The organism is Bradyrhizobium sp. 23AC (assembly GCF_054863025.1).
Map to the genome: position 1 here is coordinate 55,152 of NZ_JAVAYN010000019.1, position 112,223 is coordinate 167,374.

108 protein-coding genes and 2 tRNA genes (2 of these 110 cut by a window edge) are annotated in these 112,223 nt (G+C 65.0%); 74 read left to right on the forward strand and 36 right to left on the reverse strand.

Translation table 11 applies throughout. The features are described from left to right. Positions 1-665, reverse strand: partial view of a DNA-processing protein DprA gene (gene dprA, locus RAD10_RS32380; RefSeq protein WP_461620593.1) — the 5' portion only. 454 nt of this gene lie to the left of the window's left edge; the window shows 665 of its 1,119 coding nt (coding positions 1-665); it begins with the start codon at positions 663-665; its stop codon lies beyond the left edge, outside the window. Positions 666-781: 116 nt separating this feature from the next. On the opposite strand from dprA, the gene RAD10_RS32385 reads away from it, so the two are divergent. The 3 genes from RAD10_RS32385 (at position 782) to RAD10_RS32395 (ending at position 3,597) form a co-directional block, all read left to right on the forward strand. Continuing rightward, positions 782-2,023, forward strand: coding sequence for an amidase (locus tag RAD10_RS32385; protein WP_461620594.1), 1,242 nt, complete (start codon positions 782-784; stop codon positions 2,021-2,023). A gap of 70 nt (positions 2,024-2,093) precedes the next feature. Then, complete coding sequence (locus RAD10_RS32390) at positions 2,094-2,951, forward strand: helix-turn-helix domain-containing protein (protein ID WP_461620595.1); 858 nt, start codon at positions 2,094-2,096, stop codon at positions 2,949-2,951. 43 nt (positions 2,952-2,994) lie between these two features. Then, positions 2,995-3,597, forward strand: a complete 603-nt coding sequence (locus RAD10_RS32395; protein ID WP_461620596.1) for a cupin domain-containing protein — start codon at positions 2,995-2,997, stop codon at positions 3,595-3,597. A gap of 8 nt (positions 3,598-3,605) precedes the next feature. Here the strand turns inward: RAD10_RS32395 and RAD10_RS32400 are convergent, their stop codons facing one another. From RAD10_RS32400 to RAD10_RS32415, 4 genes are all read right to left on the reverse strand, one after another. Next, positions 3,606-4,802, reverse strand: coding sequence for a patatin-like phospholipase family protein (locus tag RAD10_RS32400; protein WP_461620597.1), 1,197 nt, complete (start codon positions 4,800-4,802; stop codon positions 3,606-3,608). Between the two features lie 195 nt (positions 4,803-4,997). After that, on the reverse strand, positions 4,998-5,594 hold the full coding sequence (gene plsY, locus RAD10_RS32405) for a glycerol-3-phosphate 1-O-acyltransferase PlsY (protein ID WP_461620598.1): 597 nt from the start codon (positions 5,592-5,594) through the stop codon (positions 4,998-5,000). Between the two features lie 47 nt (positions 5,595-5,641). Beyond that, a complete protein-coding gene (locus RAD10_RS32410) occupies positions 5,642-6,943 on the reverse strand; it encodes a dihydroorotase (protein ID WP_461620676.1) in 1,302 nt (433 codons plus the stop codon). A gap of 5 nt (positions 6,944-6,948) precedes the next feature. Then, a complete protein-coding gene (locus RAD10_RS32415; protein ID WP_018321103.1) occupies positions 6,949-7,896 on the reverse strand; it encodes an aspartate carbamoyltransferase catalytic subunit in 948 nt (315 codons plus the stop codon). Positions 7,897-8,094: 198 nt separating this feature from the next. On the opposite strand from RAD10_RS32415, the gene RAD10_RS32420 reads away from it, so the two are divergent. The 3 genes from RAD10_RS32420 to RAD10_RS32430 are packed head-to-tail and all read left to right on the forward strand — an operon-like array spanning position 8,095 to position 11,311. Further along, entirely contained in the window at positions 8,095-8,859 is a 765-nt protein-coding gene (locus tag RAD10_RS32420) for a M15 family metallopeptidase (protein ID WP_461620677.1), read from the forward strand. 20 nt (positions 8,860-8,879) lie between these two features. Continuing rightward, the gene (locus RAD10_RS32425) at positions 8,880-10,523 is read left to right on the forward strand and encodes an isovaleryl-CoA dehydrogenase (RefSeq protein ID WP_461620599.1); all 1,644 of its coding nucleotides are present in this window, start codon (positions 8,880-8,882) and stop codon (positions 10,521-10,523) included. A gap of 23 nt (positions 10,524-10,546) precedes the next feature. After that, positions 10,547-11,311, forward strand: coding sequence for a lysostaphin resistance A-like protein (locus RAD10_RS32430; protein WP_461620600.1), 765 nt, complete (start codon positions 10,547-10,549; stop codon positions 11,309-11,311). Here the strand turns inward: RAD10_RS32430 and RAD10_RS32435 are convergent. Together RAD10_RS32435 and ruvX are read right to left on the reverse strand one after the other, a co-directional pair. Continuing rightward, positions 11,308-12,231, reverse strand: a complete 924-nt coding sequence (locus tag RAD10_RS32435) for an AEC family transporter (protein WP_461620601.1) — start codon at positions 12,229-12,231, stop codon at positions 11,308-11,310. The genes RAD10_RS32430 and RAD10_RS32435 overlap by 4 nt on opposite strands. Positions 12,232-12,234: 3 nt before the next feature. Then, entirely contained in the window at positions 12,235-12,720 is a 486-nt protein-coding gene (ruvX, locus tag RAD10_RS32440; protein WP_461620602.1) for a Holliday junction resolvase RuvX, read from the reverse strand. A 46-nt stretch (positions 12,721-12,766) separates the two neighbouring features. Here ruvX and RAD10_RS32445 point away from each other — a divergent pair, with 46 nt between their 5' ends. Both RAD10_RS32445 and RAD10_RS32450 read left to right on the forward strand, forming a co-directional pair. Then, a complete protein-coding gene (locus RAD10_RS32445; protein ID WP_028143926.1) occupies positions 12,767-12,979 on the forward strand; it encodes a hypothetical protein in 213 nt (70 codons plus the stop codon). 301 nt (positions 12,980-13,280) lie between these two features. Then, positions 13,281-15,503: a DNA/RNA non-specific endonuclease gene (locus RAD10_RS32450; RefSeq protein WP_461620603.1), complete on the forward strand. Its 2,223-nt coding sequence runs from the start codon at positions 13,281-13,283 to the stop codon at positions 15,501-15,503. A gap of 29 nt (positions 15,504-15,532) precedes the next feature. On the opposite strand, the gene RAD10_RS32455 is transcribed toward RAD10_RS32450, so the two are convergent. Continuing rightward, positions 15,533-16,423 carry a LysR substrate-binding domain-containing protein gene (locus RAD10_RS32455; protein ID WP_461620604.1) on the reverse strand — a complete coding sequence of 297 codons (891 nt, stop codon included), beginning with the start codon at positions 16,421-16,423 and terminating at the stop codon, positions 15,533-15,535. Positions 16,424-16,520: 97 nt separating this feature from the next. On the opposite strand from RAD10_RS32455, the gene RAD10_RS32460 reads away from it, so the two are divergent. The 9 genes from RAD10_RS32460 to RAD10_RS32500 all read left to right on the forward strand — a co-directional run bounded on the left by RAD10_RS32460 (position 16,521) and on the right by RAD10_RS32500 (position 24,600). Beyond that, a complete protein-coding gene (locus RAD10_RS32460; RefSeq protein ID WP_461620605.1) occupies positions 16,521-17,495 on the forward strand; it encodes an NAD(P)H-dependent flavin oxidoreductase in 975 nt (324 codons plus the stop codon). Positions 17,496-17,550: 55 nt separating this feature from the next. Further along, entirely contained in the window at positions 17,551-18,627 is a 1,077-nt protein-coding gene (locus RAD10_RS32465) for an NAD(P)H-dependent flavin oxidoreductase (protein WP_461620606.1), read from the forward strand. A 77-nt stretch (positions 18,628-18,704) separates the two neighbouring features. Beyond that, positions 18,705-18,992: an Asp-tRNA(Asn)/Glu-tRNA(Gln) amidotransferase subunit GatC gene (gene gatC, locus RAD10_RS32470; RefSeq protein WP_028143922.1), complete on the forward strand. Its 288-nt coding sequence runs from the start codon at positions 18,705-18,707 to the stop codon at positions 18,990-18,992. A gap of 14 nt (positions 18,993-19,006) precedes the next feature. Beyond that, positions 19,007-19,219: a hypothetical protein gene (locus tag RAD10_RS32475; RefSeq protein WP_018321091.1), complete on the forward strand. Its 213-nt coding sequence runs from the start codon at positions 19,007-19,009 to the stop codon at positions 19,217-19,219. Continuing rightward, on the forward strand, positions 19,216-20,691 hold the full coding sequence (gene gatA / locus RAD10_RS32480; protein ID WP_461620607.1) for an Asp-tRNA(Asn)/Glu-tRNA(Gln) amidotransferase subunit GatA: 1,476 nt from the start codon (positions 19,216-19,218) through the stop codon (positions 20,689-20,691). The genes RAD10_RS32475 and gatA overlap by 4 nt, the downstream gene beginning before the upstream one ends. Beyond that, a complete protein-coding gene (locus RAD10_RS32485) occupies positions 20,682-20,984 on the forward strand; it encodes a hypothetical protein (protein WP_461620608.1) in 303 nt (100 codons plus the stop codon). The genes gatA and RAD10_RS32485 overlap by 10 nt, the downstream gene beginning before the upstream one ends. Then, complete coding sequence (gene gatB / locus RAD10_RS32490; protein ID WP_461620609.1) at positions 20,981-22,459, forward strand: Asp-tRNA(Asn)/Glu-tRNA(Gln) amidotransferase subunit GatB; 1,479 nt, start codon at positions 20,981-20,983, stop codon at positions 22,457-22,459. Before RAD10_RS32485 ends, gatB begins: the two co-directional genes overlap by 4 nt. Positions 22,460-24,028: 1,569 nt before the next feature. Beyond that, entirely contained in the window at positions 24,029-24,295 is a 267-nt protein-coding gene (locus tag RAD10_RS32495; RefSeq protein ID WP_461620610.1) for a hypothetical protein, read from the forward strand. 95 nt (positions 24,296-24,390) lie between these two features. Then, entirely contained in the window at positions 24,391-24,600 is a 210-nt protein-coding gene (locus RAD10_RS32500; RefSeq protein WP_461620611.1) for a hypothetical protein, read from the forward strand. Between the two features lie 149 nt (positions 24,601-24,749). On the opposite strand, the gene RAD10_RS32505 is transcribed toward RAD10_RS32500, so the two are convergent. Further along, positions 24,750-24,842, reverse strand: a tRNA-Ser gene (locus RAD10_RS32505). Between the two features lie 758 nt (positions 24,843-25,600). Between RAD10_RS32505 and RAD10_RS32510 the strand changes: the two genes are divergently transcribed. After that, on the forward strand, positions 25,601-27,172 hold the full coding sequence (locus RAD10_RS32510; protein ID WP_461620612.1) for a porin: 1,572 nt from the start codon (positions 25,601-25,603) through the stop codon (positions 27,170-27,172). A 600-nt stretch (positions 27,173-27,772) separates the two neighbouring features. Here RAD10_RS32510 and RAD10_RS32515 read toward each other — a convergent pair. Further along, a complete protein-coding gene (locus RAD10_RS32515) occupies positions 27,773-30,235 on the reverse strand; it encodes a lytic transglycosylase domain-containing protein (protein ID WP_461620613.1) in 2,463 nt (820 codons plus the stop codon). A 225-nt stretch (positions 30,236-30,460) separates the two neighbouring features. On the opposite strand from RAD10_RS32515, the gene dapA reads away from it, so the two are divergent. The 4 genes from dapA to RAD10_RS32535 are packed head-to-tail and all read left to right on the forward strand — an operon-like array spanning position 30,461 to position 32,938. Further along, positions 30,461-31,351 carry a 4-hydroxy-tetrahydrodipicolinate synthase gene (gene dapA, locus RAD10_RS32520; protein ID WP_461620614.1) on the forward strand — a complete coding sequence of 297 codons (891 nt, stop codon included), beginning with the start codon at positions 30,461-30,463 and terminating at the stop codon, positions 31,349-31,351. Positions 31,352-31,405: 54 nt separating this feature from the next. Next, complete coding sequence (gene mscL, locus RAD10_RS32525) at positions 31,406-31,819, forward strand: large conductance mechanosensitive channel protein MscL (RefSeq protein ID WP_461620678.1); 414 nt, start codon at positions 31,406-31,408, stop codon at positions 31,817-31,819. Positions 31,820-31,878: 59 nt separating this feature from the next. After that, positions 31,879-32,352: an SsrA-binding protein SmpB gene (gene smpB / locus RAD10_RS32530; RefSeq protein ID WP_018320004.1), complete on the forward strand. Its 474-nt coding sequence runs from the start codon at positions 31,879-31,881 to the stop codon at positions 32,350-32,352. A 4-nt stretch (positions 32,353-32,356) separates the two neighbouring features. Then, on the forward strand, positions 32,357-32,938 hold the full coding sequence (locus RAD10_RS32535) for a peroxiredoxin (RefSeq protein ID WP_461620615.1): 582 nt from the start codon (positions 32,357-32,359) through the stop codon (positions 32,936-32,938). Between the two features lie 9 nt (positions 32,939-32,947). Here the strand turns inward: RAD10_RS32535 and RAD10_RS32540 are convergent, their stop codons facing one another. Together RAD10_RS32540 and RAD10_RS32545 are read right to left on the reverse strand one after the other, a co-directional pair. Next, positions 32,948-33,622, reverse strand: coding sequence for a uracil-DNA glycosylase (locus RAD10_RS32540; protein ID WP_461620616.1), 675 nt, complete (start codon positions 33,620-33,622; stop codon positions 32,948-32,950). Then, positions 33,603-34,247 carry a LabA-like NYN domain-containing protein gene (locus tag RAD10_RS32545; protein WP_461620617.1) on the reverse strand — a complete coding sequence of 215 codons (645 nt, stop codon included), beginning with the start codon at positions 34,245-34,247 and terminating at the stop codon, positions 33,603-33,605. The genes RAD10_RS32540 and RAD10_RS32545 overlap by 20 nt, the downstream gene beginning before the upstream one ends. 329 nt (positions 34,248-34,576) lie before the next feature. On the opposite strand from RAD10_RS32545, the gene rpoZ reads away from it, so the two are divergent. From rpoZ to RAD10_RS32610, 13 genes are all read left to right on the forward strand, one after another. Further along, complete coding sequence (rpoZ, locus tag RAD10_RS32550; protein WP_008133017.1) at positions 34,577-34,969, forward strand: DNA-directed RNA polymerase subunit omega; 393 nt, start codon at positions 34,577-34,579, stop codon at positions 34,967-34,969. 204 nt (positions 34,970-35,173) lie between these two features. After that, positions 35,174-37,459 (forward strand): RelA/SpoT family protein, encoded by a 2,286-nt coding sequence (locus RAD10_RS32555; RefSeq protein WP_461620618.1) that lies wholly within the window; start codon positions 35,174-35,176, stop codon positions 37,457-37,459. Between the two features lie 110 nt (positions 37,460-37,569). After that, positions 37,570-38,322, forward strand: a complete 753-nt coding sequence (locus RAD10_RS32560; protein ID WP_461620619.1) for a pyridoxine 5'-phosphate synthase — start codon at positions 37,570-37,572, stop codon at positions 38,320-38,322. Next, positions 38,319-38,738: a holo-ACP synthase gene (gene acpS / locus RAD10_RS32565; RefSeq protein WP_461620620.1), complete on the forward strand. Its 420-nt coding sequence runs from the start codon at positions 38,319-38,321 to the stop codon at positions 38,736-38,738. Before RAD10_RS32560 ends, acpS begins: the two co-directional genes overlap by 4 nt. A gap of 249 nt (positions 38,739-38,987) precedes the next feature. Further along, the gene (gene lepB / locus RAD10_RS32570) at positions 38,988-39,752 is read left to right on the forward strand and encodes a signal peptidase I (RefSeq protein ID WP_018320011.1); all 765 of its coding nucleotides are present in this window, start codon (positions 38,988-38,990) and stop codon (positions 39,750-39,752) included. After that, a complete protein-coding gene (gene rnc, locus RAD10_RS32575; protein ID WP_461620621.1) occupies positions 39,749-40,570 on the forward strand; it encodes a ribonuclease III in 822 nt (273 codons plus the stop codon). Before lepB ends, rnc begins: the two co-directional genes overlap by 4 nt. Beyond that, positions 40,560-41,486 carry a GTPase Era gene (gene era, locus RAD10_RS32580; RefSeq protein WP_092257556.1) on the forward strand — a complete coding sequence of 309 codons (927 nt, stop codon included), beginning with the start codon at positions 40,560-40,562 and terminating at the stop codon, positions 41,484-41,486. The genes rnc and era overlap by 11 nt, the downstream gene beginning before the upstream one ends. A gap of 21 nt (positions 41,487-41,507) precedes the next feature. After that, positions 41,508-41,888: a hypothetical protein gene (locus RAD10_RS32585; protein WP_028144377.1), complete on the forward strand. Its 381-nt coding sequence runs from the start codon at positions 41,508-41,510 to the stop codon at positions 41,886-41,888. Positions 41,889-42,024: 136 nt separating this feature from the next. Next, positions 42,025-42,777, forward strand: a complete 753-nt coding sequence (gene recO / locus RAD10_RS32590; protein ID WP_461620622.1) for a DNA repair protein RecO — start codon at positions 42,025-42,027, stop codon at positions 42,775-42,777. Between the two features lie 97 nt (positions 42,778-42,874). After that, on the forward strand, positions 42,875-43,162 hold the full coding sequence (locus tag RAD10_RS32595; RefSeq protein WP_018320016.1) for a hypothetical protein: 288 nt from the start codon (positions 42,875-42,877) through the stop codon (positions 43,160-43,162). A 60-nt stretch (positions 43,163-43,222) separates the two neighbouring features. Continuing rightward, a complete protein-coding gene (parC, locus tag RAD10_RS32600; protein WP_461620623.1) occupies positions 43,223-45,481 on the forward strand; it encodes a DNA topoisomerase IV subunit A in 2,259 nt (752 codons plus the stop codon). A 255-nt stretch (positions 45,482-45,736) separates the two neighbouring features. Next, positions 45,737-47,281, forward strand: a complete 1,545-nt coding sequence (locus RAD10_RS32605; protein WP_461620624.1) for a GMC family oxidoreductase — start codon at positions 45,737-45,739, stop codon at positions 47,279-47,281. Positions 47,282-48,537: 1,256 nt separating this feature from the next. Continuing rightward, complete coding sequence (locus tag RAD10_RS32610; protein WP_461620625.1) at positions 48,538-49,143, forward strand: hypothetical protein; 606 nt, start codon at positions 48,538-48,540, stop codon at positions 49,141-49,143. A gap of 234 nt (positions 49,144-49,377) precedes the next feature. Here the strand turns inward: RAD10_RS32610 and RAD10_RS32615 are convergent, their stop codons facing one another. The 3 genes from RAD10_RS32615 to RAD10_RS32625 form a co-directional block, all read right to left on the reverse strand. Next, the gene (locus tag RAD10_RS32615; RefSeq protein WP_212244940.1) at positions 49,378-49,596 is read right to left on the reverse strand and encodes a hypothetical protein; all 219 of its coding nucleotides are present in this window, start codon (positions 49,594-49,596) and stop codon (positions 49,378-49,380) included. Between the two features lie 209 nt (positions 49,597-49,805). After that, complete coding sequence (locus RAD10_RS32620; RefSeq protein WP_461620626.1) at positions 49,806-50,117, reverse strand: hypothetical protein; 312 nt, start codon at positions 50,115-50,117, stop codon at positions 49,806-49,808. Between the two features lie 171 nt (positions 50,118-50,288). Further along, positions 50,289-50,669, reverse strand: a complete 381-nt coding sequence (locus RAD10_RS32625) for a dodecin family protein (protein WP_461620627.1) — start codon at positions 50,667-50,669, stop codon at positions 50,289-50,291. A gap of 188 nt (positions 50,670-50,857) precedes the next feature. Here RAD10_RS32625 and RAD10_RS32630 point away from each other — a divergent pair, with 188 nt between their 5' ends. Together RAD10_RS32630 and RAD10_RS32635 are read left to right on the forward strand one after the other, a co-directional pair. After that, a complete protein-coding gene (locus RAD10_RS32630) occupies positions 50,858-51,052 on the forward strand; it encodes a hypothetical protein (RefSeq protein WP_461620628.1) in 195 nt (64 codons plus the stop codon). Between the two features lie 177 nt (positions 51,053-51,229). Beyond that, the gene (locus tag RAD10_RS32635) at positions 51,230-51,457 is read left to right on the forward strand and encodes a hypothetical protein (RefSeq protein WP_026202141.1); all 228 of its coding nucleotides are present in this window, start codon (positions 51,230-51,232) and stop codon (positions 51,455-51,457) included. A 155-nt stretch (positions 51,458-51,612) separates the two neighbouring features. Here RAD10_RS32635 and chrA read toward each other — a convergent pair whose 3' ends face one another. Together chrA and RAD10_RS32645 are read right to left on the reverse strand one after the other, a co-directional pair. Further along, positions 51,613-52,998 carry a chromate efflux transporter gene (gene chrA / locus RAD10_RS32640; protein ID WP_461620629.1) on the reverse strand — a complete coding sequence of 462 codons (1,386 nt, stop codon included), beginning with the start codon at positions 52,996-52,998 and terminating at the stop codon, positions 51,613-51,615. Next, a complete protein-coding gene (locus RAD10_RS32645) occupies positions 52,998-53,816 on the reverse strand; it encodes a chromate resistance protein ChrB domain-containing protein (protein WP_461620630.1) in 819 nt (272 codons plus the stop codon). The genes chrA and RAD10_RS32645 overlap by 1 nt, the downstream gene beginning before the upstream one ends. 191 nt (positions 53,817-54,007) lie before the next feature. Between RAD10_RS32645 and dmeF the strand changes: the two genes are divergently transcribed. Together dmeF and RAD10_RS32655 are read left to right on the forward strand one after the other, a co-directional pair. Then, on the forward strand, positions 54,008-54,979 hold the full coding sequence (gene dmeF, locus RAD10_RS32650) for a CDF family Co(II)/Ni(II) efflux transporter DmeF (RefSeq protein WP_461620631.1): 972 nt from the start codon (positions 54,008-54,010) through the stop codon (positions 54,977-54,979). 81 nt (positions 54,980-55,060) lie between these two features. Beyond that, positions 55,061-55,891, forward strand: coding sequence for an N-acyl homoserine lactonase family protein (locus RAD10_RS32655; protein ID WP_461620632.1), 831 nt, complete (start codon positions 55,061-55,063; stop codon positions 55,889-55,891). Between the two features lie 5 nt (positions 55,892-55,896). Here RAD10_RS32655 and RAD10_RS32660 read toward each other — a convergent pair whose 3' ends face one another. Both RAD10_RS32660 and RAD10_RS32665 read right to left on the reverse strand, forming a co-directional pair. After that, entirely contained in the window at positions 55,897-56,088 is a 192-nt protein-coding gene (locus RAD10_RS32660; RefSeq protein WP_461620633.1) for a hypothetical protein, read from the reverse strand. A 31-nt stretch (positions 56,089-56,119) separates the two neighbouring features. Then, the gene (locus RAD10_RS32665; RefSeq protein ID WP_461620679.1) at positions 56,120-57,277 is read right to left on the reverse strand and encodes an MFS transporter; all 1,158 of its coding nucleotides are present in this window, start codon (positions 57,275-57,277) and stop codon (positions 56,120-56,122) included. A gap of 165 nt (positions 57,278-57,442) precedes the next feature. Between RAD10_RS32665 and RAD10_RS32670 the strand changes: the two genes are divergently transcribed. Next, a complete protein-coding gene (locus tag RAD10_RS32670) occupies positions 57,443-58,702 on the forward strand; it encodes an adenylate/guanylate cyclase domain-containing protein (RefSeq protein ID WP_461620634.1) in 1,260 nt (419 codons plus the stop codon). Here RAD10_RS32670 and RAD10_RS32675 read toward each other — a convergent pair. Further along, positions 58,699-59,943 carry an MFS transporter gene (locus RAD10_RS32675; protein WP_461620635.1) on the reverse strand — a complete coding sequence of 415 codons (1,245 nt, stop codon included), beginning with the start codon at positions 59,941-59,943 and terminating at the stop codon, positions 58,699-58,701. The genes RAD10_RS32670 and RAD10_RS32675 overlap by 4 nt on opposite strands. 167 nt (positions 59,944-60,110) lie before the next feature. On the opposite strand from RAD10_RS32675, the gene RAD10_RS32680 reads away from it, so the two are divergent. The 5 genes from RAD10_RS32680 to RAD10_RS32700 all read left to right on the forward strand — a co-directional run bounded on the left by RAD10_RS32680 (position 60,111) and on the right by RAD10_RS32700 (position 69,739). Then, positions 60,111-61,463, forward strand: a complete 1,353-nt coding sequence (locus RAD10_RS32680; RefSeq protein ID WP_461620636.1) for an Nramp family divalent metal transporter — start codon at positions 60,111-60,113, stop codon at positions 61,461-61,463. A 495-nt stretch (positions 61,464-61,958) separates the two neighbouring features. Continuing rightward, complete coding sequence (locus RAD10_RS32685; protein WP_461620637.1) at positions 61,959-65,153, forward strand: adenylate/guanylate cyclase domain-containing protein; 3,195 nt, start codon at positions 61,959-61,961, stop codon at positions 65,151-65,153. 149 nt (positions 65,154-65,302) lie between these two features. Next, positions 65,303-66,433 (forward strand): cytochrome P450 family protein, encoded by a 1,131-nt coding sequence (locus RAD10_RS32690; protein WP_461620638.1) that lies wholly within the window; start codon positions 65,303-65,305, stop codon positions 66,431-66,433. Positions 66,434-66,452: 19 nt separating this feature from the next. Continuing rightward, complete coding sequence (locus RAD10_RS32695; protein WP_461620639.1) at positions 66,453-68,261, forward strand: hypothetical protein; 1,809 nt, start codon at positions 66,453-66,455, stop codon at positions 68,259-68,261. Continuing rightward, positions 68,258-69,739: a Dyp-type peroxidase gene (locus RAD10_RS32700; RefSeq protein ID WP_461620640.1), complete on the forward strand. Its 1,482-nt coding sequence runs from the start codon at positions 68,258-68,260 to the stop codon at positions 69,737-69,739. Before RAD10_RS32695 ends, RAD10_RS32700 begins: the two co-directional genes overlap by 4 nt. 36 nt (positions 69,740-69,775) lie before the next feature. Here the strand turns inward: RAD10_RS32700 and RAD10_RS32705 are convergent, their stop codons facing one another. The 3 genes from RAD10_RS32705 to hemB form a co-directional block, all read right to left on the reverse strand. Then, the gene (locus RAD10_RS32705) at positions 69,776-70,552 is read right to left on the reverse strand and encodes an arginyltransferase (protein ID WP_018320036.1); all 777 of its coding nucleotides are present in this window, start codon (positions 70,550-70,552) and stop codon (positions 69,776-69,778) included. Between the two features lie 119 nt (positions 70,553-70,671). Next, a complete protein-coding gene (locus RAD10_RS32710) occupies positions 70,672-71,214 on the reverse strand; it encodes an RDD family protein (protein WP_461620641.1) in 543 nt (180 codons plus the stop codon). 258 nt (positions 71,215-71,472) lie between these two features. Next, positions 71,473-72,534: a porphobilinogen synthase gene (gene hemB / locus RAD10_RS32715; RefSeq protein ID WP_461620642.1), complete on the reverse strand. Its 1,062-nt coding sequence runs from the start codon at positions 72,532-72,534 to the stop codon at positions 71,473-71,475. Between the two features lie 150 nt (positions 72,535-72,684). Here hemB and RAD10_RS32720 point away from each other — a divergent pair, with 150 nt between their 5' ends. The 12 genes from RAD10_RS32720 (at position 72,685) to RAD10_RS32775 (ending at position 83,402) form a co-directional block, all read left to right on the forward strand. Next, positions 72,685-73,185: a DUF6163 family protein gene (locus RAD10_RS32720; protein WP_018320039.1), complete on the forward strand. Its 501-nt coding sequence runs from the start codon at positions 72,685-72,687 to the stop codon at positions 73,183-73,185. Between the two features lie 481 nt (positions 73,186-73,666). Beyond that, positions 73,667-74,185 (forward strand): transcriptional regulator LdtR, encoded by a 519-nt coding sequence (ldtR, locus tag RAD10_RS32725; protein ID WP_018320040.1) that lies wholly within the window; start codon positions 73,667-73,669, stop codon positions 74,183-74,185. 199 nt (positions 74,186-74,384) lie between these two features. Continuing rightward, positions 74,385-74,621 (forward strand): hypothetical protein, encoded by a 237-nt coding sequence (locus RAD10_RS32730; protein ID WP_018320041.1) that lies wholly within the window; start codon positions 74,385-74,387, stop codon positions 74,619-74,621. Between the two features lie 55 nt (positions 74,622-74,676). Continuing rightward, on the forward strand, positions 74,677-74,898 hold the full coding sequence (locus RAD10_RS32735; RefSeq protein WP_018320042.1) for a hypothetical protein: 222 nt from the start codon (positions 74,677-74,679) through the stop codon (positions 74,896-74,898). A 261-nt stretch (positions 74,899-75,159) separates the two neighbouring features. Then, the gene (gene glyA, locus RAD10_RS32740; protein ID WP_461620643.1) at positions 75,160-76,458 is read left to right on the forward strand and encodes a serine hydroxymethyltransferase; all 1,299 of its coding nucleotides are present in this window, start codon (positions 75,160-75,162) and stop codon (positions 76,456-76,458) included. A 15-nt stretch (positions 76,459-76,473) separates the two neighbouring features. Further along, positions 76,474-76,956 (forward strand): transcriptional regulator NrdR, encoded by a 483-nt coding sequence (gene nrdR / locus RAD10_RS32745; protein ID WP_011087793.1) that lies wholly within the window; start codon positions 76,474-76,476, stop codon positions 76,954-76,956. Next, positions 76,953-78,101, forward strand: a complete 1,149-nt coding sequence (gene ribD, locus RAD10_RS32750) for a bifunctional diaminohydroxyphosphoribosylaminopyrimidine deaminase/5-amino-6-(5-phosphoribosylamino)uracil reductase RibD (protein ID WP_461620644.1) — start codon at positions 76,953-76,955, stop codon at positions 78,099-78,101. The genes nrdR and ribD overlap by 4 nt, the downstream gene beginning before the upstream one ends. Then, a complete protein-coding gene (locus tag RAD10_RS32755; RefSeq protein ID WP_461620645.1) occupies positions 78,101-78,724 on the forward strand; it encodes a riboflavin synthase in 624 nt (207 codons plus the stop codon). The genes ribD and RAD10_RS32755 overlap by 1 nt, the downstream gene beginning before the upstream one ends. 155 nt (positions 78,725-78,879) lie before the next feature. Further along, entirely contained in the window at positions 78,880-79,371 is a 492-nt protein-coding gene (gene ribH / locus RAD10_RS32760; RefSeq protein ID WP_461620646.1) for a 6,7-dimethyl-8-ribityllumazine synthase, read from the forward strand. Positions 79,372-79,375: 4 nt separating this feature from the next. Continuing rightward, on the forward strand, positions 79,376-79,873 hold the full coding sequence (gene nusB, locus RAD10_RS32765) for a transcription antitermination factor NusB (protein WP_461620647.1): 498 nt from the start codon (positions 79,376-79,378) through the stop codon (positions 79,871-79,873). Positions 79,874-80,048: 175 nt separating this feature from the next. Then, on the forward strand, positions 80,049-81,047 hold the full coding sequence (gene thiL, locus RAD10_RS32770) for a thiamine-phosphate kinase (RefSeq protein WP_461620648.1): 999 nt from the start codon (positions 80,049-80,051) through the stop codon (positions 81,045-81,047). Positions 81,048-81,281: 234 nt separating this feature from the next. After that, on the forward strand, positions 81,282-83,402 hold the full coding sequence (locus RAD10_RS32775; protein WP_461620649.1) for a sodium-translocating pyrophosphatase: 2,121 nt from the start codon (positions 81,282-81,284) through the stop codon (positions 83,400-83,402). A gap of 188 nt (positions 83,403-83,590) precedes the next feature. Here RAD10_RS32775 and RAD10_RS32780 read toward each other — a convergent pair whose 3' ends face one another. Both RAD10_RS32780 and RAD10_RS32785 read right to left on the reverse strand, forming a co-directional pair. Beyond that, entirely contained in the window at positions 83,591-84,589 is a 999-nt protein-coding gene (locus tag RAD10_RS32780) for a Bug family tripartite tricarboxylate transporter substrate binding protein (RefSeq protein WP_461620650.1), read from the reverse strand. 219 nt (positions 84,590-84,808) lie between these two features. Next, complete coding sequence (locus RAD10_RS32785; protein WP_461620651.1) at positions 84,809-85,294, reverse strand: outer membrane protein assembly factor BamE; 486 nt, start codon at positions 85,292-85,294, stop codon at positions 84,809-84,811. 98 nt (positions 85,295-85,392) lie between these two features. Here RAD10_RS32785 and RAD10_RS32790 point away from each other — a divergent pair, with 98 nt between their 5' ends. The 8 genes from RAD10_RS32790 to RAD10_RS32825 all read left to right on the forward strand — a co-directional run bounded on the left by RAD10_RS32790 (position 85,393) and on the right by RAD10_RS32825 (position 90,745). Continuing rightward, positions 85,393-85,956, forward strand: coding sequence for a ubiquinol-cytochrome C chaperone family protein (locus tag RAD10_RS32790; protein ID WP_461620652.1), 564 nt, complete (start codon positions 85,393-85,395; stop codon positions 85,954-85,956). Further along, positions 85,953-86,522: a YceD family protein gene (locus RAD10_RS32795; RefSeq protein ID WP_461620653.1), complete on the forward strand. Its 570-nt coding sequence runs from the start codon at positions 85,953-85,955 to the stop codon at positions 86,520-86,522. Before RAD10_RS32790 ends, RAD10_RS32795 begins: the two co-directional genes overlap by 4 nt. 298 nt (positions 86,523-86,820) lie before the next feature. After that, the gene (plsX, locus tag RAD10_RS32800) at positions 86,821-87,882 is read left to right on the forward strand and encodes a phosphate acyltransferase PlsX (RefSeq protein WP_461620654.1); all 1,062 of its coding nucleotides are present in this window, start codon (positions 86,821-86,823) and stop codon (positions 87,880-87,882) included. Further along, positions 87,879-88,859: a beta-ketoacyl-ACP synthase III gene (locus RAD10_RS32805; RefSeq protein ID WP_018320056.1), complete on the forward strand. Its 981-nt coding sequence runs from the start codon at positions 87,879-87,881 to the stop codon at positions 88,857-88,859. The genes plsX and RAD10_RS32805 overlap by 4 nt, the downstream gene beginning before the upstream one ends. A 133-nt stretch (positions 88,860-88,992) precedes the next feature. Then, positions 88,993-89,334, forward strand: a complete 342-nt coding sequence (locus tag RAD10_RS32810; protein ID WP_026202294.1) for an integration host factor subunit alpha — start codon at positions 88,993-88,995, stop codon at positions 89,332-89,334. A gap of 24 nt (positions 89,335-89,358) precedes the next feature. Continuing rightward, on the forward strand, positions 89,359-89,940 hold the full coding sequence (locus RAD10_RS32815; protein ID WP_091965202.1) for a MerR family transcriptional regulator: 582 nt from the start codon (positions 89,359-89,361) through the stop codon (positions 89,938-89,940). A 127-nt stretch (positions 89,941-90,067) separates the two neighbouring features. Next, positions 90,068-90,145 (forward strand) — tRNA-Pro (locus RAD10_RS32820). A 231-nt stretch (positions 90,146-90,376) separates the two neighbouring features. Continuing rightward, on the forward strand, positions 90,377-90,745 hold the full coding sequence (locus RAD10_RS32825) for a hypothetical protein (RefSeq protein ID WP_461620655.1): 369 nt from the start codon (positions 90,377-90,379) through the stop codon (positions 90,743-90,745). 29 nt (positions 90,746-90,774) lie between these two features. On the opposite strand, the gene RAD10_RS32830 is transcribed toward RAD10_RS32825, so the two are convergent. After that, entirely contained in the window at positions 90,775-91,359 is a 585-nt protein-coding gene (locus RAD10_RS32830; RefSeq protein ID WP_461620656.1) for a TetR/AcrR family transcriptional regulator, read from the reverse strand. A gap of 163 nt (positions 91,360-91,522) precedes the next feature. Between RAD10_RS32830 and RAD10_RS32835 the strand changes: the two genes are divergently transcribed. Then, positions 91,523-92,488 (forward strand): alpha/beta hydrolase fold domain-containing protein, encoded by a 966-nt coding sequence (locus RAD10_RS32835; RefSeq protein WP_461620657.1) that lies wholly within the window; start codon positions 91,523-91,525, stop codon positions 92,486-92,488. Between the two features lie 139 nt (positions 92,489-92,627). Here RAD10_RS32835 and RAD10_RS32840 read toward each other — a convergent pair whose 3' ends face one another. Beyond that, positions 92,628-92,867, reverse strand: a complete 240-nt coding sequence (locus tag RAD10_RS32840; protein ID WP_461620658.1) for a hypothetical protein — start codon at positions 92,865-92,867, stop codon at positions 92,628-92,630. 689 nt (positions 92,868-93,556) lie between these two features. On the opposite strand from RAD10_RS32840, the gene RAD10_RS32845 reads away from it, so the two are divergent. Continuing rightward, the gene (locus RAD10_RS32845) at positions 93,557-94,528 is read left to right on the forward strand and encodes an SDR family NAD(P)-dependent oxidoreductase (RefSeq protein WP_461620680.1); all 972 of its coding nucleotides are present in this window, start codon (positions 93,557-93,559) and stop codon (positions 94,526-94,528) included. Positions 94,529-94,779: 251 nt separating this feature from the next. Continuing rightward, the gene (locus RAD10_RS32850; RefSeq protein WP_461620659.1) at positions 94,780-95,895 is read left to right on the forward strand and encodes an alpha/beta hydrolase family protein; all 1,116 of its coding nucleotides are present in this window, start codon (positions 94,780-94,782) and stop codon (positions 95,893-95,895) included. Between the two features lie 16 nt (positions 95,896-95,911). Here RAD10_RS32850 and RAD10_RS32855 read toward each other — a convergent pair whose 3' ends face one another. Continuing rightward, entirely contained in the window at positions 95,912-96,418 is a 507-nt protein-coding gene (locus RAD10_RS32855) for a MarR family winged helix-turn-helix transcriptional regulator (RefSeq protein WP_026202299.1), read from the reverse strand. A 399-nt stretch (positions 96,419-96,817) separates the two neighbouring features. Here RAD10_RS32855 and RAD10_RS32860 point away from each other — a divergent pair, with 399 nt between their 5' ends. Then, on the forward strand, positions 96,818-98,374 hold the full coding sequence (locus tag RAD10_RS32860; RefSeq protein ID WP_028141399.1) for a porin: 1,557 nt from the start codon (positions 96,818-96,820) through the stop codon (positions 98,372-98,374). A 319-nt stretch (positions 98,375-98,693) separates the two neighbouring features. Here the strand turns inward: RAD10_RS32860 and RAD10_RS32865 are convergent, their stop codons facing one another. The 3 genes from RAD10_RS32865 to RAD10_RS32875 all read right to left on the reverse strand — a co-directional run bounded on the left by RAD10_RS32865 (position 98,694) and on the right by RAD10_RS32875 (position 100,649). Then, the gene (locus tag RAD10_RS32865) at positions 98,694-99,236 is read right to left on the reverse strand and encodes a GcrA family cell cycle regulator (RefSeq protein WP_165637703.1); all 543 of its coding nucleotides are present in this window, start codon (positions 99,234-99,236) and stop codon (positions 98,694-98,696) included. Between the two features lie 72 nt (positions 99,237-99,308). Further along, on the reverse strand, positions 99,309-99,506 hold the full coding sequence (locus tag RAD10_RS32870) for a hypothetical protein (protein WP_007603456.1): 198 nt from the start codon (positions 99,504-99,506) through the stop codon (positions 99,309-99,311). Positions 99,507-99,707: 201 nt separating this feature from the next. Next, positions 99,708-100,649, reverse strand: a complete 942-nt coding sequence (locus RAD10_RS32875) for an acetamidase/formamidase family protein (protein ID WP_091965216.1) — start codon at positions 100,647-100,649, stop codon at positions 99,708-99,710. Positions 100,650-100,834: 185 nt separating this feature from the next. On the opposite strand from RAD10_RS32875, the gene RAD10_RS32880 reads away from it, so the two are divergent. Genes RAD10_RS32880 through RAD10_RS32890 form a run of 3 tightly spaced genes read left to right on the forward strand, consistent with a single transcriptional unit; the run spans position 100,835 to position 103,615 of the window. Next, a complete protein-coding gene (locus RAD10_RS32880; protein ID WP_461620660.1) occupies positions 100,835-101,584 on the forward strand; it encodes a YdcF family protein in 750 nt (249 codons plus the stop codon). 60 nt (positions 101,585-101,644) lie between these two features. Then, positions 101,645-102,427 carry a DUF169 domain-containing protein gene (locus RAD10_RS32885; protein ID WP_461620661.1) on the forward strand — a complete coding sequence of 261 codons (783 nt, stop codon included), beginning with the start codon at positions 101,645-101,647 and terminating at the stop codon, positions 102,425-102,427. A gap of 9 nt (positions 102,428-102,436) precedes the next feature. Next, positions 102,437-103,615, forward strand: coding sequence for a saccharopine dehydrogenase family protein (locus RAD10_RS32890; protein ID WP_461620662.1), 1,179 nt, complete (start codon positions 102,437-102,439; stop codon positions 103,613-103,615). A 115-nt stretch (positions 103,616-103,730) separates the two neighbouring features. On the opposite strand, the gene RAD10_RS32895 is transcribed toward RAD10_RS32890, so the two are convergent. Continuing rightward, positions 103,731-104,927: an FAD-dependent monooxygenase gene (locus tag RAD10_RS32895; RefSeq protein WP_461620663.1), complete on the reverse strand. Its 1,197-nt coding sequence runs from the start codon at positions 104,925-104,927 to the stop codon at positions 103,731-103,733. 147 nt (positions 104,928-105,074) lie between these two features. Here RAD10_RS32895 and RAD10_RS32900 point away from each other — a divergent pair, with 147 nt between their 5' ends. Continuing rightward, positions 105,075-105,545, forward strand: coding sequence for a MarR family transcriptional regulator (locus RAD10_RS32900; protein WP_049814971.1), 471 nt, complete (start codon positions 105,075-105,077; stop codon positions 105,543-105,545). Here the strand turns inward: RAD10_RS32900 and RAD10_RS32905 are convergent. The 4 genes from RAD10_RS32905 to RAD10_RS32920 all read right to left on the reverse strand — a co-directional run bounded on the left by RAD10_RS32905 (position 105,520) and on the right by RAD10_RS32920 (position 109,727). Further along, the gene (locus RAD10_RS32905) at positions 105,520-106,770 is read right to left on the reverse strand and encodes an O-antigen ligase family protein (RefSeq protein WP_461620664.1); all 1,251 of its coding nucleotides are present in this window, start codon (positions 106,768-106,770) and stop codon (positions 105,520-105,522) included. The two genes, RAD10_RS32900 and RAD10_RS32905, sit on opposite strands and share 26 nt — an antisense overlap. Then, positions 106,770-106,916, reverse strand: coding sequence for a hypothetical protein (locus RAD10_RS32910; protein ID WP_179738869.1), 147 nt, complete (start codon positions 106,914-106,916; stop codon positions 106,770-106,772). The genes RAD10_RS32905 and RAD10_RS32910 overlap by 1 nt, the downstream gene beginning before the upstream one ends. Positions 106,917-106,925: 9 nt before the next feature. After that, complete coding sequence (locus RAD10_RS32915; protein ID WP_461620665.1) at positions 106,926-108,473, reverse strand: undecaprenyl-phosphate glucose phosphotransferase; 1,548 nt, start codon at positions 108,471-108,473, stop codon at positions 106,926-106,928. A 120-nt stretch (positions 108,474-108,593) separates the two neighbouring features. Beyond that, positions 108,594-109,727: a glycosyltransferase family 4 protein gene (locus tag RAD10_RS32920; RefSeq protein WP_461620666.1), complete on the reverse strand. Its 1,134-nt coding sequence runs from the start codon at positions 109,725-109,727 to the stop codon at positions 108,594-108,596. A 205-nt stretch (positions 109,728-109,932) separates the two neighbouring features. Between RAD10_RS32920 and RAD10_RS32925 the strand changes: the two genes are divergently transcribed. Next, positions 109,933-112,223 carry the 5' portion of a GumC family protein gene (locus RAD10_RS32925; RefSeq protein WP_461620667.1) on the forward strand. It continues 10 nt past the right edge of the window, so the window shows 2,291 of its 2,301 coding nt (coding positions 1-2,291); the start codon lies at positions 109,933-109,935; its stop codon lies off the right edge, out of view.

Genomic DNA, 112,223 nt, shown 5'->3' on the forward strand with positions numbered 1-112,223 from the left:
AGCCGGTTGCGGCGAGGGAAGTCGCGAGCGCGCGGCTCGTGGCCGAGCGGCATCTCGGAGATCGCGGCCCCCGCGTGGTCGAGGATCGCCGCGAGCAGGTCGCCATGCTCGGGCGGATAGATGCAATCATGTCCGCCGGCCAGCACGGCGACGGTGCCGCTCGCGACACTCGCGCGATGCGCGGCCTGATCGACGCCGCGCGCGAGCCCGGAGATGACGATAAAGCCGGCTTCGCCAAGCTCGCGCGCCAGCGCACCTGCGAATTTCAACCCGGCGCCGGAGGCGTTGCGCGAGCCGACGATGGCGATCATCGGCCGCATCAGGGTTTTGGTATCGCCGCGCACTGCGAGCAGCGGCGGCGCATCGTCGATCATCGCCAGCCGGGTCGGATAGCCGTCCTCGCCAGGCGCCAGCCAGGCAACGCCGAATTTGCGGCTCGCGGCGAGCTCGGCCTTGGCCTCATCCGCGCTGCAGATACGCCCGGATCGCTGCGCGCCACCGCGGCCCGCCAGATCAGGCAGCCGCTCCAGTGCGGCGCGCGGGCTGCCGAAATGATCGACCAGCGAACGGAAGGTGCGCGGTCCGACATTGTCGGAGCGGATCAGCCGCATGCGGTCGATCCGCTCAGCCTCGGTCAGCTCTACGCTTGGATTGATGGCGTCCACGGCGTCTCCCTTGTGGGGGCAGCATGGAACAACCTGAGGGCGTTGCGCAACAGCGGCGTGCGCTTGCGCGACCTCGCCCCGATGCTAAAAGCGATGCCAATAAGAAGGATTTTGCCATGATCTCACTTGCCGACCTCCAGCGCCGCATCGAAGCCGGCGAGTTGTCGCCCGATGCCGCCGTCGCCCAGTCGCATGCGGCGATCGAGGCCAAAGAGAAGGACGTCCACGCCTTCGTCCGCCACGACAAATCCGCGAAGGCGCAAGCCTCCGGTCCGCTGCGCGGCATCGCGGTCGGCATCAAGGACATCATCGACACCGCCAATATGCCGACCGAGATGGGCTCGGAGATCTATCGCGGCTGGCAGCCGCGCGCCGATGCGCCAGTCGTGATGATGCTGAAGCGGGCGGGCGCCACCATCATCGGCAAGACCACGACGACGGCGTTTGCCTCGCGCGATCCGACGCCGACGCTCAATCCGCATAATCTCGGCCATTCGCCGGGCGGCTCGTCCTCGGGCTCGGCGGCAGCCGTCGGTGCCGGCATGATCCCGCTGGCGCTGGGTACCCAGACCGGCGGCTCGGTGATCCGGCCCGCCGCCTATTGCGGGACTGCCGCGATCAAGCCGTCGTTCCGGATGCTGCCGACGGTCGGCGTGAAGTGCTATTCATGGGCGCTCGACACGGTCGGCCTGTTCGGATCGCGCGCCGAAGATCTCGCGCGCGGACTATTGGCGATGACGGGCCGTACCGAGTTTTCCGGCATCGTTCCGGCGACATCGCCGCGCATCGGTGTGGTCAGGCAGGAGTTTGCCGGCGCCGTGGAGCCGGCGGCCGAAGAGGGCTTGCAGGCCGCGATCAAGGCGGCGGAACGTGCTGGTGCCAGCGTGCAGGCCATTGATCTGCCCGAGGCGGTGCAGGAGGCCTGGCGCATCCATCCCATCGTCCAGGATTTCGAGGCGCATCGCGCGCTGGCCTGGGAGTTTTCGGATCGTCACGATGAGATCGCTCCGATGCTGCGGGCAAGCCTCGATGCCACCGCCAATCTGACGCCGAAGGACTATGACGAGGCGCGCCGGATCAGCCGTCGTGGCCGCCGCGAGCTCGGCGAATTGTTCGAGGGCTTCGACGTGCTCCTGACCTATTCGGCCCCCGGCACGGCACCGGCCAAGGAGCTCGCGACGACAGGCGATCCCCGCTACAATCGGCTCTGGACACTGATGGGCAATCCTTGCGTCAACGTGCCGGTGCTGAAGGCGAGTGGCCTGCCAATCGGCGTGCAGGTGATCGCGCGCTTCGGGAACGATCCGGTCGCACTCGCGGCGGCGTGGTTCCTGGAGAACGCCCTGGCGCGGGCTTGAGCGTGCGCCTCAACTTTATGTGAACGCGGCGGAGGCAACTGTGCCGCCGCTCGGCCGACCAACTGAACTCATGACTCTCCCGCACCGACAGGGTCCGCGTGGCCCACAATTCTTCGCCGCGAGCGAAAGTCTCGGCGAGATCGTCGAGGCGTTTTGTGATGTCGATCTCGCGGATGCCGCGACCGCCTGCGCGCGAACGATCAAGGTGCTGCCGACGACGTCGCCGGTCCTGATCGTGCATTATCGATCGCCGATGGCCTCGCAACGCGGAGTTTACAAGCGCACCGTCAACGGCATGCACACCCGCGCGGCGGCGCTGACGCCGAGTGGTCCGGTCGGTGTCGTGCTGGCGAGGTTGAAGCCTGAGGCAGCCGATCGCGTGCTCGGGGTCAGGCCTGCCGACCTGCTCGATGCCAGCGTCGAATTCTCCGATATCTTCGGCGACGACGTTGCCGCACGGCTTGAAGAACGGCTCGCCGGGGCTGGCAGCGCGGCTGCGCGCGTCGCTTGCATGCAGGGCTTTCTCGAGCAGAGGCGGAGGCCGACACGACTCGATCCGCTGGTTGCACAGGCGATGCGGGAGATCAGGCGGAATCCGGCGATCTCGATGCGCGGGCTCGCCAATTGCCTCGACATCGGCGAACGCAGCCTTCAGCGCCGCTTCAAGACCGAGACCGGTGCGAGCGCGAAGCAGTTCGCACGGATCGAGCGGATGCTGCAGGCGATCGCGGCGCGCCGGTCCGGCGCCGATTGGGCCGATGTTGCGCATGCGTGCGGATTCACCGACCAGGCGCATTTGATCCGCGACTTTCGCACTTTCACGGGAAGCTCGCCGGAGGTGTTCTGCCGGCGTGTCGCGACCGACAGGGTGCAGGGGTGGAATGACGAACTCGCCTCGTCGGATTTTTACAATACGTTCGTCAGCTAGGCCGCTACCAGCGCGTCTCCAGACTTCGCAAGGAGACGCAAACATGTCGACAGAGTTCGCCCGCGGCACTCGGCTGCGCAATGCATTCAACAAGGAGACGTTTGTCTTCTCCGGATTGCTCGACAATTGTGACGTCGCACGCTTCGGCGTGATCCTCGAAAAGGACGGCTCGGGCGGCGGCAACGCGCTCGTGCACGTGCATCCCGGCGCGGACGAGCACTTTGCGGTGAAGAGTGGATGCATCAAGTTTGTCGTCGACGGGCGCGAGCAGTTGGTGGACGCCGGCGGCAGCGTGACCGTGCCACGCGGCAGACCGCATTATTTCGCCAATGCCGGCGACGGTAACGCCGAGCTCGAGGTCTCCTTCACGCCGGCGCAGCAGCATCTGCGCTTCTTCGCCAATTTCGTCACGCTCACGATGAAGCAGCCCAAATGGTTCTCCACCGCTGGCGATCCGAACTTCCTGCTGATCGCGCTGGTGCTGCACACCTATCGCGATCACATGTATCTTGCTGGCGTACCGATCTGGCTGCAAAAACTGCTGTTTGCCGTGCTTGCGCCGATTGCGCGCTTTGCCGGCTACCGGTTGGCAATCGAGCCGTTGCGCGAGGCGGCTGCGCCCGCAAGGTCAGGCTTTGCCGGGTAGGCGAGGGATCAGATCAGTGCCGGCTCGGCTCGCGCGGGCGCGGCATTCTGTGTCGCGCCCGCGCCTTGTCCGAGCCAGCGCTCGGCGGCTGCGCGGCCGCTTCGGTGCAGCAGGCGAATGAAGCCGCGGCCGAGATCGGTGGACGAACGTTGCGCCAGGCCGTCAACGGAATCTTCCGCCGCGATCCTGGTGAGGCGCAGCGACGGCGCGGCATGCGTCTGCGCCCAGGCGATCGCGGCGATCTCGGCATTGAGGGTGGCGTTGGCCGCGATCTGGTCGAGCCGGCGATCGATCGCGGCGAGCGTGATCGGCACGTAGCTGTCGCGCGCCGGCGTGACCTGGACGAGCAGGACGTCGGACGTCGACGTCTCCTGCGCCAGCCGCAGCAAGGGTGGATTGCCGCCAAAGCCGCCGTCCCAATAGGCTTCGCCCTCGATCTCGACGGCGCAGTGCACCAAGGGCGGGCAGGTCGAGGCCAGCGCGACGTCGGCGGTGATGGCGTCGTTGCGGAAGATCTGCTGCTGCCCGTCGCGGATCCGTGTCGCCGCGATCAGGAGTTTCGGGCAGTCCGGATTGAGCAGGGCGGCGAAATCGATGTCGCGCGACAGCGCCTGCCGCAGCGGATCGAGATCGAACGGATCGAACTGGCCGGAGCGCAGCGTCGGACCGAACGCGACCGAGCTTCCCGCCGGCGAAAATCCGCCGACCAGCATCAGCGAGCGGAATGAGGCCTCGTGCATCAGGCGGAGCCAGAACCGGCTCAGCCGGCTACGTGCAGCTTCGCGGCCGCCCTCGGCAAGGCCGGAGGCGAGCAGGAGCGCATTGATGGCGCCGGCACTGGCGCCGCTGATGGTGTCGATCTCGATGGGCTCTTCCAGCAGCCGCTCCAGCACACCCCAGGTGAAGGCGGCAAAGGTGCCGCCGCCCTGCAGCGCCAGCGAGAGCTTTCGCGGCGGCCATTGGCCGGCGTGAAGCTGCGCGGGCGCAACGGGCGCGGTCGTCGTCACCAGCTCGACCGTCACAGGCGCTTGCGCGATCGGATCAGGCTGCGACGCCGGCGGCAAAACGGGAGGAGGTTCTGGCGCGGGAGGCGGCGAGGGCGCATCGGACCAGATGTCGGTGCTCGACAGCAACCGGCTTGCCGCGGTGCGTACCGCACCTTGCGAACCAACCCCGTCATGCGCGCCGACAATCTTCTCGCTCATTCTGAGCAACCGCGTAACCCATTTCCGCTGTCAGGATGACAGGCCGGAACCCGCTCGCCAATACAACCGTGATTCGGCCGTCATTTGCGAACAGGAACTGACATATAATGCAGAAGAGGTGCCTAGGTATCCGTAGATGCCCGGCTGTGGACACTCGTTTGACGCGAACCGGAATCCGCTTCGCTCGAAAACGCTCTACGCCTTCTCGCCGATCCGGCTCTCCTTGCCGGTCTGCAAGCGCTTGATGTTCTCGCGGTGCGCGTAGAACAGCAGCAGCGTCAGCAGCGCCGTCAGCGCCGACAAGGCAAGATGCCCGAACCACCACAGGAACATCGGCGTGACGAACGCCGCCACCAGCGCGGAGAGCGAGGAGTAGCGGGTGGTAAAGGCGGTCGCCAGCCAGATCAGGCAGAACACGACGGCGCCAGGCCAGAACAGGCCGAGCAGGATGCCGATATAGACGGCCACGCCCTTGCCGCCGCGGAACTTGAGCCAGACCGGGAAGAGATGGCCGAGGAACGCGCCGAGCCCCGCGACCATGGCGGCATTGGGTCCTGCGATGTAGCCGGCGATCACCACGGCCACGGTGCCCTTGAGCGCGTCGAACAGCAGGGTGCCCGCGGCAAGGCTCTTGCGCCCGGTGCGCAGCACATTGGTGGCGCCGATGCTGCCGGAGCCGATCGAGCGGATATCCTGGGTGCCGGCGAGCTTGGTCAGGACCAGCCCGAACGGGATGGAGCCGAGGAGGTAGCCGATGACGAAGGCCACCGGCAGAAATGCTTCAAGCCCCATGGCGGCAGCTCCAAAGGCCCGACTTCCGAGCCGAACGATTGCGCACATCAGACATGTTCGTAGACCGTGCGTCCGCCGACAATGGTGCGCACCACGCGGCCTGTAAAGCGGGCCTCGTCGAACGGGGTGTTCTTGCAGGGCGATTTGAGGTCGGCGGGATCGACCACCCAGGGCACATCGGGGTCGATCACGATGACGTCGGCCGGGCTGCCTGCACGCAGGGTTCCGCCAGGCAAGCCGAGCAACTCGGCCGGGCGGGTCGACATCGCGCGGATCAGCGTCTTCAGGTCTAGCTCGCCATTGTGCACGAGGCGGAGGCCGGCGGGCAGCATGGTTTCGAGACCAACGGCGCCGGGAGCGGCTTCCGCGAAGGGCAGGCGCTTGACCTCGACGTCCTGCGGATTGTGGTCGGACATGATGACGTCGAGGAGGCCGGAGGCGATTGCGGCCACCAGCGCGCGGCGGTCGTCCTCGGTCCGCAGCGGCGGTGACAGTTTCAGGAAGGACCGGTAGGGGCCGATGTCGTTCTCGTTCAGCGCAAGATGGTTGATCGAGACCGAGGCACTGACGGCGAGCCCGGCGTCGCGGGCGCGCTGGAGGATCTCGAGGGAATCGATGCAGGTCAGCGAGGCTGCGTGATAGCGGCCGCCGGTCAATGCCACGAGGCGCATGTCGCGTTCGAGGATCACGGCCTCGGCAGCATTCGGGATGCCCATCAGGCCGAGCCGCGATGCGAACTCGCCCTCGTTCATCACGCCTTCGCCGACGAGATCGGGGTCCTCGGTGTAGTGCACGATCAGCGCGTCGAAATCGCGCGCGTAGGTCAGCGCGCGGCGCATCACCTGCGCATTGGTCACGCTTCTGACGCCGTCGCTGAAGGCGACGGCGCCCGCGGCCTTGAGCAGACCGAATTCGGTCATCTCATCGCCGTGCATGCCCTTGGTGAGCGCTGCCATCGGCTGGATGTTGACGATCGCGGTGTCGCGGGCGCGGCGCATCACGAAGTCGACGGTCGCCGAATTATCGATCACCGGAGAGGTGTCGGGCTGGCAGATGATGGTGGTGATGCCGCCGGTCGCGGCCGCCTGGCTCGCGGTGGCGAAGGTCTCGCGATGGCTGAAGCCCGGCTCTCCGACGAAGGCGCGCATGTCGATCAGGCCGGGCGCGACGATCTTGCCGGAGCAGTTGACGATGTCGGTGCCTTCGGGGACGCCGGCAGCGCCGATGCCGCGACGTGTCTCGCGGATGGCGCCGTCGGCGATGAGGACGTCGCCGACACCGTCGAAATCCCGGGAGGGATCGACGACGCGGGCGTTGGCGAGCAGGATGGGGCGGCGATCGGTCAACATCGGCATCACGCGTTCGGCAGGTTACGGGCGAGCGCTTCCAGCACCGCCATGCGCACGGCCACCCCCATCTCCACCTGTTCGCGGATCAGGGACTGCGCGCCGTCGGCCACGATGGAGTCGATCTCGACGCCGCGGTTCATGGGGCCCGGATGCATCACCAGTGCGTCCGGCTTGGCGTAGGCGAGCTTCTTCTGGTCGAGCCCGAAATAGTTGAAGTACTCGCTGGATGACGGCACGAAGGAGCCGTTCATGCGCTCGCGCTGGAGCCGCAGCATCATGACGATGTCGGCGCCGTTCAGCCCCTCGCGCATGTCGCGCGCGACCTCGACGCCCATCCGCTCGATGCCCGGCGGCAGCAGCGTGGTGGGGCCGACCACGCGGACGCGGGCGCCCATCGTGTTGAGCAGGATGATGTTGGAGCGGGCGACACGCGAATGCAGCACGTCGCCGCAGATCGCGACCACGAGCCCCTCGATCCGGCCCTTGTTGCGGCGGATGGTGAGCGCGTCGAGCAGGGCCTGGGTCGGATGCTCATGGGCGCCGTCGCCGGCATTGATCACGGAACCGTCAACCTTGCGGGCCAGCAGTTCTACCGCGCCGGAGGCGTGATGGCGCATCACCAGGATGTCCGGGTGCATCGCGTTCAGCGTCATCGCGGTGTCGATCAGCGTCTCGCCCTTCTTCATGGACGAGGAGGAGACCGACATGTTCATGACGTCCGCACCGAGCCGCTTGCCCGCGAGCTCGAACGAGGATTGGGTCCGGGTGGAGGCCTCGAAGAAGAGGTTCACCTGCGTCCGTCCCCGCAGGACGGTGCGCTTCTTGTCAACCTGGCGGTTGAGCTCGACATATTCTTCGGACAGGTCGAGGAGGCCGGTGATGTCGGCCGCGGAAAGGCCCTCGATGCCCAGCAAATGCCGGTGGCCGAGGACGAAGGTCGATTTCGATGTCATTAAAACGAGAGCTATAGGCGCGGATGGATGAGGGGGCAAGGGCCAAAGCCGGGGCGGTGAGTTATCCCCTGATCTGTCGGTCCCGACGCTGCGGCGTGGCCTCTCCGTCATGCCCGGGCTTGTCCCGGGCATCCACGTTCTTCTATCGCATTTGACGCAAAAAGAACGTGGATGGCCGGGATAAACCCGGCCATGACGATGTGGGGGCATTTCGTGAAAACAATCCTGACTGTGCTCTTGGCTGCAGCAACAATCAGCGCGGCCCACGCCCAATCGCTCCCCGGCGGCTTTGTTTATCTGCGCGAGATCGATCCCGGCATCATCCAGGACATCCGCTACGCCACGTCGAACAATTTCGTCGGCCGGCCGCTCGCCGGCTACAATGCCGGTGAATGCGTGGTGAAGCGCGAAGTCGGGCTGCGGCTGAAGGCGGTTCAAGAGGCGCTGGCGACGCAAAATCTCTCGCTCAAGATGTTCGACTGCTACCGGCCGGCGCGGGCCTCGCTCGACATGGTCAAGTGGTCGCAGAACGGTCATGAGAGCGCCGCCGAGCGGCGCTACAATCCCAAAATTCCCAAGACCGAGCTGTTCCGCCTCGGCTACATCGCGAGCCGGTCGCAGCATTCCACGGGCGCCGCGCTCGATCTCACTTTGGTCGATCTCAAAGCCGACAGCGCCGCCAAATACGATCCGGCAAAGACCTATGCCGATTGCACCGCGCCGGTCGAAGCGCGCGCGCCGGAAGGCAGCGTCGACATGGGCACCGGCTACGACTGTACCGATGCCAAGGGCCATACCGCGGCACCGGCGATCACCTCCGAGCAGCGCGCCTGGCGCAAGCGCCTGGTGGCTGCGATGGCCAGGCAAGGCTTTGTGAACTATTCGAAGGAGTGGTGGCATTTTTCCCTGCCGGGGGCAGGCGGGGCAGCCTATGATTTCCCGATCCAGCCGCGCCGGAACTGATTCCGCGCCGAGGAAGCACCATGACCCAGCCGAGCTTCGCGACCCACGAGGTCTTCAACCAGTCGCCGCCGTTCGAGGATATCGACCTGTTCGCCGCGGATCGGCCGCTGGTCGATGCGGTGAAGGCCAACGGCGGTGCGGCGGCGGAACGCGAGTTGTCCGAGTTTGGCAAGCAATGGGGCTCGGCCGCGATGGCCGATCGCGGGCGCGTCGCGAACGAGAGCACGCCGAAGCTGCGCACCTTCGACGCAAAAGGCAATCGCCGCGACCAGGTCGAGTTTCACCCGGCCTATCACGAATTGATGGCGCACAGCGCCCATGCCGGCGTGCACAATTCGACGTGGGCCGCGGAGGGCAAACCTGCGGGCGATGCCGCCGAAGTCATTCGTGCGGCAAAATTCTACATGGCCGCGCAAGTCGAGACCGGCCACCTCTGTCCGATCACGATGACGCGCGCCTCCGTCGGTGCGCTGGCGATGCAGCCGGATCTGCTCGGCAAGGTGATGCCGGTGCTGTCGACCAGGAGCTACGACCCGAGCTTTGCGCCGTGGTGGCAGAAGCGCGGCATGACGCTCGGCATGGGCATGACCGAGAAGCAGGGCGGCACCGACGTGCGCGCCAACATGACGCGCGCGGCGCGCGAGGGCGAGGTCTATCGCATCACCGGCCACAAATGGTTCATGTCGGCGCCGATGTGCGATGCCTTCCTGGTGCTGGCGCAGGCAGACAGCGGGCTGACCTGTTTCTTCATGCCGCGCTTCGCGCCGGATGGTTCCGTGAACGCGATCCAGTTCCAGCGCTTGAAGGACAAGCTCGGCAATCGCTCCAATGCCTCGTCCGAGGTCGAGTTCGTCGGTGCCTACGCCGAACGGGTCGGCGAGGAGGGCAAGGGCATTCGCACTATCATCCAGATGGTCCAGCTGACGCGGCAGGATTGCGCGATCGCCTCCGTCGGCCTGATGCGTTCGGGGCTCGCGCATGCGCTGCATCACGCCCGTCACCGCAGCGTGTTCCAGAAGCATCTGGCCGACCAGCCCCTGATGCAGGCCGTTCTCTCGGACATGGCGCTGCATGTCGAGGCGAGCACGGCGCTGGTCATGCGGCTCTGCCGCGCCTTCGACCGCACGCCGCACGATGCGGCGGAGGCCGCCTATATGCGGCTGCTGACGCCCGCGATCAAATATTGGACCTGCAAGAGTGCGCCGCCGTTCCTCTATGAGGCCATGGAATGCCTCGGCGGCAACGGCTATGTCGAGGACGGCATTCTGGCGCGGCACTACCGGGAATCGCCGGTCAACGCGATCTGGGAGGGCTCCGGCAACGTGATGTGCCTCGACGTGCTCCGGGCGCTCTCGCGCGAGCCGGAGGCGGCGACGGCCGTGCTGCAATCGCTTGCGGCCGAGACGAAGGGCTTGCCCGGCGCAGGCGAGACGGCCACCTTCATCGGCAAGACTTTCCGCCGCGCCGATGGCGAGCGCGTCGCGCGTCTCGCCGTCGAGAAGCTGGCGCTGCTGGCTGCGGCTGCGGCTCTCAACGGTGTTTCCCCGCGCAATGCCGAACTGTTCGCGAGCACGCGCCTTGCGGCCAATCACGCCAGCATGTACGGCGCCGTCGAGCTCGACAGCGGCGAGACCCGCGCGCTGCTGCAGCGGGCGCTGCCGTGAGTCCTCCTAACGAAAGCCTCCTGATGGATTCCCTCAATCCCGACCATCCGCCGTTGACCGCGACGCCTGCGCCGCCGCGCGTCTGGATGTTCTGGGGCACGGCGCTGTGGGGCCTCTTCGTCTTCGTGGCGATGTTCGTCGGGCAGATCGGCGCCGTTGTCCTGCTGGTGGTGCAGCGCGGTCTTCCCATGGACTTCGCCTCGCTCCAGGCGGTCGGCCACGATCCGCAGGCGCTCGCGCTGTCGGTCATCATGGGCCTGCCGGCGACGCTCTTGGCGGTGTGGCTCGCCATTGCCATCAAGAAGGCCTCCTTCGTCGACTATCTCGCGCTGCATTGGCCGTCCTGGAAGCAGTTGCTGTTCGGTGCGGTCGGCCTCATCCTGCTGGTGCTGGTCTGGGAGACGATGTCGCGCGCGCTCGGCCGCGAGGCGACGCCGGGCTTCATGACCGATCTGTTGAAATCGGGACGCGACAAGGGCGCGGCGCTGCTGCTGCTGTTCGCCTTCAGCGTCGCCGCTCCGATGTCGGAGGAGATCCTGGCGCGCGGCTTCCTCTATCGCGGCTGGTCGGCGAGCTTCTTGCGCGTGCCGGGCGCGATCCTGCTGTCGTCGCTGGTCTGGACCGTCGTGCACCTGCAATACGACATGTACTTCCTCGCCGAAGTCTTCACCATCGGCCTGTGGTTCGGCTACATGCGCTATCGCGCGAATTCGCTCTGGCTCACCATCGTGCTGCACGCGCTGAACAATCTCACCGCGGTGGTGCTGACGATGTGGCTGGGGAACTAGGCCGCCAGTGCGATCGCGATCGGCATCGTGATCGCCGCCAAGATCGTCTGCAGCGTGATGATCTGCGCCAGCAGCGGCGCGTCGCCGCCCATCTGGCGCGCCATCACATAGGCGCTGGACGAGGTCGGCACCGCCGCGCAGATCGCCACGATGGCGCGGCTGTCGCCCGACAGTCCGAACCAGACGGCCAGCACCAGTGCCAGCGCAGGCATCAGCGCGAGCTTGAAGACGACGCCGATGGCCGCGGCCAGGCTTGGACGCAAGAGGCCTTCGAGATGCAGACCGGCGCCGGTGACGAGCAGGCCGATCGCGAGCGAGGAGCGGCTGAGCGCGTCCGCCACCTCGTGCCAGAGTTTTGGCAACGGCAGGTGGGTGACATTGACGAAGAGCCCGATCGCGCAGGCCCAGATCAGTGGATTGCGGATCACCGTCATGATGATCGCGCCTGCGGACTGCTTCTTGGGCGCGGCGTAATGGGCGAGCACCACGACGCTCAAGACGTTGACCAGGGGAATGATCGCGACCATCGCGACGGAGGCGAGCGCCAGCCCGACATCGCCGAACATGTTGGCGGCCACCGACAGCCCGACGAAGGTCTGCCAGCGCGTCGCGCCCTGGAAGATCGAGGTGAAGGCGGGGCCGTCGATATCGAGCCGGGCCAGGGCAGGGCGCAGCGCGAGGCAGAGCAGCGACATCGCCAGCGCCGACAGCAGCAGCGCGCCGCCAACGCCGGCGACCGGCACCTTGGAGAGGTCGGCCTTCACCAGCGTCTGGATCAGCAGCATCGGAAACAGCACGAAATAGGTCAGCCGCTCCAGCCCGTGCCACTGCGTGTCCAGCCGCATCAGGCTGCGCTTCAAGACGATTCCGAGCACGATGAGGATGAAGACCGGCAGCAGCGCCGCAATCACGACGGCCATCGGTCAGGCGGTCCCTGGACGGAGATTGGCGAGGCGGTCGAGCGCGCCCTGCAGGATGAAGATCGCGGCGTGCTCGTCGATCACCTCGGCGCGCTTGGCGCGGCTGACGTCCATGCCGATCAGCTCGCGCTCGACCGCCGCGGTCGAGAGGCGCTCGTCCCACAGGCCGATGGGGAGGGCGGTCAGGCCGGCGAGATTGCGGGCAAAGGCGCGGGTGGATTGCGCGCGCGGACCCTCGCTGCCGTCCATGTTGATGGGCAGTCCGAGCACGAAGCCGACCACCCTGCGCTCGCCCGCGATCGCGAGCAGCCGGGCCGCGTCCTGCTTGAACTGCTTGCGCTGGATCGTCTCGACGCCGGTCGCAAGCCGCCGGTCCGGGTCGGACACTGCAACGCCGATGGTTTTGGTGCCAAGGTCGAGCCCGACCAGCGCGCCGCGGGCGGGCCAGTGGGTTGCAGCATCGACGAGAGGCAGGATAAGAGCCGGCATGGTGTAGCGCATATCACGCGTCGCGCCGCGGAGTGAACCCGGAACAATGGATGCGCTGACATTATTCGGCCTGTTCGCCGTCACGGCGATGCTGGTCAGTTACGCCCTGGAGGATCGCAGCCATTGGTTCGTGCTGCTGTTCGCCGCATCCTGCGCGCTCGGCTCGGCCTACGGCTTTCTCCAGGGCGCCTGGCCGTTCGGTCTTGTCGAAGCGATCTGGGCCGTCGTGGCGCTACGGCGGTGGCAGCTGAAGCCGTAGATCGTCCGGCGATAGCAACGAGCGCGCGAAATCGTGATGCACAAAGTGCGTCGATCATTTGTGGCAAATCTCACACGGGTGACGTCGCGGCCCATGGCATGATGTCGCGTCTCCGGCTGCGCGCATCGATTGACGCTCTGGTTGCGAAGATATATAAATGTAGGTCTAAAGTAGTGTTGGGCGTGTGCCCCGATTTCCAGAACGAGCGGCAGCAACCGGCAGTCCAGCCCGTGCTGCAACCTTGGCGCAAATTTTTCAGGCGCCGATCACGTCCGATATTCGCCCAGTCATTTGAGAGGTCATGATGCTCATCAAGCCAAGCCTGATCGCGGGCTCAGAAAGGCGATTCAAGCAAGCCGAGTTCTCACCCGAAGCCTTGAACCGGAAATTGGGCGACGGTCCGATCGAGATGACGGTCGAGAAGATGCGCGTGCGTCAGCGCCAGCTTCTGGCCGAGACGCAGGACGTGGAGAAGGCCGAGATCGGCCTGGAGCGGATCATCCAGGGCAATGATCTCGACAGCATCAACTATCTCGCCAAGGGGACCGCGGCCTCGCGCTCGGTCTGCCGCATTCAGCTCAGAGATCTCAAGTCGAACCTGCTGGGCTATGGCTCGGGCTTTCTGATCGGGCCGGGCCTGCTGATGACGAACCATCATGTCTTCGGCAAGCCGGCCGACGCCGCCAATTCGATCGCCGATTTCAACTACGAGCTCGACGTCTCCGGACAAGAGCGTGTGCCGGTGAGGTTCGGCTTCGAGCCGGGCAAGTTCTTCTACACCAATGACAGGCTGGATTTCTCGGTCGTCGCGGTGGCGCCGACCTCGCTGTCGGGCCACGAGGAGCTTGAGGATTGGGGATGGTTGCCGCTCAGCGGTGCGCCCGGCAAGGCAGACCCCGGCGAGTACCTCACCATCGTCCAGCACCCCAGCGGGCAGATGAAGCAGGTCTGCGTCCGCGAGAACAAGCTGCTCAAATATGTCGGCGACTTCCTCTGGTACAACACCGATACGACGGCGGGATCGTCGGGCTCGCCGGCGTTCAACCGCTTCTGGCAGGTGGTCGGGCTGCATCACAGCGGCGTTCCCCGGAAGGATTCCCAAGGCCGCACCCTGGCCAAGGATGGCAAGGTCTGGAAGCCGTCGATGGATGAATCCCTGATCGATTGGATCGCCAATGAAGGCATCCGGATCAGCGCGATCGTCGCCGATCTCAAGGTCGCCGTCGGCTCCCATCCCCTGATCAGGCCGGTGCTGGACGAGGAAGAGCCGCCGATCCGGCTCGAGGTCGAGAAGGTCAGCGCGCCGGTCGCCGCGCCTGCTTTCGGCGCCAATGTCTGGGTCGAGCAGTCGCTCGACGGGACCTCGCTGGTGGTCCCGATCCGCGTGCCGTTGCCGATGTTCAGGAAGGACATTCCGTTCGCTCCGCTGGCACCCGTGCCGGGCCCGGCTGGGGGCAACGGAGGGGCGCAGAACGGCGGTATGCCGAACGGCGGCAAGCCGTTGATCGCTCCGCCGGCCGGCCTCCTGCCTCGCATCAGTGCGAACGGCCTGCCCATGGAGGCCGTGCATATCGATCAGAGCACGCTGAAATCGCGTCCCGGATACAAGGCGAATTTTCTCGGCACCGGTAAATTCTCGGTGGCCCTGCCGAAGATTCCGGCCGCTCTCAAGTCCCGGATCGCGACGCTGAAGGGAAGCTCCAGACAGTCCGAGCTGAAATATTTCAACTACAGCGTCGTCATGAACAAGGAGCGCCGGCTCGCCTTCTTCAGCTGTGTCAATATCGACGGCGGGCAGCAACAGGACGTCGGCAAGCGCGAAGGGGATTCCTGGCTACGCGATCCGCGCATCGACGACGATGCCCAGATCGGCGACGAGTTCTACCGCAAGCAGGCCACCTTCGAGGCGGACCGCAGCAAGAATCCGTTCGATCGCGGTCATCTCGTGCGCCGCCTCGATGCGACCTGGGGCGACACCGTCGCCGCGGCCAAGCAGCATGGCGACGATTCCTTCCACTTCACCAATTGCTCGCCGCAGTTCTTCTCGTTCAACCAGGGCAAGCAGCTCTGGGCGGGCCTCGAGGACTACACACGCGATGTCCTGCTCGAAGGCGAGGAGAAGGGCATCGTCATGAACGGTCCGGTGTTCGACGGGCCGGATGCCGATGGATCCGATCTGCCCAATCCGGCCGGGCGGCCGCACAAGGACCCGAGCTTCGGTGGCGTTCAGATCCCGAAATATTTCTGGAAGATTCTGATCCGACGGAACGAGGATGACGACGCTCTCAAGGCGGCGGCATTCCTGATGAGCCAGCGAAAGCTGGTCATGGAGATCGATCGCATCCAGGAGGCGGATCTGCGCGAAAAGATGTCGGAGGAGGACGTCAGCGTCTTCCAGGTCTCGATCGCGGACCTCGCGAAATTGACCAAGCTCGATTTCGGCAATCTCACTGATGCGGATTCGCACGAGGCGACCTCGGTCGGACCGCGGCGGATCGAGTCCTATGAGGACATTCGACTCTGACGAGCGCGGCCTGACGCGGCGTCACCGCGTCAGGCCGCGATGACGTCCTGGTCGGTCTTCAGACAAGCGGCAAAACCGCTCAGCGCGCTGTATTGATGTCCGGCGCGGCGCTGGATGAAGAGTGTCTCGACGCGCGCATGCGAGGTGCTCAGCGTGTGGATCGAGACGCTGCCGTTCATTGAGCTGCGCTCGACGACGGCACGCGGCAGCAACGTCACGCCCATGTCGGCGGCAACGCAGCCGATCATGCCGTCGAGCGTGCCGAGTTCGAAGCGCGCGGCTGAAGGCCAGCCGAACTCGACGAAGATCTGCTCGAGCCGTTGGCGGTAGGTGCAGCCGGTGCGGAACACCAGCGCCGTCGGGCCGGATTCCGGCGTGCCGGCGCGCAGCTCGGCGAGCGAGGTCCAGCGCCGCGCGCTGACCAGCACCAGCTCTTCGCGGAACGCGCTCATTGCGGTGAGGTCGGCATGCGTGATGGGGCCTGCGACGAAGGCGGCGTCCAGCGTGCCGTCGAGCACGCAGGCGACGAGGTCGGCGGTCGGCGCGGTACGCAAGGACAGGCGCACCGCGGGAAAGCGGCGATGGAAGTCGGCGAGCAGCGGCGGCAGCCGCACCGCCGCCGTGGTCTCCATCGAACCGATCGCGAGCGGTCCCTTGGGCTCGCCATCGTCGCGCGCGGCAAGCACGGCCTCGCGCGACAGCGCGGCCATCCGTTGCGCGTAGGGCAGGAGGCGCTTGCCGGCGCCGGTCAGCGTCATGCCGCGGCTATGGCGTTCGAACAGCGGCGTGCCGATCTCCGCCTCCAGCGCTTTCACGCGCTGGGTGACGTTGGATTGCACCGTGTTGAGCTCTTCGGCGGCGCGCGTGATGCCGCCGCTGCGGGCGACGGCGTCAAAGGTCTGGAGATCGCTGAGTTCCATCGTACCGTTTCGCGTTTGAGATGGTAGCGTTCTGTATAATTCAATTTTGGAGAATGCTATTCGCCCCTAGTCTTCCTGTCCAGACTGGAGGGACGCCATGCCGATCGCGACGCCGCTGACCCAGCTCCTGGGGATCAGGCATCCGATCCTGCTCGCGCCGATGGACACGATTGCGGGCAGCCGGTTGACGCGCGCCGTCAGCGAAGCTGGCGGTTTCGGAATACTTGGCGGCGGCTACGGGGACAGGGCGCGGTTCGAAGCAGAGACAAGGCAGCTGAGCGGCTTTGGACCATTTGGCATCGGCTTCATCACGTGGAGCCTGGCGAAACAGCCCGAACTGCTCGACATCGCGCTCGGTGCTTGCCCGCAGGCCATCATGCTGTCATTCGGCGATCCCGCGCCGTTTGCGCCGCGCATCAAGGATCGCGGCTTGCGTCTGATCTGCCAGGTGCAGAGCGAGGATATGGCCAAACAGGCGCTCGATGCCGGCGCGGATATCCTGATCGCGCAAGGAACCGAAGCCGGCGGTCACGGCGCATCGCGCACCACTGTCGATATCGTGCCGGCGATCGTCGATCTCGCGGCCGGACGCGTGCCGGTCGTCGCGGCCGGCGGGATCGCCGATGGCCGGGGGCTCGCCGCAATGATGATGCTGGGTGCCTCCGGCGTGCTGATCGGCACGCGCTTCTATGCGAGCGTGGAGGCCGACGGCGCCGAGGAGGCCAAGCAACGCATTCGCGCGGCAAATCCCAACGATACGGTGCGCGGCGTCATCGTCGACTGGTCGCGCAGCCTGTTCTGGCCGGCCCCGTTCACCGCTCGAACGCTGGTCAATGATCACATCAGGCGCTGGACCGGCCGCGAGATCGAGCTGATGCAGCGCGCGAGTGAGATTGCGGGAGAATATGCTGCCGCCAAAGCGGCCCGCAATTTCGAGATTGCAGCCGTCTTTGCCGGCGAGGCGGTCGGCCTGATCCATGATATTCCTGCGGCAGCCGAGATCGTCGAGCGGATCGCGATTGAGGCCGAACAGCTTCTTGCCGGACGGCGGAACTCGGTAGTGGCGGAGTAGGATTCTTCACCCTCCCCTGGAGGGGGAGGGCAAGGAAAAACGAGAGAGAATAACGATGTGGCCTGACCGTCGACTGATCGACCTCTTCAAGACCGAATTTCCGATCGTGCTGGCGCCGATGGCGGGTGTGATGGATGCGGAGCTGGTGATCGCCGTGGCAGAGGGCGGTGGGCTCGGCTCGTTGCCGAGCGCGATGCTGTCGCCGGAGAAGGCGCGCGAGCAGGTCAACATCATCCGCCAGCGCGTGAAGGCGCCGGTGAACATGAACTTCTTCTGCCACACGCCGGTTGACCTTTCGACCGAGGCCGAAGCGCGCTGGAAGCAGCGGCTCGCGGGCTATTACACCGAGCATGGTCTCGATCCCGCAGCGCCGATCAATGCGGCGAACCGCTCGCCGTTCGATGCCGCCTTCTGCGAGGTCGTCGAAGAGCTGAAGCCCGAGATCGTCAGCTTCCATTTCGGTCTGCCGGAGCAGGTGCTGCTCAAGCGCGTCAAGGCCGCCGGCTGCCTCGTCATCTCGTCGGCGACGACGGTGAAGGAGGCGGTCTGGCTCGAACAGCGCGGCGTCGATGCCGTCATTGCGCAAGGCGCCGAGGCCGGCGGCCATCGCGGCATGTTCCTGACCGACAAGATCTCCGAGCAGCCCGGCACGTTTGCGCTGGTGCCGCAGGTCGCCGATGCCGTGAAGGTGCCGGTCATCGCGGCCGGCGGCATCGCCGACGGGCGCGGCATCGCCGCCGCCTTCGCGCTCGGTGCCTCGGGCGTGCAGATCGGCAGCGCCTATCTGCGCTGTCCGGAGTCCAAGGTCAGCGCCGGCGGCCGCGCGGCGCTGGCTGAAGCGCGGGACGATTCCACCGTGATCACCAATGTCATGACCGGCCGGCCGGCGCGCGGCATCCAGAACCGCCTGATGCGCGAGGCCGGCCCGATCTCGCCGGACGCCCCGCCGTTTCCCCATGCCGCGACCGCGCTGGGCCCATTGAAGACGGCTGCCGAAAAGCAGGGCAGGGTGGATTTCACCAATCTCTGGGCTGGACAGGCCGTGGCGCTGGGCCGCGAGGTCCCTGCGGCCGAATTGACCCGGGATTTTGCCAAATCAGCGCTGGCCCGCATGAAAGCGCTGGCCGGATAGGCCAGCCACGCCGGTTGCGGCGCAAAACCGGCCTCTGCTATACGGCACATAGGTTTTGCCGTGAGAGGCCTTATATAATGTCCGTCGACGCCGCTACCGTCCGCCGCATCGCGCATCTGGCGCGCATCGCGGTTTCCGAGGGCGAGGTTCCGCATCTGCAGGGCGAGCTCAACGCCATGCTCGCCTTTGTCGAGCAGCTCTCGGAGGTCAATGTCGAGGGCGTGGAGCCCATGACCTCGGTCACCCCGATGCAGATGAAGAAGCGGCAGGACGTGGTCGATGACGGCGAGATCGCCGACGATATCGTTGCCAACGCGCCCGCGACTGAAGGTCACTTCTTCCTGGTGCCCAAGGTCGTTGAATAAACAGGTTAGGTCCGATGTGCCTGCTTTGCGACGATGAGAAGGCCTATCAGGCCTACATGAACTATCTCGACAAGATGGAGCGGCAGGGCAAGGCTGCCGATCCCAACGTCGCCGTCAATGCCGTGCTCGACGAAATCGAGGCCGCCGCCAATGCGGCCGCCAAAAAAGACGACCCGGCCAACGACAAGACCCTGTCTCCGTTCTTCTGCAGCCCGATCAATAAATGACCGATTTGACATCGCTGACGCTCGCCGAGGCCCGCAAGGGTCTCGCCGACAAGACTTTCACGTCCCTCGAGCTGACCGACGCGCATCTGAGCGCCATCGAAGCCGCGCGGGTGCTCAACGCCTTCGTGATGGAGACGCCGGAGCAGGCGCGCGACATGGCGAAGGCCGTGGACGAGAAGATCGCCAAGGGTGACGGCGGTCCGCTCGCGGGCATCCCGCTAGGCATCAAGGATCTGTTCGCGACCAAGGGCGTGCGCACCACCGCATGCTCGAAAATCCTCGGCAATTTCGTGCCGACCTACGAGTCCACCATCACCTCGCAGCTGTGGCGCGACGGTGCGGTGATGCTCGGCAAGCTCAACAATGACGAGTTCGCGATGGGCTCGGCGAACGAGACCTCGTGCTTCGGTCCCGTCGGCAATCCCTGGCGGCGCGAAGGAAGCAACACCACGCTGGTGCCGGGCGGCTCGTCCGGCGGCTCTGCCTCGGCCGTGGCGGCGCTGCTGTGCATGGGCGCGACCGCGACCGACACCGGCGGCTCGATCCGCCAGCCGGCGGCATTCACCGCGACCGTCGGCATCAAGCCGACCTATGGCCGCTGCTCGCGCTGGGGCATCGTCGCCTTTGCCTCCTCGCTCGACCAGGCAGGCCCGATCGCGCGCAGCGTGCGCGATGCCGCGATGCTGCTGCGCTCGATGGCCGGCCATGACCCGAAGGACACGACCTCGGTCGACATTCCCGTGCCGGATTACGAGGCCGCGATCGGCAAATCCGTGAAGGGCATGAAGATCGGCATCCCCAAGGAGTATCGTCTCGACGGCATGCCGGCGGAGATCGAAAAACTCTGGAGCGAGGGGGCGGCCTGGCTCAAGGCGGCCGGCGCCGAGCTCGTCGAGGTGTCGCTGCCGCACACCAAATACGCGCTGCCGGCCTATTACATTGTGGCGCCGGCGGAGGCGTCCTCCAACCTCGCGCGCTATGACGGCGTCCGCTACGGCCTGCGCGAGCAGGCCAAGAACATCACCGAGCTCTACGAGAACACCCGCGCCGAAGGTTTTGGTGCGGAGGTCCGCCGCCGCGTCATGATCGGCACCTATGTGCTCTCGGCCGGCTATTACGACGCATATTATTTGCGCGCCCAGAAGGTGCGCACGCTGATCAAGAAGGATTTCGAGGATTGCTTCGCGAAGGGCGTCGACGCGATCCTGACGCCGGCGACGCCGTCGGCGGCCTTCGGCATCGGCGAGAAGGGCGGCGCCGATCCGGTCGAGATGTATCTCAACGACATCTTCACGGTGACCGTGAACATGGCGGGCCTGCCCGGCATCGCGGTGCCCGCCGGCAAGGATGCACAGGGCCTGCCGCTCGGCCTGCAGCTGATCGGCCGTCCGTTCGAGGAGGAGACGCTGTTCTCGCTCGGCGAGGTGATCGAGCAGGCCGCCGGCCGCTTCACGCCCGCGAGGTGGTGGTGAATGCCGCGGCGTTCATCGCGAGCCTCGACGGCGCGGCGCCCGCGCCACACCTGAGCGCGCCGCTCGCCGGCCTCTGGTGGGCCGCGAAGGGGGACTGGGACCGCGCGCACAAGATTGTCCAGGACGACAATGGCCGCGACGCAGCCTGGGTGCACGCCTACCTGCACCGCGTCGAGGGCGATCTCGGCAACGCCGGCTATTGGTACCGCCAGGCCGGCCAGTCCGCGGCAAAGGATTCATTGGAAGCGGAGTGGGAGCGGATCGCTGTCACGCTGCTCGGGAGCACGACATGAGCATGGCCACGCACAAGCTTCTCAAGGGCGCCACCGGTGACTGGGAGGTGGTCATCGGCATGGAGATCCATGCCCAGGTGACGTCGAAGTCGAAACTGTTCTCCGGCGCGTCCACTGCGTTCGGCGGCGAGCCGAACTCGCAGGTGTCGCTGGTCGATGCCGCGATGCCGGGCATGCTGCCTGTGATCAACGAGGAATGCGTCAGGCAGGCTGTCCGGACCGGGCTCGGTCTCAACGCGCAGATCAATCTGCGTTCGGTGTTCGACCGCAAGAACTATTTCTATCCGGACCTGCCGCAGGGCTACCAGATCAGCCAGTACAAGTCGCCTGTCGTGGGCGAGGGCGAGGTGATCGTCGATCTCGACGGCGGCCGCAGTGTCTCCATCGGCATCGAGCGGCTGCATCTGGAGCAGGATCCCGGCAAGATGCTCCACGACCGGTCGCCGTCGCTGTCCTACATCGATTTCAACCGCTGTGGCGTGGCGCTGATGGAGATTGTCTCGAAACCGGACATCCGCGACGCCGAGCAGGCCAAGGCCTATGTGACCAAGCTGCGCTCGATCATGCGCTACCTCGGCACCTGTGACGGTGACATGGAGAAGGGATCCTTGCGCGCCGACGTCAATGTGTCCGTGCGCAAGCCCGGCGCGCCGCTCGGCACCCGCTGCGAAATCAAGAACATGAACTCGATCACCTTCATCGGCCAGGCGATCGAGTATGAAGCGCGGCGCCAGATCGAGATCCTGGAGGACGGCGGTCAGATCGAGCAGGAGACGCGTCGGTTCGATCCCAGCAAGGGCGAGACGCGCTCGATGCGGTCCAAGGAAGAGGCGCATGACTACCGCTACTTCCCCGATCCCGACCTGCTGCCGCTGGAGTTCAGCCAGGAATTCGTCGACGAGCTGAAGGCTGAGCTCCCCGAGCTGCCGGACCAGAAGAAGACGCGCTTCGTCGCCGATCTCGGCCTGTCGGCCTATGATGCGAGCGTGCTCGTCGCCGAGCGCGAGAGCGCGGTGTTCTACGAGACGGTGCTCGACAAGCTCGGCAACCGCGCGCGCGACGGCAAGATGGCGGCGAACTGGGTGATCAACGAGCTGTTCGGCCGTCTCAACAAGGAAGGCCGGGATATTACGGGCTCTCCGGTCAACGCCGAGCAGCTCTCGGGGATCATCGACCTGATCGGCGAGGGCACGATCTCGGGCAAGATCGCCAAGGATCTGTTCGAGATCGTCTGGCAGGAGGGCGGCGATCCCCGTGCGCTGGTCGAAAGCCGCGGCATGAAGCAGGTCACGGATCTTTCGGCGATCGAAAAGGTTGTCGACGACATCATCGCGGCCAATCCCGACAAGGCCGCGCAGGTGAAGGACAAGCCGCAGTCGCTCGGCTGGTTCGTCGGCCAGGTGATGAAGGCGTCGGGCGGCAAGGCCAATCCGCAGAGCGTCAACGACCTGCTCAAGTCCAAGCTCGGCGTCTAGCGTCGCGCGTTCGAACGAGGTGACGGATACGCTTCGTCACCTCGTTTTCCGTTCTCGATGCGACGCTCGCGCGCACCTTCGGCGGTGAACTTCATCCCGACCAGACGCGATGCGACGGCCGAATCGCCGTCACGCGATTCGCGCAAAAAGGCGGCTCGCACACGCTCTGGCGAGCGCTCGCGCCGTTAAGCATGAAAATAATTTCGTTGCCAAAAATCGCGACTCAGAGTCCGCGAAATGCCTTTGCAAGGTGATCTCGACCGTCACGATGCGCACCGTCGGGTCGATCGTGCGCGATGCGCGCGTGCAGGAAAATACTTGCTGCATAGAGTTTTCTGCAATCGCATCTCTCGCAGACATCGACGATGCGGGCACTCTGCGCGAACGTGCAAACGCGTCATGCAGCGTGCTTGCATCGCGCTCGCCAAGCGCACGCGCCTTGCGCCGTCAACACTTCTTTAAGCGAGACGCTGTTTTTTTCGTTGTGTTGGTGTATTCGGGATGAGTGTGCACTCGATCCCCGAATGCATGCAGCGATTAAGCCATCTCACACATCGGAGGGCAACATGGCCAAGAAAGCTAAGAAGGCAAAGAAGGCGAAGAAGGCGAAGAGCGCAGTGAAGAAGACTGCGAAGAAGACCCGCAAGGTCGCCAAGAAGAAGTAACTTCGCTTCTGAAGTTGCCGGCTCCTCGAGAGCCGGCACGTCATCAGCGCCTCCCAGAGGTTCTGGTCGACGATAGAGGGTGTCGGCGAGACATCAGGTCAACGGTCGGATCGCTCTCTTCGCGGTCCGGCAGAAGAAACAAAGTTTTCTTCGTTCGGTGCGGGGCCGGTTCTCCGGTTCTGCAATTTCACGAGTGGCCTCGCGGTCAAAGTGGAATCTGGTCCTGACGTGTTCGCCGACGCCCTCGTTCTCCTGAGGCCGGGGTATTGCCGGCATTCCTTTTCCCCACATTGCTGATCTGACCATAGCGTCATCGTTGCGCTGGCCGCTCCACCTTGGGCAGGCCCGATTGCGTGCTGCTCGCACGCCGCTTCGCCATTCGCGATGTCATCGCCGGGCTCCGACCGGGCGATCGGGTACGCCGCGGCTTCTCGAGCGACGTTGCTGTCTCTGGAATGCCGGGTCGTCCGCCTGCCGCATTCGCTGAAGCTTCGGCGTTCCAAGACGACGGGCCCCGGCGAAGCCTGGCCTTAGCCCGGGGCGCGTGACGAAAGCGAGTTGGGACGCCACAGGATGCGCCCACCGCGCGCGATGGTTATCGATGTCCCAAAATCCCAGGGTAAACCAAATCTGACGAATCGCAGAAGTGCCTGCAAATCAGGGACTTCTTGAATTCTGCGCGCCGGTGCCGCGTGCTCGCGTTTACGTCTGCTTCATCGCGATACTTAAACTGCCATTCAAATTTGCCCGCCATCATCGCCTCCAACAAGCCGGCAAACGGCGTTGGGCAAGAAGACCAAGGGATGAGTTGAACAGTGCACGGTCCCGGGAAGGGTCATGCACATCAGAGTTGGACGGGAGCCGCGCTCGGGGGAGCAAGGCACAAGAAAAAAGGGGATGCGTTATGTTTCAGGGTACTTTCGATCTGGAGACGGCAACGCCGATCGACCCGACCGCGCTGTCGGACGTGCTGTTCGAACGCGGGATCTATTGGGCGAGCGGCCGTTCCGGGCTCGTCGATCTCGTCGCCGCGCACAAATGGTTCAACCTCGCCGCCCTGAAGGGCCGCAAGGACGCCGTGACGCTGCGCCAGGAAGTCGCCGGGCAGATGTCGGATGCCGAGATCTCGGCCGCGCAGCGCGAGGCGAGGGCGTGGGTCTCCACGCACTGAACCGGGAATCGCATCCGCACCCGTGTTCGCACGGGTGGGCCTGGTTGCGCTGAATCAAGTTTCTTCGTCGTGCCGCCACATAAGACCCGTGCGGCATGAGCGAGCTCGACACCAATGGACGATGGCTGCCGATTCAGATCGCTCCCGATGAGTGCGATCTGGAACTCGGACGTCCGCACAAGACGGGGATTCTGCCCTGGTCGTTTCCGTGCCGGCGCAGGTCCGGCGTCTGGTACAACGTCTGGGCCGGCGAAGCGGTGCTGATTTCGCCCTCGCATTGGCGGATCTGGCGGTTCCACCGGTAGGCACGGACCACACACATACCCACACATATAAGATGGCGCGAATCGAGCTGGAGCTCGCCGCGCCGATCCTTGCGCCAGGCTTTTCGCGCGGCCTCACGAGCGCTTTCAGGTGAAAGAACGCCCAGACCTTGATTGATTCTGCCGCTGGGTGGCGGAGAGGGAGGGATTCGAACCCTCGATACAGCTTGAGACCGTATGACGCTTTAGCAAAGCGTTGCCTTCAGCCACTCGGCCACCTCTCCGGTGCGAGCCTTATGCATCTAATTACTCGGGCCGGTCAATTTGGAAGCGTGTGTTTTCGCTCGAATATTCCCAGCGATTTTCGCGACAAAGCAGTTTGGCCCCGGGGCGTGGCCGTAACGTTGCGAGAATCGGGCACAGAGTTGGAGCGTCCGGCGCATCTCGAAGGATAGTTCCGCCTATGAGAACGTCTTAGCTCGCGTAAGGGACTGAGTTTACTGGAAGAATCGATGGAGCGGGGGGCGGGCGGCACAAGGTGCTCGTCGCGCACCTTAAAGCCGTGCCTGCATCAGGCTGGAGGTGCGGAGCATGTCGATGCGTTCTCCTTGAGTCTCCCTCCGATTCTACGATTCGAGTGCGTCAAAGCCCCTCCAGGCCGAGATCTCGCTTGCGGTGCCTTAAGTGCGGAACTTTGATGGCAGCAGGAACCGTCTCTAAAACATCAACGAAAACAATTGGTTGCGAAGGCGCTTCGATCACATCTGCGTGTTATTTGTGCAACACCCGTCGGAAAACAAGCTTCATAGGCCCGTTTCAAAGCGTTCTCTTGTTGTGTGTGCAAGGACGTTCGGTAATTGTGACTGAGCGACGGAGGGGGGCATCCCGAGGTCGTCCCGTTTAGGTCATTTCGCTTAAGTCCCTCGCGTTCATGCGGGTGTGTCCGAAGACGCGAAGGAGCCCGGAGCGGTGATTTAGAGGGGGTTGGGGAATTGGCCGTCCGGTCAGTGACCTTCCCTGAAGAGCAACTTGGAGGTTTAACATGAAGTTGGTTAAGAGCCTTTTGCTCGGCTCAGCGGCGGGTCTGATCGCCGTGGGCGGAGCTCAAGCAGCCGATCTGCCCGTGAAGGCCAAGGCGGTCGAATACGTGAAGATCTGCTCGCTGTACGGCGCGGGCTTCTACTACATCCCGGGCACCGACACCTGCATCAAGCTGGGTGGTTATCTGCGCGCTGAAGTCGCGCTGAACACCAACTCGAGCTTCAGCGGTCAGCTCACGTCGAACAACGGCGCGCGTAACCGTCTGACGAACTACTACACCATGCGCGCTCGTGAAGATCTCAACATCGACACGCGCACCGCGACCGAGTACGGCGTCGTCCGTACCTTCTTCGACGGCGTGTTCTCCTGGACCACCGGCAACTATGCCGGCACCGGCAGCGCGACCGGCACGACCGCCTACAGCGGCACGCTGGCGCTCAACACCTCCGGCGCCACCCCGGCGCTCGTTGGTTCGTCGATCAACGGCACCGACGGCAACACCTCGGGCGGTTCGCTCGGCGTGTACTACGCCTTCATCCAGTTCGCTGGCTTCACCATGGGTAAGGCCGTGTCGCAGTTCGACGCGCCCTGGACCAACTATCCCGGCAACAACTTCGACAGCCTCGTCGGCGGCAGCGGCACGGTCACTGGTGTCAACCAGTTCACCTACACCGCTGATTTCGGTCAGGGCGTGACGGCGTCGTTCTCGGCGGAAGACGCGACGGCCTACTACCAGGCCGGCAACCTCAACATGACCGGCGCTTCGGCGGCTGGCATGATCGGTGGTTCGTATGGCTCGAACGCCATCGGCGGTTCGCGTTCGCCGAACCTCGTCGGTATGGTTCGTGTCGACCAGGCTTGGGGTCTGTTCCAGGCGTCGGTCGCTGCTCATGACAACCACGTTGCCTACTACGGCGCCACCGAGCCGACTGGCCACCCCGACGACAAGTGGGGTTGGGCTGTTCAGCTCGCTCTGTCGATCAAGAACATCCCGACTGGTGCGGGTGACGTGATCAACATTTCGGGCGTCTACACCGACGGCGCGTCCCGCTACAACTTCCAGAACCTGGCGGGCGGCAGCTACTCGATGTTCGGCAGCTCGGGCGTTGCTTACCAGAGCGTCGGCTTCGCCATCGCTCCGGACACCGTGTTCGTGACCGGCAGCTCGCAGGAAACCGTCAAGACCTGGGGCTTCCGCGGCGCTTACACCCATAACTGGGATCCCTACTGGAACACCGCGCTGTACGGTGCCTACGCTCAGGCGCAGTTCGGCTCGCTCGCCAAGACCACGCTCTGCGGCGCTGGCGGTGCAGGCGGCGTGTTCGGTGGCCTTGTTGGTGTGACGGGTTGTAATCCTGACTTCGCCATCGGCCAGGTCGGTATCATCACCCGCTGGACCCCGGTCAAGAACCTGACGTTCTCGGCTGACCTGAACTGGACCCATCTCGACCAGAAGTACTCGGGTACGGTTGGTTACGCTGGTGCCGGCACGACGGCCAAGCCGGCTGCCGTGTACGAGCTGAAGGATCAGGACACCATCACCCTGCTCCTCCGCGCTCAGCGCAACTGGTAAGTTCGGTCTAACCTGACAGAGAGCCCCGGCGGGAAACCGCCGGGGCTTTTCTTTTGCTGCGATTGCTCGCCTTCGCGCTTCGCGCAATGGGCCAAGTTTGGCGCATCGCTCTCCATTGATCGGTCTTCGTTGCGATCTGATGGAAGCCGTAGCGGGAGGGCAGGGCAATCGCATACGGCATTTTCCGCCAGCTGAGCGCGCGCCTCGTCCTTCGAGACGACCGCGAAGCCTGTCATCGGGCCGCGCCTTGCGCGGACCCGGCGGCGGTCTCCTATGGGCTAAGCGGCGTCGATGCCCGCCAAGACTGCTGCCGCACACTCCGTCCTCATCCTGAGGGCCCGCCAACGGCGGGCGTCTCGAAGGATGGCCACAGAGGGGGCGCTTCCAAATGCGATTGCTCTGGGGTGGGAGAGGGGAGCTCCGCGCTTCCCATACCTGGCAGTGGCGCGCGGGCGGAGAACTGCCGCTGGTCGGCGCGGCCGGCATACGCTTCGCTGATCTGTCTTTGCAGCGGTGGCGACAGGCGCCTTCATCTTCACCGTGAGGCAACGGCAGCGCTCGCCACCCATGCGCGCGGCTGCGAATCGAAAGAGCGGATCGCTATTCCACGCTGCCGGCGCCGCGGCGCAGATCGGCTTCGATCTGCAGCCGTGTGCCGCCGCCGAAGCGGGCACGGTAGACTTGCAGGTTCTCCATGATCCGCTGCACGTAGTTGCGCGTCTCGGAGAACGGAATCAGCTCGACCCAGTCGACCGCGTCGACCTTGGGGTTGCGCGGATCGCCGTAGCGCTCGACCCACTTCTTCACGCTGCCGCGGCCGGCATTGTAGGCGGCAAAGGTCATGATGTAGGAGCCGCGATAATCCTCGAGCAGTCCGCCGAGCTCGGCCGAGCCGAGCGTGGCGTTGTAGACCGAATCGTTCTTCAGCCGCCCCAGATCGTAAGTCGCGCCGTGGCGTTTGCAGACATAGCGCGCGGCGTCGGGCGTCACCTGCATCAGGCCGTAGGCCTGCGCCGGCGAGACTACTGACGGATTGAATGCACTCTCCTGCCGCGCGATCGCATAGACGATGCTGCGCTCGACCTCGGGACCGATCGGCGTGAACTGTGGAATGCCGTTGACGGGGTAGGCGTAGAAGTCGAACGGCAGGCCCCGATTGAGCGCGGCCTTGCCGAGCAGCAGCATGCCGCGCGCATCGTTGTAGCGCTGGGTCAGCTCGCCGAGGCCGGCGAGTGCTTCGGGATCGCCATTCTCGCCCATGTCGGCCAGCAGCGGTATCGCCATCTCGCGCTCGTCGAGCTCGTAGAGCAGGTGCGCGGCGCGCACGATCTCCAGCCGCTCGGCGCCGCGGCCGCGCGGCTGGCTGTTGAGCTCGATCTGCGGCAGGCCGAGCTTGGCCCGGGCGAGCTGGCCGTAATAGCTGGTCGATTGTTCGGCCGCGCGGGCATAGGCGTTGCGTGCCTCCTGCTGGCGCCCCGCCGCCTCCGCGGCGCGGCCCTGCCAATAGCCGGCACGCGCCAGCGCGGTCGGATTGACGCTGCCGACGCCGATGCGGGCGAAATGCTGGGTGGCGGCCGCGGGGTCGTTGAGGAAGCGCAGCGCGATCCACCCGGCCGTGAACTCCTGCTCGGTCTTGTAGATGTCGCGCGAGGGCAGTGCGGCGTCGCGCGCGATCAGATAGGCGCTGCGGAATTCCTCGGTGTCGATCATCTTGCGCGCCAAAAGACGCCGCTCGATCCACCATTCGTCGAGATTATGGAGCCGGTTCGGATCCTTCGGCGCCGACAGCATGAGCTGGGCTGCCTCGGCGAACTTCTCCTCGCGGCGCAGCAGCTGGATCCTGCTGAAGGTGAAGCCGGGGTCGTTGTGCAGCTCGCGGGGCACGGCGTCGAGCAGCGCACGCGCGTTCGGCGCCTTCTTGACGGCGGCGATGCGGGCCTTGGCGAGTGCGACATAGCCGGCGCCCAGGCGCTTTGCGGCGCGCAGCGCGGCCTCGTTCTCGCTGCCGTAGAGCAGGGTGTCCATCCGCGCCTTCTGGTCGCCCGGCGTCAGCAGGGCGCCGAACTGGTCGAGCGCGTTGTTCTCGGTATCCTCGGACATCGGATCGCTGCGCCAGGCCTCGCGCACCAGCCGCTCGGCATTGGCGCGGTCGCCGCGCGCCAGCATCGCCTTGGCGAGCGTGAAGCGGCCCTTGGCGGATACAGGAGATTCGTTCTCGAACCACGACCACGCGACGGAATCGTCGCGCCTGTCGTCCCACATCGCGGCCTCGAGGCGCCGGCGCAGGAAGGTCTGCGACGGCCAGCTCGGATTGGCGGAGAGGAAGGCGCGGTAGCGCTCCACGGTGGCGCCATTGTCCTCGCTGCGCAGGATGATCCATTCCGCGAGTTTTCGCGCGACCGGATCCGAGATGCCCGCCGCGACGTTGCTGGCCTCACCCGCCTTGCGCTTGCGCACGAGCTCGATGACGCTCTCGAGGGCGTCCTTGTCGCCCTGGGGCGTCGACGACGTCGCCGCGACCGCTGCCGGTACGACCGGCTTGCGCGGCGCGGCATGCTGGCGCGTCGCCGGGGCCAGCACCGGCGACGCGGCCGGTCTGGCCGCGGGGGCGGAAGGTCTGACGGTGGCGGTCACGGCCGGCGCGGGGGCGGTCTTCGGTGGCGAACCGCCGGCGGCTGGATGCGATTTCGGCGCAGGGGCCGCTGCGGCAGGCTTGGGCTTGTCCTTCGCGGGCTCTTTTCCGGCGCTCTTGCCGGCGTCCTTGCCCGTCTCCTTGGCCGGTTTCTTCGCAGCGTCCTTGGTCGGAGCGCCGGCGGCACCCTTGCTCGCGCCCTTGTTTGCTCCCTGGCTTGCTCCTTTGGCCGCGTCCTTCGAAGTTTCCTTGCCGGTTCCCTTGGACGAGCCCTTCGCGGTGTCCTTGGCAGCTGGCTTCGCGGTGTCCTTGCCAGCTTCCGCCGTCGTCTCATTGGACTTGGCCAGGGCGGCGCAGCCGACCGATAGCCCTACCGTCAGGCACACGATGAGACCGGTGGATCGCCAGGCGGCACGAGGGAATGAGGTCACGGGTTTGGTCGCCCCGAATCAGTCAAGTGGCTCAAGATCTAGCTGTATTTGATTGAATATGCGGACAAAATACCAACAGCGGCTTACCGCGGGCCGGTTTGCACCACTACCGCGGCAAAATCGCGGCCTAAACGGTGCGTCACACGGAAGCGGGCCTTTTACCGGCGGGATAGACCCGATATGAAAGGGGCTTGCTCAAGAGATAGCCGCGTACGGAGGAAGTCCATGGCAGCCAAGACGAAATTCCGGGGGTCGTTCACCGCCTTGGTCACGCCGTTCAAGAACGGCTCGCTGGACGAGGCGGCATTCCGATCCCTGGTCAACTGGCAGATTTCGGAGGGCACCAACGGCCTGGTCCCGGTCGGCACCACCGGCGAGAGCCCGACGCTCAGCCATGACGAGCACAAGAAGGTGGTCGAATGGTGCATCGCTGAAGCCAAGGGCCGCGTGCCTGTGATCGCGGGCGCAGGCTCCAACTCGACCAAGGAGGCGATCGAGCTCGCCCAGCACGCCGAGAAGGCCGGCGCGGACGCCGTGCTGGTGGTGACGCCCTACTACAACAAGCCGACCCAGGAAGGCATGTACCAGCACTTCAAGGCGATCAACGACGCAATCGGCATTCCGATCATCATCTACAATATCCCGCCGCGCTCGGTGATCGACATGTCGGTCGACACCATGAAGCGGCTGTGGGAGCTGAAGAACATCGCCGGCGTGAAGGACGCCACCGCCAGCATGGTGCGCGTGTCGCAGCAGCGTGCGGCGATGGGCGAGGATTTCAACCAGCTCTCGGGCGAGGACGCGACCATCATCGGCTACATGGCGCATGGCGGCCACGGCTGCATCTCGGTGACGTCGAACGTCGCGCCGCGCCTGTGCTCGGAGTTCCAGGCCGCCTGGGCCAAGGGTGACCATGCCGCCGCGCTGAAGATCCACGACAAGCTGATGCCGCTGCACAACAACCTCTTCATCGAGAGCAACCCGGCGCCGATCAAGTACGCGATGACGCTGCTCGGCAAGCTCGACGAGACGCTGCGGCTGCCGATGGTGCCGGTCTCCGAGCCGACCCGCGTTGCCGTGCGCAGCGCCATGGTGCACGCTGGCCTCATCAACTGATGGGTTGACCTATCGGGGAGGCCGTTCATGAGCGTCGACGAAAAGGGCAGGCGGATGCTCACGGAGTTCCGCGAATTCGCCATGAAGGGCAACGTCGTCGATCTCGCGGTCGGCGTCATCATCGGCGCGGCCTTCGGCGCCATCGTCACCTCGCTGGTCGGTGACATCATCATGCCGATCATCGGCGCCGCGACCGGCGGCCTCGACTTCTCGAACTACTTCGCCCCCTTGTCGAAGGCGGTGACCGCTACCAACTTAGCGGATGCGAAAAAGCAAGGCGCCGTACTTGCTTACGGCAGCTTCCTGACGCTGACGATCAACTTCATCATCGTTGCCTTCGTGCTGTTCCTGGTGATCCGCGCCATGAACACATTGAAGCGGAAGGAAGAGACCAAGCCCGCGGAGCCGCCGAAGCCGTCGGAGGAGGTCGTGCTGCTGACCGAGATTCGCGATCTCCTCAAGAAGTGACGCGCGCGCTTCATCCAAACTGTTAGCATCGCTGCGCATCGCGCTCAGGTTTCGTCGCCATGGCTGAAAAGAACGAACGTCCGATCAAGGTCATGGCGGAAAATCGCAAGGCCCGCTTCAACTATGCGATCGAGGATACGATCGAGGCGGGGATTGCGCTGACCGGCACTGAGGTCAAGTCGATCCGCAACGGCAAGAGCACGATCGCGGAGTCCTATGCCGATTCCAAGGACGGCGAGATCTGGCTGATTAACGCCACCATTCCCGAATATCTGCAAGGAAACCGCTTCAATCACGAGCCCAAGCGGCCGCGAAAGCTGCTGCTGCATCGCCGACAGATCAACAAGCTGATGGGCGCCGTCGACCGCGAGGGCATGACGCTGATCCCGCTCAAGCTCTATTTCAATGAGCGTGGGCGCGCCAAACTGCAGCTGGCGGTTGCAAAAGGCAAGAAGCTCCACGACAAGCGCGAGACCGAAAAGAAGCGCGACTGGAGCCGGGAGAAGGGCCGCCTGATGCGGGCGAGGGGATAGCGAGATGAATCAACGGAACCTGCTCGAGGTCGATTGGAGCCAGATTCCCGCACCTGAAGACGACGGCGCGGCCGCGCATCTGACCGGCATGACGCTGCCGCCAATCGGCCTGCTCGCGACCAACGACACCTCGGTGACGCTGTCGGCGCTGCGCGGCCGGACCGTGGTGTTCGCTTATCCCCGCACCGGCGAACCCGGCAAGATTTCGTTGGTCGACGATTGGGACATGATCCCGGGTGCGCGCGGGTGCACGCCGCAGACTTGCGCATTTCGCGATCTGTTCGCCGAGCTGAAGGGCGCCGGCGCCTCCCACGTGTTCGGCCTCTCGACCCAGAGCAACGAGTACCAGACCGAGATGGCGTCACGGCTGCATCTGCCGTTCCCCGTGCTGTCGGACGAGAAGCTGGCGCTGACGCGCGCGCTCAATCTGCCGACGATGGAGGTCGCGGGCCTGACGCTGATCAAGCGTCTTGCGCTGATCGTCGACGACGCCAGAATCACGCATGTGTTCTACCCGGTGTTCCCGCCCGACCGGAACGCCGGCGACGTCCTGGACTGGTTGAAGGCCAATCCGGCCAAGCCCTGAACCAGGGCGCTAATCGAGATCCGCCTTCACCTTCGCGAACACCGACCGGAACATGTCCGGCGTCAGCACGCCGGTATTCGTGTTGTAGCGCGAGCAGTGATAGCTGTCGTAGAGCCTGAACGCGCCGGCCTGATGCACGGCGCCGTGGCCGAAGGGGGCTTGCGAGGCCTTCAGCTTCAGCGGCTTGAGCACGCTGTCGTGCGCAATCCGCCCGAGCGCGATGATCGCGCGCAGCTTCGGCATCGTCTCGAGATTCGCGACGAGGAACTGGCGGCAGGTGTTGATCTCGACCGGCAGCGGCTTGTTCTGCGGCGGAACGCAATGCACTGCATTGGCGATCCGGCAGTCGACCAGCTTCAGGCCGTCATCGGGACGTGCCTGATAGGTGCCCTTGGCAAAACCAAATTCGAGCAGCGTGGCATAGAGCAGGTCACCGGCGTAATCGCCGGTGAACGGCCGTCCCGTGCGGTTGGCGCCCTGCATCCCCGGCGCGAGGCCGACGATCAACAGGCGTGCCTTGACGTCGCCAAAAGGCGCGACCGGCGCGTTGTGCCACAACGGCTCGCGCGCCCGGTTCGCCTCGCGAAAGGCGACCAGGCGCGGACAGAGCGGACAATTGCGGTCGGGAACGACGGTGGGAGGCTGGCGGCTTGACCGGGCCGCCTCACTCCTCGAAGTCGTCATCGCCCCTCGGCGCCATGGTGGTTGCGCGCTGGAGGAATTGCGGGGCGTGGTGGCGGGCCTCGCGATCGCCGCGGTCGCGCGGGGCGGGGCGTTCGGAGGGATCGCGGCCGAGCTTGGATTGCAGCTCGACGAGGTCGGTGAAGACGTCGGCCTGGCGGCGCAGCTCGTCGGCGATCATCGGCGGCTGGCTGGCGATGGTGGAGATCACCGTAACCCGCACGCCGCGGCGCTGCACGGCCTCGACCAGGGAGCGGAAGTCGCCGTCACCGGAGAACAGCACCATCTGGTCGATGTGCTCGGCAAGCTCCATGGCGTCCACGGCGAGCTCGATGTCCATGTTGCCCTTGACCTTGCGGCGGCCGGAGGCGTCGATGAACTCCTTGGTCGCCTTGGTGACGACGGTGTAGCCGTTGTAATCCAGCCAGTCGATCAGCGGGCGGATCGAGGAGTATTCCTGATCCTCGATGATGGCGGTGTAGTAGAACGCCCGAAGCAGCGTTCCGCGGCTCTGAAACTCCTTCAGCAGGCGCTTGTAGTCGATGTCGAAGCCCAGAGTTTTCGCCGTCGCGTAGAGATTGGCTCCGTCGATGAAGAGCGCGATCTTGTCGGTAGAGGAAGCTGACATTCAGTTTGCTCGCGTAGTGTTCGTGATTGATCGTTTATTGTTGGCGCGGCGGCAGCAGGCCGCGCAGTTCTAGGGTGCCGCCGAAATCCGTCGAAGCCGCAAATCCGGAGAAGTCGGGGCAAACAAGGTATAGTTATGGCGGACTTTCATAGACCCGGCGCCGCCGTCGATGGCAGCCCGGGTAACCGCCCATCCCAGCCCCAATGTGGGGGTAGCAGAGCCGTTTGGCGAGGCCAAATCACAAATTGGCCTTGCGAAACCGCCCCAGCCCCTATAACTAGCCCCAATCATCCACATATTTCGTCCCACCCACAACGGAGCGACAGTCCATGGCTCGCGTCACCGTAGAAGATTGTATCGACAAGGTCGACAACCGGTTTGACCTGGTCCTGCTGGCTGCCCACCGTGCCCGCATGATTTCGTCCGGTTCACAACTAACGGTTGACCGCGATAACGACAAGAACCCTGTTGTGTCTTTGCGCGAAATTGCTGACACGACCATTTCGCCCGAGGACCTGCGCGAGGAGCTGGTGCACTCGCTCCAGAAGTTCGTCGAAGTCGACGAGCCCGAGCCGGATACGGTGCCGCTGATCGGTTCCGCGGGCGCGAGCGTCGATGCGGACGATACCGAAGTCGCCGTCGAGCGCATGACCGAAGAGGAGCTCCTGAAGGGTCTCGAAGGCCTCGCGCCGCCCGAGGAGCAGCCCGAGGAAGACGAGTAAATCGTCCGTCGCGATCGTCGATTTCTTGTGATTTTATCAAAGGCCCGAACCGGTGTTCGGGCCTTTGCTTTTGTTGACGTTTTCGTGGTTACCATGCGTTGTAGTTGGCGATGCGTCCTGTCACTGAATTGATCGGACACAAGCGCGATCGGAGCTAAGATGTATACAGCGGGCCGGCTCGGGCTCGTTTGAAGGCAGGACGGGATGGTATATCGGCGCCGCAGATCCACGCAGATGCAGGCCGCAACCGAATCGGTTGCCGTGGCCCCGACTGCGCCGGTCGCGCGCCCGGCCAAGCCGCGCGCGCGCATGATGCGTCAATATGACCTCGTCGAGCGCGTCAGGTCCTACAATCCCAACACCAACGAAGACCTGCTGAACCGCGCCTATGTCTACGCCATGAAGGCGCATGGCTCGCAGACCCGCGCCTCGGGCGATCCGTATTTCTCGCACCCGCTCGAAGTGGCAGCGATTCTCACCGACCTCAAGCTCGACGACGCCACCATCGTGGCCGCGCTGCTCCACGACACCATCGAGGACACCGAAGCGACGCGGGCCGAGATCGACCAGATTTTCGGGCCGGAGATCGGCGCGCTGGTCGAGGGCCTGACCAAGCTGAAGCGGCTCGAGCTGGTGTCGCGCGAGGCCAAGCAGGCCGAGAATCTGCGCAAATTGTTGCTGGCCATTGCTGACGATGTCCGCGTGCTCCTGGTCAAGCTCGCCGACCGCCTGCACAACATGCGCACGCTGGATTTCGTGCCGACGGAGTCGCGCAGGCGCATCGCCGAGGAGACGCTCGACATCTATGCGCCGCTGGCGGGCCGCATGGGCATGCAGGAAATGCGCGAGGAGCTGGAGGATCTGTCCTTCCGCACCCTCGATCCCGAGGCCTATTCGGTGGTGATGCAGCGCCTCGACGCGCTCGCCGAACGCAATCGCAATCTGATCGGCGAGATCGAGGACCAGCTCTCCAACAATCTGCGCCACCGGGGCCTTGGCGCGCGGGTCTATGGCCGCCGCAAGAAGCCGTTCTCGATCTGGACCAAGATGGAGCGCAAGTCTGTCGGCTTCGAGCAATTGTCCGACATCTTCGGCTTCCGTCTCGTCGTCAACGACATCGAGGCCTGCTATCGCGCGCTCGGCATCGTCCACACCACCTGGCCGGTCGTGCCGGGACGCTTCAAGGACTACATCTCGACGCCGAAGCAGAACGACTACCGCTCGATACACACCACGGTGATCGGCCCCGGTAACCAGCGCGTCGAGTTGCAGATCCGCACCGAGGCGATGGACCAGATCGCCGAGCGCGGCATCGCCGCGCACGTCTTCTACAAGGAGGGCGTCGGCTCGCCGACCGAATTCCTCAAGCGCGAGTCCAATGCGTTCGCCTGGCTGCGCCACACCATCGGCATCCTCTCGGAGAGCGCCAACCCGGAGGAATTCCTCGAGCACACCAAGCTCGAACTGTTCCACGACCAGGTGTTCTGCTTCACCCCGAAGGGCAAGCTGATCGCGCTGCCGCGCCATGCCAACGTGATCGACTTCGCCTATGCCGTGCACACTGACGTCGGCAACAGCGCGGTCGGCTGCAAGATCAACGGCCAATTTGCGCCGCTGTCCTCGGAGCTGCAGAACGGCGACGAGGTCGAGGTGCTGACCTCGGAAGCGCAATCCGCGCCGCCCTCGGCCTGGGAGACGCTTGCGGTCACCGGCAAGGCGCGCGCCGCGATCCGCCGTGCCACCCGGACTGCAGTGCGCGATCAATATGCCGGCCTCGGCCGGCGCATCGTGGAGCGCCTGTTCGAGCGCGCCAAGATCGAATATGCCGACGACAAGCTCAAGGGCGCGCTGCCGCGCCTCGCACGCACCTCGATCGACGACGTCATGGCGGCGGTGGGCCGCGGCGAGATCAAGGCCTCCCACGTCGCACGTGCGATGTACCCCGACTACAAGGAGGAGCGCATCGCGCGCTACGGCGTCAAGAAAGGGCTTGCCGCCAAGCTCAAGGAGAAGTCGTCGGAGCCGCCGCGCAGCCCCGTCGCGATCCCGATCCGCGGCATCAATTCCGACCTCCCGATCAAGTTCGCACCGAATGGCGGCGCCGTGCCCGGCGATCGCATCGTCGGCATCGTCACGCCGGGCGAGGGCATCACGATCTACCCGATCCAGGCGCCGGCCCTGAAGGATTTCGAGGAGGAGCCGGAGCGCTGGCTCGACGTCCGCTGGGACATCGAGGACTCCGCGCCGCAGCGCTTCCCCGCCCGCATCAAGGTCGAGAACGTCAACGAGCCCGGTGCGCTGGCGCAGATCGCGACCGTGATCGCCGAGCACGACGGCAATATCGACAACATCAGCATGCAGCGCCGCTCGCCTGATTTCACGGAGACGACGATCGATCTCGAAGTCTACGATTTGAAGCACCTCAGCGCGATCCTGGCCCAGCTGCGCGCGAAGGCGGTCGTCGCCAAAGTCGAACGTGTTAATGGATGATGCTTGTCGTTGCCGGGCTTGACCCGGCAACCCATCTCTTCAAAGAAGATGGATGCGTGGGTCGAGCCCGCGCATGACGAGTTGGGAAATGTCACTTCGCGAGTCCTGAAATGCCCGCAATTCCGCTTCGCCTCGGCGTCAATATCGATCACGTCGCAACCGTGCGTAACGCGCGGGGCGGCCGCCATCCCGATCCGGTGCGCGCGGCGCTGATGGCTATCGAAGCCGGCGCCGACGGCATCACCGCCCATTTGCGCGAGGATCGCCGCCACATCCGCGATGAGGACATGGCGCGGCTGAAGGCCGAGATCTCCAAGCCGCTCAATTTCGAGATGGCAGCGACCGACGACATGATGCGCATCTCGCTCGCCACCAAGCCGCACGCGGTGTGCCTGGTGCCGGAGCGCCGGCAGGAAGTGACCACCGAAGGCGGGCTGGATGTGGTCGGCCAGCACAACGCGCTCGCGCCCTACATCGCGCGGCTGAACGATGCCGGCATTCGGGTCTCCCTGTTTATCGCCGCCGATCCCGCCCAGATCGAGATGGCGGCGCGGCTGCGCGCGCCGGTGATCGAGATCCATACCGGCGCCTGGTGCGATGCCGTGGTCGACGGCCACACCGAAAAGGCCGAGGCTGAATGGCAACGGATCGTGGCGGGCGTCAAGCTGGCGAAGGCCGCCGGGCTGGAGGTTCATGCCGGGCACGGGCTCGACTATGCGACGGCAGAGACGATTGCGGCCCTGCCTGACATCATGGAGCTCAACATCGGCTACTACATGATCGGCGAGGCGCTGTTCGTCGGTCTTGCCGAGACGGTGCGCCGCATGCGCGCGGCGATGGACCGCGGCCGGAGTCGGGCATGATCATCGGCATCGGCTCCGACCTGATCGACATCACCCGCGTCGGCAAGGTGATCGAGCGCCATGGCGAGCGCTTCCTGGAACGCATCTTCACCGCGGCCGAGCGGGCCAAGGCGGAGCGGCGGGCCAAGAACGAGAAGATGGTGGTGGCGACCTACGCCAAGCGCTTCGCCGCCAAGGAGGCCTGCTCCAAGGCGCTCGGCACCGGGATCCGGCGCGGCGTGTGGTGGCGCGACATGGGGGTGGTCAACCTGCCGGGCGGGCGGCCGACCATGCAACTGACCGGCGGGGCGCTGGCCCGGCTCCAGGCCCTGACCCCGGAGGGGTTCGAGGCGCGGATCGACCTGTCGATCACCGACGACTGGCCGCTGGCGCAGGCCTTCGTCATCATTTCGGCCGTCCCGCTGCCGAAACCCTGAGGGGCCCGGGCCATATTATGATTTGTGTTATAAATCAATATCTTATCGAGTTTTGACGCGATCCTTGATTGCGTGGCCTCCGACAACCGTCTAAAAGTCCGCGGACACAAAATCAGCATGGGCGAATTCGGCTTTACGCCGGAATTGGCCCTCACTATCAGAATCAGGACAATCTCCTTGCGCCGCGAACCGGTGGGCCGTTCGCGGGAGGAGGGCGCTCTGTGATCGCCGGGCGGAATTGAGAGAGCAATGAGCGTGACTTCAGGAACGAAAACTGAGAGCGGCGTCGGTGAAACGATCCGGGTCGTGATCCACGCTCTCCTGATCGCGCTGGTGATCCGCACCTTCCTGTTCCAGCCGTTCAACATCCCGTCCGGCTCGATGAAGGCGACGCTGCTGGTCGGCGACTATCTGTTCGTCTCGAAATATTCCTACGGCTACAGCCATTATTCGATTCCGTTCTCGCCGCCGCTGTTCTCCGGGCGGATCTGGGGCTCGGATCCGAACCGCGGCGACATCGTCGTGTTTCGCCTGCCGAAGGACGATTCCACCGATTACATCAAGCGCGTGATCGGCCTTCCCGGCGACCGCATCCAGATGCGGGACGGGCTGCTCTACATCAACGACACGCCGGTCGAGCGGCAGCGGATGAGCGAATATGTCGGCGAGGAGCCCTGCGGCTCGGAAGGTGGCGGCATCTCCCGCGTGAAGCGCTGGAAGGAAACGCTGCCGAACGGGGTGTCCTATGAGACGCTCGATTGCGCCGATAACGGCTACGTGGACAACACTAATGTCTACACCGTGCCAGCCGGCCATTTCTTCATGATGGGCGACAACCGCGACAATTCCACCGATAGCCGCTTCCTCGGCCAGGTCGGCTATGTTCCGCAGGAGAATTTGATCGGCCGCGCCCAGATGATCTTCTTCTCCATCGCCGAAGGCGAGCATGCCTGGATGTTCTGGCGCTGGCCGTGGGCGGTGCGCTGGAATCGATTCTTCAAAATCGTCCGATGAAAGACGAAGCCAAGGACATCGCGATCCAACCGACCGAGGCGCAAGCCGCTCCTGAGAGCGAAGCTGCAGCGAAGACGCCTGCAAAGAAGAAGCGGACGCGGAGCAGCAAGGCCAAGGGCAACGATGCCAACGCGGCGCTCGAGGCACGCATCGGCCACAGCTTCGCCGACCCGAATATGCTGATGCAGGCGATCACGCATGTCTCGGCGCTGAAGTCCGGGCGCAAGCGCGGCGACAGCTACCAGCGCCTGGAATTCCTCGGCGACCACGTGCTCGGGCTGGTCGTCTCCGACATGCTCTATCATGCGTTCCCGAACGCCGATGAGGGCGAGCTGTCCAAGCGTCTTGCCGAACTCGTGCGCAAGGAAAGCTGCGCCGACGTCGCCAAGTCGCTCGGACTGCTCGACGACATCAAGCTCGGCTCGGTCGGCTCCAGCGCCGACGCGCGCCTGCGCAAGTCCATCCTCGGCGACATCTGCGAGGCCGTGATCGGCGCCGTCTTCCTCGACGGCGGCTACGCGGCGGCGGCCGAGTTCGTCAAGCGCAACTGGACCGAACGCATGCACAAGCCGCGCCGTCCCTTGCGCGATCCCAAGACCGTGCTGCAGGAATGGGCGCAGGGCAAAGGGCTGCCGACGCCGGTTTACCGCGAGGTCGAGCGCACCGGCCCGCACCACGATCCGCAATTCCGCGTCGCGGTGGACCTGCCGGGGCTCGCGCCGGCCGAGGGCATCGGCGGCAGCAAGCGGGCGGCAGAGAAAGTAGCAGCTTCAGTGATGATCGAACGTGAAGGCGTTGGCGGCGGCAATGACGGCTGAAACAAGCGGCGAGGCGCCCACTGCCACGCGCTGCGGCTTCGTTGCGCTGATCGGCGCGCCGAATGTCGGCAAGTCCACGCTGGTCAACGCGCTGGTTGGCGCCAAGGTCACGATCGTCTCGCGCAAGGTGCAGACCACGCGCGCGCTGATCCGCGGCATCGTCATCGAGAACAACGCGCAGATCATTCTGGTCGACACGCCCGGTATCTTCCTGCCGAAGCGCCGGCTCGACCGTGCCATGGTTTCGACCGCCTGGAGCGGGGCGCATGACGCCGATCTCGTCTGCGTGCTGCTCGACGCCAAGACCGGGATCGACGAGGAAGCCGAGGCGATCCTCACCAAGGCGGCCAGCGTCAATCACGAGAAGATACTTGTCATCAACAAGGTCGATCTGGTCCAGCGCGAGAAATTGCTGGCGCTGGCGCAGGCCGCCAACGAGCGCATGAAGTTCGCGCGGACCTTCATGATCGCGGCGATCTCGGGCGACGGTGTCGACGATATCCGCAAGACTCTCTCCGAGATGGTGCCGCCGGGTCCGTTCCTCTATCCCGAGGACCAGATGTCGGACGCGCCGATGCGGCAGCTGGCGGCCGAGATCACGCGCGAGAAAATCTATCAGAAGCTGCACCAGGAATTGCCCTACCAGTCCACGGTCGAGACCGACAAGTGGGAGGAGCGCAAGGACAAGTCGGTGCGCATCGAGCAGACGATCTTCGTCGAGCGCGAGAGCCAGCGCAAGATCGTGCTCGGCAAGGGCGGCGCCACCATCAAGTCGATCGGCGCGGACTCGCGCAAGGAACTGATGCAGATCCTGGACGTGCCGGTCCACCTGTTCCTGTTCGTCAAAGTGCGCGAGAACTGGGGCGACGATCCCGATCGCTACCGCGAGATGGGCCTGGACTTTCCGAGAGAATAACCAAGAAAAGATCGGTATCCGATGAGCGTGCCCAGCAATGTCCGGCGCTTCGAAGCGCTGCTCTATGCGTCGTTGATGCTGGACGCCTTGTCCGTTGCGGTCCAGGACCGCACGCCCAGTGCCGAGGTGACCGAGCAGATGATCATGACGGGGACCTTGCTCGCCGGCGGCATGATCTTGCTCCTGGTCTACTTCGTCTGGCTCGCCGCGCATTGGCGCAAGAACTGGCCGCGCTGGGTGCTGGCGGCGGCCCTCGTGCTGTCGGTGATCTCGCTCGGCCAGATCATCGGGGAGAAGGGGATGGAGCTCGACAGCGCCATCGAGATCGTCTCTTGCGCGCTGACGACGGCAGGCCTGTATTTCTCCTTCAGCGGCGACGCGCAGGGCTGGTTCAACGCGTGAGGTTACGCGCAGTGCCGTAGGGTGGGCAAAGGCGCGCCCTTGCGCGCCGTGCTCACCATCGCGCCGTCGATCAAATTGGTGGGCACGCTTCGCTTTGCCACCCTACGACAGCTCGAAATCGGCTACACTTCATTCCATGGAATGGACCGACGAAGGCATCGTGCTGGGCGTGCGGCGGCATGGCGAATCCAGCGCCATCGTCGAGCTCTTGACGCGCGGGCACGGCCGCCACCTCGGCCTCGTGCGCGGCGGCGCCGGCTCGCGGATGCGGCCCTTGCTGCAGCCGGGGAACAGCGTCAGCGCGGTATGGCGAGCACGGCTCGACGAGCATCTCGGCACCTACGCCATCGAGGGATTGAAGCTGCGCGCGGCCACGTTGCTCGGTTCATCCCATGGCGTCTACGGCGTCACCCATCTTGCCTCGATTGCGCGCCTCTTGCCGGAGCGCGATCCGCATGAGGAGATCTTCGCGCTGCTCGAACATTCGCTCGACGATTTCGAGGATATCGGTGGTGCGGCCGTGCATCTCATCCATTTCGAGCTGGCGATGCTCGCCGAGCTCGGCTTCGGGCTGGCGCTGGAGAATTGCGCGGTCACGGGCGAGACCACCGATCTGATCTACGTCTCGCCGAAATCCGGCGGCGCGGTGTCGCGCGGCGCGGGCGAGCCGTGGCGCGACCGCCTGTTGCGCTTGCCGCCGTTCCTGCGCCAGGGCGAAACCGCAAGCGATCTCACCGAGCAGGATCTCCAGGACGGCTTTCGGCTCACCGGCCTGTTCCTGCTGCGCCATGTGCTGGAGCCGCGCGGGCAGAGCCATTCCGACGCGCGCGCGGGCTTCATCAACGCCTTGATCCGGCAGCAGGCGAAGGCGGCGATTCCCGCGCCATGAGCTGAGCGGGACCCTGCTTTGGATTTGGAGTTCCGGGGGGAACCAAGTAGGGCTGATTGCGTTCGCTTCCTCAGGTTCCATAGCGGGGACAGCCTAAATGTTGATCAGAGGATTCGCCTTGTCCGCGGCGCTGCTCACGTTTGCGCCTGATGCAATGGCCGGCGAGCCGCAACCCGGCGTGTTTCGCCGGGCGTCCTGCACGGTCGTCCGGTATTATGTGGCGAAATATTCTGCTGCGGCCGCAGAGACATGGGCGCGGTCGAAGGGAGCGACGGAGGCCGAAATCGAGGCCGCCCGGCGGTGTCTGACCAACGTGCCGGCGCCGGCCCAAACGCCTGGTGGGACCCAGACCCAGACCGTGACAGCCGGCTGGGCGGGGCATTAGCCGCCCACAGGGAACCAATCCATCCTTGCCCGATTCGCTTCCACGGTTTAACCGGGCGGCATGGGAAAACGATTGATTCCGCCGCAAGAGCCGGCCGAAATCCACGAAGTGCCGCTGCGTGAAGCGCTCGAAGAGCGCTATCTCGCTTATGCGCTCTCCACCATCATGCATCGCGCGCTGCCCGACGCGCGCGACGGCCTGAAGCCGGTTCACCGGCGCATCCTCTACGGAATGCGCCTGCTCAGGCTCGACCCCGGCACGGCCTTCAAGAAATCCGCAAAAATCGTCGGCGACGTGATGGGCTCGTTCCATCCCCACGGCGACCAGGCGATCTACGACGCCATGGTCCGCCTCGCGCAGGATTTCTCCTCGCGCTATCCGCTGGTCGACGGCCAGGGCAATTTCGGCAACATCGACGGCGATAATCCCGCCGCCTACCGCTACACCGAAGCGCGCATGACCGACGTCGCGCGGCTTCTGCTCGACGGCATCGACGAGGACGGCGTCGAGTTCCGCGCCAATTATGACGGCCAGTCGAAGGAGCCGGTCGTGCTGCCCGGCGGCTTCCCGAACCTGCTGGCCAACGGCGCGCAGGGCATCGCGGTCGGCATGGCGACCTCGATTCCGCCGCACAACGCGGCCGAGCTTTGCGAAGCCGCGCTGCACCTGATCGAGAAGCCCGACGCCAAGTCCAAGGCGCTGATGCGGTGGGTCAAGGGGCCCGATTTCCCGACCGGCGGCATCTGCGTCGATTCCAAGCAGGCCATCGCCGAAGCCTACACCACCGGCCGCGGCTCGTTCCGCGTTCGCGCGCGATGGGAGCAGGAGGAGGGCGCGCGAGGCGCCTGGGTCGTCGTCGTCACCGAGATTCCCTTCCTGGTGCAGAAGTCGCGGCTGATCGAGAAGGTCGCCGAGCTGCTCGACCAGAAGAAGCTGCCGCTGGTCGGCGACATCAGGGACGAATCGGCCGAAGACGTCCGCATCGTCATCGAGCCGAAATCGAAGAACGTCGATCCCGCGCTGATGATGGAATCGCTGTTCCGTCTCACCGAGCTCGAAAACAAGATTCCGCTGAACCTCAACGTGCTGATCAAGGGCCGCGTGCCCAAGGTGGTGGGTCTTGCGGAGTGTCTGCGCGAATGGCTCGACCATCTGCGCGACGTCCTGATCCGCCGCAGCAACTACCGCAAGGCGCAGATCGAGCACCGGCTCGAAGTCCTCGGCGGCTTCCTGATCGCCTATCTGAACATCGACAAGGTCATCAAGATCATCCGCACCGAGGATGAGCCGAAGCCGGCGTTGATGAAGGAGTTCAAGCTCACCGAGGTGCAGGCCGAAGCCATCCTCAACATGCGCCTGCGCTCCTTGCGCAAGCTCGAGGAGATGGAGATCCGCACCGAGGACAAGAACCTCCGTGCCGAGCTCAAGGGCATCAACGCGGTGCTCGCCTCGGAAGCCGAGCAGTGGAAGAAGGTCGGCGAGCAGGTCGGCAAGGTCCGCGACATGTTCGGACCGAAGACGCCGCTCGGCAAGCGCCGCACCACTTTTGCCGACGCGCCCGAGCACGATCTCGCCGCGATGGAGGAGGCTCTCGTCGAACGCGAGCCGGTGACGGTCGTCGTCTCCGACAAGGGTTGGATCCGCACCATGAAGGGCCATGTCGAGGATCTCTCGGGGCTCGCCTTCAAGCAGGACGACAAGCTCGGCTTTGCGTTTTTCGCCGAGACGACCTCGAAGCTGCTGCTGTTCGCCACCAACGGCAAATTCTACTCGCTCGATGTCGCGAAGTTGCCGGGCGGCCGCGGCCACGGCGAGCCGATCCGCCTGTTCATCGACCTCGAGCAGGAGGCGGCGCCCGTCGCGCTGTTCGTCAACAAGGGCGGACGCAAATTCCTGGTCGCGAGCAGTGAGGGCCAGGGCTTCGTCGTCAACGAGGACGATTGCGTCGGCACCACCAAGAAGGGCAAGCAGGTCCTCAACGTCGACATGCCGAACGAGGCACGCGTGGTGACCGAAGTGCTGGGCGACACCGTCGCGGTCATCGGCGAGAACCGCAAGATGCTGATCTTCCCGCTCGACCAGGTGCCCGAGATGGCACGTGGTCGCGGCGTGCGGCTGCAGAAGTACAAGGACGGCGATCTCTCCGACGTTGCCGTGTTCGAGGCCAAGGCGGGCCTAACCTGGAAGGACTCCGCGGGCCGCGAATTCTCCGCGACCATGAAGGAGCTGGCGGAGTGGCAAGGCACCCGCGCCGACGCCGGCCGCCTGCCGCCGAAGGGTTTCCCGAAGTCGAACAAGTTCGGCAAGGTGATCGGGTAGGGGCGGGCTCCCGCTACACCACCGGTGTCGTGTCCCGGCTTGACCGGGGCATCCAGTACGCCGCGGCTTCTCGGTATACGTCGCCTGTCTCTGGAATACTGGATCGCCCGGTCGAACCGGGCGATGACAGCGAGGGTGTAGCGAGCAGCTGCCTCCACATCGTCATTGCGCGCGGCGAAAGCGCCACTGTCCAATTGACGTCCTGCTGATATCATCGGTCCATCCCTGTCTTTTCGAACGTTGAGAAATAACGCGATGTACGATGTCATTGTTGTCGGCGGCGGCTCGGCTGGCGCGGCTGTTGCGGCGCGGCTGTCCGAGGATCCCGCGCGGCGCGTGCTGCTGCTCGAAGCCGGCCGCGACTGGCGCGCCGATGAGGCGCCCTGGGAGGTGCGGACGCCGAATCCGATCCCGATCATCCACAAGCGCGAGTACCAGGAGAAATGGCAGTGGCCTGATCTGTTGTCGCGGCGCGTTGCCGGGCAGGAGGCGCGCTTCTACTGGCGCGGCAAGGGGCTCGGCGGCTCCTCGATGATGAACGGCCAGATCGCGATCCGCGGCGTTGCCGATGCGTTCGACGAATGGGCCGCCCATGGCTGCACCGGCTGGTCGGCCAGGGAGGTGATGCCGCTATTCTCCGTGATCGAGGACGATTTGGAGTTCGGCGATGCCGAGGGCCACGGCCGCGGCGGGCCGCTTCCGGTCTATCGCGCGCCGCCGGAGACTTGGGGACCGATCGATCGGGGCTTGCGCGATGCGGCGCTCGCGAGCGGCTATCCCTGGTGCGCCGACCTCAACGGCTCGGATGGCGAGGGCGTCGCCTGCTATCCCATCAACAGCCGCGACAGCCGCCGCATCAGCACCAATGAGGGTTATCTCGAGCCGGCGCGCGGGCGCGCCAATCTGGAGATCCGCGGCCATGCGCTGGTCGATCGTGTCCTGATCAGCGACGGAAGGGCAACCGGCGTCCGTGTTCATGTCGAAGGCCAGGGCACTCACGAGATCAGCGCGCGGCAGATCGTGCTGTGCGCCGGCGCCATCCACAGTCCGGCGATCCTGTTGCGCTCGGGCGTCGGCCCGGCCGAGGAATTGAAGGCGATGGGAATTGGCGTCGCGCGCGACCTGCCGGTCGGCCGCCACTACTTCGATCACCCGCTGTTTCGCACCACGATTCAGCTTCGCGAGGAGCTGCGTCCCACCGACCGCGACACCCGTCACACCAATTGCTGCGTGACCTATTCCTCGAGGCTTGCCGAGGGCGGCAAGCGCGACATGATCCTGATCGCCTTCAATCACCGCGGCATCGGCAATCCCGGGGCGATCGGCGCGGGCCTGTTCAACGCCTATTCGCGCGGCACGCTGAAGCTGGCCTCGACCGACCCCGCGATCGATCCCGTCGTCGAGGAGAACATGCTGGCCGATCCCCGCGACATGCTGCGCATGATGGATGCGGTGAGACGGCTCGCTGTGATCACATCCCGGCCGGCGCTGTCAGGCATCGCGGACTGGATCCGGCTCGCCGACACCGATCTGACGCTGCCGCAGGCAGCCGCGCTGCCGGATCACGAACTCGATGCGGTGCTGCGCCGTGAGACCGGCGACATCCAGCACGCCGCCGGCAGCTGCCGCATGAGCGGCGCCGGGGATGCCGACGGCGTGGTCGATCCTGACGGCGGGGTGAAGGGCATCGCGGGCTTGCGCGTCGCCGACGCCTCGATCATGCCGTCCGACTGCCGCGCCAACACGCATTTCACCACGGTGGTGATTGGGGAAGCGATCGCGCGGATGATGATGAAGTAGCCACAACGAGGGTGTCGTGCCCCGGCTTGACCGGGGCATCCAGTACGCCGCGGCCTATCGATCCAACAATATCCGTCTCGGAGTACTGGATCGCCCGGTCAAGCCGGGCGATGACACCGGGGCCGCTTCCACGTCGTCATTGCGAGCGCAGCGAAGCAATCCAGAATATTTCTGCGGAGGGACACTGGATCGCTTCGTCGCAAGCTCCTCGCCATGACGGAGCAAGCGGGGAGGCCATCGCGCTCCAATTCATATTTCAAACAGCAGACGTACGTTCGCCTTCCCGCGGCGCGTCTCGCCCGAGTTTTGCTTCATGTGCCACCCTCGAAAAAGACGAGGGCGCAGGGAAGGCCGGGCGCCGGCGGCACCCGAGATCCGTGCGCGGCAGAAATGCACACGGGGTGGACCACAGGTGTTGCCGGTCGCCCGGCCTTCCCTGCGCGAATGGTTTTAACGGTGTCCTTCGTGCTCTCCTCGGGGAGCGTTGCACTATTGCCCCCGTCGCCTTGCGGATAATCGATGCGCGTGCCGGTCGGCCGCCACATCACCGCAAGACTTGACGCACAGACCCCGGGCGTCGGGACCACACGACTTCTCCGTCCGCGCACGTCCTCGCTGGGAATCCGAGGGGTAGCGTGTGCTCGCCCCCGAAGCCATGCGAAGACGCTCAGCGTCGTGTCGTTCGCGCGGAAGGCCATTGCTCACGGCTGAAGCCGCCCTGCAATGCCCATCGTGCCCGACGCCGTCGCGTCCATCGCTGCCCAGCCCGCGGTTCGTGACGATCGCGATCCGCCCCTCGTCTCGGGCCAAGGTGACCGGTGTGTACGACAAATCCGAATTTCGGTAAAGTGGAATATTTTGCGGGGCGGGGCTTGACAGGCGACGAAGCGGAATTGGTCGGCTGTTTTGCCCGACGGGCGCGCTGCGACGAGCGTTTTTGAGGACGGGTGTTCGCGAATGACAGCTTCTAAGGGCAAAGCGGAAGTCGTTCCGCTTGGTCGCCATCGACGGCTTGTGACCCGGATCGGAAGCTGACCGGGTTCGTGTATGAACCATTTGAATTGTGACCCCGACCAAGGGTCGGAAGCGGGTTCGGGGAAATAGCGATAGGCTATCCCCGGCCGCTGCCGACGCCTCAGAAGCGATCGGGCGAGTGAAGAAAGCTTTGAGCCAAAATGATGAGCAATTGAGCTATGCAGAAGCGCTCAACCTTCAATGTAAGGCAATTCGGAGTTGATGGTCGAAAGACGCTCTTCTTGCTGCTTCTCCTTTTCGCGATTCCCGCGGACGACTGCTCCGCGCAGACACCTCCACCCCCGGTCAGCGAACATGCGTTCGAGCGTGTGCGGCCGACAGTCGTGAAGAGATTGGCGACCCGCTTTTCGCTAGGCGCATTCGCCGGCCGCTTCGAGGAGACGCGGCTCGACGCGGTTCGCGAAGCCGTGGGCGAAGGGACCATCCAACACCAGGGCGACGCTGGAGATAGCATCTATTGGCTGTGTTATCGGCGCGCACAGCATCGATTATGGGTCGTGTCCAGCGGAGAGATAGGCGGCCCGGACCATCTCGTCACAGAGATCGTTGAAGAGCTCGCCGAGAAAGACACCGAGACCTCGACCGATTGCGCCATCATCCCGGAAAAGTTCGCGCCCCTCGTCTTCGACGGCAAGTTGCATTTAGGTATGCCGCGTTTGGAGGTCGTCAAGGCGCTGGGACCGCCGTCGAAGTCGCAAGCTGCTCAGATGGTGTATTCTCACCACGGAAAGCTCGCCGACGGTTTCGAGGAGACCGCATGGCTCATTCTCCGATTTCGTGAGGAAAAGCTCGTGTCCATGCGCGCCAGCAAGACCACGACGAATTGAAGTGGCTGCTATCCGCTCAATCTGGCGCTAAAAGAGACGTTGTCTCTCGATCATAAAGCAGACGCCACTTCGGCGCCGCCAAGGTCCGCTTTTGGCCCATCTGCGCAGTGACGCCCTCTCGGATTGACGTCCGCTCCGTGAGGGATTGCGGACTGGATTTGCTCACCCCCGAGTTCTTCGCATTTTGACCCCAACTGAGACATTGGCGCTGGGCTTCTGTCCCTCGTTTTGCGTTCAGGACCACGGCGGCTCTTCGCTCGTCCCGGCTGCCTCGTGGCGGATCGTGACATCCGCCGAACGCAACCCGGTCAGCAATACAGTTCTGACAGAGGCAGCATCAAATCCAATATCCTTGGCATTTGGTGGATGTGCCTCGCTGTTCTTCAATCGGAGCGCAAGGTGCAATTGCTCGCAAAGGTGCTGAACGACGAGATTGACCTGATCGTCAGTCATGATCGGCTTCTCCTGCGGCCATTCTGCTACCCAACCAGGTAGCGCACTTGAGGATCGGACGGTACGCGATCAGACCGCCATGGGATCACTCTGTGCGATGACCATGGGCGGATGAATGGGACGCCTTCCGTTCGCTACAAGGCGCGAGTCCGAAATTCGACGACATCAGCAAGTGGGCGGCGCTCCCACGCAACTGGCGGCGTTGACGGCTACTTTATGCCCGAGGACCCATTAGGCTCTATGTGCACCAAAACCTCGCCGGTCGTGATTTCGGGAACTCCAAGATCGAGGTCAGGTAGACTTGCTTGAACAAACGCCAGTATCTTGGCATTTGCTGCAGTGGCGCTTTCGCGGTCGTCAAATATCATCACAGCGATACCAAGACCGTCGCCCGCATCCAGCACATAGTAAGATTTGAATCCGTGCGATTGCCTTAGGATCTCGCCGACGCCGCTCTTGGCGCGGCGAGCAGCGTCCGCTACCGAACGAACCTTGGTGTACTTGCGAATGACCATGTACATGGGGCCACCACGCGCCGCGCGCCACACGCCCCCACGCATCAAAGCACATCGGCCGCAGTCGGACTAGGGCCTACTCCGGGATGGGTCACACCGCCCGGTTGGGCGGACCGCGCAACGCGCTTTTCCAATGAGCCACCCTCGCCCCGCAAGTGGGGGCCGAGGTGCTGAGGCTCAGGAGCCCTCGAACTTGAACGACACGCTGAGCTTGGCGCGATAGGCCTCAACTTTTCCGTTCTCATCCAGTTGCATATCGAGCTTGATGACCTCTGCAACGCGAAGATCCCGGAGAGATTTCGCAGCTTGCTCGACCGCATTGGCGGCCGCCTTCTCCCACGAGTCGCTGCTGGTACCGACCAGTTCTATGACCTTGTAGACGCTATCAGGCATGTCGTCCTCCTGTTCGGTATGACCCAGGAAATCTAGCATCAGGATCTCGACGCTGATACCGTTTCGGGGATGCCCCCGGAGCCGAGAAGGGACAAACTGCATCTGACGGAAGGGCGGCTCTTGGCTCCGAATGAACTGCGGACCTGCGCCATCATGTCCGCTCATGGCGGATCGACGAAAAAAGCGTCCGCTTGGCTGTCTCTTTTCAGTCTGCCCCGGACCGGAAGGCAACACGATCCGGTTGGCGCGCAAGCTCTGGAAGGAAGCTCTGGCTCGCACGCGACCATCTCGGTCACCTGCCTCGCCGAAAAAGGGGTAAAGTGCCCCAGGGCACACATCCGAGGAGCAACAACATGACCCTACTCCCCGAGCAGGTTCCCGCCAGGATCGAATGGCATGTCTTCGCGGTTATGGGCAACACGATGCCGCCTCGAGATCCTGATGACGACGGAGAAGATGACGACGAAGAGGATGAGGACGAGGAGCAAGACGAGGAGGAGAACCAAACCGACGAATCGCCGGTCGTGCGCGAGCCGGACGAAGACTAACCGGGATGCTTGGAGGTAGCCTGAGCTTCGGTGAGGGCGATCCCCAGCCTGCGTGCGGCGCGCTGGTGCGTCCGGCGGCTTTCAAGGTCGGTCTGATTCCGAGAGCCGCGGATAGACGCTGAATGGACCAAAGTTTCGGCGCAGCACTATCGGCGTTCACGGGTAGAGGAGGTGAGCATGACCCTCATATGGCTTGGTGTGCTGCTTGTTTTCGGCGGCATACTCCAGATGGCGTTTCAGCCCATCTGGCGAGGCCGATTCAGCGGTGGAAGGTGGCTTCGCTCCGGGCGTGACACGCTGGAGCCTGAAAGGCCAGGTGGCGGCTTCGGCATCAAATCGAACTGGCCTGGACTTGTGATGGTCGCACTTGGCGGCACTTTTTTGCTGGCCGGAGCTGCCATCTGAGCTGAAACGAATGTCTCGGGCGTCGCCGGTTATCTGGCCGCGCCAATGTGCTGGAGCCGTGTCTCTTCCTGGTCCAAAGCCACCATGCAGCTCCGTCGGCTTCGACGTCGCCTTCCAACCGCAAACCGGACACAACGAACCGACGAGTACGTGCCTCAAATCACCCCCGCCATCCGCAGCGCCACCCCGGCCGCGCATGAGCCCGCCAGCACGGTCAGCATCCCCAGCTTGAACCGGAAGATCGCAGTTGCTGCCGCGATTGACAGCACCAGCGCGGGGATATCGACGCTCGTCAGCACCGGCCTGTCGAAATCCAGCGGAAACGCGTGCACCGGCACCGTCTCGCGGAACAGCGTGTGCAGCGCGAACCAGATCGAGAGGTTGAGGATCACGCCGACGACGGCGGCGGTGATTGCGCTGAGCGCGCCGGCCAATCCCGTGTTGCCGCGCAGACGTTCGATATAGGGCGCTCCGACGAAGATCCAGAGGAAGCAGGGCGTGAAGGTGACCCAGGTCGCGAGCAGTCCGCCATACGTCGCCGCGAGCAACGGTGACAGGCCGCCCGGATCGCGGAACGCGGCCATGAAGCCCACGAACTGGAGGACCATGATCAGCGGGCCCGGCGTGGTCTCGGCCATGCCGAGGCCGTCGAGCATCTCGTGCGGCTTCAGCCAGTGATAATGCTCGACCGCCTGCTGGGCGACATAGGCCAGCACGGCATAAGCGCCGCCGAAAGTCACCAGCGACATTTTGGAGAAGAACAGCGCGATCTGGCTGAACACGTTGCCTTGCCCGAGCGCGAGCAGCAACACGATTACCGGCACGAGCCAGAGTGCCAGCCACAAAGCGCCGACGCGGATCGCACGCCCTGTGCTAGGACGCACGTGATCGGGCACGGATTCGCCGAGCATGCTGTCGATCAATGCCGTGCTGTCGCCATGGCCGTGACCGGCGGGGGCGAACTCAGGACGGCCGCTCCGCGCGCCGGCATAGCCGATGAGGCCGGCGGCGATGATGATGATCGGGAAGGGGACGGCGAAGAAGAAGATCGCGACGAAGGCGATTGCCGCCAGCGCGATCATGATGCGGTTCTTCAGCGCGCGCTTGCCGACGCGGACCACGGCCTCGACGACGATGGCGAGCACGGCGGCCTTCAGCCCGAAGAACAGCGCCTCAACGAAGCTGACATTGCCGTAGACGGCGTAGATGTAGCTGAGGCCCATGATGGCGATGATGCCGGGCAGGATGAACAGGCCGCCCGCCATCAGTCCGCCGGCGGTGCGATGCATCAGCCAGCCGACATAGGTCGCGAGCTGCTGGGCCTCGGGGCCCGGCAGCAGCATGCAATAGTTCAGCGCATGCAGGAAGCGGCCTTCGGAGATCCATTTCTTCTCCTCGACCAGGATGCGGTGCATCACCGCGATCTGGCCCGCGGGCCCGCCGAAGCTCAGGCAGGCGACGCGGAGCCAGACGCGAAAGGCTTCACCGAAGCTGATGCCGTGACCGGCATCAGCTCCAGCTTGAACGTTACGGGTGTCCATTAAGCCTTCACCTTGTTGGTCGGCCAGTTGTGGGTCTCGGTGGTGGCATCACGGCACCAGCGGTAGAAGGCGTCGTACAGCGTCATGCCGGCCTCGAGCTGCGCGAGGTCGTCGTCATACATCCGCGACAGCCCGAGCGAGGCCGCGAGCAGGCCGGGCGCCTCCGGCGCGAGGTCGGGCCGCGCGGTGTCGGCGCCGCGCACCAGCGTGGCCAGCCGCAGCAGAGGCGGCGTCGCAATGCCGAACTCCTCGATCATCACGTCGAAGGTACAGAGCTCGCCGCGGTGGCTCCAGAACACGTTCTCGATGTCGAAGGGGGCGGCATTGAATCGCTCGCCGACGGCGACCACCTCGGACGGCGCCACATACAGGAACACCGCATTGGGATCGACGAAGCGGCGGATCAGCCAGGGACAGGCGATGCGGTCGACCTTCGGTCGGGCCCGCGTGACCCAGACGGTGCGCCCCTTGGCATCGCGCGGCGGCAGCTTGCGGGCGTCGACCAGCGGCAGCTTGGCCGCCTTCCAGCCCTCGAAGCCGCCCTCGAGCGTCTCGGCCTCCACGCCGAGCTGGCGGAGCCAGGCCGCCGTGCCCTGCGCGAGCTTCTCACCGCGGAAGCACGAGACGACGGCCCGGCGGCCGGCGAAGTCGCCGCCCCAGTCCGTCACATTGTCGTGGCTGAGCTTGATGGAGCCGGGGATCAGCCGCCGGTCGGCGGCAAAATCCTCGTCGGTGCGCACATCGATCAGGGCAGGGCCGTTCGCCGTGCCGATCAGCCGTACCAATTTGTCAGATGATATGGTCGTGAACGTAGACATGATGCGTCCTCGCAAAAATCGGGGGACGCGATACTTGGGCATGTCGCCTCGTGGGGAGATCGCTCAAATCCCCATGGCGCGGATTACAGCGAAACTAAGAAGCACTGTCAATCCGCGGGATGATTGGACCTTCGAAAAGTGATGCGCGGCGACTATACTGTCCGCCAGAGCTGAATCTCCTGGAGAATTCGATGCATTCCCATTCCATCGAACAATGGACCCACGACCACGCCTTCCTCGGCCAGAAGCACGACGAGAACGAGCGGCGCACCTGGTTCGTGGTCGTCCTGACGCTGGTCATGATGGTCGGGGAGATCGTGGCCGGCTCGCTGTTCGGCTCGATGGCGCTGCTGGCCGACGGCTGGCACATGGGCACGCATGCCGCCGCGCTCGGGATCGCCGCCTTCGCCTATCGATTCGCGCGGCGGCACCTGGGGAATGCGCATTTCACCTTCGGCACCGGCAAGTTCGGCGATCTCGCCGCCTTCGCCAGCGCGGTCATCCTCGGCCTGATCGCGGTCGAAATCGCCTATGAGAGCGTGCTGCGGCTGATCAATCCGGTGCCGATCGTCTATGGCGAGGCGATCGCGGTGGCAGCCCTCGGGCTGTGCGTCAATCTCGCCAGCGCGTGGCTGCTGCGCGACAGCCACGATCATCACCACCACGGCCATGATCACGGCCACAGCCATGCACATGACGTCCAGGACGATCACGACCATGATCATGATCATCACCATCATCACGACAACAATCTTCGCGCGGCCTATGTCCATGTCATGGCCGATGCCGCGACCTCGGTGCTGGCGATCGCGGCTCTTGCCGTCGCCATGTATTCGGGATGGGTCTGGGCCGATCCGGCGGTCGGCCTGATCGGCAGCGTGGTGATCGCGAGCTGGGCGTTCGGCCTGATCAAGACGTCAGGCGCGGTGCTGCTCGACGTGCGCGCCGACGAGAAGCTGGAGCGGGTGATCCGGGCGCGCATGGAGGTTGGTGAGGATCGCGTCACCGACCTGCATCTCTGGCAAGTCGGCCCCGGCCATTGCGCCGTCCTGCTCTCGGTGGTGTCCGACAAGCCGAAGCAGCCGGCGGTCTACAAGCGGCGGCTCGCGGGATTGAAGGGCCTCAGCCACGTCACGGTCGAGGTCGAGACATGCCCGCATTGATGTGAACCGCGCGAGCGGAATTCTGCGACGCGGCCGGGGTTGATCCTCGGTCGCAGCCCGCATGGCTGTACCGGAGGAACAATGATGCCCAGGATCACGTTCGCTGTCGCCATCGCTGCACTCGCTTTGTCCGGCCCCGCGGCGCTGGCGCAATCGGAAAAGGCCGGCGTCGAGAAGCTCTATGTGCTCAACTGCGGCGAGGGCACCGCAGGTGATATCTCGCGCTGGACGCCCGGCCTGAACGAGGGCAAGACGATGGACTTCGTCGACACCTGCTATCTCGTCAAGCACAGCAAGGGCTGGTTCCTGTGGGACACCGGCATCGCGGATTCCGTCGCAAGCATGCCGAATGGTCTTGTGCCCGCCGATCCCAAGGCTGTCACCTGGCGCCGGCCGAAGACGCTTGCCGCCCAGCTCGAGCAGCTTGGGCTGAAGCCCGATGACGTCAAGGCGATGGCGGTCTCGCACACGCATCCCGACCACACCGGCAATGTCGAGCTGTTCCCGCAGACGACGCTCTACGTGCAGAAGGCAGAGTATGATTGGCCCGGCGCCAACAACGAGCCGCGCTTCAAGCCCTCGCACCCGGTCGAGCTGCTTAACGGCGACAAGGACGTCTTCGGCGACGGCAGCGTGACCATCCTGTCCACGCCCGGCCACACGCCGGGGCATCAGTCGCTGCTGGTGAAACTGCCGAAGACCGGCGCGGTGGTGCTGTCGGGCGATGCCGTCCACTTCAAGGACAATTGGGACAACCGCCGCGTCCCAAGCATGAACGCCAACAAGGACCAGAGCGCGGCCTCGATGCAGAAGATCGCCGACACGCTGGCCAAGGAGAAAGCGCAGCTCTGGATCAACCACGACAAGGCCCAGCGCGACAGCCAGAAGCTGGCGCCGGAGTTTTACGATTAGCCCGCCTAGCTTTTTGGTGCCGTCACTGTGGGCGGGCTCGCGTCCGGCGCCTTCTTCGGCTTCAGCGTGCCGGCGTAGAACGAGACCAACCAGACCAAGAGGACGGCGAGGAGATAGACGCCCCAGGCCTGCGGCGGGGTGGTGGCCCAGCGCAGGAGGCTTTTGAATGTGCGGGGCGGGCCAGCGTCCTCGGTCATGGCCCGCTTGTGCGCGAAACCTCGGGCATGGTCAATCCGGCCGCGGCTTGGTGCGGATCAGGAACAACGCCGCCAGTGCCGACAGGCTGAGCGCGGAGGAGACGATCAGCACCTTGGCGCCCATGACGTCGATCAGCAGGCCGAAGGCCAGCGGCGCCACCGCCTGCGCCATGCGCGCCGGGGCGCCGATGATGCCGAGACGGTAGCCGAAATCCTTCGGGCCGAAGATCGACAGCGGCAGCGTACCGCGCGCGATCGTCAAGATCCCGTTGCCCGAGCCGTGGAACAGCGCGAATGCGCTCGCCGCGGCGCCGCCGAAGATCGCCACGATCACCGCGCCGATCGGGTGGGTGAGGCAGGCGAGCCGGGTCGACCACAGCGGATGGAAGCGGCTGAGGAAGCCGGCCTCCAGGATGCGCGCGCCGACCTGCGCCGGGCCGATCAGCGCGCCGGCCGCGATCGCCTCGACCGGCGTTGCGCCTGTCGTCTCAAGGATGCGCGGGAAATGCGCGGCCATCGCGCCGGTGACGGTCCACACCGCCGCGAAGATGAAGGCGAGCAGGACCATGGTGCGGTCGAGCGGCAAATGCGGCTTCTCCGCCGTCGCCGCCGCCTGCCTGGCGCCCTTGATCGTCGGCAGCACGAAGAAATTGAGCGGCAGGCCGATCAGGATGTTGGCGGCCGCCCAGGCAAAGCAGGTCTCGCGCCAGCCGATATGCGACAGGCCCCAGGCCGTGAGCGGCCAGCCGACGGTGGAGGCAAAGCCCGCCATCAGCGTGATGCCCGTGATGGGCCTGCGCGCCTCGGTGCCGTAGATGCGCCCCAGCGCGGCGAAGGCGGCGTCGTAGAGCCCCATCGCCATGCCGATGCCGAGCACGAGCCAGGCGAACACCATCACCGGGACGGAATGCGCGAAGCCAAGCAGCGCAAGGCCGGCGGCAATCGTCAGGTTCGAGGCCGACAGAACCTGCCGGCCGCCGACGAGATCGATCTGCCGCCCGATGCGCGGGCCGAGCATCGCCGAGATCACCAGCGAGGCCGAGAACGCGCCAAAGATCCAGTTGGAGGAGACGCCGAGGTCGCGCGCCATGGGATCGGCGATCAGCGCCGGCAGATAATAGCTGGACGCCCAGGCCAGGGTCTGCGTGGTGCCGAGCGCCAGGATGATCGGAAGCTGGCGCTGGCTCATATTCTTGTATTTCTGGTCGGCAGTGACATCGGTTCCATTTGCAGCCGGCACGACAGCGCGTCAACCGCGCCTGCGGCATATTCGACCTGCTGCAGGCGGGCGCCTTGGTTGCATGACGTTCGCGCGTGGCCTTCCGCTCGTCACGAATGCACGCCATAATGGCGCATGCAATTGACCTCGCGCCTTGCGCTGATGAACTGGCTGACGGGCCAGGGGCTCACGGGCCTTCCCGAAATCGACCTGCTCCGCGGCTTCTGCGAGCGCTGCCGCGCCGAGGGGCTGGAGCTGTCGCGTGCGCTCGTCGTGATCGACACGCTGCATCCGATCTACGAGGGCCGCGGCTTCCGCTGGAGCGACCGTCCCAGCAACGAGAGCGACGCGTTCGAATACGGCTCGACCGCCGAGGGCGATGCCGCCGCAAGCTGGCGCCGCTCGGTGTTCTTCCACATGCTGGAGCACGGCCACGACGAGATGGTGATCGATCTGGCCGACGCGCCGTCGATGGATTTCTCGCAGATCGGCGAGCTCGCCGAAAAAGGCCACAAGCACTATCTCGCCTTCGTGCACCGCTTCGGCGAGAACGGCGCGCTCGGCCTGATGGACTGCCTCTATTCCTGCTGGACCACGCGGCGCGACAGCGGCTTCTCCGAGGGCGAGCTCGAGGCCCTGCGCGATCTCGTGCCGGTGCTGGGGCTTGCGATCAAATCGGGGCAGCAGGTCGATATCGCGCGCACGCTCGGGCGCGTCTATCTCGGCCGCGACGCCTCCGAGCAGGTGCTGCGCGGGCGCATCTCGCGCGGCGTCACCGAGCGCATCAACGCCGTGCTCTGGTACTCCGATCTGCGCGGTTCGACCGGAATCAGCGAGAGCATCGGCCCCGACGAGATCATCCCGTTCCTCAACGATTATGCGCAGGCCGTGATCGACGCGATCCACGAGGCCGGCGGCGACGTGCTCAAGCTGATCGGGGACGGCGTGCTCGCGATGTTCTGGGGTGAGGACATGGCGGATGCGCGGCGCGCTGCGCTCCGCGCCGAGCATCTGTTCCGCAAGAACGTCGCGGCGCTGAACCGGCGGCGGGAGGCCGACGGCCGCCCGACCACGTCGGCCTATATCGGCCTGCATGTCGGCGAGGTCTTCTACGGCAATATCGGCAGCGAGGACCGGCTCGATTTCACGGTTGTCGGGCCGACCGTCAACGAGGTCAGCCGCATCGCCTCGATGAGCCGCTCGGTCGACCGCGAGCTATTGGCATCGGCGGAATTCTACAAGGGCCTGGATGCCGCCGGCCGGCGCTATCTCGTCTCCACCGGCCGCTACGCGCTGCGCGGCATCGGCCGCGCGCAGGATCTCTACACGCTCGATCCCGAGGTCGACGCCAGCGAGCCGGTGACGGGGAGCTACGAGCGGTATCTGGCGAGCTAGCACCGCGCCGCCACTTCATCCCCCACCATGTCCGGCTGCCGCTCCAGTGCCACGGCGGGCGACAGCCAGATCACCAGCGCCTGCACGCCGAATACGGCGGCCGCGAGATAAAGGCTGGCTTCCGCGCTCCAGAGGCCGCCGACGATCGCGCCCAGCGCCGAGCCGAGCGGGCGGGCGCCGTAGCTCATGATGTTGATGGCGGAGACGCGGCCCAAGAGGCGCGGCGGCGTCACCGACTGGCGCAGCGTCGTGGTCGAGATCACCCACAGGATCGGCCCGACGCCGAGCAGGAAGAAGCTCAACGCCGCAAGCCAGGGTGAGGGGACCAGCACCGTCAGCGCCATCACCACAGCTGCAACGAAGCCCGTCACCGGGCCGAGGCCGACCACCGTGCCAAAGGCTACGCGCTGCATCACGCGTGTGGCGAGCAGCGCGCCGATCACCATGCCGACGCCGTACATGGTCAGCACCGTGCCGACGCCGGCGGCGGTGAGGCCGAGATGGCGCACCGCGTAGGGCACGAACACCGCGATCTGCAGGAACCAGCCGGTGTTGAAGATGAACTGGGTGATGAACACCGGCCGCAGCAGCGGATGATGGAATACGAATGCTGCGCCTTCGCGGATGTCCTGGAACGGATGGCGCCGCGGGGCGGGCGCGCGCGCGGGTTCGAAGATGCCCGAGAGCAGCACCACCGCAATCGCCGAGAGCGCCGCGGCGAAGCCGAAGGCCGGGCTCGCGCCCCACCAGCCGACCAGTGCGCCGCCGAGGGCGGGTCCGCTGGCGAAGGCGATAGTGCGCGCCAGCTCGATGCGGGCATTCGCGGCCGGCAACAGCTCCGCGCTCACCAACGACGGCACCAGCGCCGGCGCGGCCACGCTGTAGACGACGGTGCCGCACACGGCCGCGAAGCCGAGCAGCGCCAGCAGCGGAAGATTGAGGGCGCCGAGCGCGAGCAGCAGCACGATTGTCCCGAGCGCCGCAGCCCGCAGCGCCTCGGCCCCGGCCATCAGCGACCGGCGTGAGATGCGGTCGGCGAGCAGGCCGGCCGGGATCGCGAACAGCACGAAGGGCAGGGTCAGCGCGGTCTGCAACAGGCCGGTCTGTCCTTCCGCGACCCCGAGCGTGAGCACGGCGACGATGGGAGCTGCGGCCAATGCGATCTGCTCGGCCGACTGCGCGGCGAGGTTGGACCAGGCGAGGCGGCCAAAAGTGTCAGGGAGGCGGGGCGGGTTTGACATGGCTCATTTCCTGCAAAGTCGGGTTGGCGCCAGTATCCGGCGCCAAGGGCCGCCGAACCCACCCGCTTTCCGACACGGCGGCGAATAACGGCAGGCACGGGAACCCATGCCGCTAGATGCAGTTGCAAATGAGTTGCAATAAGACTCGATTTCGGTATTCTCGCCCCATGGATGCCCGCTCGCCTGATTTGACACCCGACGCCGCCGGCTGGCGCGCTGATGCGCCCGTCACCAAAAGTCTCGCCGAGGTCAACGCCACGGTCGCCATTCCGGCCGCGGGCCGCTGGTGGCGCCGGCTGCTCGCCTTTGTCGGCCCAGGCTATCTGGTCTCGGTCGGCTACATGGACCCCGGCAATTGGGCGACCGACCTCGCCGGTGGCTCCAAGTTCGGCTACACGCTGCTGTCAGTCATCCTGCTTTCGAATTTGATGGCGATCCTGCTGCAGTCGCTGGCGGCGCGGCTCGGCATCGTCACCGACCGGGACCTCGCCCAGGCCTGCCGCGCCACCTATTCGCCGGCGGTGAATTTCCTGCTCTGGCTCGCTTGCGAGGCGGCGATCATTGCCTGCGATCTCGCCGAGGTCATCGGCACCGCGATCGCGCTGAAGCTGCTGTTCGGCATTCCGCTGATCGGCGGCGCGCTGCTCGCGGCCCTCGATGCCTTCCTGCTGCTGCTCCTGATGAATCGCGGCTTCCGTTTCCTCGAAGCCTTCGTCATCGCACTCCTGGCGGTGATCGCGGTCTGCTTCGCGGTCCAGATCGTGGCTGCGGCGCCGCCGGTCGCGGAGGTCCTGCACGGCTTCATGCCGAAGAGCGAGATCTTCACCAACCCCGAGATGCTCTACATCGCGATCGGGATCATCGGCGCGACGGTGATGCCGCATAATCTCTATTTGCATTCCTCGATCGTGCAGACGCGCGCCTATGAGCGCAACGACACCGGCCGACGCGAGGCGATCAAGTGGGCGACGACGGACTCGACCATCGCCCTGATGCTGGCGCTGTTCATCAATGCCGCGATCCTGGTGGTCGCAGCCGCAACCTTCCACAAGAGCGGCCACTCCGATGTTGCCGAGATCGGCCAGGCCTTCGAACTGCTATCGCCGCTGCTCGGCCTCGGTATCGCCTCGACCCTGTTCGCGGTGGCGCTGCTCGCCTCCGGCCTCAACTCGACGGTGACGGCGACTCTCGCCGGCCAGATCGTGATGGAAGGCTTTCTCGACCTGCGCCTGCCGAGCTGGGCGCGCCGCCTGCTCACGCGCGGCATCGCCATCGTTCCGGTGATCGTGGTGACGGCGATCTATGGCGAGCGCGGCACCGCTGATCTGCTGGTGTTCAGCCAGGTCGTGCTGTCGATGCAGCTGCCCTTTGCGGTGATCCCGCTGGTCCGTTTCGTCTCCGACCGTCGCAAGATGGGGCAGTTCGCGATTCCGGGATATGTCGCGGCGATCGCGTGGATCGTCGCGGGTGTCATCGTGATTTTGAACGTGAAGCTGCTGGTAGATACGCTGTTCGGGTGAGGGCGGCGGCTATCTGTCCGGCCCGTTCAAGTGAGCCTTGCTCGGACGGCCCCCGATCAGGCAGCGAGCGTGACCTTTGTGAAAGCGAGCGTCTGCCCGGTTAGATGTCTTGGCTGGCGGCGTGCTTCCGATGTCGCGCGCAGGGGTTGCAAACCCTGGCGTCGGAACTCGATTTGGCAAACTGTCACTTTTCAATTTGTGCGGCGCGCGTATACTAGTTGCAATTGCTGACCGGGCGTACAATAATCACCCCTGTTTCAGCATTGATTTTGCTTCCGGCGGGATGATCGGCGGGTCCTGCGCCGGACCAAGAGCGGCCACTGCAATTCTCCGGACTCATCTATCGGTTGTGCGCGAATATAGTTGGCGCACGAAATGTTTGGTTTGATCGTTTGGATCGATCGACAGCTTGTTTTTCTGCTGAGCGGGTTCACGCCTCGAAGGGGCGATGTTCAAGCCAGAACGCGTTGGTAATTTCGTTCAAGTCATTGATGAGTGTGTGCTGCCGTGACCAGGTGCCCCGCTTGTTCAGCCCGTATTTCCCGCGAGCATCGCTTCTGCTCTCAATGTGGCGCGAGTCTCAATCGTAACGCGGAGGAGCCGGGCGCCCCGGAGCGCGATGCGCACGTCGTCCAGCTGCACCATCATCTTCCCGTTCGCTCGCAGATGCTGACTGAAAACAAGCAGGTCAGCGTGCTGTTCGTTGACGTCTGCAACTCGACCTCCCTTTTGCAGCATGTCGACCCCGAGGAAGCCCGCGCCTATCTCGGCAGGGCACTGGACCGGCTGGCTGAAGCGGTCGAGACCTATGGCGGCACGGTGAGCCAGTTGCTCGGCGATGGCCTCGTCGCCTTGTTCGGCGCGCCCGTGGCGCAGGAAGACCACGCCCTGCGGGCGTGCCTTGCCGCTCTCAAGATGCAGAGAGCATCCATTCCAGCCCATGACGTCGGAGGCGTTGTCAGCCCGACGCTGCGCATCGGAATCAATTCGGGCGAGGTGCTGGTCGGTATCGTCGGACAGTACCGGTGGTCCCATTACGGCGCGGACGGAAAGACAATCCATCTCGCTTCGCGACTTGAGAAGATGGCGCCGCCCGGCGGCATCCTGATCAGCGCCGCGACGCAACGGCTGGTCGCGCAGCAAATCGACACGCGTACGGCCGGCGTGCGGTCCGTGCGCGGACTGGATGTTCCGATCGAAGTGCATGAAGTCGTGGTGGAGACCGAAAGTTCGGCGGCGGCGCCGTTGACGCGGAAGCCGCGCTGGGCGCCTCTGATCGGGCGCGAAGACACGTTGAGGATCCTGGAAGGGGCCCTGAATACCGTTCAAAAGTCCGGAATGCGAACGATCGGGTTGTGCGGCGATGCCGGGATCGGCAAGTCGCGCCTGATCGTCGACTGGATGGACAGCCTCGCGCGGGAGGGGGTGGAAGTCTGCTTTTCCCAGGCGAGAGGGTATGCGAGCACGCGGGCCTACAGCACCGCCACCGATCTGACCGCAAGTTTGGTCGGGCTTCCGCAAACCAGCGCGGCGGACATTCGGCATTCCGCCAAGCAGACGTTGATCGCGAAATGGCCCGATGACGGCGCCGAGCATCTGGCGGCGGTCAATGATCTCTTGGGACTTGCGGCGCCGGATGAGGCCTGGCTGGCGCTGAACCCGGCGCAACGACGGCGCCGGATCGGCGAGGCGTTGCTCTGGCTCGTGCGCAGACGCGTGCGGTCCGGCGCTTTCCTGCTCGTGCTCGAGGACGTCTTCCTGGCCGACCGCGAGAGCCGGCGGCTGTTCGAGGGCCTGCTTCCCAAACTTCAGGCGCTGCCGGTCCTGATTTGCGTCACCTATCGCCCGGATTTCGACCATCAGTGGCGTCGGGCGTCCTGGTTTTCCGAGCGCGTGATCGAGCCGCTGGGCGACGGAGAAATGCTCCAGCTCGCGCGCGCCTGTCTCGGCGACGATCCGTCCGTGCTCGGCGTCATGACCGAACTGGTCGCGCGTGCCGACGGCAATCCCTTCTTCCTGGAGCAACTGGTCTTCACGCTGATTGATGACGGGTCGCTGGAAGGGACCCCCGGCGCCTACCGTTTGCAGAGGCCCTTCGGAGAGCTGCGCGTGCCGGGCTCCATCGCGGCGGTGATCGGGGCGCGGGTCGACAGGCTGCCCGAAGCCGCAAAGTCGGCGCTCGAGGCTGCGGCCATCCTTGGCGATCCCATCACGCACGATTTGGTTGCCGCGATGCAGGCCGTGGACCTCGAGCGCGCCGAAGAATTGCTGGGTCTTTGTGTCGCGTCTGGATTGCTGACGAGTCCGGATCAGGCGAGGGGCTCGCACGAGTCGCATGCCTTCGCATTCCGCCATGCGCTGGTCCGTGACGTCGTGCTCGGGGTGCTCACGCGCGCCAGGCTCAAGGCACTTCATCGCCAGGCCTTCCTGGCGCTACACGCCCAGCCCGGGGCCGCCGATGTCGATGCCGCGCCGGCACTGGCGCATCATGCCTTCGGGGGCGAGGAATGGGAGCAGGCGGCAAGATTCGCCGTCAAGTCGATGGCTCGTGCCATCTCGCGCTCGGCCAATCGGGAGGCCGTCCAACTGCTGGAGAAGGGTATCCATGCGGCACGGCGCGTCGAGGGCGCGACGACCGCCCAGACCCTGGAGCTCGCGCTCCGGCTGGAGGCCATTGGCGCAATGCTGGCTCTCGGGCAGATCGACGAGATCTTCGACAACATGGAGCGGGCTGAAGCCATCGCCGTGCAACTGAACGATCAGCGTGCAAGGGCGGCGGTTTCGACCGAGACGGCCGTGTTTCTGTGGATGCGCGGACATTTCGAGCAAGGTCTGGGCTACGCTTCGCAGGGGCTGGAAGCGGCGCGCCTCGCACAGCGTCGTCACATGATGATGGCGGCGCATCAGACCCGCCTCATGCATCTGCATGCGCTCGGGCGGTACGCGGACGCGGCGGCCGAAGGCCGCATCCTGCTGTCGGACTACGAACCGGAATTGTCGGCGCACTATGTCCAGTCCGGCTGGGCTGCGATTCCGATCATCAACCTGTACGCATTTCATGCCAGCACGTTGTGGCGCCTCGGGGATGGCGGCGCGGCGGACGATTTCTTCGCCAAGAGCTATGAGATTCTGTCGAACATCGATCACCCATATTCCCGTCTGTTGATCGACACGGTCCAATCGCAGATCTGGGTCGAACGCGAGGAGCTCGACCGTGCCGAGTCCTTGATGCGCACGGGTGTGCAGCAATGCATGACGCACAACGTGCCGACCATGCTGTCCGTGTGCACCGGCGTTCTCGGCAGCGCGCTGGCGCGCAATGGCAAGGCTGCCGAAGCGGTGCCCATGCTGGAGAAGGGGTTCGCCGATCGCATCTACGAGGCGGCCGGCCCCTATGGCAGGACGTTCATGCGTGTGAGCCTGGGTGTCGCCTATCGCAAGCTCGGACGACTGGACGATGCGATCGCCGTCGGACGCAAGGCGGTCGAGCAGGCCGCTGAGGAATACGGACACCAGACCGAAGCCCTGTACGAGCTCGCCGAAACGCTGCGGCAAGCCGGCGATCAGGCCGGGGCCGAAGCGCATTTCAAGCGAACCGCCGAGGCGGCGGAGCGTCTGGGCATGCCTCACTACCGGATGCGGGCCGCCGCGGCGCTCGCAGATTGGCGGAAGGACGGGTACGCAGCATGAAAATCTCAGCTGGCACTCCTGATGCAATGCCGCCGGGGCTCCGCAGCCTCTCCTATGGGATCTTCTGTTGGGCCAATCGCCGTCCGAGGGCATTGCGAGCCGTCGGTGCCCTGTTTCGGCTTTGGCCGTTCGCGGGCGGCTGGTTCGGCATGGCGGCACGCGCCAGTGCGGTCAAGGGTGTCCTGACCAGGCCGCAGAGTTTCTCGAACTCTGCCCATGCGGCCAATCTGGCCGCCGGCGATTACCTGATTGGCATGGATCCGGGGCCCACCTACCACGACGACAGGCGTCTGCTCGATGACCGGTTGGCTTTGCTGGCTGCGAGCCTGCCAGCCGCGGCCGATCAGGAGGTTCAGCGACGCGTCGAGCAGCTTGGGCAGCTTGGGACCAACAAGTCGTTCGACCTCATTGACGACTACCTGATGTGGATCGTGTTTCGAGCGATGGATCCGCTGTTCGGGGCGGCAACGGGCAAGGTGGTGGCGGGCGCGCATGGCAATTTCAACGACCCCGGGCTGCAACGGCAATATCTCCTGGAAATCAGGTATGTCGCAGGCCAGCTGCTTGCCGGAAGCACTGCGACGCTGAGGGTCCAGCGACGGGCAGAACTCTGCTCGGATGCGTTGCGGGCACGTATCGCCGCCGTGAGCCGCGACATCGAACAGGCTTGGGGTGTCCAGAGCACCGCCAGCACCATCACGCGGAATGCCGCCGGTCTTGCCTGGATTTCGCATCCGGTCACGGTGCAGTCGGGGGCACTGGCCGTGCAGGAGTTGCTCGGGCGCTCCGGGGTTCACCGGGCCTTGCGGGAGGAAGCCAAGCGACTCGGGCCGGCCGGCGTTTGGCAAGACGCCAAGTTCCGCGATCTGGTGCGCGAGCACATGCTCGAGCTGATGCGCTTTCGGCCCATCTTTCCGCTGCTCGCGCGCGACGTGCCGCGCGATACGGAATTCGAGACCGGCGCACGGCACAATGCGCCGTGCTCCGCTGGCGGCAAGATGGCGATCTGGTCGATCGCCGCCTTGTTCGATTCCAGGGTGGTCAAGAAGAGCGGTCGGTTCTGTCCCGCCCGCAATTGGGGGCCGCACCAGGATTTGCGCTGGCTGATGTTCGGATACGGCACCCGCCAATGTCCCGCCAAGGATTACGCGGTCGAGATCCTGACGAGTGCGCTGATTGGTCTGCTGATCCTGCCCGAGCTGCGGCTCACGCGGGGCGAGGGCAAGGCCATCGCCTACGACGGCCCGCTGATGTCTCGCATGCGCGTGAACTTCGTCTGACGGATTGGAAGGACAATCCATGCTCGAAATGGTCCGGCAGCAGATGATCTGCATCATTGCGCCAGGCTGGCGCGGCGCGGTGGATTTTTCGGACTCGGGAGACATGCAGTCCGCGTTGAATGCGCTCCTTCAGGATGTTGCGGTCATTCAGTTCGCGTCCATCGCCCTGTTGCCGGCGCGCACGGACGCAGAGGAGCAGGCGCCGTCGCTGATGCTCGAGCTTGCCGTCGAGGAAGGCATCGCTCCCAAGGACATGCTGTACAGGCTGGTCCATCATCCCAGCGGCGCGATGTGGTCGCTCTTCAGCTCCTATTGGCCCGGCGGCGGGCCTCCGCTGGTGAGCGCGCGCAACGGACAATTGTTCGACAAGCTGGTCGGGTGGCTCAGTCTCGCCGATGGCGGTTTCGTCGGTCCTCGCGACCGAACGGCCCGGCAGATCCGGAAGGAGCGCGATCTCCTGATTTGGACCCGGGACGAGGGACGCAAGTTGAAAGCCATGTACGGCGATGACCGTGCATCGTTCGCGCTTGCGCTGGCGCAGCGGGCATTCCAGGACCCGCGCTTCGACTGGGCGATGCAGCCTGCACCGCGGTCCTATTGGCGCGGGAAGGGTGCGAGCATCTCGGCAAAGGTCGGCTATGGGCTCGTGGTTTTCGGCTTGTGGCTGGCCTTGGTCTGGCTCGTGGGCGCGCTGCCGAGCGGGTTGTTCGGCGCGATCACCTGGTTCGTCGGCGCATCCTGGCCCGATGTGCAGTCCGTGGTGGACGTCATCAGCGGTGTGAGCATGTGGATCGTGTGGGCGAGCGTCAGGGCACTGCTTGCCTTTGTCGCGCTCCTGTTCCTGGGATGGCTGCTCCTGGTGGCGCTGCCGGCCCTGTTTGCGCCCTGGCGACGCTGGGTAGACAGCGTTCGCCGCGAACTCGAACGACCGACCGAGACGTGGTCGTCATTCTCCACCCGTGTTGTCGGCTGGATCGTGGTCGTCCCGTTGCTCGTTGCCATTTTGGTGTGTGCGGTGGTCTTCGTCTTCTATCCCAAGCCGATCATGGAAGGGATCGAGGCTTTGACCGCGCGGGTTCCGGGATGGGAGCTCGCCCTCTTCGGCGTGCTCGCGATCGTGGCGCTGCTCTGCATCGGGACCTTCTTCTCCTGGATCAATCGCCGGTTTGCGACCTTGAGCAAGTGGTTCTTTCACCCCTACGAAGACGATGTTGCCCGGGCCCAGCAGGTTCATCCGTCAATCGACCAGTGCGAAGCGCTGTTGGCCAGTGGGACCGCGCATATGGTCAGCCTGACCGATATCCGCAGCCCGAACGGCTGGAGCGCCTGGTGGATCCGCGTGTCCCTGCGCGTCGTGACGTTCTTTGGGCGGGTGTTCTTCACCGAGGGGCGGCTCGGTGATGCACCGGGCATCCATTTTGGCCATTGGCACATTATCGAGGACGGTCGGCGCTTTCTATTCTGCTCGAACTACGACGGCAATTTCGGCGGTTACCTCGACGATTTCATCAACGGCGCGACGATCGGGACCACGTTGGCCTGGCGATGGACGACGCTGAGGCCGCGGGGATCGGCGGCGGTCGGGCAGCCGGACATCAAGACGCCGCGCGATTTTCCGCCGACGCGTTTTGTGCTTTTTCGCGGCGTGAAGTGCGAGTTGAAATTCAAGTCCTACGCCCGCGACAGCATGCTTCCGCACATGTATCGCTTCGACGCGTGCAACGCGACGATCGAGGAGATCGACCTCGCGACCGGGCTGCGCGACGCCCTGTTCGGCGAGCGTAACGACAGGAACGACGACTTCATCATGAGGGCGATCGAAACATGAAGGCTTCGCATCTCTCCGAACAGCTCAAGGACATTCAGGGAATGCTCGGAAGCGGCTTTGGCTGGTTGAAGACCAGCCGCTTCTGGCTGCTGACGATCAAGGCGGGCCGCGAGGACGATGCCCGAGCGTGGCTCAAAGCGCTCGTCGACAAGAAGCTGGTCGTCAGTGCCGCCGATGTCAGGAAATCGAGGAAGCACCCCGTCGACGATGCCGTCGCGATCGCTTTCACCTATTTGGGACTGGCAAAGCTCGGATGCGAGGAGACCAATGCGCATCCGTTTCCGTCCCCGTTCAGCAGCGGCATGGGCTGCGACCTGCGCGCGTTGCTGTTGAGGGACAGCCCGCGGGAATGGCGCTGGTCCGATGTTGAAGGCGGTGCCGGCGGCCCCGTGCATGTCCTGGTTGCCGAATGGAGAAAGCGACGGAGCGCTGCCGAGATGGCGAGCGCGCCGGAGAAGTCAGCAGAACTGGATCCTGATCCCAGCGTGTTCGATGTCATAAAGGTCGACAACGATCCCTGCGCCTTCCAGCAAAAGGCGGGCGACAAGGAAGAAAGATTGTACGAGTCCTTCGGCTTTCGCGATGGCCTCGCGCAGCCCGTGATCAGCGAGCTCAGGGAAGAGCGCGGCGCCGAGCGTAGGCAGGTCAGGGACGATGCCGGCATCCTGTATGAGGATCGCGTCGTCGCCCCGGGCGAATTCATCCTGGGCTATCGCAACGAATATGACGAGCTGACCTATTGCCCCAACGTCAAGCGATGGCCGGGCGACGCCACGTATACGAGCGGCCGCTTCGCGCTGAACGGAACCTATCTGGCGGTTCGCCAGATCGAGCAGGATGTCGACGCGTTCGCGAAATTTGAAGCGGTCTACGGCGAGGCCGTCTGCGAGAAGGTGATGGGCCGTCGAAGGAATGGAAAGTCACTGTCGTGGCAGGGCGATCCCGGCGCTTCGATTTCGGATTCGGAAGCCGATGCGTTTCGCTTTCGTGTCGACGACGCGAACGGCTTTGGCTGTCCGAAGGGAGCCCATATCCGCCGGGTCAATCCGAGGGATACGCTCGGCATCGACGTGCAATCGAGCATCAAGTCGGTCAAGTTGCACCGGCTGCTGCGCCGGGGGCGGCCCTATCGCGAGGAGGTTGCGAACAAGAAGCCGCGCAAGGGCATCTTCTTCATCGCGTGCAACGCCGATCTCGAGCGGCAGTTCGAGTTCATCTACCAGCGCTGGTTGCGAAATCCCCGGTTCGTGTGCCTCAACGACCAGGACGACCCTCTCGTCGGCAAGCCGGCCGCCGCCAGGAGCTTCTCCATGCCGGGATTGGCAAGCGGCGAGGAAGTGTCGCTGGCCGCGTTTACGCAGACGCTGGGGGGAGGCTATTTCTTCCTTCCCGGAATCTCTGCGCTCAAATTCATCCTCGAGCGCGAGGGCATCTCCAAAGCGGTCGGCTCGGAGGCCGTCGCAGCTCTGGCGCCCTGAAAGCCGGCGCGAGGCCGGAAGGGTCAATCTTGAGGGTTAATCCTGCGGCTCGGACGCCGCATCGCCCTGTGCGTCGATGCGCAGCCAGCCCGAGGGCGCGAGGCGCTGCTGCGGCAGGAAGCGGGCCTTGTAGTCCATCTTCTTCGAGCCCTCGATCCAGTAGCCGAGATAGACGTAAGGCAACCCTTGCCGGCGGGCGCGGGCGATGTGGTCGAGGATCATGAAGGTGCCCATCGAGCGGCTGACCTGGCCCGGCTCGAAGAACGAATAGACCATCGACAGGCCGTCGCTGAGCACGTCGGTCAGCGCGACCGCGATCAGCTCCTCGCCACGGCCGGTGATGCCGCTATCGGGGCCGCGCTTGCGGTATTCGATGATGCGGGTCTCGACATGGCTGTCCTCGACCATCATGGCGTAGTCGAGCACGGTCATGTCGGCCATGCCGCCATGGCGGTGGCGGGCGTCGAGATAGGCCCGGAACACCGAATATTGCTCGGAGGTCGGCACCGCGCTGCGCTGCTCGCCGATGATGTCGGCGTTGCGCGCCATCACCTTGCGGAAGTTGCGGGAGGGGCGGAACTCGTTGGCGATGACCCGGACCGAGACGCAGGCGCGGCACTGGTCGCAGGCCGGCCGGTAGGCGATCGACTGGCTGCGGCGGAAGCCGCCATGGGTCAGGAGGTCGTTGAGATCACCTGCGCGCTCTCCCACGAGGTGCGTGAACACCTTGCGCTCATGCCGACCCGGCAGATACGGGCAGGGGGACGGCGCCGTAAGGTAAAATTGGGGGGTATCGCGCGAGTGCTGGGTCAAGGGACGTCGTGGGCCTCCGAAGTGAGTATCAGCATCGCGCTACGGAAGCCCCCGGTCAATTGGTCAGCTCGGCAGGTCAGATCAGTCAGCTTAGAGGATCCAGGTTGATAGGTTCTTGATCACCAGGTCCTTGCGGCCTGCGGCACCGGAGCGCGGACGGAATTGTTGATCACGACCGTTCCCAGCACGAAATCCTGCAGCAAACGCCGGCGGCCGTTGAACAGGCCGAGCAGCACCACGAAGGGCGTCAGGAACGAGACCGACACCCAGAACAGCACGGCATGGGTGGCGCCGAGAACGAAATAGCCGGGCGCGCCGTACCAGGTGCGCAGCTCCAGATCCATCACCCGCATACCGATCGTCGCGGAGGAGGGGCCACCAATGCAGGCGCCGTAATAGACGATGGCCCAGATCACGGAGGCCGGCCAGGCCAGCCAGAACAGCGCCCAGCCGATGCCGAGCGTGACCACGCCGAACAATGCGATGAAGATGTAACCGAGGATCACAGGCACGGAGATGACGACCATGTCGATCAGGAAGGCGAACACGCGCCGCGTCGCAACGCCGCGGAATAGCTCCGGGTGCAGATAGGGGTCGTAGGCGTGCGGCTGCGACCCGCCGTCATTGCGCCAGGCGCCCGAATTGCCCGAGTCGTACGACATGATCCGTCCTCCCAGAGGGAAACAGAAGGAAAACCCTCAAGCAGGACATGGGAACAGGCCATCCCCGTGCCAAGGGCGCAGGGACGTTAACAAGCCGAAATATTCCGGCGATTCGGGGGCGGTGGGGCGCGGCGCTCGCGCGCAGGAAACCGGTGACGTAGGGGGCAAAGGCGCGTAGCGCCGTGCCCACCATTGCCCGCTATCTTGCGCGATGGATGGATTGGTGGGCACGCTCCGCTTTGCCCACCCTGCGGCACCTTACTCCTGTGCGCGCAGCTTCTCCGCCGCCTTCGGTGCAAAGTAGCTCAGCACGCCATCGGCGCCGGCGCGCTTGAAGGCGAGCAGGCTCTCCATCATGGCGCGCTCGCCGTCGAGCCAGCCGTTGTTCGCGGCGGCCGCGATCATCGCGTATTCGCCCGAGACCTGGTAGGCGAAGGTCGGCATCGCAAAGGTGTCCTTCACGCGGCGGACGACGTCGAGATAGGGCATGCCGGGCTTCACCATCACCATGTCGGCGCCTTCAGCGATGTCGAGCTCGACCTCGCGTAGCGCCTCGTCAGTGTTGGCGCTGTCCATCTGATAGGTGCGCTTGTCGCCGGTGAGCGTCTTGGCCGAACCGATGGCGTCGCGGAACGGGCCGTAGAAGGCCGAGGCGTATTTGGCCGCATAGGCCATGATCTGCACGTCGAGCAGGCCGGTGCGGTCCAGCCCCTCGCGGATCGCGGCGACGCGGCCGTCCATCATGTCGGAGGGCGCGATGATGTCGCAGCCGGCTTCGGCCTGCACCAGCGCCTGACGCACCAGCACGGCGACCGTCTCGTCGTTGAGAATCCTGCCATCCGAGATCAGGCCGTCATGGCCGTGGCTGGTGAAGGGGTCGAGCGCGACGTCGCAGAGAATGCCGATCTCCGGAAACTCCTTCTTGATCGCGCGCACCGCCTGGCAGACCAGATTGTTCGGATTGGTCGCTTCAGAGCCTTCCTCGTCGCGCAAGGACGGCTCGGTGTAGGGAAACAGCGCGAGGCAGGGGATGGTGAGCTTCATGGCGCGCTCGGCCTCGCGCACGGCCTGGTCGACGCTGAGGCGCTCGACGCCCGGCATCGAGGTGACCTGCTCGCGCTTGTTGTTGCCGTCGATCAGGAACAGCGGCCAGATCAGATCGTCGGTGGTGAGGACGTTCTCGCGCACCATCCGCCGGGCCCATTCGGCCTTGCGGTTGCGGCGCGGGCGGACGGTCAGATCGAGGGCATGGGGCACCGCCGCTCCCTCGCGGCGCGAAACCTCGCGCAATTCGATCGGACGTCCGTATTTAATCGCCATCACTCTTCCTCCGGCTGGAATTATTCTTATACCAGCTCGCATGGTTCCCGTCACCGCGGCTTGACTTGCCGCAAGGCAGAATTGAGCCGACTTGGCAGTCGAGCTTGGGCGCCGATTGATTTTGCGGGCCGAAGCAGCCAGAAGGGGGCCATGTCCGAGATTTCCACCCGCGATGCGGCCCGTGACGGCAGCCCCAGGGACGCCGTCAGAGACAGCGCCAGAGACAGCGCGATGTCGGTGGCCGCGATCTCGTCGGAGCGCTCGGAGTCCGACGACAATGTCTGGACGCGCCGCCTCGTGCTGTTCCTGCGGGTGATGGCGCTGCTCTCGATCCTGAAGGGCCTCTATCACTGGGCGCAGGTGACGGGCTTCGTCGGCGGCGAGGACGAGGCGTTCGAGAACCAGTCGATGGCCTGGCAGGCCGCGACCGTCTACTTCGCCGTGATCGAGCTCGTCGCCGCGGTCGGCCTGTGGCTGGCAACGCCGTGGGGCGCGGTGGTGTGGCTCACCACCGTGGTGTCGATGGCGGTGATCGAGCTGATGTTCCCGGGAATCTACGGCGGCAGCCTGATCGTCGTCGGCGTCGAAGCCTTCATGCTCGCCGCCTATCTCGCACTCGCCTGGATGGCCGCGCGCGAACGGCCGCCGTAACGATCTCTTGTGGGATGGGTAGAGCGAAGCGAAAACCCATCACTGACTTGCGCCTGCATCGATGGGTTTCGCTTCGCTCTACCCATCCTGCGATCTGTTCAAACCTGGGACACGAGATCGGAGCGCGCGGAGTTGTGCCGGTTTGGTTGACCGTTGGTTGCCTAAAATTTGCGGTAAGTTTTCGTTGACCAGCCGGTTCCGCCACAGCCGTTACGCGCCCGTTTCGAAACGGAGCGGGGCTGTTCTGGAATGCGACAGTTGCGGCGGACGGAGGGTGAACAGGACCTTGCGAAGGTCAACAGAGCGTTGCGAAAAGTGCTTGTGGCACAGGCTTAATCCGCAATTCACTGTCTTAAATTCATGATCTCTTTATTCTCTTATTTAAGCCGATCTTCAAACGAGCCCCTTAAGTTGCACCTATCAGACGGGACACAAGTTTCGTCGAATAAGTGTCGATAAAAACGACAACAGGGGAAGTGTCATGATGAAAGCCGTCGCAACTGCGGCAGATACCGCAGAGCGCGTCTCCGGCCAGCAGGGTTCGGTGCAGTCGCTCTATCTGGAAGCTTTGACTCTGGTGGAGCGGCTGCATCGCCGGCTCCTCGACGTGATCAAGGACGAATTCGATCGCCGCGGCCGCGCGGACATCAACTCGGTGCAGGCTCTCCTGCTCTACAACATCGGCGACAAGGAGCTGACCGCGGGCGAGCTGCGCACGCGTGGCTACTATCTCGGCTCCAACGTCTCCTACAATTTGAAGAAGCTCGTCGAGCTCGGCTTCCTCGATCATCAGCGCTCGCGCGTCGATCGCCGCTCGGTGCGCATTCGCCTGACCCCGCAGGGCCAGGAAGTCCGCCGTATCGTCGATGCGCTCTACCAGAAGCACGTCAAGACGGTGGAGCAGGTCGGCGGCATCTCGGGCGAGGAATTCTCGACCCTCAACAAGTCTCTGCACCGCCTCGAGCGGTTCTGGACCGACCAGATCCTGTATCGGCTCTGAGTTTCCAAGGGATAAGGCCAAGCCGGCCCGCAACAAGACCGGCAAGCCGCCCGAACGTGCCTCAACTTCCCCAGCGCGCCGGCCCGGAGTTGCCCCCGGACCGGTGCGTTTTGCATTTTGCACCTGCGAAGAAAATTTTGCGACCCGAGGAACCTGTTCCGGGCTTGGCGCTTATCTCCTTCGGATCGGAGAAATGTCGATGCTGGTCGAGCGCGGGCTGCAGGCGATGAACGTGGAACTCGTGAGCGAGGCCTACGCCATCGCCGCGAACTACCTTCGCCGTTCCGGCGCGATTCCCGATACGCTCGTCACCGACGAACGCCTGCTCGGGATCATCATCAAGCTGCTCCAGAACGGGGAGTTCAACAAAATCCGGCTCGCCAACACGGCGATCGCCCGGTTCCAGGCGCAGGCTGAGGCCCGCGCGGTTGCCTGATCAACAGTCCCAAAATACCGACGAACCCAGAATATCGCACGAACCAGAGGGTGCCATGGAAGCCGCCATCGACCGCATCATGCAGACCTATGACCTGCTCGCCAACCGCACCGCCGCGGCCAGCGAGGAGGCGAGGGAGAAGGTCACGAACTATCTCAACATCCTGATGGAAGCCGGCGAGAAGGACACCCACCGGTTGACGGTCTGCGGCCTGACCTATCTACGCCAGCTCGACGGCAGCGTGGACCCTGTGAAGGCGGGGTATACCGGGCTGTGACAGACAGCCGGCGGCTCCACGGATGAGGAGTTAGGACCCAAAGCGGCCCCATTCGGGAGGGGTGGACGGGCGGCTCCCCGGAGCCGGCCCCAAGTGCCGAAAACCGCCACCCTCCACCATATCTTGCATAAATATCACGCCCGACCCGCAAATGCTTGGCCTGTTGCGGGCGATGTGGTAGATCGCGCACGCCGCTTCCGATCGCCACACCAGACCGCCCGTAGCCCGCCAAAAGGCTGCGGCGGTGGAGATATTCGCAAGATGACCGCACCCAAAACCGCCTCCGCGCCCGATTCGTTTTTCACCGCTCCGCTCGAGCAGGCCGACCCGGAAATCGCCGCCGCCATCAAGGGCGAGCTCGGCCGGCAGCGCCATGAGGTCGAGCTGATCGCCTCCGAGAACATCGTCAGCCGGGCCGTGCTGGAAGCGCAGGGTTCGGTGATGACCAACAAATACGCGGAAGGCTATCCGGGCGCGCGCTACTATGGCGGTTGTGAGTGGGTCGACGTCGCCGAGAACCTCGCGATCGACCGCGCCAAGAAGCTGTTCGGTGCCAAATTCGCCAACGTGCAGCCGAACTCCGGCAGCCAGATGAACCAGGCGGTGTTCCTGGCGCTGCTGCAGCCCGGCGATACCTTCATGGGTCTCGACCTCGCGGCCGGCGGCCATCTCACCCACGGCTCGCCCGTCAACATGAGCGGCAAGTGGTTCAACGCCGCGCACTACACCGTGCGCCGCGAGGACCAGATCATCGACATGGATGCGGTTGCCAAGCAGGCCGAACAGGTCAAGCCGAAGCTGATCGTCGCGGGCGGCTCGGCCTATTCGCGCGCCTGGGACTTCAAGCGCTTCCGTGAGATCGCGGACAGCGTCGGCGCGTACCTCCTGGTCGACATGGCGCACTTCGCGGGCCTCGTCGCCGGCGGCGTGCATGCCTCGCCCGTGCCGCATGCTCACATCACCACGACGACGACGCACAAATCGCTGCGCGGTCCGCGCGGCGGCCTGATGCTGTGGAATGACGAGACGCTGACCAAGAAGTTCAACTCGGCGATCTTCCCGGGGCTGCAGGGCGGCCCCCTGATGCACGTGATCGCGGCCAAGGCGGTCGCCTTCGGCGAGGCGCTGCGTCCGGACTTCAAGGTCTACGCCAAGAACGTCGTCGAGAACGCCAAGGCGCTGGCCGAGGCGATGAAGAGCCACGGCTTCGACATCGTCTCCGGCGGCACCGACAACCATCTGATGCTGGTCGACCTCAGGCCGAAGGGCCTGAAGGGCAACGCCTCGGAGAAGGCGCTGGTTCGCGCCGCCATCACTTGCAACAAGAACGGCATTCCGTTCGACCCCGAGTCGCCGTTCGTCACCTCCGGTATTCGTCTGGGCACGCCGGCGGCGACCACGCGCGGCTTCGGCGTCGCCGAATTCCAGCAGGTCGGCGGCATGATCGCCGAGGTCCTAAACGCGATCGCGCAGTCGGACGACGGCAAGGCGCCGCTGGTCGAGGCCGCGATCAAGGAACGCGTCAAGGCGCTCACCGATCGGTTCCCGATCTATCAGTAAGGCTGGGCCACGAGGATGCGCTGCCCGAACTGCAATAGTCTCGATACGCAGGTAAAGGACTCGCGTCCGACCGAGGACTCTTCCGTGATCCGCAGGCGGCGCGTGTGCGTCGCCTGCAATTTCCGCTTCACCACCTTCGAGCGCGTGCAGTTGCGCGAGCTCACCGTGATCAAGCGCAACGGCCGCCGCGTGCCGTTCGACCGTGACAAGCTGATGCGCTCGGTGCAGATTTCTTTGCGCAAGCGGCAGGTCGAGCCGGAGCGGGTGGAGAAGATGGTCTCCACCATCGTCCGCGAGCTCGAGACCGGAGGCGAGGCCGAGATCTCCTCCGAGGTGATCGGCGAGACCGTGATGGAGCATCTGCGCACCCTCGACGACGTCGCCTATGTGCGCTTCGCCTCGGTCTACCGCAATTTCCGCGAGGCCAAGGATTTCGCCGACGTGCTCGGCGAGCTCTCCGGTGAGGAGGAAGCGCGGCTCGCCGCGATCCGCAAATGATCTTCCGTATCCTGGAGGATCAGTTCGCGCAGAAGGCCCGCGAGGCCAAGGACGCTGATCTTCGTTTCATGCAGCTTGCGCTGGCGCTCGGACGCCGCGGGCAGGGACGCACCTGGCCGAACCCGGCCGTGGGCGCCGTCATCGTGAAAGACGGCGTGATCGTCGGCCGCGGCTGGACACAGCCGGGCGGACGGCCGCATGGCGAGCCCGAGGCTTTGCGCCGGGCCGGCGAAGCGGCGCGGGGGGCCACGCTCTATGTCACGCTGGAGCCGTGCTCGCATTTCGGCAAGTCGCCGCCTTGCGCCGACGCGGTGATCGCCGCCGGCATCAAGCGGGTGGTGGCGGCGATCGAGGATCCCAATCCTGAGGTCGCAGGCCAGGGCCATGCGCGGCTGCGCGCGGCCGGCATCAATGTGGATGTGGGCCTGTGCGCGGCGGAAGCCGCATTCGACCATGCCGGGCATTTTCGTCGCATCCGGGACAAGCGTCCGCATGTGATCCTGAAGCTGGCGGTTTCGCCCGACGGCAAGATCGGCGCCGCCGGCGGCAAGCCGGTCGCGATCACGGGGGAGGCAGCACGCAATCGCGTGCATCTCCTGCGCGCGCAGAGCGATGCCATCCTGGTCGGCATCGGCACGGTGCTGGCGGACGATCCGCTTCTCACCTGCCGCCTGCCGGGCATGGCGGCGCGCTCGCCGGTGCGCGTGGTGCTCGATCAGAGCCTGCGCATTCCCGGGGCGAGCAAGCTCATAGGCTCCGCGCGCGAGACGCCGCTCTGGGTGATGGGCTCCGACCTTGCGGAAGCCGCGGCAGCAACACGTCTCGGCGCGACAGGCGCGCAAGTGATCCGCATCCCGCCGGCAAGTGCCTCCGGGCTCGATTTGCCGGCCGCGCTGCGTGCGCTGGCCGGGAAAGGCATCACCCGCCTGATGGTCGAGGGCGGCAGCCGCGTTGCGGCTTCGTTCGTCGCGGCCGACCTCGCTGACGAGGTCTGGCTGTTCCGCGGCGCGGAAGCGGTGGGCAGTGGCGGCGTCGATGCGCTCGATGCATTGCCCCTGTCGAAAATCACGCAGTCGCAGGCCTACAAGGTTCATGCTAGCGAAACATTCGACAGGGATACTCTCACCATCTACGAGCGCGCGTAATGTTCACCGGCATTGTCACCGATATCGGCGAGATCGTCAGCTTCACGCCCGTGGCACAGGGCCAGCTGCACCGGCTGCGCATCGCCTGCCGCTACGATCAGGCCACCATCGCCGACGGTGCCTCGATCGCCAGTAACGGCGTCTGTCTGACTGTGGTTGCTTCCGGCGTCGCAGGCGGCAAGGACTCTAAGCAAAGGACCTGGTATGACGTCGATGCTGCGGCGGAGACGCTGGCACTCACGACGGCCAAGCACTGGAAGGTCGGCACCAGGCTCAACCTCGAGCGCGCGCTCAAGATCGGCGACGAGCTCGGCGGGCATATCGTCGCCGGCCACGCCGACGGTATCGCGACCCTCGTCAGCCGCGAGGAGCTGCCCGACATGGCGCGGTTCGAGCTCTCGACCACGCGGGAGCTGGCGCGGTTCATCGCCACCAAGGGCTCGATCACGCTCGATGGCGTCTCGCTGACGGTCAATACGGTGAAGGACACGACCTTTTCGGTGCTGATCATCCCGCACACGCTCTCGGTCACGACGATCGGCGGCTGGAAGGCGGGGGACGAGGTCAATATCGAGGTCGACCTGATGGCCCGCTACGCGGCGCGGCTGACGGAAATGAAATGACGGCAGAGCCGTCATTCCGGGGCGGCTCGAAGAGCCGAGCCCGGAATCTCGAGATTCCAGGTTCGCTTCGCGCCCCGGAATAACAGTCTTTGAACTTGGCTTACGTGCCTGCGGCGACTACATAACGCGCCGACCCCAGTAAACGGATTGAGACGATGGCAGACGCGCGGCGCGCACCCCTGAAGGACCAGACCGACATTTCCGGCGCACGCGCGCTGATTGTCGAGGCGCGGTTCTATGACGATCTCCAGGACGCGCTTTTGGACGGCGCGGTGACCGAATTGAAGGCGGCCGGCCTGACGCATGACGTCATCACGGTTCCCGGCGCGCTGGAGATTCCGGCGGCGGTGGCCATCGTGATCGACGCGGCGGCGGCGAACGGCAAGCCCTATGACGCGGTGATCGCGCTCGGCTGCGTGATCCGCGGCGACACCATCCATTTCGAGATCGTGTCGCAGGAATCCTCGCGCGCGCTGATGGATCTTGCCGTGGCGCGAAAGCTGCCGCTCGGCAACGGCATTCTCACCGTCAACAATGAGGCGCAGGCCTGGGCACGTGCGCGGGCCAGCGAGCTCAACAAGGGCGGCGATGCCGCGCGTGCGGCGCTTGCGATGCTGCGCATCAAACGCCGCATGGCACGGGCCTGAAGCCATGGCTGACCCCACCAAGAAGCCGGCAGGGCCAAACGAGAAGAAGGCAAACCGGCGCGGCGCGGCGCGGCTCGCGGCGGTGCAGGCGCTGTACCAGATGGATATCGCCGGCGCCGGCATCAACGACATCTTCGCCGAGTTCGAGAGCCATTGGCTCGGCAACGAGGTCGAGGGCGACACGTACCTGCCAGCCGAGGCCGCCTTCTTCCGCGACGTCGTCTCGGGCGTCGTGCGCGACCAGAAGAAGCTCGATCCCCTGATCGACGAGGCGCTGTCGAAGGGCTGGCCCTTGAAGCGGATCGAAGCGATCCTGCGCGCGGTGCTGCGGGCAGGGGCCTATGAGCTGGAGCACCGCAAGGACGTGCCGGGCCGCGTCGTCGTCTCCGAATATGTCGATGTCGCCAACGCCTTCGTCGACCGCGAGGAGACCGGCATGGTCAACGCCGTGCTCGACCAGATCGGCCGCCAGTTTCGCGGCGACGAGTTCGGGCGGGGGTAATTTCCGGCGAGGGCGGTGAATTCATGCGAGACGGCTGCCCCATACTCCGCTGTCATCACCCGCGAAGGCGGGTGATCCAGTACGCCGCGGCCTGTCGATGTCACACGATCGTCTCTGGAATACTGGATCGCCCGGTCATGCCGTGCGATGACAGCGGGGGGTGGGGCTTGCATCGATGACCACTCCGCAAAACCCGTCCCCCGAAGACTCCCTCATCGCGCGCTATTTCAAGCCGCTGGCGACCGATCCCGGTGCGTTCGGTCTGGTCGATGACGCGGCGGTGCTGTCGTCGTCCGGCGACGACATCGTCGTCACCACCGACGCCGTCGTCGAAGGCGTGCACTATCTTGCCACCGATCCCCCTGACACCATCGCGCGCAAGGCGCTGCGGGTGAACCTGTCCGATCTCGCCGCCAAGGGCGCGACGCCGGCGGGATTCGTGCTGACACTGGCGCTTCGGAGCAAGGAGGATGCCTGGCTCCGGCCCTTTGCGGACGCGCTGGGCGAAGACGCAAAGGAATTCGCTTGTCCGCTGCTCGGCGGCGACACGGTCTCGACGCCGGGCCCGCAGATGATCTCGATCACCGCCTTCGGCCGCGTGCCGCAGGGGCGGATGGTCGGCCGTACCGGCGCGAGGCCAGGCGATCGTATCCTGGTGACCGGCACGATCGGCGACGCCGCGCTCGGCCTCGACGTGCTCACGGGCGGCGCCGCTGCGGCTGCGCTCACGACTGATCCCGCTGCAAGGGAAGCCCTGATCTCACGCTATCGCGTGCCGCAGCCGCGCAACCCGTTGGCACGGGCCGTGCGCGATCATGCGACCGCAGCGATGGACGTCTCCGACGGGCTCGCCGGCGACCTGACGAAACTCTGCGCCGCATCCGGGGTCTCCGCCACGGTCGACGTGACGAGCGTGCCGTTCTCGGCCGCGGCAGCAAGCCTGGTTGCCCGCAACGTCGCTTGCGTCGAGACGCTGCTTGCGGGGGGCGACGATTACGAGGTGCTGTGCACCGTCCCGCCGGCGCAGGGCGATGCGCTGATGGCCGCGGGGCGGGCGGCCGGCCTTGCCGTCACCGCGATCGGCACGATCGTCGCGGGCAAGCAGGGGCCGCGTTTCCTGGACGGGCAGGGCCAGGAATTGGTCTTGAGGCGGCTGTCCTACAGCCACTTCTAGGAATTGCTCCAAACCGGCATCTTAGTTCGCTGCACTTGGCCTAAATACCTGCCGAGATCGGCGTTTTCGGCCTTATCCGGCGTTGCACCCTCAATTTGATTTTGGCAAGCTTGCTACCGACTAAGGCCGCCCCTTTTGGGCAAGGGGCGGCTTTGTTCGAAATCAAGGCGCCGCACCGCTCGACGGACAACAAAAGGCGCCGGGGGTACATCAAGGATCTGAGGCAAAAATCACATGACAGCATTATGGTTGATAGTGCTCTGCGGAGTGCTTTCCGTCGTCTACGCGATTTGGGCGACGTCTTCGGTGTTAAGCGCGGATGCGGGGTCGCCGCGCATGCAGGAGATCGCGGGGGCGGTCGCTGAGGGTGCACAAGCGTATCTGCGGCGCCAGTACACGACGATCGGCATCGTCGGCGTGGTCATCTTCCTCTTGCTTGTCTATTTCCTCGGAATCTACGTCGCTATCGGCTTTCTGATCGGCGCCGTCCTGTCGGGGGCGGCCGGCTTCATCGGCATGAATGTCTCGGTCCGCGCCAATGTGCGGACCGCCCAGGCGGCGACCACCTCGCTCGCCGGCGGCCTCGAGCTCGCCTTCAAGGCAGGCGCGATCACCGGCATGCTGGTGGCAGGTCTCGCATTGCTCGGGGTGACGCTCTATTTCGGCTTCCTGGTGCATTCCCTGAAGCTTGCGCCTGACAGCCGCACCGTCATCGACGCCATGGTGGCACTCGGCTTCGGCGCCTCGCTGATCTCGATCTTCGCCCGTCTCGGCGGCGGCATCTTCACCAAGGGTGCGGACGTCGGCGGCGACCTCGTCGGCAAGGTCGAGGCCGGCATTCCCGAGGACGATCCGCGCAACCCGGCCACCATCGCCGACAACGTCGGCGACAATGTCGGCGACTGCGCCGGCATGGCCGCCGACTTGTTCGAGACCTATGCGGTGACCGCGGTCGCCACCATGGTGCTCGCCGCGATCTTCTTCGCCAAGACGCCGATCCTCGCCAACATGATGACGTTGCCGCTCGCGATCGGCGGCATCTGCATCATCACCTCGATCATCGGCACCTTCTTCGTCAAGCTCGGGCCGAGCCAGTCGATCATGGGCGCGCTCTACAAGGGCCTCATCGCAACCGGCGTCCTGTCGCTGATCGGCATCGCCGGCGTGATCTACAGCCTGATCGGCTTCGGCAAGCTCGATGGCGTCGACTATACCGGCATGGCGCTGTTCCAATGCGGCGTGGTCGGCCTCATCGTCACCGCGCTGATCATCTGGATCACCGAATATTACACCGGCACCGACTACCGGCCGGTGAAGTCGATCGCCCAGGCCTCGGTGACCGGTCACGGCACCAATGTGATCCAGGGCCTTGCCGTCTCGATGGAAGCGACCGCGCTCCCCGCGATCGTGATCATCGCCGGCATCCTGGTCACCTATAGCCTCGCCGGCCTGTTCGGCATCGCGATCGCGACCGCCACCATGCTGGCGCTGGCCGGCATGGTCGTCGCGCTCGACGCGTTCGGCCCGGTGACGGACAACGCGGGCGGCATCGCCGAGATGGCGGGCCTGCCGAAGGAGGTGCGCAAGTCGACCGATGCGCTCGACGCGGTCGGCAACACCACCAAGGCGGTCACCAAGGGCTACGCGATCGGCTCGGCCGGTCTCGGTGCCCTCGTGCTGTTTGCGGCCTACAACCAGGACCTCAAGTTCTTCGTTGCAGACTCCGCGCGTCATCCCTACTTCGCCGGCGTCAATCCGGACTTCTCGCTCAACAACCCGTATGTGGTGGTGGGCCTGCTGTTCGGCGGCCTGCTGCCGTACCTGTTCGGCGCGATGGGCATGACCGCGGTGGGTCGTGCCGCCGGCGCGATCGTCGAGGAGGTCCGGCGTCAGTTCCGCGAGAAGCCGGGCATCATGCAGGGCACCGACAAGCCTGATTACGGCAAGGCGGTCGACCTGCTGACCCGGGCGGCGATCAAGGAGATGATCATCCCCTCGCTGCTCCCGGTGCTGTCGCCGATCGTCGTCTATTTCCTGATCTACGCCATCGCGGGCGGCGGCGTGGCCGGCAAGTCGGCGGCGTTCTCCGCCGTCGGTGCCATGCTGCTCGGCGTCATCGTGACGGGCCTGTTCGTCGCGATCTCCATGACCTCTGGCGGCGGCGCCTGGGACAACGCCAAGAAGTACATCGAGGACGGTCATTTCGGCGGCAAGGGCTCTGATGCCCACAAGTCGGCGGTGACCGGCGACACCGTCGGCGATCCCTACAAGGACACGGCGGGTCCCGCGGTGAACCCGATGATCAAGATCACCAACATCGTGGCCTTGCTGCTGCTGGCGATCCTGGCGCACTGAGCGGCGGAGACGAGACAAGACAAAACCCCGTGGCGTGAGCCGCGGGGTTTTTGTTTCACCCTCAATCTCGCCGTCATCGCCCGTGCGGGCGGGCGATCCAGTATTCCAGAGGCCATCGTGGCGTACGGATAGGCCGCGGCGTACTGGATTCCCCGCCTTCGCGGGGAATGACAGCGGTGTGCCGAGCGCTACTGCACGTCCATCTGCAGCCCTTCCTTCTGGATGATGCCGGCGAACTTCTTCGTCTCGGAATCCACGAAGGCGGCGAACTGTTCCGGCGTGCCGTAGTCGGCGCGGGCGCCCATGGCGGCGATCTGCTTCTTGATGTCGTCGCGCTCCAGCATCGCCTTGACCTGGAGATTGAGCGCGCTCAACACCTCGGGCGAGACGCCCTTCGGCAGGAAGACCGAGAACCACGACGAGACGTCGAAATTCGCCAGCTCCGGTGCGCTCTCGCGCATGGTCGGCAGGTCTTTCGCGAGGTCGCTGCGCTCGGTGGTGGTGACGCAGAGGCCGTTAAGCGTGCCGTTCTGCACCTGCGGCAGGCTCGGATAGAGATTGTCGAACAGGATCTGGATGTCGCCCGCCAGCGCCGCCTGGAGCGCGGGTCCGGCGCCGCGGAACGGGATGTGCGTCATCTTGAGGCCGGTGAGCTGGAGGAACCAGGCGCCGGTGAGGTGAGGGCTCTGGCCGACGCCGGAGGAGGCGTAGCTGAGCTTGTCCGGATTCGCCTTGAGGTAGGCGATCAGCTCGCCGATCGACTTGATGCCGGTCTTCGGATGCGCCGACACGATGTTCGGGATCCGGATCATGTTGGAGACCGGCTGGAGCTGGTCCGGCTTGTAGGTGAGATTTTTGAAGATGCTGTAGGCGATCGCGTTCGGACCGGGATTGCCGACCAGGATGGTGTGGCCATCGGGCTTGGCACGAACCACCTCTGCGGTGCCGATGGTGCCGCCGCCGCCCGAGCGGTTTTCCACGACGGCCGACTGGCCCCAGGCGGTTTGCAGATGCGCGGCCAGGAGCCGGCCCAACACGTCGGTCGAGCCGCCGGCCGCAGCCGGCACGACGAGGCGGACGTTTTCGGTCGGCTTCCAGTCGGCAAGGCTCGATCGCGGCAGGATCGCTGCGGCCGAAAGGCCGGCCATTCCGGTGAGCACGCGACGTCGGGACAAAGTCTTAGGCACGAATCCACTCCCTGCTTCTTTCTTTGCAGGGAGGGTAGGAAACCGCAGGTGCGACGGCAAGTCGCGCGCGGCGGTCAGTGCCGGGCGGAGGGCGGCACGACGCCGCAGGCGAGGGCCATATACCTTCCGGCGGAATTGGAAGGCGTTTTGGATGCTTGTCCTGGAGCGTTTTCCTGATGCGAGCCGGTCACCGGCTTCGCCCGAAAACGCTCCGGGGACTCAGTTAAAGCTGAGCAGCTTGAACAGTGGCGTGAGGTAGCTCATCTCCTGGCCCGACGTCGGCGTGGTGCGACTGATGAAGTCGAAGATCTTGCCGTCCTGCAGGCCGTAATTCGCGAGGCGCCGCACGCGCCGGTTCTTGTCGAAATAGATCGCGATGACGCGCTGATCGACCACCTTCTGGTTCATGAAGGCGACCATGCGCTCCGAGCGCTGCGAGATGTAGTAGAACACTTCGCCATCGAGGGTCGCCACCGTGGAGGGCGTGCCCATCACGATCAGCACCTGGTCCTGGCTCGCGCCGATCGGAATCTGCTCCAGCGCGCCGGGCGGCAGGATGTAACCCTTCTGGAATTGCTCGCCGGTGCAGCCCGCAAGAGCGGCGCCGACCAGGGTCACTGCGGCGAGCATGCGCAAGCCGCGCCAGCGTGCATGAAGGCCGCGCCGCTTGTCCGCGCGCGGGCTGATCTGGTTCGTTGTCGTCATAGCGGAACTGATTCCGTCCCCTTGCGTCGCGCGAGGCGCTGAAGTACCGGGCTGGGCGTCTGAATGCAACTCGCGCGCGCCCGCTTGCGGAAACCACAATGCTTTGGCCGTTCAATCACTTCAGGAAACCCCGGCTAACCCCGTCGGGCACCATCGAAGCCATCTATGGCATGATCGTGACGCAGGCGCGAGAACCCATATTTTACCGCGACTTGGGCGTGCCCGATACGGTTAACGGGCGTTTCGACCTGTTGCTGCTGCATCTGTGGCTGCTGCTGCGGCGCCTGCGTACGGTCCAGGGCGCCACCGCAGGAGCCTCGGAGCTGTCGCAGGCGCTGTTCGACCGCTTCTGCGAGGACATGGACGACAATCTGCGCGAGATGGGGGTCGGCGACCAGACCGTGCCGAAGCGGATGCGGGCGTTCGGCGAGGCGTTTTACGGCCGCGTCCAGGCCTATGACCAGGCCATCGAGGCCGGCGGCGAGGCCCTGGCAGAGGCGATCTGCAAGAATATCTTGAACGGGACCGACCTGGACCGGGCGAGGCGGCTCGCGGCCTATGCCCGGGCCACCGAGGCTGATCTCGGCCGGGCAGACGAGGCTGCGCTGCTGCGCGCCTCCTTCAGGTTTCCTCCAGCGCTTTCCGAGGGCGACACGCCATGAGCCGACCCAATACCGGATCCCAGCCCGATCCCTGGCGGGCCCCCGTCATCGTCGCGCAAATCCCCGACACCGGCCTGCACCGCAAGCTCGAGGCCTCGGCCGCTGAGCGGCAGGCGATGGCCGAGCTTGCGGGCCTCCGCGAAGTCCTGTCGGCCGAGGCCGACTTCGACGTGGTGCCCAGGAGCGGCGGCCGGGTCCAGGTGACCGGCAGCGTCCGGGCCCGAATCGGACAGACCTGCGTGGTTACGCTCGATCCGATCGAGAGCGAGATCGAGGAGGAGGTGGATCTGACGTTCGCCCCCGAGGCCGAGGCGCGGCGTCTGGCCGACCTGATCGCGGAGGGGCAGGACGAGGAGGCGCCGTCTGAGGTCGCCGACCCGCCCGAGCCGATCGTGGGCGGCATCATCGACCTCGGCCGGCTCGCCACCGACGCCCTGTTCCTGGCGATCGATCCCTATCCGCGCAAGGAGGGGGTCGTGTTCGAGGCGGAGGTCACCGCCCCCGACCCGGAGGACCATCCATTCGCAGCGCTGAAGGCGTTCCAGGACAACAAGAAGGGCAAATAGCTGGGCATTCCCGGGAGCACCGCTTTGCTACGGGACGCGAGGTGCTTGCGCGGATGGTTTGAAAGGCTGATTTATCTATTTGATTTCGATATGTTTCCTGTGAATGTGCGATTTGGCGGCCGGATCGCCCTGGAAGCAAAAGGCTGGGGGCAAGAGGTTGTTTCGGGGTAACAAAACGCTATTGTCGCGCCCCGACCCGGGTGCGGCGTGGCGCTTGGCCGGCCGCCATGTCCGTGGCGAACTCATTTTGCGGTCCCGCTGATCCAAGACCGCACCAGACCAGGTTTCCAGGACTTTTATGCCAAGCAAGGTTCGCATCGCGCTGGACGCCATGGGGGGCGACGCCGGCGCCGCCGTGGTCATTCCCGGCGCCGCCATCTCGCTTCAGAGGCATCGCGGGACCGAGTTCCTGCTGGTCGGGGACCGCGCCAGGATCGAGCCCGAGCTCGAGAAGCATCCCGCCCTCAAGGCCGCTTCGAAGATCATCCACACCGACGTGGCCGTCAGCGGCTCGGACAAGCCGAGCCAGGCGCTGCGGCGCGGCCGCAAGACCTCCTCGATGTGGCTTGCCATCGATGCCGTGAAGAAGGGCGAGGCGGATGTCGCGGTCTCCGCCGGCAATACCGGCGCGCTGATGGCGATGTCGCGCTTCCATCTGCGGACGTTGCCGGGGATCGACCGCCCGGCGATCACGGGCGTTTGGCCGACCAAGCGCGGCGAATCCGTCGTGCTTGACCTCGGCGCCACCATCGGCGGCGACGCGCACCATCTGGTGTCGCTCGCGGTGATGGGCGCGGCGATGGCAAGCGTGCTGTTCGACAAGAAGCGCCCCACGGTCGGGCTGCTCAATATCGGGGTCGAGGAGATCAAGGGGCACGAGGAGATCCGGGAAGCCGGGGAAATCCTGCGCGCGAGGAACCTGCCGGAACTCGACTATATCGGTTTCGTCGAGGGCGACGGCATCGGCAAGGGGCACGCCGACGTCATCGTGACCGAAGGTTACAGCGGCAATATCGCGCTCAAGGCTGCCGAGGGAACCGCGCGGCAGATGGCGGAACTCTTGCGCGAAGGGATGCAGCGGAGCTGGATGTCCAAGCTCGGCTACCTCTTCGCCCGCGACGCCTTTCAGGCGTTGCGCAACAAGATGGACCCGAATAAGTCCAATGGCGGCGTGTTCCTGGGTTTGAACGGATTAGTGGTCAAGAGCCACGGCGGAATCAGCGCCGAAGGCTTTGCCTCAGCGATCGATGTTGGCTATGAGATGGTCAAATTCGATCTCCTGAACAAGATCAATCAGATGCTCAACCGCGAAGGTGGTGCACTCAATTCCGTGCAGGCCGCGCAGGAGGCTGTTTCGTGACTCAGATTCGTTCGGTCGTGCTGGGCTGCGGCTCTTATTTGCCGGAGCAGGTGGTGACCAACGCCCAGCTGGCGGCGCGCATTGATACGTCCGATGAGTGGATCGTGCAGCGCACCGGCATTCGCGAGCGGCACATCGCCGCCGAGGGCGAGTTCACCTCGCATCTGGCGATCAAGGCGGCGCAGGCTGCGCTGACCGACGCCGGCATGGACGCGCAGTCGATCGACCTGATCGTGCTCGCGACCTCGACGCCGGACAACACCTTCCCGGCGACGGCGGTCGCCGTGCAGCATGGGCTCGGCATCACCCACGGCGCGGCCTTCGACCTCCAGGCGGTATGCTCCGGCTTCGTGTTCGCGCTCGCCACCGCCGACAATTTCCTGCGCACGGGCGCCTTCAAGCGCGCGCTGGTGATCGGCGCGGAGACCTTCTCGCGCATCCTCGACTGGAACGACCGCGGCACCTGCGTGCTGTTCGGTGACGGCGCCGGCGCGGTGGTGCTGGAGGCGCAGGAGCAGCCGGGCAAGGCCGCGACGGACCGCGGCATCGTCACCACGCATCTGCGCTCCGACGGCCGCCACAAGGCAAAGCTGTTCGTCGACGGCGGGCCGTCCTCGACCCAGACCGTCGGCCATCTGCGCATGGAGGGCCGCGAGGTCTTCAAGCATGCGGTCGGCATGATCACCGACGTCATCGTCGATGCCTTCCAGGCCACCGGGCTCAATGCCGAGACCATCGACTGGTTCGTGCCGCACCAGGCCAACAAGCGAATCATCGACGCTTCCGCCCACAAGCTCCACATCGCGCCGGAGAAGGTGGTGCTGACCGTGGACCGTCACGGCAACACCTCGGCCGCCTCGATTCCGCTGGCGTTGTCGGTGGCCCGCAAGGACGGCCGCATCAAGAAGGGCGACATGGTCCTGCTGGAGGCCATGGGCGGCGGCTTCACCTGGGGCTCCGCGCTCGTGCGCTGGTAGAGCAACAGTCGATAAAATTTTGCCGGATTTGGCCGCAAGATCGATGCGCCTGCATTGATGAGCGCTGTTGACCGCCGTATCGTAACCTCATAATTTCAGACAACAATTGTTCGCCGTGATGTGGGGCAGGGCGATGACCGATCAAAGTAAAACCGTAACGCGTGTTGATCTGTGCGAAGCCGTCTACCAGAAGGTGGGCCTGTCGCGCACGGAATCGTCCGCCTTCGTGGAACTCGTGCTGAAGGAGATCACCGACTGCCTGGAAAAGGGCGAGACGGTGAAACTGTCCTCGTTCGGGTCCTTCATGGTCCGCAAAAAAGGTCAGCGCATCGGCCGCAACCCGAAGACCGGCACCGAGGTGCCGATCTCGCCGCGCCGCGTCATGGTGTTCAAGCCGTCGGCGATCCTGAAGCAGCGGATCAACGGCCAGCACCGCGCCAACGGTGACGCCAGCAAGGCTCCACAAGAGGCGTAACGCCTCTCGCAAAGGATTTGGCATTTGGACAAGGCGCCGGATGCGTTCCGAACCATCAGCGAAGTAGCGCAGGAGCTCGACATTCCGCAGCACGTGCTGCGGTTCTGGGAGACCCGATTCTCCCAGATCAAGCCGATGAAGCGCAGCGGCGGCCGCCGCTATTACCGCCCCGACGACGTCGACCTGCTCAAGGGCATCCGCCGTCTGCTCTACGGGGAGGGCTACACCATCCGCGGGGTGCAGCGGATCCTGAAGGAGCACGGCGTCAAATCGGTGCAGGGTCTCGCCGACAGCGCGGCCGCGGTCTCGTTCGGCGCCATCGAGGACGCCATCGGCGCCAGCCTGATGGAGCCCGACGACGAGGAGGCGCCGATCAAGGGCGTCGCCGACACCGACGATGACGACTACCAGGGCGACGAAGAGGAGGGCATCGACTTCCGCTTCACCGAGGTCGACGACGAGGAAATCCTCACCACCTTCCGCAAGGGCGGCACCGCCGCCGCGCCCGCCGGCCCCAGCGCGCTGGACCGGGAACGGCTAGGGCGTGTCCTCGCCGACCTCGTCGCCTGCCGCGAGATGCTGGATCAGGCGCTGAAGGACGGGTAGGGGCGGGTTCAGTCGGCTTTGCCGGCAGTTCCGGGCGCTCGGGCTCCGAGCCCTTGGAGGGAGAGGCACCAAAATGCTGCGGCCTCGCCTTGCGCAAAGCAGCGATCCTAGCTAATGGAACGACGTTCGGAGCGTGGCGCAGCCCGGTTAGCGCACTAGTCTGGGAGACTAGGGGTCGGAGGTTCAAATCCTCTCGCTCCGACCATTTTTTCCAAATCATGGTGGATAGACTGTCGGCGTAGAGAGCGCTCCCGCCGGGGACGCGGGCGCGGCGATCACCAGCGGCGACTCCTTGGATGGTCGGCAAACCAAAATGCCGAAAACAACCCCATGCACAGTAGCGATGTCGTTGATTGGATGTCGTTTTTCCGAATCGATTTGACCCGTCTGGCGGCGCAGGGGCATTATGTCGGCATGCCAGCCTGCGGGATTGGGAATGCTCCGGATCGCTCTGCTCTGCGCGTTCGCGCTGACCGCCTCGGCCACTTTGGCCGGTGACGGACCAAAAGATCGAGAAACTGATCAGCTCATTCAGGTTCTTCGTGACGAGATCGCGCGCGAGGATTGTCTGTGGCGCGAGAGCTTGGCGCGACTATCCAATCAAACTCCAGACGAACAGCAGAGGATTGCCGGGCTCGTTGCCCATTTCTGCAGTCAGAAGAGTCGAGAACGGATCATTCAGGGGACGTCGACGGAAGATCTCGTCAGGCACGAAGTCGCGGGATACGACCAACTGTGGGCGCAGGAGAGGGCGATCGCGATCGGACGGCAGATTCGAGAGCTTCGAGAGCGCCGGATTCCCTAGAAGCATGGCTGTTGAGCATTGACATCCGCCTACCTCAAATACCCCACCACCATCCGCGTCGTCTCGTCCACCAGCGTCCGCACCATCTTCTCCGTCAACATCTCGGCGTGGTTTAGCACGGTGTTGTGCGCGACGGATTCGATCGCACTCACGCAGATGAAGGTCGCGACATCGAGGTCGATCTTGCGCATCTCCTTGCGGCGGCTTTCGAGATAGGCGCGCACTAACGTTTGGACCTCGCGGTTGAAGGCTTCGACATCCCTAAGCTGTCCTGTGCGCGGGATCTGCTCGGCGAGGACGCGGTGTAGCTTCGGGTCGATGCGGTGGGCTTCGATTGCGACGGTGACGAGCTTTCGCACCGCCTTGTCGATCGGCAGGTCGGCGACTTCCGCGAGCGCGGTGCGGACGAGGCCCATGATCTCCTCGTTGTGACGATCGATCACGGTGGCGACCAGGGCCTCCTTGCTCGGAAAATACTGGTAGAGCGAGCCGACGCTGACGCCGGCGATCTCGGCGATGCGGTTGGTGCTGGCCTTCTCGAAGCCTTCGCGGACCAGAATGCGAGCTGTCGCCTCGACCAGCGCGTCGACGGTGGCGCGTGATCGCGCCTGCAAGGCGTTTTTCCGGGGTTTTGTCGGCGGCGTGCGCGCCATGGGCTTTGCGATCCGAATGCGAGTAGGAAAAGCGAGCGAATGCTCGCATTATACGCGCATATGGCGACCTGTCGGCAAGCCTCTTCGTCGCCATATGGATGCCCAGCCAGGCGGAGAACTGACCATGAGCGTCGCAAGGATCGTGTCGGCCCTGCAGTTTTGTCCAGATCTTTGCACACCTCGGAGCCGCGAGCCCGGGCCGAGCCTGCAGAGCCGCGGCTTCAACGCGCTGCTTTCCCTGCTGCCCTACAAGCAGCAGCTGGCATCGGCCGAAGCGGTGCAGGCGCATGTGCAGAAGCTCGCCTTGCAGCCGGCCTCGTTCGAGTCGACGGGGCTTGGTCGTGGTGTCGAGGCGACGCTGACGAAGATGGGCGGCTGGCCAGTCTATTACACCGCGCCGTCGTCGGGGCATGAGGGCTGCAATTTCGTGATGTTCCTGCACGGTGGCGGCTTCATCAACGAGATCGTGCCGGCGCATTGGCGCTTCATCGGTCAGATGACGCGCGAGGCGCGCGTCTCGTGCGTCGTGCCGATCTATCCGCTGGCGCCGCGCGCCACCGCGAAGGACGTCGTGCCGGCGACGGGCGAGCTGCTGCGGATGCTGCTGGAGGATGCCGGCGCTGCAAAGGTCACGGTCGTCGGCAATTCTGCCGGAGCTGGCCTCGCGCTCGCCGCGTGCCAATGGCTGCGCGATCGCGGTCATCGGCAGCCGAACCAGATGGTGCTGATCTCGCCGGCGGCTGATGCATCGGTCAGCCGCCCGGAGCAGCTCGCGATTGCGGCGCGCGATCCGATCCAGGACATTCCGGGGATCGTCGAGGCGGGGCGGCTCTACGCGGGCGAGCTCGATATCGGCCATCCCTTCGTCAGCCCGCTCAACGGTGCCTTCCGTTTCCTCGCGCCGATGACGATCTTCGCAGGGACGCGCGATCTGCTTTACCCCGACAGCGTCGATCTCGCCGAGCGGGCGAGGGCCGTGGGCGTGCCGGTCGATCTGCATCTGCTGCGGGACCAGCCGCACAATTACGCGCTGATGCCGACGCCGGAGGGGCGCAAGGCGCGGGCGCTCATCATGCGCGCGGTGGCGTGATGGGAGAAGCGTGTGACCGTGGTCACAGGGCGCGCGCCGCCTCGCTGGGGCTTGGCGCTGGCAGTGCCCGCGAAGGGACAAGCGGCCCCCGGGCGTTTCCTCGTATCCGTCGTCTTCGGATCAGTAGTTTTGCGGGGTCTTAGGCGTGGCCCTTGATCTCGTAATGGCCGGGCACGCATTTGTACCGATCCAGGCGCCAATTGGCGCGATAGATCGGATGCTCGCCCATCCATTTCGCCAACGGCGCCTGTGCGCCGATCGCACATTGCATCAACGACATCTCGGGCGTCATGTTGCTGTCGGTCACGATTTCCTCGATGCAACTGCCTGAGCTGGCTGCACTCAGCCGGCAGAGCACGGCAACGACGGTCACGAACATTCCTGTCACCTCATCGGTAGTTTCAGACCACGAAGAGGATGCAAGCGGAGTGCCAGAGCCTGTGACGCGCAAACAACACGCTGGCCTGGCCGACTCGTCCCAGCGTCCGGAGTCCATTTGACGATTCGGATTGTAAAAAAATTACCCATAAACCGAAGCCGGAGAAATACGGGAACCGGGCCAGTACGAATGCTGGATTCCGGAGGGCGCGCCGGGCGCACTTCACGGGCATCGCCTGCGAGTTGGCTCCGCCTCTCCCGCTTGCGGGAGAGGCCGACGAGCCTCGGGCGATGCGAAGCATCGTCCCGAGCGCGGCGGGTGAGGGTTCTCACCGCGCTGGGATAGCCTCCGCAATTCTCGACAATCCCATTGCGGAGAGACCCCCACCCCAGCCCTCCCCCGCAAGCGGGAGAGGGAGCCGACCACCGATGCCGAAGCATTATTCACACGATATGTGTTAGCCCCACTGAACAAGCCGCGACTCGCAAGGCAGTCGAGGCGCTCGGTGCGTTGAACGGATCGCGCGTCGAAGCGGCTGCCAATAGTCCGCACGCCGAAATAACTGATGCCGAAGATTGCATCGCCGATCCGCTTTCATTTGCGGATGCGGCGCTGCTACATTTCGTGCGCGCTCCAGTGAGTGCGCGATGACGAAGAAACATACCGACAAGGGAGGGGCCGAAAGTCCCATGAAGGATTTCGCAGGAAAGATCGCAGTCATCACCGGCGGCGGCACGGGAATGGGGCGCGAGCTCGCGCGGCAACTCGTTGCCGAAGGCTGCAATGTCGCGATGTGCGACGTCTCCGAGGCGGCGATGGCGGAGACCAAGCGGCTGTGCGAGATCGAGAAGCTGCCGCAGGGCCTGCGGGTCACGACGCATGTCGCCGACGTCTCGATCGAGGATCACCTGAAGCGTTTTCGCGAGGAGCTCGCCGAGCAGCAGAAGACCGACAGGATCCACCTGCTGTTCAACAATGCCGGCATTGGCGGCGGCGGCAGCCTGTTCACCAACACGCGCGAGCAGTGGGAGCGCACCTTCAACATCTGCTGGGGCGGCGTCTATCTCGGCGTGCGCACCTTCCTGCCGATGCTGGTCGCGGCGGACGAGGCCCACATCGTCAACACCGCGAGCGTCAACGGCTTCTGGGCCTCGATCGGCATGGGCCAGGCGCACACCGCCTACAGCTCGGCCAAGTTCGCGGTGAAGGGATTTACCGAAGCGCTGATCAACGACCTCCGCCTGCACGCCCCGCACGTCAAATGCTCGGTGGTGATGCCCGGTCACATCGGCACCTCGATCGTCTCCAATTCACGCAAGGTGCAGAGCGCCGACGGATCGGAGCGGCTCAACGCGGACGAGGTCGCGCTGACCCGCAAGCGGATGGTCGCGGCCGGCGTGCCGGATGCCGACAAGATGTCGGACGAGGACATCCAGGCGGCGTTCGCTGAGCGCGCCCGCAGCTTCCTGGAGGATGCGCCGACCACGGCTGCGCAAGCCGCGAAGATCATCCTCGACGGGGTCAAGGCGGAGCGCTGGCGCATCCTCGTCGGCGAGGACGCTGGGCGACTCGACGAACGCGTGCGTGCCACGCCGGAGCAGGCCTATGACCGCGCCTTCTACGAAAGCTTTACGCAGGAGGTCGGCTGGCGGCTCGGTTGAGATCGCCTCGAAAGGCGCGCCGATATAGGTATGATAATCATCATGGCAAGAGGCGCGCAGGTAATTGTACGTGCCACCTCCTGCCAATGTTCATCGTCTCATGACGAATTGGAATGTCACGCATGCGAGCGGACCGTTTCGTTCAAGCGATGGTGATCTCGAACGGCTCTCATTCGGTGCACGGCTGCTTGGTCGGTCAACTGAAATAGTTTAGTCAATCCGGGACAACGCGATGATAGAGCGTAGCTCCGATGATTCCCGCATGCCTCTCCGACGACTGGATCCTTTGCCCGGAGCGGGAGGACATCTCCGCTGAATTTACGCGGCTCTTGACCGCGGCCCAGGAGGGCGGCGCTACGATTGCCGAATGCCTGATGATCGCGCGGCAGCTGAAGCGCGGTGACGACCGGTCCTGGCATCGCGAGTGGAAGAAGCTGGCGCAGGCCAATCGGCAGCGCGCCGAGGCCGCGTTCGCGGAAGGCCACATGGCGAGCGCGCAGCGCAACTGGCTCCGCGCCATGAACTACTACGGTGCGGCGGCGATGCCGCTCGACCCGGCCGACGAGCGCCGCTGGGTTGCCGTGCTCGCGATGCAGGAATGTGCCCGCCGCTACCTCGCGGCGCGCGGCCCGGCCGGCGAAGTCGTGACGATCCCCTGGCTCGACGGACATGCGTTGCAGGGCTACTTCCTTCCCGCGCCGTCGGGAAGCGGGCGGGCTCCGACCGTGATCTGCATCGGCGAGCCCGGCCATCGCAAGGAGGAATTCCTGTTCAAGCTCGTGCCGCATGCGCGCGAGCGTGGATTCTCGATGCTGGCGCTCGACCTGCTCGGCGACCAGCGCGACGACTATCTCGACGCGCTGTTGCGGCGGCGGGATCTCGAGAGCGCGATTCCCGGCGTGATGGATTATCTGGAGACGCGCGGCGACATCGATTTCGCCCGGGTCGGGATCATCGCCGACGGCTGGGGCTCGTCCTTCGTGGCGCGCGCGGTGTTGCAGGAGCCGCGGCTCGCCGCCGCCGTCTGCGACGGCGGCCTGTGGGACCTGCACGAGCGAGCCTTCTTTTCCAGCCGATTCGCGATGAGCGATGTCAGCATCGTGCCGGTGCCGCATGCGCCGCTGATGGCCTCCAGCGCCGACTGTCCGGTGCTGATCACGCTCGGCGAGGACGGCTGGCTCAAGGCCGACCGGGCGCGTCAGATCGTCGAGAGCTCCCGGCTCGCCACCTCGGATGTCATGCTGAAGGTGTTCACCGCGGCCGAGACCGGCGCGGCGCAGGCCCATGCGGACAATCCGAGCCTTGCCAACGAATACATCTTCGACTGGCTCGAATCTCGGCTCGGCACTGCCGCGCGGCGGATCTGAGCGCCGCACCAAAGCTTCAAAAGTCGAGCGAGATCCGGACGCAGGCTTTCTGGAGGCGGTTCTTCAGCGTCGCGAGCTTGCCGGTGAATTCCGTCAATTCGTTCTCGTCGAACTCCTGGAAGACGAATTCGCGGATCGTCTTGTACTGCTCGTTGAGGCTTGCGATGTGCTTCTGGGTCTTGTCGGTCAGGGACAGCCGGACCACCCTGGCGTCGGTCGGCGAGGGGCGACGGCGCAGCAGGCCCTTCTTTTCGAGCAGCTTGGACTGGGTGGTGACGAAGGACGGATCGACGTGGAGGAGCTTGGAGACCACGTTGACCGGAATGCCGTCGTCCTTGTCGAGGTCGGAGATGGCCATCAGGATCAGCCATTGCGGGCCGCTGATGCCGAGTGTCTTCGCCCAGAACTGACGCAGCTCCTCCAGATACATGTTGATCGACGATATCTCCCAGGTGAAGCGCCTGATGATATCCAGATTGCCGATCGAGCGCAGGCGCGCTCCTTCTTTCCTCGTCGCGGACACAGCGTCACTCCCGTGAACCGATTGTTCAGGCCGGTGTTCGTGGAGGGCCATAGTCCACGCAAGCCTGCTCTGACGCAAGTGCAGGGCAGGGTAATTTCGTCACTAAAACTACAAAGATGATCAGCTCAGCGATTGGCCGGCCCCGGTGTTGCGCGTGGGGCACAGGCTTAGCGAAAACCGGAAAGCTGACTTAATAAAGTATTTTGATTAGCGAACGACGCAGGCATATTGGCTCCTGACGGTGGGGGGTACTCGATCGTCCCGTTGCAGGTGGTTCGCTCACGTTGCTCGCGTCGAAGCGGGTGTGTCCGAAAGCGGCCGAGCGGATTGATAGAGACGGGGATCTTGGGGGGCCTCACGGTCCGGTCTCCGTAAAATGAGCAACTTGGAGGTTTTAAGATGAAAGTGGTGAAGAGCCTTTTGCTCGGCACTGCGGCGGGCCTGATCGCCGTCGGTGGAGCCCAGGCGGCCGATCTTCCGGTCAAGGCCAAGGCAGTCGAGTACGTCAAGATCTGCACGCTGTACGGCGCGGGCTTCTACTACATCCCGGGCAGCGACACCTGCATCAAGCTCGGCGGCTATGTGCGTGCCGAAGTGGCGCTCAACGCCGGCGGCAATTACAGCGCCCAGTACAACGGCGTGTTCGCGGCCAACAACCGCCTCACCAACTACTACTCGATGCGCGCTCGTGAAGACCTCAACATCGACACGCGCACCGCGACCGAGTACGGCGTGGTCCGCACCTATTTCGACGCGGTCTTCACCTGGACGACCGGCAGCTATGGCGGCACCGGTTCGGGTACGGGGGCGACCCAGTACAGCGGCACGATCGGCCTCAACGCGGCCGGCACCGGCCTCACCGGCTCGAGCGGCGGCAACATCAACGGCACCGACGGCAATCTCTCCGGCGGCGCGCTCGGCGTCTACTACGCCTTCGTCCAGTTCGCCGGCTTCACCATGGGTAAGGCCGTGTCGCAGTTCGACGCGCCCTGGATCAACTATCCCGGCAACAACTTCGACCAGCTCGTCGGCGGCAGCGGCACCACCAACGGCGTGACTCAGTTCACCTACACCGCCGATTTCGGCCAGGGTGTGACGGCCGCGTTCTCGGCGCAGGATCAGACGCAGGTGTTCCAGACCAACATCTGGAACACTGCGGGTATGTCCACCACCGGCGTTCTCGGCGGTGCTTACGGCTCGAACGACATCGGCGGCACCCGCTCGCCCGATCTCGTCGCCATGGTTCGCGTCGACCAGGCCTGGGGCCTGTTCCAGGCGTCGGTCGCCGCGCATGACAACCATGTCGGCTATTACGGTGCGACCGAAGCCACCGGTCATCCCGAAGACAAGTGGGGCTGGGCCGTTCAGCTCGCGTTGGGCATCAAGAACATCCCGACCGGCGCCGGCGACGTGATCAACATCTCGGGCGTCTACACCGAAGGCGCGAGCCGCTACAACTTCCAGGAGCTGGCCGCGACCAGCTACTCGATGTTCGGCAGCTCGAACGCCGCCTATCAGAGCATCGGCTTCGCCGGCGTGTCCGACGCGGTGTTCGGACCAGGCGGCCAGCTCGAGCTGACCAAGACCTACGGCTTCCGGGGTGCCTTCACCCACAACTGGAGCCCGTACTGGAACACGGCGCTCTACGGCGCGTGGGCTGCGGTCAACTACAGCGGCACGGCGAAGAGCATGATCTGCGGCAGCGCGGCGTTCGCCACCCTGACCGGCTCCTGCAACCCGGACTTCAACATCGGGCAGGTCGGTGTCATCACCCGCTGGACGCCGGTGAAGAACCTGACCTTCTCGGCTGACTTCACCTACAGCCATCTCGACCAGAAGTATTCGGGCGTGATCACGACAGGCGCACTGACGGGCGTCGCCAAGCCGGCGGCGACCTACGAGCTGAAGGACCAGGACACCTACAGCATGCTGCTGCGCGCCCAGCGCAACTGGTAAGCTTAACGTCCCTCGATGCGACAGGGCCCCGGCGGGAGACCGCCGGGGCTTTTTGTTTGCGGAGATCTTCGCAATCCGTCCGACCGTGCAGACGGCGAAGACGAGCTATGCGATTCAATCGCCTCAGATTTATTTACTTACATGAGTTACTAAGCTATATATCTCCAAGCCAAATACGAAAGTTGCGGCTCTTAGCTTCACGCTAAGCCTCCAGAAACCTCCGGCGATGCCCCGCCGGAGGTTTTTCGTTTTTGGGAGGCACGGCGTTTTCGAGCGAAGTGGATACCGGTTCGCGTCAAGAAAACGCGTCAAACAGATGCTAACCGCGCATCACGCGAGCGCGTGAGTTTGGCCGGTAGGCGAGGCGGCTGTGGCCGGCGCAATAGGGCTGAGCGTCGGGCGCGGCGTTGCCGCAGAAGCAGAAATCCTCGGCGCCCGGCGTCGAGATCGGCCAGCGGCAGCGGTTCTCGGCCAGCTCCATCAGCGAGCAGCGATTGGCGTCGTCGATCGGACCTGTGGCCACGGGTGCGTCGGTGTCGCCATAGATCGTGGCGAGCATCTCATATTGCAGCCGCGGCACGGCTCTCGGCGCCCGCGCCGGCCTGTCCTGAACCTTGCGCTCGTCGATGGTGCGGCCGCGCGTGAGATTGAGGCGGGACAGCTTGCCGATCACCGCGTTGCGGCTGACGCCGATATCGGCGGCGATCTCGCGGCAGGAGAGGCCGGCCTCGAAATGGCGCTTCAGAAGTTCGATGCGCTCGTCGGTCCAGGTTTTTGAGGAATAAGTCGTCGCGGAATAAGTGCTTGAGGAAGACGTCGGCGCAGAACAGGTCGGTGAAGACGTTGGTGAGAGAACAGGCATGTGTCACGGTCCCAGGTTGCAGATGTGGCCATCCGCCTTGCCGAGATCCGTCCGTTCACGTCCGGCGCGCCCTCACGTCCTGCCATTGTCGCGAATCGACAAAAGCCCGTCCTTGATGGCGAGACGGATGCCTTCCTCGATCAGGGTACGTGCGACGCCGGGAACGCTGGTGCCGTGGGTGCCCTGTCTCACCAGCTTCTCCAGATAGGTGATGGTCGAGAGCGCCAAGGTTACGGGAATACGGTCAGTCTCGGCTTTTTCGGTGGCCATGGCCCGAACGCTAGCCTCTTACTCGGGTACATAAAAGTAACGATTAAGACTCTATTTAGGTTCGGGGGTGGAAGTCAAATACAGCTTGAGCTTGACGCTCAGCGTATTGGAATCGCACGGGAAAATAGCCACGGCCGGGCGCGCCGCGCGAAGCATCGGGCGGCGGCGCAGCGTTGACAGGTCGGGGAGGAGCGGGCCGGCTCAGCCGTGCACGATCGCCTTTTCGATCATGCAATGGATGCCCTTGGCGCCGTTGACGGTCTGGGTCACCCTGAGATCGGCGGCCAGGCTGCACAGCGTGTAGGCATCCTCGCGCGACAGGTTTCGCCGCTCGCCGAGCAGCGCGATCATGTCCCGCAGCGCGCGCACGACGCACTGGTCGAGGTCGGGATCCATCGCCATGGTCATGTAGTGGGTCGCCGTCTCGGCGCGGGGATAGTCGAACTTCAGGTCCTTGCGCAGCGTCAGGCGGAAGCGGCCCTGCAGCGCGGTCTCGATCGCGGTGACGCAGACCTCGCCGTCGCCCTGCACGCCATGGCCGTCGCCGCAGGAGAACATCGCCCCCGGCACGAACACCGGCAAATAAAGCGTCGCGCCGGCGCCGAGTTCCTTGTTGTCGAGATTGCCGCCCATCGCGCGCGGGATCAGCGAGGAGATACGGCCCCAGCCAGGGGGCGGCGACACGCCCATCACGCCGAAGAACGGCTTGAGCGGCAGATCGAGGCCCCACGGCATGCGGCCGACCATCCGCGCCCGGTCGAGCGGGATGTTGAGGATGCGGGTCTCGTGGAAATCGTCGGGCAGGGTGCCGGACAGCGGCTTGATCATGTTCCAGCCCCAGTCCTGCCGGAGCTGGACGTCGAGGATCTCGACCGCGAGCACGTCGCCGGGCTCGGCGCCTTCGACCGCGATCGGGCCGGTGAGGATGTGGCCGGGCAGCATGCGCTCGTTGTTGGCGTGAACCTCGAACATCTCGGGGGGAATGTGAAACTTGTCGCGGTCGGGCAGCATGTCGGGGCCGCCGCTGATGGTGTCGACCGTCACCTCGTCGCCGCTTTTGATCGTCAGCACGGGCTTGAGCGCGGCTTCGAAGAAGCCCCAATGGCAGGTTTTGGAGCTGGAATGCAGGTGGTGATGGGTCATTTGCCGCGTCCGGTCGCTTTCATCAGGCCGGGCTTGACCCGGCGATCGATCCTCTTTCAAGAAGATTTCTGAAGATCGCCGGGCAGGTCAAGCCCCGCGCGGACCGGCCAGTTCATTCCAGCGAGGCTCCCCTGTTTTTCGTCCTTTCCAAGACGCTTGGCACCGCGCTGCTGCCGATCAACTTCATGGTCGAGCTCGGCATCGTCTCGCTGCTGCTGATGGCGACGCGCTTTGCCGCGCTCGGCCGCAAGCTTGCGGTGACCACGCTCGTGCTGCTGGCGCTGGCGGCGTTCTCGCCGCTCGGCAATCTCCTGATCTATCCGCTGGAGTCGCGCTTTCCGGCGTGGGACCCCGCGCGCGGCGCGCCCGATGGCATCATCGTGCTCGGCGGCTCGGTCGACACCGATCTGTCGGCGGCGCATCGCACGCCCGTGGTCGCGCACGCTGCCGATCGTCTGTTTGCGCCGGCCGAGCTCGCGCGCCGCTATCCGAATGCGCGCATCGTGTTTACCGGGGGGACCGCGAACCTGGTCGCGACCGACGCCAGGGAGGCCGACTACTCCGCGCCGATCCTGGAAAATCTCGGCATACCGAAGCAGCGCCTGATCCTCGAGCGCAATTCCCGCAACACCTGGGAGAATGCGATCTTCACGAAACAGCTGGTAACGCCGAAGCCGGGCGAGCGCTGGCTTCTGGTGACATCGGCCTTCCACATGCCGCGCTCGATGGGGATCTTCCGCAAGGCCGGATTTGACGTCGAAGCCTATCCGGTGGACTGGCGGATGGGCGGGCGTGACGATCTCTTCTCCTTCACCAATATGGGCGCGGACGGGCTGGGCCGAACCGAAGTTGCGGTGCGCGAGTGGATCGGCCTGGTCGCCTACCGCCTGATGGGCCGGACCGGCGAGTTGCTTCCGGGACCGGGCAAGGACTAGAACGAGAGCTGCAAAATAAGAACACAGCGCCGGCGCACGATCGCCGGGCCGGAGGAAGCCATGCAACAGCAAAGTGCAGACAGCATCGATCTTGGCGGCGTCGTCGCCGATCTCAACGGCCTCCTGCGGCTGAAGACGACTGTGATCGGCATGAAGCTGTTCGCGCAAGCGGCAGAGATGGAGGCGATCCCGAAAATCCGGCGGCCGAACGCGATCCACACCACCGATCAGATCGTCAGCATGGCTGCGCGCCTGGGCTGGACCGTCGGCATCACCGCCGACGACCTTGTCGGCGCACAGTGCCGCGCGGTGATCGGGCTCAGCCCCCAGGACGACAAATGGCTCGCCGGCGAAAATTATGTCGGGGTCTGGCACGGCACCGCGGAAGACGCGCGCAAGCGCCAGGAGGCCCTGGACGTGGTTCCGTTCGGACAGTATCAGGCGCTCGCCGTCAGTCCGCTCGCCAGTGGCCGGCTCGATCCGCCCGACATCTGCCTGGTTTATGCGACCCCCGGGCAGATGATCATCCTGATCAACGGGCTGCAATATACCGGCTACAAGAAGTTCGAATGGGGCGTCGTCGGCGAGACAGCTTGCGCGGATTCCTGGGGGCGGGCGCTCAAGTCGGGGGAGCCCAGCCTGTCCTTGCCATGCTATGCCGAACGGCGCTATGGCGGCGTGCCGGACGAGGAGATGCTGATGGCCTTGAAGCCGTCGCATCTCGCCAAGGCAATTGAAGGCATGAAGGCGCTGGCCAAGAACGGCCTGCGCTATCCGATCCCGCCCTATGGCATTCAAAGCGACGTCCGTGCCGGCATGGGCGTGAGTTACGCGAAGAAGTAAAGGCCAGTCATGAGCTCTGCGAAATTCGACATCGTCGTCTACGGCGCGACCGGTTTCACCGGCCAGCTCGTCGCCGAGTATCTGGCGGCACACTACAAGGACGATAAGGCGCTGACATGGGCGATGGCAGGCCGCAGCCTCGACAAGCTCAAATCGGTGCGCGACGCGATCGGCGCGCCCGCGGATACGCCGCTGATCGTGGCGGATGCGTCGGACGCAGCCTCGCTGAAGGCGATGGTGGCGCAGACCAGATCGGTGATCACGACGGTCGGACCGTATCAATTCTATGGCGAGGACCTGCTCGCGGCCTGCATCGCTGCGGGCACAGACTATTTCGATCTCTGTGGCGAGCCGGTCTGGATGCGCCAGATGATCGACAAGTACGATGCGGCGGCCAAGGCGAGCGGCGCGCGCATCGTGTTTTCCTGCGGCTATGATTCCGTGCCGTTCGAGCTTGGCACGTTCTTCGTGCAGGAAGAGGCCAGGCGCGTGTTCGGCGCGCCGGCCGCGCGCGTCAAGGGCCGCGTGCGCGACATGCGCGGCACGCTGTCAGGCGGTACCGCAGCGAGCGCGAAAGCGACCTTCGATGCCGTCGCCAAGGATCTCAGCCTCGTCGCCATTCTCAACGACCATTTTGCGTTGACGCCCGGATTTAGCGGTCCGAAGCAGCCGAAAGGCAACAGAGCGGCCTACGAGGAGGATCTGCAATCCTGGGCCGCGCCGTTCATGATGGCACTGATCAACACACGCAACGTCCATCGCTCCAACATGCTGATGGGCTTTCCCTACGGCCAGGACTTCGTCTACGACGAGATGGTCCTGACCGGTCCCGGCGAGAAGGGCGAGGCCAACGCGAAGCGCGTGATGGCGGTCAATGCCGAGAAGACCGGCCCGAACGCGCCGAAGCCGGGCGAGGGGCCGTCGAAGGAAGAGCGCGAGAACGGTCTGTTCAATCTGCTCTATGTTGCGATCGCGCCGGACGGCCGTCAGGTCCGCGCCGGCGTCACCGGCGACCGCGATCCCGGCTATGGTTCGACCTCGAAGATGATCTCCGAATGCGCGATCTGCCTGCTGCGTGATGCGAGCGATGTTGCCGCGGGCTTCTGGACCCCGGGTGCGGCGATGCAGCACAAGCTGATCAAGCGGCTGGTCGAGAACGCTGGGCTGACGTTCACCGTGGAGAGCTAGCTCGGTGCCGTAGGGTGGGCAAAGGCGCAACGCGCCGTGCCCACCATTGTCCCGATTGGAGAGAGATGGTGGGCGCGTTGCGCCTTTGCCCACCCTACGGCAGCGTTGGTGCCGCTTACACCGCCCGCGCGTCGTAGGCGTACATGAACTCCATGCTCTTTGATCCTAGCGGCAATAGCCATTTCAGCATCTGATTGCGCACCCACGCGCCGGTGGCGCTGAACTCGCGCTTGCTGTTGCCGTTGCGGCGCGCCATGGCGACGATCTTCTCGGTGCGCGGACGACGCTCGGCCTCGAAGGCCTGGAAGGTGGCGCCGAGTTCCTGGCCCTCCTGCATCAGGCGGGCAAGCCGCATCGCGTCCTCGAGCGCCAGCGAGGCGCCCTGGCCGGCGTGAGGACTGGTCGCATGCGCGGCATCGCCGATCAGCAGCGAGCGCTTGCGCGACCAGGTCGGCAGGGTCGCGACGTCGAGCGTGTCGGTGACCACGATGTTCTCGGCGGCCTCGATGATATCGGGGATCGGATCGTGCCAGCCGCGGTGGAAGCCGCGCAGATGCTGCTTCAGCGTCGACGGGTCGAGCGCCCGGAACATCGCGGCGTCCATGCCGTGCGCGGGCTGCGTGCTCCACCACATGACGCCGTCCGTGGGATCGGGGCTGCAATAGCCGTAGCCGAAGAAGCCGCTCTGGCCGAACGTGGTCTCGACGTGGCGGCCGATCGGTCTGCCGTCGAGCACGGCGTGCGGCACGAAGCCGCCGAAGCCGATCAGTCCGGTGTTGAACGGCTGCGGTCCGTCCGGCACCACCTGTCGACGTGTGATCGAGTGCACGCCGTCGGCGCCGATCAGGAAGTCACCCTCGGCCGTGGTGCCGTCGGCGAAATAGGCGATGATCGGCTGGTCGCCGCGGTCCTCGATCTTGATCAAGCGCTTCTCGAAATAGAGCGAAACGCAGGCGCACCAGGCCTTGTCGATCAGGATCTCGTTCAGCGTGGCGCGGCAGACGTTCACCGCGGGCTGCCCGAAGCGCCGCTCCATGTCGCGGTTGATCGAGCCGAGCCTCGCGCCGCCCTGCGAATAGAAGTCGAAGGCCTCCGCGACCGAGCCGCGGCTGATCAATTCGTTCGCCAGCCCGATCTCGTCCATCACATGCATGCCGTTCGGCGCGATCTGCAGGCCGCCGCCGATGCCCTTGGAATAGGGCCAGGCCTCGTAGATCGCGGACTCGATGCCGGCGCGGCGGAGCAGGATCGCGGCCACGGGTCCGGCAATGCCGGCGCCGATGATCAGGGCCTTGCGTGGTCGATAGGACATGGCTTGCTCCCGACGTTTCCGTGGTGCTAGGAGGAATTACGGTTGCTAAATCTCTTAGTGGCTAAGATATATATCGCGTAAGATATGAGGTGGGCCTTGTCAAGGACGAAGGCGCGCAACGCGCTGCTGCAGGAGCTCGAGGAGGCGATGCGCCGGTCGTCGGCGCAGGGCGTGCTCTATGGCCAAACCGTTGCCAACGTTGCCGGAATTGCCAATTCCGATCTCGAATGCATGGACATCCTGTATCTCGAGGGACGCGTCACCGCAGGGAGGCTCGCCGAGGTCACGGGCCTCACGACGGGCGCCATCACCGGCGTGGTCGACCGGCTCGAAAAGGCCGGCCTGGTGCGCCGTGAGCGGGATGAGAAAGACCGCCGCAAGGTCTTCATCGCCGTCGTGCCGGACGCGGCGATGAAGATCGGCCAATTCTACGTGCCGATGCAGCAGGCGATGGAGAAGGTATTCGGCGGCTATTCCGACGAGGAATTGCGGCTGCTGCTGCGTTTCGCCAACGAAGGCTACAAGGGTGTGCTCGCGGCGACCGAGGCGCTGAAGGGCCTGCTCGACACGCCACCGGAAAAGCGTCCGGCTCTCAAGTTGAAGAAGCGTCGTCCCTGATCTTGTAGATCTGCGCGGCCGCGATCATGCCCCACATCGCGCCCAGCATCATCCAGAAGTGCCGCCAGTGGTCGGTGTCGATCACGAAGCTTTCGCCGACGGTGCCGACGAAGGCGGCGAACACTGCGAGATAAGCACGTTGCCAGGGCACCGGGACGAAGATGTGCCGGAAGCCCATGATGACGGTGGTGAAGACCAGCGCGGGATAACACACGCCGGAGAGCCAGCCGCCGGACATGAAGGCGTTGAGATAGGAATTGTGGGTGTCCTCGGGGAAGAAACGGTGGAATTGCAGCGGGCCGATGCCGAACGGCAGGTCGAGCGCCATCTCCGCACCGAGGATGTGGCGGCCGAACCGGCCGAAGCGGCCCTCGTCGTAGCTCTGGTCGAAGCTCGCGCGCTGCTTGAACATCTCGGCGGTGGAATCGAACGACAGCAGCACCGCGATCAGCGCGAGCCCCAGTACCGCGGCCACGATCGCCATGATGATGATGCGCGAGCGCTGCGCGTTGGTGCGGCTGGTCAGCACCATCAGCGCCAGCATGAAGGCGGAGGTCAGCACCAGGCCGCCCCAGGCGGCACGCGAGAAGGCGAGCAGGATCGCGAGCGACATGATGCCGAAGGCGATGACGTTGCGGAACGCCTTCCCCAGTCTGTCCGAAACCACGCTCTGCAGCGCAAACAGCGCGGGCAGGATCAGGAAGGCGCCGAGCACGTTCGGGTCCTTGAACGTGCCGCGCGCGCGGCCGTAGAGTGTGAGAAGGTCGTTGCCGCCGGGCACCAGGTGGAAATAGCCGGCGACCGCCAGCAGCGAGGCGATCATCGCGCCGACCACGAGGCCGCGGCGGAGCATGTCGAGCCGGGCCTCGGTATCCTCGGACGTGACCATCGCGAAGAACACCACGGTCACCGCCATGTACCAGGAGGTCGCGATCCAGCTCACCACCTCGGACTGCTCGAACAGCGGGATCGCGCTGATGGTGTAGCCGACATTGAGCAGGACCAGCATCAGCACCAGCGGCATCAGCGCGAGCCGCAGCCGCAGGCCGGTGGCGAAGAATGTGACGGCCGCGAGCAGCGTCATGATCTCGTAGGGGCTCGGCTCGATGAAGACGACCGCGCCGGAGGCGCCGACCAGCCACACCAGTGCGCGCTGTAGGGCCAGCACGCCCGCCGCAGCCGGCACGGCTACGTTCACTCCACCGGCTGTCGCCGCATACGCCATCACATGCTCATACGCTTACGCAACTCGTCGTCACAAATTCCGCTGTCATCGCCCGGCTCGACCGGGCGATCCAGTACGCCGTGGCGGCCATTGCGCAAAACAGCTGCCGCTGCGGCGTACTGGATGCCCCGGTCAAGCCGGGGCATGACGGAAACTCAATACGCGTTCTCGTTCTTGGTCAGCAGCGAGATCGGCGTCTTCAGGAGAATGTAGAGGTCGAACAGCACCGACCAGTTCTCGATGTAATAGAGGTCGAACTCGACGCGCTTCTGGATCTTCTCTTCGTTGTCGATCTCGCCGCGCCAGCCGTTGATCTGGGCCCAGCCGGTGATGCCGGGCTTGACGCGGTGGCGGGCGAAATAGCCGTCGACGGCCTCGTCGAACAGCCGGCTCTGCAGCTTGCCCTGCACCGCATGCGGGCGCGGACCGACCAGGGAGAGGTTGCCGGAGAACACCACGTTGAAGAGCTGCGGCAGCTCGTCGAGGCTGGACTTGCGGATGAAGCGGCCGACGCGGGTGACGCGCGGATCGTTCTTGGTCACGACCTTGGAGGCTGTCGGATCTGCCTGATGGTGGTACATCGAGCGGAACTTGTAGACGTCGATGCGCTCGTTGTTGAAGCCGAAGCGCTTCTGGCGGAACAGCGCCGGGCCGGGGCTGTCGAGCTTCACCGCCAGCGCCACCAGTCCCATCACCGGCAGCGCCACGAGCAGCGCGAGACTGCCGACGATGCGGTCGAACAGCCATTTCATCACCAGATCCCAGTCGGTGATCGGCGCCTCGAACACGTCGAGTGTCGGCACCTCGCCGAGATAGGAATAGGAGCGGGGCCGGAAGCGCAGCTTGTTGGTGTGCGCGGAGAGGCGGATGTCGACCGGGAGCACCCAGAGCTTCTTCAGCATTTCGAGGATGCGCGTCTCCGCCGAGATCGGCAGCGCGAACAGCACGAGATCGACGCGGGTGCGGCGGGCGAATTCGACGATGTCGTCGACCTTGCCGAGCTTGCGCGCGCCGGCGCAGGTGTCGAGCGCGCGGCTGTCGTTGCGGTCGTCGAACACACCGAGCACGTGGATGTCGGAATCCTCCTGCGCCTTCAGCGCTTCGACCAGCTGCTCGCCATTGCTGTCGGAGCCGACGATGATGGTGCGGCGGTCGAGCCGGCCCTGGCGCGCCCAGCCGCGCACCAGCGAGCGCAGCACCAGGCGCTCGGCGAGCAGCGCGGCGAGCCCGAGGAAATAGAAGGCGGCAAGCCACAGCCGCGAGATTTCGCTGCCGTATTTGGCGAAGAACGAGATGCCGATGAACAGCAGGAAGACGAACGACCAGGACGAGATCATCCGGGTCATCTGCCGGAGCTGCCCGCGGAACAGCTGCACCTGGTAGATGTCGGCGGCCTGGAAGCAGACCACGGCCGCGATCGATACGGCGATGACCTCGGCGGGATAGACCCAGCTGAAGCCGGAGAGCGGCATGACATAGCCGACATAGAGCGCGATACCGACGAGGCTCAGCAGCGCGAAGTCGGCGACGCGCACGAAGCCGGCGATCACGATCGGCGAATAGGCGCGGGCGACCTTCTGGTTGACGACGTCGAGGGCTGCGGGCGAGAGCCGGCGGCGGCGCTCCACGAAGGGTTGGTCAGCGGGTTTCGCCGCGGCGCTGGTCGCGGCATCGAGCATCGAGCGTGCGTTGAGCGGTTCCACGGGCGTCCACGTCCATTTCAAGCACCCGCGGGCCAATAGCGTTGGCGCCCCGGGCGGCATCCCCTGGTCCTTCGATTATCGAACAAATCGGAAGATTTTCTAAAGCGGGCTTAAGGATGGTTAATGATTGGCAAATGCGTCGCGATAGCCGGCGATCACGCCGTCGACCATGGCGGCTTGCGAGAAATGCGCCGAGATGCGTTCGCGCAAGGACACGGCGCGTTGCGCCGTTGCTGTGGGATCAGCGAGCGCGGCCGCGATCGCCTCGGCCATGGCCTCGGAATCGCTCGGCGCGAACAGGGCCGGGCTGTCGGAGCCGAAGATCTCGGGGATGCCGCCGATGCGGGACGCTATCATGGGAATGCCGGCCGCGCCGGCCTCGATCACGACATAGGGCATGGAATCGCCGCGCGAGGGGACGACCAGCAGCCGGCCCTTGGAGAAGCCGTAGCGTGCCTTGACGTGGCCGATGAAGCGGATCGCATGGGTGAGGCCGAGCCTCTCGACCTGCGCCTTCAGCGCCGCCGTTTCCTCGCCGTCGCCGCCAAGCGTCAGCGTGACCTTCTTGCCGCCCTCGTGCAGACGCGCCACGGCATCGACCAGGAGATCGGCGCCCTTGATGTGCCTGAACTCGCCGACATAGGCGAGGTCGGTCGCATCTTCGGTGGTCACGACAGGCTCGAACTCCTCGGGCGTGACGCCGTTGAAGACGCAATGCACCACGCCCTTGGGCGTGCCGACGATGCGTTGATAGGTGTCACGGGCGAATGCGCTCTCGAACAGGAACAGGTCGGTCGCGTCCATCAGCGTCCGCTCCAGCCGCGCGTAAAACTCGCCCTTGAAGGTGTTGAGGGGATAATGCAGCGAGCCACCATGCGGCGTGTAGATGCGGATGGTGTTGTCGGAGCGTCGCCGCATGCGGATGAAGGCGCCGGCCTTGGCGCCGTGGCCGTGCATGACGTCGGGCTTGAGCGTGGCGATCAGGCGCCGCATGCGAAACCAGACCAGGACATCGTCCGGCGACGGCTCGCGGCGGATCGCGAGCCGGTGCACGCCGAGCTTCAGCCGCGGCGCGAGCTCGGCAAGGGCCTTGTCGGCGCGCTCGCCGCCGGTGAGGCTGTCGGCGAGAATGCCGACATGGTGGCCGCGATCGACCTGGCCGTTGGCGACGTCGAGGATGTGGCGGAAAATGCCGCCGACCGGAGCACGCACGGCGTGCAGGATGCGAAGCGGCCGGTCAGGAGAGGGGGGCATGAATCAAAACCAGCGCTCGACGGCGAATGCCGAACAATTCCCAGGAAAATATCGAGACGGATTAAGGGCCCTCGTGGTTAACAAACGGTGACGAGTGCGCCTGCGCACGTCGCCGCATTCCGCGATTAACCCAGCGGCAACCTTAATGGAGTGTAATCGCCCCGGTTGAGCTAGCTTAGTGGCGTTGCCCCTGCGGGAGTGTTCGATGCGTTTAGCGTTCTGGCGTGCCGGCAAGGACAAGGCCGTGGTTGCGCGGGCCGTCTCGAAGTCCAAACCCGAAGCCGCGCCCAAGGTTGAGACCAAGGCTGAAGTCAGGCTTGAAGCAAAGCCTGCGCCCGTTGTCACCAAGCAGGCACACGTCGAATCCGGCGATATCGACCTGCACGCGCTCGGCGCGGCATTGGCGCGCAAGCGCGGCTGGATCATCGTGCCGACGGTGCTGGCGCTCGTTGCATCCGTCGCCGTCGTCAATCTCGTCACGCCGCGCTACAAGTCCGAATCGCGCATCCTCATCGATGGCCGCGAGAACGTGTTCCTGCGCCCGAGCAGCGACCGCACCGAGGAGCGGCAGGCGCTCGACGCCGAGGCCGTCACCAGCCAGGTGCAGCTGGTGCTGTCGCGCGATCTGGCGCGGGAGATCATCAAGAAGAACAAGCTCGCCGAACGCCCCGAATTCGATCCGGTGCTGCAAGGCATCTCGCCGCTGAAGTCGCTGGCCGCGATGATCGGTATCGGTCGCGATCCGTTTTCGATGACGCCGGAAGAGCGCGTGCTCGATGCCTATTACGATCGTCTCCAGGCCTACGCCGTCGACAAGTCGCGCGTGATCGTGGTCGAATTCCAGTCCGCCGATCCGGACCTTGCCGCGCGCGTCGCCAATTCGATCGCCGACGGCTATCTCGTGCTCCAGCAGGGCGCGCGTCAGGAGCAGGCCAAGAACGCCAGCCAGTGGCTCGCCGGCGAGATCGAGAGCCTGCGCAAGAAGGTCTCCGATGCCGAGGCCAGGGTCGAGGACTTCCGCTCCAAGTCGAGCCTGTTCGTTGGCACCAACAACACCACGCTGTCGAACCAGCAGATGGGCGAGGTGAACACCCAGCTCAACAATGCGCGCGCGCTGAAGGCAGACGCGGAATCCAAGGCGCGCCTGATCCGCGAGATGCTCCAGAGCGGCAAGCCGATCGAGGCCTCCGAGGTCGTGAACTCCGAATTGATGCGGCGGTTGTCCGAGCAGCGCGTCACGCTGCGTGCGCAGCTCGCCGAGCAGTCGTCGACGCTGCTTGGCAATCACCCGCGGATCAAGGAGCTGAAGGCGCAGCTTGGCGATCTCGACAATCAAATCCGCGACGAGGCGGCCAAGATTTCGCGCTCGCTGGAAAGCGACGCGCGGATCGCCGGCGGCCGGGTCGATGGCCTGACCGTGAGCCTCGAGCAGCTCAAGAAGCAGGCGACCTCGACCAACGGCCAGGACGTCCAGCTCCGCGCGCTGGAGCGCGAGGCGAAGGCGCAGCGCGATCTGCTCGAGACGTATCTGGCCAAGTACCGCGAGGCCAATACCCGCGAGACCATCGACACGGCGCCGACCGACGGCCGCATCATCTCGCGCGCCATCGTCTCGAACACGCCGGCCTATCCGAAGAAGCTGCCGATCGTGCTGATCGCGACGATCGCGACGCTGCTGCTCTCGTCCGGTGTCGTCGTCACCGGCGAGCTGCTGCGCCAGACCGCGCCGCGCACGGTGGCCGCGTTCAACCCGGTGCAAACGCAGGCACCGCTGCGCCAGGAACCGGTCGTCCAGCCGGTCGTCCAGCCGGTTGCCCGGCCCGAGGTCGAGCCGATCGCCGATCCGGTCATGGCGGAGCCCGCGCCGCTTCAGCCGGAGATGACTGATGATGCCAACGTCACCGAATTCACCGAGATCGAAAATCTGGCCGGCAGCCTGCGCGCCGCGGGCGCGGCGGCGAGGAAGGTCACGGTGCTCGGCACCGCTTCCGGCGAAGCCATCACGCTGTCGACGCTGACGCTTGCCCGGCATCTGGCGCGCGAGGCGCGCGTCGTCGTGGTCGATCTCGCCGCGTCCTCGCCCACGATTGCCGCGGTGTCCGTCGATGCTTCGGCGCCCGGCCTTGCCGAGCTGATGCAAGGCGAGGCGTCGTTCGCGCAAATCATCACCCGGGACAAGCTGTCGCGGCTGCATCTCGTCATGGCCGGCCGTCCCGGCTTCGACCGAAGCGTGCTGCAATCGCCGCGGGTGACGCTCGCCATCGACGCGCTGCTGCGCGCCTATGATCACGTGCTGATCGACGCCGGCAGCGCCTCCGACCTTCCGGCCGAGCTGCTGACGGCGCATGCCCGCGCCGTCGTGGTGCCCGATGCCTCGATGGCAAGCGATGCGCGCACGCTGATGTGCGAGCAGCTGAAGGCGGTCGGCTTCAGCGAGGTGACGATGCTGAGCAAGCCGGTGCAGGCTTCGGATGCGGTGGATGCGCCGCGCGTGGT

Excerpts from the sequence above, each read along its gene's own strand:
- era (WP_092257556.1), top strand. The coding sequence starts at position 40,560 with ATGACGGCTGAAACAAGCGGCGAGGCGCCCACTGCCACGCGCTGCGGC.
- RAD10_RS32730 (WP_018320041.1), top strand. The coding sequence starts at position 74,385 with ATGCTGGTCGAGCGCGGGCTGCAGGCGATGAACGTGGAACTCGTGAGC.
- ribH (WP_461620646.1), top strand. The coding sequence starts at position 78,880 with ATGGCAGACGCGCGGCGCGCACCCCTGAAGGACCAGACCGACATTTCC.
- RAD10_RS32890 (WP_461620662.1), top strand. The coding sequence starts at position 102,437 with ATGAGCTCTGCGAAATTCGACATCGTCGTCTACGGCGCGACCGGTTTC.
- RAD10_RS32860 (WP_028141399.1), top strand. The coding sequence starts at position 96,818 with ATGAAAGTGGTGAAGAGCCTTTTGCTCGGCACTGCGGCGGGCCTGATC.
- recO (WP_461620622.1), top strand. The coding sequence starts at position 42,025 with ATGGAATGGACCGACGAAGGCATCGTGCTGGGCGTGCGGCGGCATGGC.
- RAD10_RS32670 (WP_461620634.1), top strand. The coding sequence starts at position 57,443 with ATGCAATTGACCTCGCGCCTTGCGCTGATGAACTGGCTGACGGGCCAG.
- nrdR (WP_011087793.1), top strand. The coding sequence starts at position 76,474 with ATGCGCTGCCCGAACTGCAATAGTCTCGATACGCAGGTAAAGGACTCG.
- plsX (WP_461620654.1), top strand. The coding sequence starts at position 86,821 with ATGCCAAGCAAGGTTCGCATCGCGCTGGACGCCATGGGGGGCGACGCC.
- RAD10_RS32895 (WP_461620663.1), bottom strand. The coding sequence starts at position 104,927 with ATGTCCTATCGACCACGCAAGGCCCTGATCATCGGCGCCGGCATTGCC.
- RAD10_RS32635 (WP_026202141.1), top strand. The coding sequence starts at position 51,230 with ATGACCCTCATATGGCTTGGTGTGCTGCTTGTTTTCGGCGGCATACTC.
- RAD10_RS32615 (WP_212244940.1), bottom strand. The coding sequence starts at position 49,596 with ATGACTGACGATCAGGTCAATCTCGTCGTTCAGCACCTTTGCGAGCAA.
- RAD10_RS32420 (WP_461620677.1), top strand. The coding sequence starts at position 8,095 with ATGTGGGGGCATTTCGTGAAAACAATCCTGACTGTGCTCTTGGCTGCA.
- dmeF (WP_461620631.1), top strand. The coding sequence starts at position 54,008 with ATGCATTCCCATTCCATCGAACAATGGACCCACGACCACGCCTTCCTC.
- RAD10_RS32840 (WP_461620658.1), bottom strand. The coding sequence starts at position 92,867 with ATGTTCGTGACCGTCGTTGCCGTGCTCTGCCGGCTGAGTGCAGCCAGC.
- RAD10_RS32865 (WP_165637703.1), bottom strand. The coding sequence starts at position 99,236 with ATGCCTGTTCTCTCACCAACGTCTTCACCGACCTGTTCTGCGCCGACG.
- acpS (WP_461620620.1), top strand. The coding sequence starts at position 38,319 with ATGATCATCGGCATCGGCTCCGACCTGATCGACATCACCCGCGTCGGC.
- RAD10_RS32465 (WP_461620606.1), top strand. The coding sequence starts at position 17,551 with ATGTGGCCTGACCGTCGACTGATCGACCTCTTCAAGACCGAATTTCCG.
- RAD10_RS32835 (WP_461620657.1), top strand. The coding sequence starts at position 91,523 with ATGAGCGTCGCAAGGATCGTGTCGGCCCTGCAGTTTTGTCCAGATCTT.
- RAD10_RS32430 (WP_461620600.1), top strand. The coding sequence starts at position 10,547 with ATGGATTCCCTCAATCCCGACCATCCGCCGTTGACCGCGACGCCTGCG.
- smpB (WP_018320004.1), top strand. The coding sequence starts at position 31,879 with ATGGCTGAAAAGAACGAACGTCCGATCAAGGTCATGGCGGAAAATCGC.
- RAD10_RS32390 (WP_461620595.1), top strand. The coding sequence starts at position 2,094 with ATGACTCTCCCGCACCGACAGGGTCCGCGTGGCCCACAATTCTTCGCC.
- RAD10_RS32625 (WP_461620627.1), bottom strand. The coding sequence starts at position 50,669 with ATGAGCGGACATGATGGCGCAGGTCCGCAGTTCATTCGGAGCCAAGAG.
- RAD10_RS32660 (WP_461620633.1), bottom strand. The coding sequence starts at position 56,088 with ATGACCGAGGACGCTGGCCCGCCCCGCACATTCAAAAGCCTCCTGCGC.
- rnc (WP_461620621.1), top strand. The coding sequence starts at position 39,749 with ATGAAAGACGAAGCCAAGGACATCGCGATCCAACCGACCGAGGCGCAA.
- RAD10_RS32385 (WP_461620594.1), top strand. The coding sequence starts at position 782 with ATGATCTCACTTGCCGACCTCCAGCGCCGCATCGAAGCCGGCGAGTTG.
- hemB (WP_461620642.1), bottom strand. The coding sequence starts at position 72,534 with ATGGCGATTAAATACGGACGTCCGATCGAATTGCGCGAGGTTTCGCGC.
- RAD10_RS32435 (WP_461620601.1), bottom strand. The coding sequence starts at position 12,231 with ATGGCCGTCGTGATTGCGGCGCTGCTGCCGGTCTTCATCCTCATCGTG.
- RAD10_RS32655 (WP_461620632.1), top strand. The coding sequence starts at position 55,061 with ATGATGCCCAGGATCACGTTCGCTGTCGCCATCGCTGCACTCGCTTTG.
- dapA (WP_461620614.1), top strand. The coding sequence starts at position 30,461 with ATGGCAGCCAAGACGAAATTCCGGGGGTCGTTCACCGCCTTGGTCACG.
- RAD10_RS32875 (WP_091965216.1), bottom strand. The coding sequence starts at position 100,649 with ATGACCCATCACCACCTGCATTCCAGCTCCAAAACCTGCCATTGGGGC.
- RAD10_RS32675 (WP_461620635.1), bottom strand. The coding sequence starts at position 59,943 with ATGTCAAACCCGCCCCGCCTCCCTGACACTTTTGGCCGCCTCGCCTGG.
- RAD10_RS32720 (WP_018320039.1), top strand. The coding sequence starts at position 72,685 with ATGTCCGAGATTTCCACCCGCGATGCGGCCCGTGACGGCAGCCCCAGG.
- RAD10_RS32795 (WP_461620653.1), top strand. The coding sequence starts at position 85,953 with ATGAGCCGACCCAATACCGGATCCCAGCCCGATCCCTGGCGGGCCCCC.
- gatB (WP_461620609.1), top strand. The coding sequence starts at position 20,981 with ATGAGCATGGCCACGCACAAGCTTCTCAAGGGCGCCACCGGTGACTGG.
- RAD10_RS32775 (WP_461620649.1), top strand. The coding sequence starts at position 81,282 with ATGACAGCATTATGGTTGATAGTGCTCTGCGGAGTGCTTTCCGTCGTC.
- RAD10_RS32425 (WP_461620599.1), top strand. The coding sequence starts at position 8,880 with ATGACCCAGCCGAGCTTCGCGACCCACGAGGTCTTCAACCAGTCGCCG.
- RAD10_RS32415 (WP_018321103.1), bottom strand. The coding sequence starts at position 7,896 with ATGACATCGAAATCGACCTTCGTCCTCGGCCACCGGCATTTGCTGGGC.
- RAD10_RS32790 (WP_461620652.1), top strand. The coding sequence starts at position 85,393 with ATGCTTTGGCCGTTCAATCACTTCAGGAAACCCCGGCTAACCCCGTCG.
- ldtR (WP_018320040.1), top strand. The coding sequence starts at position 73,667 with ATGATGAAAGCCGTCGCAACTGCGGCAGATACCGCAGAGCGCGTCTCC.
- thiL (WP_461620648.1), top strand. The coding sequence starts at position 80,049 with ATGACCACTCCGCAAAACCCGTCCCCCGAAGACTCCCTCATCGCGCGC.
- RAD10_RS32455 (WP_461620604.1), bottom strand. The coding sequence starts at position 16,423 with ATGGAACTCAGCGATCTCCAGACCTTTGACGCCGTCGCCCGCAGCGGC.
- RAD10_RS32400 (WP_461620597.1), bottom strand. The coding sequence starts at position 4,802 with ATGAGCGAGAAGATTGTCGGCGCGCATGACGGGGTTGGTTCGCAAGGT.
- RAD10_RS32735 (WP_018320042.1), top strand. The coding sequence starts at position 74,677 with ATGGAAGCCGCCATCGACCGCATCATGCAGACCTATGACCTGCTCGCC.
- RAD10_RS32630 (WP_461620628.1), top strand. The coding sequence starts at position 50,858 with ATGACCCTACTCCCCGAGCAGGTTCCCGCCAGGATCGAATGGCATGTC.
- RAD10_RS32540 (WP_461620616.1), bottom strand. The coding sequence starts at position 33,622 with ATGACGACTTCGAGGAGTGAGGCGGCCCGGTCAAGCCGCCAGCCTCCC.
- lepB (WP_018320011.1), top strand. The coding sequence starts at position 38,988 with ATGAGCGTGACTTCAGGAACGAAAACTGAGAGCGGCGTCGGTGAAACG.
- RAD10_RS32475 (WP_018321091.1), top strand. The coding sequence starts at position 19,007 with ATGTGCCTGCTTTGCGACGATGAGAAGGCCTATCAGGCCTACATGAAC.
- RAD10_RS32885 (WP_461620661.1), top strand. The coding sequence starts at position 101,645 with ATGCAACAGCAAAGTGCAGACAGCATCGATCTTGGCGGCGTCGTCGCC.
- RAD10_RS32845 (WP_461620680.1), top strand. The coding sequence starts at position 93,557 with ATGAAGGATTTCGCAGGAAAGATCGCAGTCATCACCGGCGGCGGCACG.
- RAD10_RS32585 (WP_028144377.1), top strand. The coding sequence starts at position 41,508 with ATGAGCGTGCCCAGCAATGTCCGGCGCTTCGAAGCGCTGCTCTATGCG.
- RAD10_RS32870 (WP_007603456.1), bottom strand. The coding sequence starts at position 99,506 with ATGGCCACCGAAAAAGCCGAGACTGACCGTATTCCCGTAACCTTGGCG.
- RAD10_RS32645 (WP_461620630.1), bottom strand. The coding sequence starts at position 53,816 with ATGTCTACGTTCACGACCATATCATCTGACAAATTGGTACGGCTGATC.
- RAD10_RS32920 (WP_461620666.1), bottom strand. The coding sequence starts at position 109,727 with ATGCCCCCCTCTCCTGACCGGCCGCTTCGCATCCTGCACGCCGTGCGT.
- RAD10_RS32595 (WP_018320016.1), top strand. The coding sequence starts at position 42,875 with ATGTTGATCAGAGGATTCGCCTTGTCCGCGGCGCTGCTCACGTTTGCG.
- RAD10_RS32695 (WP_461620639.1), top strand. The coding sequence starts at position 66,453 with ATGCTCGAAATGGTCCGGCAGCAGATGATCTGCATCATTGCGCCAGGC.
- RAD10_RS32500 (WP_461620611.1), top strand. The coding sequence starts at position 24,391 with ATGAGCGAGCTCGACACCAATGGACGATGGCTGCCGATTCAGATCGCT.
- RAD10_RS32690 (WP_461620638.1), top strand. The coding sequence starts at position 65,303 with ATGGCGGCACGCGCCAGTGCGGTCAAGGGTGTCCTGACCAGGCCGCAG.
- chrA (WP_461620629.1), bottom strand. The coding sequence starts at position 52,998 with ATGGACACCCGTAACGTTCAAGCTGGAGCTGATGCCGGTCACGGCATC.
- rpoZ (WP_008133017.1), top strand. The coding sequence starts at position 34,577 with ATGGCTCGCGTCACCGTAGAAGATTGTATCGACAAGGTCGACAACCGG.
- RAD10_RS32900 (WP_049814971.1), top strand. The coding sequence starts at position 105,075 with ATGCGCCGGTCGTCGGCGCAGGGCGTGCTCTATGGCCAAACCGTTGCC.
- gatA (WP_461620607.1), top strand. The coding sequence starts at position 19,216 with ATGACCGATTTGACATCGCTGACGCTCGCCGAGGCCCGCAAGGGTCTC.
- gatC (WP_028143922.1), top strand. The coding sequence starts at position 18,705 with ATGTCCGTCGACGCCGCTACCGTCCGCCGCATCGCGCATCTGGCGCGC.
- RAD10_RS32535 (WP_461620615.1), top strand. The coding sequence starts at position 32,357 with ATGAATCAACGGAACCTGCTCGAGGTCGATTGGAGCCAGATTCCCGCA.
- RAD10_RS32410 (WP_461620676.1), bottom strand. The coding sequence starts at position 6,943 with ATGTTGACCGATCGCCGCCCCATCCTGCTCGCCAACGCCCGCGTCGTC.
- RAD10_RS32700 (WP_461620640.1), top strand. The coding sequence starts at position 68,258 with ATGAAGGCTTCGCATCTCTCCGAACAGCTCAAGGACATTCAGGGAATG.
- ribD (WP_461620644.1), top strand. The coding sequence starts at position 76,953 with ATGATCTTCCGTATCCTGGAGGATCAGTTCGCGCAGAAGGCCCGCGAG.
- RAD10_RS32450 (WP_461620603.1), top strand. The coding sequence starts at position 13,281 with ATGATGCTCATCAAGCCAAGCCTGATCGCGGGCTCAGAAAGGCGATTC.
- RAD10_RS32395 (WP_461620596.1), top strand. The coding sequence starts at position 2,995 with ATGTCGACAGAGTTCGCCCGCGGCACTCGGCTGCGCAATGCATTCAAC.
- RAD10_RS32910 (WP_179738869.1), bottom strand. The coding sequence starts at position 106,916 with ATGCCCCGGCTTGACCGGGGCATCCAGTACGCCGCAGCGGCAGCTGTT.
- RAD10_RS32555 (WP_461620618.1), top strand. The coding sequence starts at position 35,174 with ATGGTATATCGGCGCCGCAGATCCACGCAGATGCAGGCCGCAACCGAA.
- RAD10_RS32605 (WP_461620624.1), top strand. The coding sequence starts at position 45,737 with ATGTACGATGTCATTGTTGTCGGCGGCGGCTCGGCTGGCGCGGCTGTT.
- RAD10_RS32850 (WP_461620659.1), top strand. The coding sequence starts at position 94,780 with ATGATTCCCGCATGCCTCTCCGACGACTGGATCCTTTGCCCGGAGCGG.
- RAD10_RS32755 (WP_461620645.1), top strand. The coding sequence starts at position 78,101 with ATGTTCACCGGCATTGTCACCGATATCGGCGAGATCGTCAGCTTCACG.
- RAD10_RS32545 (WP_461620617.1), bottom strand. The coding sequence starts at position 34,247 with ATGTCAGCTTCCTCTACCGACAAGATCGCGCTCTTCATCGACGGAGCC.
- RAD10_RS32825 (WP_461620655.1), top strand. The coding sequence starts at position 90,377 with ATGCTCCGGATCGCTCTGCTCTGCGCGTTCGCGCTGACCGCCTCGGCC.
- RAD10_RS32710 (WP_461620641.1), bottom strand. The coding sequence starts at position 71,214 with ATGTCGTACGACTCGGGCAATTCGGGCGCCTGGCGCAATGACGGCGGG.
- RAD10_RS32495 (WP_461620610.1), top strand. The coding sequence starts at position 24,029 with ATGTTTCAGGGTACTTTCGATCTGGAGACGGCAACGCCGATCGACCCG.
- RAD10_RS32880 (WP_461620660.1), top strand. The coding sequence starts at position 100,835 with ATGGTCGAGCTCGGCATCGTCTCGCTGCTGCTGATGGCGACGCGCTTT.
- RAD10_RS32810 (WP_026202294.1), top strand. The coding sequence starts at position 88,993 with ATGACCGATCAAAGTAAAACCGTAACGCGTGTTGATCTGTGCGAAGCC.
- RAD10_RS32905 (WP_461620664.1), bottom strand. The coding sequence starts at position 106,770 with ATGGCGTATGCGGCGACAGCCGGTGGAGTGAACGTAGCCGTGCCGGCT.
- RAD10_RS32665 (WP_461620679.1), bottom strand. The coding sequence starts at position 57,277 with ATGAGCCAGCGCCAGCTTCCGATCATCCTGGCGCTCGGCACCACGCAG.
- plsY (WP_461620598.1), bottom strand. The coding sequence starts at position 5,594 with ATGGGGCTTGAAGCATTTCTGCCGGTGGCCTTCGTCATCGGCTACCTC.
- RAD10_RS32510 (WP_461620612.1), top strand. The coding sequence starts at position 25,601 with ATGAAGTTGGTTAAGAGCCTTTTGCTCGGCTCAGCGGCGGGTCTGATC.
- parC (WP_461620623.1), top strand. The coding sequence starts at position 43,223 with ATGGGAAAACGATTGATTCCGCCGCAAGAGCCGGCCGAAATCCACGAA.
- RAD10_RS32445 (WP_028143926.1), top strand. The coding sequence starts at position 12,767 with ATGGATGCGCTGACATTATTCGGCCTGTTCGCCGTCACGGCGATGCTG.
- glyA (WP_461620643.1), top strand. The coding sequence starts at position 75,160 with ATGACCGCACCCAAAACCGCCTCCGCGCCCGATTCGTTTTTCACCGCT.
- RAD10_RS32785 (WP_461620651.1), bottom strand. The coding sequence starts at position 85,294 with ATGACGACAACGAACCAGATCAGCCCGCGCGCGGACAAGCGGCGCGGC.
- mscL (WP_461620678.1), top strand. The coding sequence starts at position 31,406 with ATGCTCACGGAGTTCCGCGAATTCGCCATGAAGGGCAACGTCGTCGAT.
- ruvX (WP_461620602.1), bottom strand. The coding sequence starts at position 12,720 with ATGCCGGCTCTTATCCTGCCTCTCGTCGATGCTGCAACCCACTGGCCC.
- nusB (WP_461620647.1), top strand. The coding sequence starts at position 79,376 with ATGGCTGACCCCACCAAGAAGCCGGCAGGGCCAAACGAGAAGAAGGCA.
- RAD10_RS32680 (WP_461620636.1), top strand. The coding sequence starts at position 60,111 with ATGGATGCCCGCTCGCCTGATTTGACACCCGACGCCGCCGGCTGGCGC.
- RAD10_RS32460 (WP_461620605.1), top strand. The coding sequence starts at position 16,521 with ATGCCGATCGCGACGCCGCTGACCCAGCTCCTGGGGATCAGGCATCCG.
- RAD10_RS32620 (WP_461620626.1), bottom strand. The coding sequence starts at position 50,117 with ATGTACATGGTCATTCGCAAGTACACCAAGGTTCGTTCGGTAGCGGAC.
- RAD10_RS32560 (WP_461620619.1), top strand. The coding sequence starts at position 37,570 with ATGCCCGCAATTCCGCTTCGCCTCGGCGTCAATATCGATCACGTCGCA.